The organism is Cryptosporangium arvum DSM 44712 (genome assembly GCF_000585375.1).
Taxonomy (GTDB): Bacteria; Actinomycetota; Actinomycetes; order Mycobacteriales; family Cryptosporangiaceae; genus Cryptosporangium; species Cryptosporangium arvum.
Map to the genome: position 1 here is coordinate 8,886,133 of NZ_KK073874.1, position 101,334 is coordinate 8,987,466.

The 101,334-nt window shown below is 70.8% G+C and carries 135 protein-coding genes, 18 tRNA genes and 4 pseudogenes (2 of these 157 cut by a window edge); 79 read left to right on the plus strand and 78 right to left on the minus strand.

All coding sequences use genetic code 11. The features are described from left to right. The 9 genes in view from CRYAR_RS40625 to CRYAR_RS40665 are tightly spaced (at most 11 nt apart) and all read left to right on the plus strand, a layout consistent with a single transcriptional unit that may run on beyond the window. Positions 1-694, plus strand: partial view of an anti-sigma factor family protein gene (locus CRYAR_RS40625; RefSeq protein WP_035858837.1) — the 3' portion only. 113 nt of this gene lie to the left of the window's left edge; only the last 694 of its 807 coding nucleotides appear in the window; its start codon lies off the left edge, out of view; its stop codon occupies positions 692-694. Next, complete coding sequence (locus CRYAR_RS40630; protein ID WP_035858839.1) at positions 691-1,545, plus strand: ATP-binding cassette domain-containing protein; 855 nt, start codon at positions 691-693, stop codon at positions 1,543-1,545. The genes CRYAR_RS40625 and CRYAR_RS40630 overlap by 4 nt, the downstream gene beginning before the upstream one ends. After that, positions 1,542-3,065 (plus strand): hypothetical protein, encoded by a 1,524-nt coding sequence (locus CRYAR_RS40635; RefSeq protein WP_035858841.1) that lies wholly within the window; start codon positions 1,542-1,544, stop codon positions 3,063-3,065. The genes CRYAR_RS40630 and CRYAR_RS40635 overlap by 4 nt, the downstream gene beginning before the upstream one ends. Further along, positions 3,059-3,682: a hypothetical protein gene (locus CRYAR_RS40640; protein ID WP_035858843.1), complete on the plus strand. Its 624-nt coding sequence runs from the start codon at positions 3,059-3,061 to the stop codon at positions 3,680-3,682. Before CRYAR_RS40635 ends, CRYAR_RS40640 begins: the two co-directional genes overlap by 7 nt. 11 nt (positions 3,683-3,693) lie before the next feature. Then, on the plus strand, positions 3,694-4,320 hold the full coding sequence (locus CRYAR_RS40645; protein WP_035858848.1) for a TMEM175 family protein: 627 nt from the start codon (positions 3,694-3,696) through the stop codon (positions 4,318-4,320). Positions 4,321-4,330: 10 nt separating this feature from the next. Beyond that, positions 4,331-5,170, plus strand: a complete 840-nt coding sequence (locus tag CRYAR_RS40650) for a MerR family transcriptional regulator (RefSeq protein WP_035858851.1) — start codon at positions 4,331-4,333, stop codon at positions 5,168-5,170. Further along, positions 5,167-5,670, plus strand: a complete 504-nt coding sequence (locus CRYAR_RS40655; protein ID WP_035858853.1) for a mycothiol transferase — start codon at positions 5,167-5,169, stop codon at positions 5,668-5,670. Before CRYAR_RS40650 ends, CRYAR_RS40655 begins: the two co-directional genes overlap by 4 nt. Before the next feature lie 10 nt (positions 5,671-5,680). After that, positions 5,681-6,013, plus strand: a complete 333-nt coding sequence (locus CRYAR_RS40660; RefSeq protein WP_035858855.1) for a hypothetical protein — start codon at positions 5,681-5,683, stop codon at positions 6,011-6,013. Further along, positions 5,998-6,690 (plus strand): alpha/beta fold hydrolase, encoded by a 693-nt coding sequence (locus tag CRYAR_RS40665; protein ID WP_035858859.1) that lies wholly within the window; start codon positions 5,998-6,000, stop codon positions 6,688-6,690. The genes CRYAR_RS40660 and CRYAR_RS40665 overlap by 16 nt, the downstream gene beginning before the upstream one ends. Here the strand turns inward: CRYAR_RS40665 and CRYAR_RS40670 are convergent. Both CRYAR_RS40670 and CRYAR_RS40675 read right to left on the minus strand, forming a co-directional pair. Beyond that, the gene (locus CRYAR_RS40670) at positions 6,687-6,983 is read right to left on the minus strand and encodes a hypothetical protein (protein WP_157018481.1); all 297 of its coding nucleotides are present in this window, start codon (positions 6,981-6,983) and stop codon (positions 6,687-6,689) included. The two genes, CRYAR_RS40665 and CRYAR_RS40670, sit on opposite strands and share 4 nt — an antisense overlap. Further along, entirely contained in the window at positions 6,980-7,948 is a 969-nt protein-coding gene (locus tag CRYAR_RS40675; RefSeq protein ID WP_035858862.1) for an EamA family transporter, read from the minus strand. The genes CRYAR_RS40670 and CRYAR_RS40675 overlap by 4 nt, the downstream gene beginning before the upstream one ends. A gap of 38 nt (positions 7,949-7,986) precedes the next feature. On the opposite strand from CRYAR_RS40675, the gene CRYAR_RS40680 reads away from it, so the two are divergent. Further along, a complete protein-coding gene (locus CRYAR_RS40680) occupies positions 7,987-8,556 on the plus strand; it encodes a CGNR zinc finger domain-containing protein (RefSeq protein WP_035858865.1) in 570 nt (189 codons plus the stop codon). Here the strand turns inward: CRYAR_RS40680 and CRYAR_RS40685 are convergent. Genes CRYAR_RS40685 through CRYAR_RS40695 form a run of 3 tightly spaced genes read right to left on the minus strand, consistent with a single transcriptional unit; the run spans position 8,504 to position 11,042 of the window. Further along, complete coding sequence (locus tag CRYAR_RS40685; RefSeq protein WP_157018483.1) at positions 8,504-9,316, minus strand: DUF1932 domain-containing protein; 813 nt, start codon at positions 9,314-9,316, stop codon at positions 8,504-8,506. The two genes, CRYAR_RS40680 and CRYAR_RS40685, sit on opposite strands and share 53 nt — an antisense overlap. Before the next feature lie 18 nt (positions 9,317-9,334). Further along, complete coding sequence (locus CRYAR_RS40690; RefSeq protein WP_035858870.1) at positions 9,335-9,994, minus strand: response regulator; 660 nt, start codon at positions 9,992-9,994, stop codon at positions 9,335-9,337. Then, on the minus strand, positions 9,987-11,042 hold the full coding sequence (locus CRYAR_RS40695) for a sensor histidine kinase (protein ID WP_035858873.1): 1,056 nt from the start codon (positions 11,040-11,042) through the stop codon (positions 9,987-9,989). The genes CRYAR_RS40690 and CRYAR_RS40695 overlap by 8 nt, the downstream gene beginning before the upstream one ends. 138 nt (positions 11,043-11,180) lie before the next feature. Here CRYAR_RS40695 and CRYAR_RS40700 point away from each other — a divergent pair, with 138 nt between their 5' ends. Together CRYAR_RS40700 and CRYAR_RS40705 are read left to right on the plus strand one after the other, a co-directional pair. Further along, complete coding sequence (locus CRYAR_RS40700; RefSeq protein ID WP_035858877.1) at positions 11,181-11,573, plus strand: nuclear transport factor 2 family protein; 393 nt, start codon at positions 11,181-11,183, stop codon at positions 11,571-11,573. A 102-nt stretch (positions 11,574-11,675) separates the two neighbouring features. Further along, a complete protein-coding gene (locus tag CRYAR_RS40705; RefSeq protein WP_035858880.1) occupies positions 11,676-12,215 on the plus strand; it encodes a GNAT family N-acetyltransferase in 540 nt (179 codons plus the stop codon). On the opposite strand, the gene CRYAR_RS40710 is transcribed toward CRYAR_RS40705, so the two are convergent. Beyond that, positions 12,195-12,779 carry a TetR/AcrR family transcriptional regulator gene (locus CRYAR_RS40710; protein WP_035858882.1) on the minus strand — a complete coding sequence of 195 codons (585 nt, stop codon included), beginning with the start codon at positions 12,777-12,779 and terminating at the stop codon, positions 12,195-12,197. The two genes, CRYAR_RS40705 and CRYAR_RS40710, sit on opposite strands and share 21 nt — an antisense overlap. Positions 12,780-12,821: 42 nt before the next feature. Here CRYAR_RS40710 and CRYAR_RS40715 point away from each other — a divergent pair, with 42 nt between their 5' ends. Next, complete coding sequence (locus tag CRYAR_RS40715; RefSeq protein WP_035858885.1) at positions 12,822-13,058, plus strand: hypothetical protein; 237 nt, start codon at positions 12,822-12,824, stop codon at positions 13,056-13,058. Here the strand turns inward: CRYAR_RS40715 and CRYAR_RS40720 are convergent. Further along, a complete protein-coding gene (locus CRYAR_RS40720) occupies positions 13,043-14,647 on the minus strand; it encodes a DUF6194 family protein (protein ID WP_035858888.1) in 1,605 nt (534 codons plus the stop codon). The two genes, CRYAR_RS40715 and CRYAR_RS40720, sit on opposite strands and share 16 nt — an antisense overlap. Before the next feature lie 140 nt (positions 14,648-14,787). Here CRYAR_RS40720 and CRYAR_RS40725 point away from each other — a divergent pair, with 140 nt between their 5' ends. Genes CRYAR_RS40725 through CRYAR_RS40735 form a run of 3 tightly spaced genes read left to right on the plus strand, consistent with a single transcriptional unit; the run spans position 14,788 to position 16,721 of the window. Further along, on the plus strand, positions 14,788-15,438 hold the full coding sequence (locus CRYAR_RS40725; protein ID WP_245620643.1) for a MerR family transcriptional regulator: 651 nt from the start codon (positions 14,788-14,790) through the stop codon (positions 15,436-15,438). Between the two features lie 48 nt (positions 15,439-15,486). Further along, positions 15,487-15,981 carry an RNA polymerase sigma factor gene (locus tag CRYAR_RS40730; RefSeq protein ID WP_035858891.1) on the plus strand — a complete coding sequence of 165 codons (495 nt, stop codon included), beginning with the start codon at positions 15,487-15,489 and terminating at the stop codon, positions 15,979-15,981. Further along, complete coding sequence (locus CRYAR_RS40735; RefSeq protein WP_035858893.1) at positions 15,978-16,721, plus strand: hypothetical protein; 744 nt, start codon at positions 15,978-15,980, stop codon at positions 16,719-16,721. The genes CRYAR_RS40730 and CRYAR_RS40735 overlap by 4 nt, the downstream gene beginning before the upstream one ends. Here CRYAR_RS40735 and CRYAR_RS40740 read toward each other — a convergent pair. Genes CRYAR_RS40740 through CRYAR_RS40750 form a run of 3 tightly spaced genes read right to left on the minus strand, consistent with a single transcriptional unit; the run spans position 16,693 to position 18,689 of the window. Continuing rightward, positions 16,693-17,289 carry a GNAT family N-acetyltransferase gene (locus CRYAR_RS40740; RefSeq protein ID WP_035858897.1) on the minus strand — a complete coding sequence of 199 codons (597 nt, stop codon included), beginning with the start codon at positions 17,287-17,289 and terminating at the stop codon, positions 16,693-16,695. The genes CRYAR_RS40735 and CRYAR_RS40740 overlap by 29 nt on opposite strands. Positions 17,290-17,329: 40 nt before the next feature. Beyond that, entirely contained in the window at positions 17,330-18,151 is an 822-nt protein-coding gene (locus CRYAR_RS40745; RefSeq protein ID WP_035858900.1) for an MOSC domain-containing protein, read from the minus strand. After that, on the minus strand, positions 18,135-18,689 hold the full coding sequence (locus CRYAR_RS40750; RefSeq protein WP_051571698.1) for an alpha/beta fold hydrolase: 555 nt from the start codon (positions 18,687-18,689) through the stop codon (positions 18,135-18,137). Before CRYAR_RS40750 ends, CRYAR_RS40745 begins: the two co-directional genes overlap by 17 nt. A 187-nt stretch (positions 18,690-18,876) precedes the next feature. On the opposite strand from CRYAR_RS40750, the pseudogene CRYAR_RS51420 reads away from it, so the two are divergent. After that, positions 18,877-18,969: pseudogene (locus tag CRYAR_RS51420) on the plus strand (winged helix-turn-helix transcriptional regulator); the annotation flags it as partial. Positions 18,970-18,980: 11 nt separating this feature from the next. Here the strand turns inward: CRYAR_RS51420 and CRYAR_RS40755 are convergent. The 3 genes and pseudogenes from CRYAR_RS40755 to CRYAR_RS40765 all read right to left on the minus strand — a co-directional run. Continuing rightward, positions 18,981-19,244 (minus strand): hypothetical protein, encoded by a 264-nt coding sequence (locus tag CRYAR_RS40755; protein WP_157018485.1) that lies wholly within the window; start codon positions 19,242-19,244, stop codon positions 18,981-18,983. Positions 19,245-19,278: 34 nt separating this feature from the next. Further along, the gene (locus CRYAR_RS40760; RefSeq protein WP_051571701.1) at positions 19,279-19,968 is read right to left on the minus strand and encodes a hypothetical protein; all 690 of its coding nucleotides are present in this window, start codon (positions 19,966-19,968) and stop codon (positions 19,279-19,281) included. 41 nt (positions 19,969-20,009) lie between these two features. Further along, positions 20,010-20,660: pseudogene (locus CRYAR_RS40765) on the minus strand (ABC transporter ATP-binding protein); the annotation flags it as partial. Positions 20,661-20,792: 132 nt separating this feature from the next. Between CRYAR_RS40765 and CRYAR_RS40770 the strand changes: the two are divergent. Then, entirely contained in the window at positions 20,793-21,902 is a 1,110-nt protein-coding gene (locus CRYAR_RS40770; protein ID WP_051571703.1) for a sensor histidine kinase, read from the plus strand. Next, entirely contained in the window at positions 21,899-22,543 is a 645-nt protein-coding gene (locus CRYAR_RS40775; RefSeq protein ID WP_035869910.1) for a response regulator, read from the plus strand. Before CRYAR_RS40770 ends, CRYAR_RS40775 begins: the two co-directional genes overlap by 4 nt. On the opposite strand, the gene CRYAR_RS40780 is transcribed toward CRYAR_RS40775, so the two are convergent. The 3 genes from CRYAR_RS40780 to CRYAR_RS40790 form a co-directional block, all read right to left on the minus strand. Then, positions 22,472-23,449 carry a MerR family transcriptional regulator gene (locus CRYAR_RS40780; protein ID WP_051571705.1) on the minus strand — a complete coding sequence of 326 codons (978 nt, stop codon included), beginning with the start codon at positions 23,447-23,449 and terminating at the stop codon, positions 22,472-22,474. The two genes, CRYAR_RS40775 and CRYAR_RS40780, sit on opposite strands and share 72 nt — an antisense overlap. A 150-nt stretch (positions 23,450-23,599) precedes the next feature. Then, entirely contained in the window at positions 23,600-24,625 is a 1,026-nt protein-coding gene (locus CRYAR_RS40785; RefSeq protein ID WP_051571707.1) for a hypothetical protein, read from the minus strand. 97 nt (positions 24,626-24,722) lie between these two features. After that, positions 24,723-25,232, minus strand: coding sequence for a peroxiredoxin-like family protein (locus CRYAR_RS40790; RefSeq protein WP_035858905.1), 510 nt, complete (start codon positions 25,230-25,232; stop codon positions 24,723-24,725). A 68-nt stretch (positions 25,233-25,300) separates the two neighbouring features. Here CRYAR_RS40790 and CRYAR_RS40795 point away from each other — a divergent pair, with 68 nt between their 5' ends. Continuing rightward, positions 25,301-25,924 carry a TetR/AcrR family transcriptional regulator C-terminal domain-containing protein gene (locus CRYAR_RS40795; protein ID WP_035858908.1) on the plus strand — a complete coding sequence of 208 codons (624 nt, stop codon included), beginning with the start codon at positions 25,301-25,303 and terminating at the stop codon, positions 25,922-25,924. Here the strand turns inward: CRYAR_RS40795 and CRYAR_RS40800 are convergent. Next, positions 25,905-26,135 carry a hypothetical protein gene (locus tag CRYAR_RS40800; protein ID WP_035869917.1) on the minus strand — a complete coding sequence of 77 codons (231 nt, stop codon included), beginning with the start codon at positions 26,133-26,135 and terminating at the stop codon, positions 25,905-25,907. The genes CRYAR_RS40795 and CRYAR_RS40800 overlap by 20 nt on opposite strands. Positions 26,136-26,188: 53 nt before the next feature. Between CRYAR_RS40800 and CRYAR_RS40805 the strand changes: the two genes are divergently transcribed. Then, entirely contained in the window at positions 26,189-26,710 is a 522-nt protein-coding gene (locus CRYAR_RS40805) for a GNAT family N-acetyltransferase (protein WP_035858912.1), read from the plus strand. On the opposite strand, the gene CRYAR_RS40810 is transcribed toward CRYAR_RS40805, so the two are convergent. Next, entirely contained in the window at positions 26,678-27,781 is a 1,104-nt protein-coding gene (locus tag CRYAR_RS40810) for an epoxide hydrolase family protein (protein ID WP_035858914.1), read from the minus strand. The genes CRYAR_RS40805 and CRYAR_RS40810 overlap by 33 nt on opposite strands. A 62-nt stretch (positions 27,782-27,843) precedes the next feature. On the opposite strand from CRYAR_RS40810, the gene CRYAR_RS40815 reads away from it, so the two are divergent. Further along, positions 27,844-28,797 carry a helix-turn-helix transcriptional regulator gene (locus tag CRYAR_RS40815; RefSeq protein ID WP_035858917.1) on the plus strand — a complete coding sequence of 318 codons (954 nt, stop codon included), beginning with the start codon at positions 27,844-27,846 and terminating at the stop codon, positions 28,795-28,797. A 37-nt stretch (positions 28,798-28,834) separates the two neighbouring features. Next, positions 28,835-29,725, plus strand: a complete 891-nt coding sequence (locus CRYAR_RS44385; RefSeq protein ID WP_157018487.1) for a hypothetical protein — start codon at positions 28,835-28,837, stop codon at positions 29,723-29,725. Positions 29,726-29,728: 3 nt separating this feature from the next. On the opposite strand, the gene CRYAR_RS40830 is transcribed toward CRYAR_RS44385, so the two are convergent. Continuing rightward, positions 29,729-30,160, minus strand: coding sequence for a hypothetical protein (locus CRYAR_RS40830; RefSeq protein WP_035858920.1), 432 nt, complete (start codon positions 30,158-30,160; stop codon positions 29,729-29,731). Between the two features lie 59 nt (positions 30,161-30,219). Between CRYAR_RS40830 and CRYAR_RS40835 the strand changes: the two genes are divergently transcribed. Continuing rightward, a complete protein-coding gene (locus CRYAR_RS40835; protein ID WP_157018489.1) occupies positions 30,220-30,948 on the plus strand; it encodes a TIGR03089 family protein in 729 nt (242 codons plus the stop codon). Between the two features lie 120 nt (positions 30,949-31,068). Then, the gene (locus tag CRYAR_RS40840; RefSeq protein ID WP_051571712.1) at positions 31,069-31,719 is read left to right on the plus strand and encodes an alpha/beta hydrolase; all 651 of its coding nucleotides are present in this window, start codon (positions 31,069-31,071) and stop codon (positions 31,717-31,719) included. 23 nt (positions 31,720-31,742) lie between these two features. On the opposite strand, the gene CRYAR_RS40845 is transcribed toward CRYAR_RS40840, so the two are convergent. Further along, the gene (locus tag CRYAR_RS40845; protein WP_035858927.1) at positions 31,743-32,315 is read right to left on the minus strand and encodes a TetR/AcrR family transcriptional regulator; all 573 of its coding nucleotides are present in this window, start codon (positions 32,313-32,315) and stop codon (positions 31,743-31,745) included. A 73-nt stretch (positions 32,316-32,388) separates the two neighbouring features. Between CRYAR_RS40845 and CRYAR_RS40850 the strand changes: the two genes are divergently transcribed. After that, a complete protein-coding gene (locus CRYAR_RS40850) occupies positions 32,389-33,390 on the plus strand; it encodes a glycoside hydrolase family 113 protein (RefSeq protein WP_035858930.1) in 1,002 nt (333 codons plus the stop codon). Here CRYAR_RS40850 and CRYAR_RS40855 read toward each other — a convergent pair. Continuing rightward, positions 33,378-34,400, minus strand: a complete 1,023-nt coding sequence (locus tag CRYAR_RS40855) for a LacI family DNA-binding transcriptional regulator (protein WP_211247886.1) — start codon at positions 34,398-34,400, stop codon at positions 33,378-33,380. The genes CRYAR_RS40850 and CRYAR_RS40855 overlap by 13 nt on opposite strands. A 31-nt stretch (positions 34,401-34,431) precedes the next feature. On the opposite strand from CRYAR_RS40855, the gene CRYAR_RS40860 reads away from it, so the two are divergent. Then, positions 34,432-35,667 carry an MFS transporter gene (locus tag CRYAR_RS40860; protein ID WP_051571714.1) on the plus strand — a complete coding sequence of 412 codons (1,236 nt, stop codon included), beginning with the start codon at positions 34,432-34,434 and terminating at the stop codon, positions 35,665-35,667. Here the strand turns inward: CRYAR_RS40860 and CRYAR_RS40865 are convergent. The 3 genes from CRYAR_RS40865 to CRYAR_RS40875 are packed head-to-tail and all read right to left on the minus strand — an operon-like array spanning position 35,630 to position 38,271. Then, positions 35,630-36,607 carry a hypothetical protein gene (locus CRYAR_RS40865; protein ID WP_035858934.1) on the minus strand — a complete coding sequence of 326 codons (978 nt, stop codon included), beginning with the start codon at positions 36,605-36,607 and terminating at the stop codon, positions 35,630-35,632. The genes CRYAR_RS40860 and CRYAR_RS40865 overlap by 38 nt on opposite strands. A gap of 30 nt (positions 36,608-36,637) precedes the next feature. After that, positions 36,638-37,663, minus strand: coding sequence for a MerR family transcriptional regulator (locus CRYAR_RS40870; RefSeq protein WP_035869927.1), 1,026 nt, complete (start codon positions 37,661-37,663; stop codon positions 36,638-36,640). 41 nt (positions 37,664-37,704) lie between these two features. Beyond that, positions 37,705-38,271 carry an NUDIX hydrolase gene (locus CRYAR_RS40875; RefSeq protein ID WP_035858936.1) on the minus strand — a complete coding sequence of 189 codons (567 nt, stop codon included), beginning with the start codon at positions 38,269-38,271 and terminating at the stop codon, positions 37,705-37,707. A gap of 98 nt (positions 38,272-38,369) precedes the next feature. Here CRYAR_RS40875 and CRYAR_RS40880 point away from each other — a divergent pair, with 98 nt between their 5' ends. Beyond that, the gene (locus CRYAR_RS40880; protein ID WP_342673844.1) at positions 38,370-39,158 is read left to right on the plus strand and encodes a maleylpyruvate isomerase family mycothiol-dependent enzyme; all 789 of its coding nucleotides are present in this window, start codon (positions 38,370-38,372) and stop codon (positions 39,156-39,158) included. Here the strand turns inward: CRYAR_RS40880 and CRYAR_RS40885 are convergent. Next, entirely contained in the window at positions 39,155-39,508 is a 354-nt protein-coding gene (locus tag CRYAR_RS40885; RefSeq protein ID WP_035858943.1) for a VOC family protein, read from the minus strand. The two genes, CRYAR_RS40880 and CRYAR_RS40885, sit on opposite strands and share 4 nt — an antisense overlap. A 60-nt stretch (positions 39,509-39,568) precedes the next feature. Here CRYAR_RS40885 and CRYAR_RS40890 point away from each other — a divergent pair. Continuing rightward, positions 39,569-39,835 (plus strand): annotated as a pseudogene (locus CRYAR_RS40890) (carboxymuconolactone decarboxylase family protein); the annotation flags it as partial. Here the strand turns inward: CRYAR_RS40890 and CRYAR_RS44390 are convergent. Both CRYAR_RS44390 and CRYAR_RS40900 read right to left on the minus strand, forming a co-directional pair. Next, positions 39,777-40,817, minus strand: coding sequence for a hypothetical protein (locus tag CRYAR_RS44390; RefSeq protein ID WP_051571716.1), 1,041 nt, complete (start codon positions 40,815-40,817; stop codon positions 39,777-39,779). The pseudogene CRYAR_RS40890 and the gene CRYAR_RS44390 overlap by 59 nt on opposite strands. Beyond that, a complete protein-coding gene (locus tag CRYAR_RS40900; protein ID WP_035858946.1) occupies positions 40,814-41,158 on the minus strand; it encodes a PadR family transcriptional regulator in 345 nt (114 codons plus the stop codon). The genes CRYAR_RS44390 and CRYAR_RS40900 overlap by 4 nt, the downstream gene beginning before the upstream one ends. 115 nt (positions 41,159-41,273) lie before the next feature. Here CRYAR_RS40900 and CRYAR_RS40905 point away from each other — a divergent pair, with 115 nt between their 5' ends. The 7 genes from CRYAR_RS40905 to CRYAR_RS40925 all read left to right on the plus strand — a co-directional run bounded on the left by CRYAR_RS40905 (position 41,274) and on the right by CRYAR_RS40925 (position 42,917). Further along, positions 41,274-41,564: a hypothetical protein gene (locus tag CRYAR_RS40905; protein WP_157018491.1), complete on the plus strand. Its 291-nt coding sequence runs from the start codon at positions 41,274-41,276 to the stop codon at positions 41,562-41,564. A 94-nt stretch (positions 41,565-41,658) separates the two neighbouring features. Next, a tRNA-Trp gene (locus tag CRYAR_RS40910) sits at positions 41,659-41,732 on the plus strand. Positions 41,733-41,838: 106 nt separating this feature from the next. Next, positions 41,839-41,911, plus strand: a tRNA-Pro gene (locus tag CRYAR_RS47850). 4 nt (positions 41,912-41,915) lie between these two features. Continuing rightward, positions 41,916-41,989 (plus strand) — tRNA-Arg (locus tag CRYAR_RS40915). Positions 41,990-42,006: 17 nt separating this feature from the next. Next, positions 42,007-42,079 (plus strand) — tRNA-Phe (locus CRYAR_RS40920). 10 nt (positions 42,080-42,089) lie between these two features. Continuing rightward, positions 42,090-42,164 (plus strand) — tRNA-Glu (locus tag CRYAR_RS47855). A gap of 676 nt (positions 42,165-42,840) precedes the next feature. After that, positions 42,841-42,917 (plus strand) — tRNA-Leu (locus tag CRYAR_RS40925). 186 nt (positions 42,918-43,103) lie between these two features. Here the strand turns inward: CRYAR_RS40925 and CRYAR_RS40930 are convergent. Next, positions 43,104-43,460, minus strand: coding sequence for a ClpX C4-type zinc finger protein (locus tag CRYAR_RS40930; RefSeq protein WP_035858953.1), 357 nt, complete (start codon positions 43,458-43,460; stop codon positions 43,104-43,106). A 338-nt stretch (positions 43,461-43,798) separates the two neighbouring features. On the opposite strand from CRYAR_RS40930, the gene CRYAR_RS40935 reads away from it, so the two are divergent. Then, a tRNA-Leu gene (locus CRYAR_RS40935) sits at positions 43,799-43,871 on the plus strand. Between the two features lie 5 nt (positions 43,872-43,876). Continuing rightward, positions 43,877-43,952, plus strand: a tRNA-Leu gene (locus CRYAR_RS40940). A gap of 49 nt (positions 43,953-44,001) precedes the next feature. On the opposite strand, the gene CRYAR_RS40945 is transcribed toward CRYAR_RS40940, so the two are convergent. From CRYAR_RS40945 to CRYAR_RS40955, 3 genes are read right to left on the minus strand one after another with little or no spacing between them, the layout of a single operon-like run. Continuing rightward, positions 44,002-45,309, minus strand: a complete 1,308-nt coding sequence (locus tag CRYAR_RS40945; RefSeq protein ID WP_035858955.1) for a radical SAM protein — start codon at positions 45,307-45,309, stop codon at positions 44,002-44,004. Between the two features lie 37 nt (positions 45,310-45,346). Then, positions 45,347-45,745 (minus strand): superoxide dismutase, Ni, encoded by a 399-nt coding sequence (gene sodN, locus CRYAR_RS40950; RefSeq protein ID WP_035858958.1) that lies wholly within the window; start codon positions 45,743-45,745, stop codon positions 45,347-45,349. After that, positions 45,742-46,239, minus strand: a complete 498-nt coding sequence (locus CRYAR_RS40955; RefSeq protein WP_211247890.1) for a flavin reductase — start codon at positions 46,237-46,239, stop codon at positions 45,742-45,744. The genes sodN and CRYAR_RS40955 overlap by 4 nt, the downstream gene beginning before the upstream one ends. Before the next feature lie 71 nt (positions 46,240-46,310). Between CRYAR_RS40955 and CRYAR_RS40960 the strand changes: the two genes are divergently transcribed. From CRYAR_RS40960 to CRYAR_RS41000, 10 genes are all read left to right on the plus strand, one after another. Beyond that, positions 46,311-46,383: transfer RNA gene (locus tag CRYAR_RS40960), tRNA-OTHER, on the plus strand. 13 nt (positions 46,384-46,396) lie between these two features. Beyond that, a tRNA-Asp gene (locus CRYAR_RS40965) sits at positions 46,397-46,473 on the plus strand. A gap of 1 nt (position 46,474) precedes the next feature. Next, positions 46,475-46,548: transfer RNA gene (locus tag CRYAR_RS40970), tRNA-Ile, on the plus strand. Positions 46,549-46,569: 21 nt separating this feature from the next. Next, positions 46,570-46,641 (plus strand) — tRNA-Glu (locus tag CRYAR_RS40975). Positions 46,642-46,646: 5 nt separating this feature from the next. Further along, positions 46,647-46,722, plus strand: a tRNA-Asn gene (locus CRYAR_RS40980). Between the two features lies 1 nt (position 46,723). Further along, positions 46,724-46,796, plus strand: a tRNA-Val gene (locus tag CRYAR_RS40985). 2 nt (positions 46,797-46,798) lie between these two features. Then, a tRNA-His gene (locus CRYAR_RS40990) sits at positions 46,799-46,869 on the plus strand. 2 nt (positions 46,870-46,871) lie between these two features. Continuing rightward, positions 46,872-46,953: transfer RNA gene (locus CRYAR_RS47860), tRNA-Tyr, on the plus strand. Position 46,954: 1 nt separating this feature from the next. Further along, positions 46,955-47,028: transfer RNA gene (locus tag CRYAR_RS40995), tRNA-Arg, on the plus strand. Positions 47,029-47,043: 15 nt separating this feature from the next. Then, positions 47,044-47,117 (plus strand) — tRNA-Cys (locus CRYAR_RS41000). 24 nt (positions 47,118-47,141) lie between these two features. On the opposite strand, the gene CRYAR_RS50480 is transcribed toward CRYAR_RS41000, so the two are convergent. From CRYAR_RS50480 to CRYAR_RS41015, 3 genes are all read right to left on the minus strand, one after another. Then, on the minus strand, positions 47,142-49,040 hold the full coding sequence (locus CRYAR_RS50480; protein ID WP_084701622.1) for an acyltransferase family protein: 1,899 nt from the start codon (positions 49,038-49,040) through the stop codon (positions 47,142-47,144). Between the two features lie 92 nt (positions 49,041-49,132). Next, the gene (locus tag CRYAR_RS41010) at positions 49,133-49,555 is read right to left on the minus strand and encodes an HIT family protein (RefSeq protein ID WP_035858960.1); all 423 of its coding nucleotides are present in this window, start codon (positions 49,553-49,555) and stop codon (positions 49,133-49,135) included. A 24-nt stretch (positions 49,556-49,579) separates the two neighbouring features. Beyond that, positions 49,580-49,954, minus strand: a complete 375-nt coding sequence (locus tag CRYAR_RS41015; RefSeq protein ID WP_035858961.1) for a winged helix-turn-helix transcriptional regulator — start codon at positions 49,952-49,954, stop codon at positions 49,580-49,582. A 94-nt stretch (positions 49,955-50,048) separates the two neighbouring features. Between CRYAR_RS41015 and CRYAR_RS41020 the strand changes: the two genes are divergently transcribed. Continuing rightward, positions 50,049-50,414 (plus strand): DoxX family protein, encoded by a 366-nt coding sequence (locus CRYAR_RS41020; RefSeq protein WP_035858964.1) that lies wholly within the window; start codon positions 50,049-50,051, stop codon positions 50,412-50,414. On the opposite strand, the gene CRYAR_RS41025 is transcribed toward CRYAR_RS41020, so the two are convergent. Beyond that, complete coding sequence (locus CRYAR_RS41025; RefSeq protein ID WP_035858967.1) at positions 50,411-50,806, minus strand: VOC family protein; 396 nt, start codon at positions 50,804-50,806, stop codon at positions 50,411-50,413. The genes CRYAR_RS41020 and CRYAR_RS41025 overlap by 4 nt on opposite strands. Next, the gene (locus CRYAR_RS41030; protein ID WP_035858970.1) at positions 50,803-51,654 is read right to left on the minus strand and encodes a dihydrodipicolinate synthase family protein; all 852 of its coding nucleotides are present in this window, start codon (positions 51,652-51,654) and stop codon (positions 50,803-50,805) included. Before CRYAR_RS41030 ends, CRYAR_RS41025 begins: the two co-directional genes overlap by 4 nt. Before the next feature lie 70 nt (positions 51,655-51,724). Between CRYAR_RS41030 and CRYAR_RS41035 the strand changes: the two genes are divergently transcribed. After that, positions 51,725-52,615, plus strand: a complete 891-nt coding sequence (locus tag CRYAR_RS41035; RefSeq protein WP_035858973.1) for a LysR family transcriptional regulator — start codon at positions 51,725-51,727, stop codon at positions 52,613-52,615. On the opposite strand, the gene CRYAR_RS41040 is transcribed toward CRYAR_RS41035, so the two are convergent. Further along, entirely contained in the window at positions 52,575-53,084 is a 510-nt protein-coding gene (locus CRYAR_RS41040; protein WP_035858976.1) for a GNAT family N-acetyltransferase, read from the minus strand. The genes CRYAR_RS41035 and CRYAR_RS41040 overlap by 41 nt on opposite strands. A 54-nt stretch (positions 53,085-53,138) precedes the next feature. Continuing rightward, the gene (locus CRYAR_RS41045; protein WP_035858977.1) at positions 53,139-54,011 is read right to left on the minus strand and encodes an RNA polymerase sigma-70 factor; all 873 of its coding nucleotides are present in this window, start codon (positions 54,009-54,011) and stop codon (positions 53,139-53,141) included. A 67-nt stretch (positions 54,012-54,078) separates the two neighbouring features. Here CRYAR_RS41045 and CRYAR_RS41050 point away from each other — a divergent pair, with 67 nt between their 5' ends. Genes CRYAR_RS41050 through CRYAR_RS41065 form a run of 4 tightly spaced genes read left to right on the plus strand, consistent with a single transcriptional unit; the run spans position 54,079 to position 55,962 of the window. Continuing rightward, positions 54,079-54,534, plus strand: coding sequence for a GNAT family N-acetyltransferase (locus tag CRYAR_RS41050; RefSeq protein ID WP_051571721.1), 456 nt, complete (start codon positions 54,079-54,081; stop codon positions 54,532-54,534). 29 nt (positions 54,535-54,563) lie between these two features. Beyond that, a complete protein-coding gene (locus CRYAR_RS41055) occupies positions 54,564-55,010 on the plus strand; it encodes an SgcJ/EcaC family oxidoreductase (protein WP_051571722.1) in 447 nt (148 codons plus the stop codon). A 39-nt stretch (positions 55,011-55,049) separates the two neighbouring features. Next, positions 55,050-55,334 (plus strand): hypothetical protein, encoded by a 285-nt coding sequence (locus CRYAR_RS41060; RefSeq protein WP_035858981.1) that lies wholly within the window; start codon positions 55,050-55,052, stop codon positions 55,332-55,334. Positions 55,335-55,371: 37 nt separating this feature from the next. Further along, the gene (locus tag CRYAR_RS41065; protein WP_035858984.1) at positions 55,372-55,962 is read left to right on the plus strand and encodes a hypothetical protein; all 591 of its coding nucleotides are present in this window, start codon (positions 55,372-55,374) and stop codon (positions 55,960-55,962) included. Here CRYAR_RS41065 and CRYAR_RS41070 read toward each other — a convergent pair. Continuing rightward, positions 55,956-56,609: a TetR/AcrR family transcriptional regulator C-terminal domain-containing protein gene (locus CRYAR_RS41070; protein WP_051571723.1), complete on the minus strand. Its 654-nt coding sequence runs from the start codon at positions 56,607-56,609 to the stop codon at positions 55,956-55,958. The genes CRYAR_RS41065 and CRYAR_RS41070 overlap by 7 nt on opposite strands. 35 nt (positions 56,610-56,644) lie before the next feature. On the opposite strand from CRYAR_RS41070, the gene CRYAR_RS41075 reads away from it, so the two are divergent. From CRYAR_RS41075 to CRYAR_RS41090, 4 genes are read left to right on the plus strand one after another with little or no spacing between them, the layout of a single operon-like run. Continuing rightward, positions 56,645-57,079, plus strand: coding sequence for a nuclear transport factor 2 family protein (locus CRYAR_RS41075; RefSeq protein ID WP_051571725.1), 435 nt, complete (start codon positions 56,645-56,647; stop codon positions 57,077-57,079). A 36-nt stretch (positions 57,080-57,115) separates the two neighbouring features. Beyond that, a complete protein-coding gene (locus CRYAR_RS41080; protein ID WP_035858989.1) occupies positions 57,116-57,733 on the plus strand; it encodes a TetR/AcrR family transcriptional regulator in 618 nt (205 codons plus the stop codon). Between the two features lie 31 nt (positions 57,734-57,764). Next, positions 57,765-58,106, plus strand: a complete 342-nt coding sequence (locus CRYAR_RS41085; RefSeq protein ID WP_051571727.1) for a PadR family transcriptional regulator — start codon at positions 57,765-57,767, stop codon at positions 58,104-58,106. Further along, positions 58,103-58,933 (plus strand): HAAS signaling domain-containing protein, encoded by an 831-nt coding sequence (locus CRYAR_RS41090; protein ID WP_035858996.1) that lies wholly within the window; start codon positions 58,103-58,105, stop codon positions 58,931-58,933. Before CRYAR_RS41085 ends, CRYAR_RS41090 begins: the two co-directional genes overlap by 4 nt. Before the next feature lie 9 nt (positions 58,934-58,942). Here CRYAR_RS41090 and CRYAR_RS46615 read toward each other — a convergent pair. From CRYAR_RS46615 to CRYAR_RS41110, 3 genes are all read right to left on the minus strand, one after another. Then, positions 58,943-59,822 (minus strand): IS5 family transposase gene (locus CRYAR_RS46615; protein WP_425389375.1). Its coding sequence is split into 2 segments (ribosomal slippage): positions 58,943-59,479 and positions 59,481-59,822, totalling 879 coding nucleotides; the frame shifts between segments, so codons are not numbered across the junction. 59 nt (positions 59,823-59,881) lie between these two features. Next, positions 59,882-60,634, minus strand: coding sequence for an ABC transporter permease (locus tag CRYAR_RS41105; protein ID WP_035858999.1), 753 nt, complete (start codon positions 60,632-60,634; stop codon positions 59,882-59,884). After that, positions 60,631-61,572, minus strand: a complete 942-nt coding sequence (locus CRYAR_RS41110) for a daunorubicin resistance protein DrrA family ABC transporter ATP-binding protein (RefSeq protein ID WP_035859002.1) — start codon at positions 61,570-61,572, stop codon at positions 60,631-60,633. The genes CRYAR_RS41105 and CRYAR_RS41110 overlap by 4 nt, the downstream gene beginning before the upstream one ends. Before the next feature lie 72 nt (positions 61,573-61,644). On the opposite strand from CRYAR_RS41110, the gene CRYAR_RS41115 reads away from it, so the two are divergent. Beyond that, the gene (locus CRYAR_RS41115) at positions 61,645-62,229 is read left to right on the plus strand and encodes a TetR/AcrR family transcriptional regulator (protein ID WP_035859005.1); all 585 of its coding nucleotides are present in this window, start codon (positions 61,645-61,647) and stop codon (positions 62,227-62,229) included. 7 nt (positions 62,230-62,236) lie between these two features. Here the strand turns inward: CRYAR_RS41115 and trmB are convergent, their stop codons facing one another. Both trmB and CRYAR_RS49335 read right to left on the minus strand, forming a co-directional pair. After that, positions 62,237-62,908 (minus strand): tRNA (guanosine(46)-N7)-methyltransferase TrmB, encoded by a 672-nt coding sequence (trmB, locus tag CRYAR_RS41120; protein WP_035859008.1) that lies wholly within the window; start codon positions 62,906-62,908, stop codon positions 62,237-62,239. Beyond that, the gene (locus CRYAR_RS49335; protein WP_035859011.1) at positions 62,905-63,756 is read right to left on the minus strand and encodes an NAD(P)H-binding protein; all 852 of its coding nucleotides are present in this window, start codon (positions 63,754-63,756) and stop codon (positions 62,905-62,907) included. The genes trmB and CRYAR_RS49335 overlap by 4 nt, the downstream gene beginning before the upstream one ends. Positions 63,757-63,826: 70 nt before the next feature. Here CRYAR_RS49335 and CRYAR_RS41130 point away from each other — a divergent pair, with 70 nt between their 5' ends. Continuing rightward, on the plus strand, positions 63,827-64,726 hold the full coding sequence (locus tag CRYAR_RS41130; protein WP_084701628.1) for a LysR family transcriptional regulator: 900 nt from the start codon (positions 63,827-63,829) through the stop codon (positions 64,724-64,726). 4 nt (positions 64,727-64,730) lie between these two features. Further along, complete coding sequence (locus CRYAR_RS41135) at positions 64,731-65,363, plus strand: DJ-1/PfpI family protein (RefSeq protein ID WP_035859014.1); 633 nt, start codon at positions 64,731-64,733, stop codon at positions 65,361-65,363. Between the two features lie 9 nt (positions 65,364-65,372). Here CRYAR_RS41135 and CRYAR_RS41140 read toward each other — a convergent pair whose 3' ends face one another. Further along, positions 65,373-66,035, minus strand: a complete 663-nt coding sequence (locus CRYAR_RS41140; RefSeq protein WP_035859017.1) for a DUF4097 family beta strand repeat-containing protein — start codon at positions 66,033-66,035, stop codon at positions 65,373-65,375. A 209-nt stretch (positions 66,036-66,244) separates the two neighbouring features. On the opposite strand from CRYAR_RS41140, the gene CRYAR_RS41145 reads away from it, so the two are divergent. Further along, on the plus strand, positions 66,245-66,982 hold the full coding sequence (locus CRYAR_RS41145; RefSeq protein WP_035859019.1) for a helix-turn-helix domain-containing protein: 738 nt from the start codon (positions 66,245-66,247) through the stop codon (positions 66,980-66,982). A 129-nt stretch (positions 66,983-67,111) separates the two neighbouring features. On the opposite strand, the gene CRYAR_RS41150 is transcribed toward CRYAR_RS41145, so the two are convergent. Next, positions 67,112-68,080, minus strand: coding sequence for an NAD-dependent epimerase/dehydratase family protein (locus CRYAR_RS41150; protein WP_035859022.1), 969 nt, complete (start codon positions 68,078-68,080; stop codon positions 67,112-67,114). 98 nt (positions 68,081-68,178) lie between these two features. Beyond that, positions 68,179-68,655 (minus strand): carboxymuconolactone decarboxylase family protein, encoded by a 477-nt coding sequence (locus tag CRYAR_RS41155; RefSeq protein WP_035859025.1) that lies wholly within the window; start codon positions 68,653-68,655, stop codon positions 68,179-68,181. A gap of 45 nt (positions 68,656-68,700) precedes the next feature. Here CRYAR_RS41155 and CRYAR_RS41160 point away from each other — a divergent pair, with 45 nt between their 5' ends. Beyond that, a complete protein-coding gene (locus CRYAR_RS41160) occupies positions 68,701-69,423 on the plus strand; it encodes a class I SAM-dependent methyltransferase (RefSeq protein ID WP_035859028.1) in 723 nt (240 codons plus the stop codon). Here CRYAR_RS41160 and CRYAR_RS41165 read toward each other — a convergent pair. Then, entirely contained in the window at positions 69,420-69,911 is a 492-nt protein-coding gene (locus CRYAR_RS41165) for a sigma-70 family RNA polymerase sigma factor (protein WP_035859031.1), read from the minus strand. The genes CRYAR_RS41160 and CRYAR_RS41165 overlap by 4 nt on opposite strands. A 130-nt stretch (positions 69,912-70,041) precedes the next feature. On the opposite strand from CRYAR_RS41165, the pseudogene CRYAR_RS51425 reads away from it, so the two are divergent. Together CRYAR_RS51425 and CRYAR_RS41170 are read left to right on the plus strand one after the other, a co-directional pair. Next, positions 70,042-70,257 (plus strand): annotated as a pseudogene (locus CRYAR_RS51425) (AfsR/SARP family transcriptional regulator); the annotation flags it as partial. 72 nt (positions 70,258-70,329) lie between these two features. Continuing rightward, complete coding sequence (locus tag CRYAR_RS41170; RefSeq protein ID WP_425389409.1) at positions 70,330-72,105, plus strand: AfsR/SARP family transcriptional regulator; 1,776 nt, start codon at positions 70,330-70,332, stop codon at positions 72,103-72,105. Here the strand turns inward: CRYAR_RS41170 and CRYAR_RS41175 are convergent. Both CRYAR_RS41175 and CRYAR_RS41180 read right to left on the minus strand, forming a co-directional pair. Further along, entirely contained in the window at positions 72,098-73,420 is a 1,323-nt protein-coding gene (locus CRYAR_RS41175; RefSeq protein WP_051571730.1) for an FAD-binding oxidoreductase, read from the minus strand. The genes CRYAR_RS41170 and CRYAR_RS41175 overlap by 8 nt on opposite strands. After that, positions 73,420-74,244 carry an SMP-30/gluconolactonase/LRE family protein gene (locus tag CRYAR_RS41180; protein ID WP_035859036.1) on the minus strand — a complete coding sequence of 275 codons (825 nt, stop codon included), beginning with the start codon at positions 74,242-74,244 and terminating at the stop codon, positions 73,420-73,422. The genes CRYAR_RS41175 and CRYAR_RS41180 overlap by 1 nt, the downstream gene beginning before the upstream one ends. A gap of 218 nt (positions 74,245-74,462) precedes the next feature. Between CRYAR_RS41180 and CRYAR_RS50485 the strand changes: the two genes are divergently transcribed. Next, a complete protein-coding gene (locus CRYAR_RS50485) occupies positions 74,463-74,585 on the plus strand; it encodes a hypothetical protein (protein ID WP_281174667.1) in 123 nt (40 codons plus the stop codon). Positions 74,586-74,637: 52 nt separating this feature from the next. Here CRYAR_RS50485 and CRYAR_RS41185 read toward each other — a convergent pair whose 3' ends face one another. The 4 genes from CRYAR_RS41185 to CRYAR_RS41200 form a co-directional block, all read right to left on the minus strand. Further along, the gene (locus CRYAR_RS41185) at positions 74,638-75,267 is read right to left on the minus strand and encodes a uridine kinase family protein (RefSeq protein WP_051571731.1); all 630 of its coding nucleotides are present in this window, start codon (positions 75,265-75,267) and stop codon (positions 74,638-74,640) included. After that, entirely contained in the window at positions 75,267-75,749 is a 483-nt protein-coding gene (locus tag CRYAR_RS41190; protein WP_035859042.1) for a VOC family protein, read from the minus strand. The genes CRYAR_RS41185 and CRYAR_RS41190 overlap by 1 nt, the downstream gene beginning before the upstream one ends. Positions 75,750-75,871: 122 nt before the next feature. Beyond that, positions 75,872-76,150, minus strand: coding sequence for a GlsB/YeaQ/YmgE family stress response membrane protein (locus CRYAR_RS41195; RefSeq protein WP_035859045.1), 279 nt, complete (start codon positions 76,148-76,150; stop codon positions 75,872-75,874). 129 nt (positions 76,151-76,279) lie between these two features. Next, complete coding sequence (locus CRYAR_RS41200) at positions 76,280-76,741, minus strand: nitroreductase/quinone reductase family protein (RefSeq protein WP_084701630.1); 462 nt, start codon at positions 76,739-76,741, stop codon at positions 76,280-76,282. Between the two features lie 94 nt (positions 76,742-76,835). Here CRYAR_RS41200 and CRYAR_RS41205 point away from each other — a divergent pair, with 94 nt between their 5' ends. Then, positions 76,836-77,291 carry a MarR family winged helix-turn-helix transcriptional regulator gene (locus CRYAR_RS41205; RefSeq protein ID WP_051571732.1) on the plus strand — a complete coding sequence of 152 codons (456 nt, stop codon included), beginning with the start codon at positions 76,836-76,838 and terminating at the stop codon, positions 77,289-77,291. A 7-nt stretch (positions 77,292-77,298) separates the two neighbouring features. Here CRYAR_RS41205 and CRYAR_RS41210 read toward each other — a convergent pair whose 3' ends face one another. Continuing rightward, entirely contained in the window at positions 77,299-77,760 is a 462-nt protein-coding gene (locus tag CRYAR_RS41210; protein ID WP_035859048.1) for a cupin domain-containing protein, read from the minus strand. Between the two features lie 52 nt (positions 77,761-77,812). Beyond that, positions 77,813-78,364, minus strand: coding sequence for a hypothetical protein (locus CRYAR_RS41215; protein WP_157018495.1), 552 nt, complete (start codon positions 78,362-78,364; stop codon positions 77,813-77,815). A gap of 205 nt (positions 78,365-78,569) precedes the next feature. Between CRYAR_RS41215 and CRYAR_RS50490 the strand changes: the two genes are divergently transcribed. Next, a complete protein-coding gene (locus tag CRYAR_RS50490) occupies positions 78,570-78,698 on the plus strand; it encodes a hypothetical protein (RefSeq protein WP_281174598.1) in 129 nt (42 codons plus the stop codon). Positions 78,699-78,758: 60 nt separating this feature from the next. Here CRYAR_RS50490 and CRYAR_RS41220 read toward each other — a convergent pair whose 3' ends face one another. Next, positions 78,759-79,499 carry an SDR family NAD(P)-dependent oxidoreductase gene (locus CRYAR_RS41220; protein ID WP_035859054.1) on the minus strand — a complete coding sequence of 247 codons (741 nt, stop codon included), beginning with the start codon at positions 79,497-79,499 and terminating at the stop codon, positions 78,759-78,761. 501 nt (positions 79,500-80,000) lie between these two features. Between CRYAR_RS41220 and CRYAR_RS41225 the strand changes: the two genes are divergently transcribed. Next, positions 80,001-80,426 carry a VOC family protein gene (locus tag CRYAR_RS41225; RefSeq protein ID WP_035859056.1) on the plus strand — a complete coding sequence of 142 codons (426 nt, stop codon included), beginning with the start codon at positions 80,001-80,003 and terminating at the stop codon, positions 80,424-80,426. 57 nt (positions 80,427-80,483) lie between these two features. On the opposite strand, the gene CRYAR_RS50495 is transcribed toward CRYAR_RS41225, so the two are convergent. From CRYAR_RS50495 to CRYAR_RS41240, 4 genes are all read right to left on the minus strand, one after another. Next, a complete protein-coding gene (locus CRYAR_RS50495; protein WP_281174668.1) occupies positions 80,484-80,612 on the minus strand; it encodes a hypothetical protein in 129 nt (42 codons plus the stop codon). Between the two features lie 119 nt (positions 80,613-80,731). Beyond that, positions 80,732-81,553 carry an ABC transporter permease gene (locus CRYAR_RS41230; RefSeq protein WP_035859057.1) on the minus strand — a complete coding sequence of 274 codons (822 nt, stop codon included), beginning with the start codon at positions 81,551-81,553 and terminating at the stop codon, positions 80,732-80,734. Continuing rightward, on the minus strand, positions 81,550-82,515 hold the full coding sequence (locus tag CRYAR_RS41235; protein WP_035859060.1) for a daunorubicin resistance protein DrrA family ABC transporter ATP-binding protein: 966 nt from the start codon (positions 82,513-82,515) through the stop codon (positions 81,550-81,552). The genes CRYAR_RS41230 and CRYAR_RS41235 overlap by 4 nt, the downstream gene beginning before the upstream one ends. A gap of 76 nt (positions 82,516-82,591) precedes the next feature. Next, complete coding sequence (locus CRYAR_RS41240; RefSeq protein ID WP_035859062.1) at positions 82,592-83,149, minus strand: hypothetical protein; 558 nt, start codon at positions 83,147-83,149, stop codon at positions 82,592-82,594. Between the two features lie 570 nt (positions 83,150-83,719). On the opposite strand from CRYAR_RS41240, the gene CRYAR_RS49340 reads away from it, so the two are divergent. Then, on the plus strand, positions 83,720-83,869 hold the full coding sequence (locus CRYAR_RS49340) for a helix-turn-helix domain-containing protein (protein ID WP_211247891.1): 150 nt from the start codon (positions 83,720-83,722) through the stop codon (positions 83,867-83,869). 219 nt (positions 83,870-84,088) lie between these two features. Here the strand turns inward: CRYAR_RS49340 and CRYAR_RS50500 are convergent, their stop codons facing one another. The 4 genes from CRYAR_RS50500 to CRYAR_RS50515 form a co-directional block, all read right to left on the minus strand. Next, complete coding sequence (locus CRYAR_RS50500; protein ID WP_281174598.1) at positions 84,089-84,217, minus strand: hypothetical protein; 129 nt, start codon at positions 84,215-84,217, stop codon at positions 84,089-84,091. 547 nt (positions 84,218-84,764) lie between these two features. Beyond that, on the minus strand, positions 84,765-84,893 hold the full coding sequence (locus CRYAR_RS50505) for a hypothetical protein (RefSeq protein ID WP_281174598.1): 129 nt from the start codon (positions 84,891-84,893) through the stop codon (positions 84,765-84,767). Between the two features lie 400 nt (positions 84,894-85,293). After that, complete coding sequence (locus CRYAR_RS50510; protein ID WP_281174598.1) at positions 85,294-85,422, minus strand: hypothetical protein; 129 nt, start codon at positions 85,420-85,422, stop codon at positions 85,294-85,296. A 468-nt stretch (positions 85,423-85,890) separates the two neighbouring features. Further along, complete coding sequence (locus CRYAR_RS50515) at positions 85,891-86,019, minus strand: hypothetical protein (protein WP_281174598.1); 129 nt, start codon at positions 86,017-86,019, stop codon at positions 85,891-85,893. Positions 86,020-86,144: 125 nt separating this feature from the next. On the opposite strand from CRYAR_RS50515, the gene CRYAR_RS41260 reads away from it, so the two are divergent. Beyond that, positions 86,145-86,714, plus strand: coding sequence for a GNAT family N-acetyltransferase (locus CRYAR_RS41260; protein ID WP_211247892.1), 570 nt, complete (start codon positions 86,145-86,147; stop codon positions 86,712-86,714). Here CRYAR_RS41260 and CRYAR_RS41265 read toward each other — a convergent pair. The 4 genes from CRYAR_RS41265 to CRYAR_RS41280 are packed head-to-tail and all read right to left on the minus strand — an operon-like array spanning position 86,661 to position 88,507. Further along, positions 86,661-87,338 carry a class I SAM-dependent methyltransferase gene (locus tag CRYAR_RS41265; protein ID WP_035859065.1) on the minus strand — a complete coding sequence of 226 codons (678 nt, stop codon included), beginning with the start codon at positions 87,336-87,338 and terminating at the stop codon, positions 86,661-86,663. The genes CRYAR_RS41260 and CRYAR_RS41265 overlap by 54 nt on opposite strands. Continuing rightward, on the minus strand, positions 87,335-87,562 hold the full coding sequence (locus CRYAR_RS41270; protein WP_157018499.1) for a zinc ribbon domain-containing protein: 228 nt from the start codon (positions 87,560-87,562) through the stop codon (positions 87,335-87,337). The genes CRYAR_RS41265 and CRYAR_RS41270 overlap by 4 nt, the downstream gene beginning before the upstream one ends. After that, entirely contained in the window at positions 87,559-87,981 is a 423-nt protein-coding gene (locus CRYAR_RS44400) for a MarR family winged helix-turn-helix transcriptional regulator (protein ID WP_051571738.1), read from the minus strand. The genes CRYAR_RS41270 and CRYAR_RS44400 overlap by 4 nt, the downstream gene beginning before the upstream one ends. A gap of 46 nt (positions 87,982-88,027) precedes the next feature. Further along, positions 88,028-88,507 carry a GNAT family N-acetyltransferase gene (locus CRYAR_RS41280; protein ID WP_035859075.1) on the minus strand — a complete coding sequence of 160 codons (480 nt, stop codon included), beginning with the start codon at positions 88,505-88,507 and terminating at the stop codon, positions 88,028-88,030. A 97-nt stretch (positions 88,508-88,604) separates the two neighbouring features. Between CRYAR_RS41280 and CRYAR_RS41285 the strand changes: the two genes are divergently transcribed. Then, positions 88,605-89,120, plus strand: a complete 516-nt coding sequence (locus CRYAR_RS41285; RefSeq protein WP_169745160.1) for a PH domain-containing protein — start codon at positions 88,605-88,607, stop codon at positions 89,118-89,120. On the opposite strand, the gene CRYAR_RS41290 is transcribed toward CRYAR_RS41285, so the two are convergent. Further along, positions 89,071-89,940 (minus strand): alpha/beta fold hydrolase, encoded by an 870-nt coding sequence (locus CRYAR_RS41290; protein WP_035859093.1) that lies wholly within the window; start codon positions 89,938-89,940, stop codon positions 89,071-89,073. The genes CRYAR_RS41285 and CRYAR_RS41290 overlap by 50 nt on opposite strands. Positions 89,941-89,971: 31 nt before the next feature. Between CRYAR_RS41290 and CRYAR_RS41295 the strand changes: the two genes are divergently transcribed. Continuing rightward, positions 89,972-90,547, plus strand: a complete 576-nt coding sequence (locus CRYAR_RS41295) for a pyridoxamine 5'-phosphate oxidase family protein (RefSeq protein WP_035859097.1) — start codon at positions 89,972-89,974, stop codon at positions 90,545-90,547. Here the strand turns inward: CRYAR_RS41295 and CRYAR_RS41300 are convergent. Further along, the gene (locus CRYAR_RS41300) at positions 90,538-91,176 is read right to left on the minus strand and encodes an alpha/beta fold hydrolase (RefSeq protein ID WP_035859101.1); all 639 of its coding nucleotides are present in this window, start codon (positions 91,174-91,176) and stop codon (positions 90,538-90,540) included. The genes CRYAR_RS41295 and CRYAR_RS41300 overlap by 10 nt on opposite strands. 120 nt (positions 91,177-91,296) lie before the next feature. Here CRYAR_RS41300 and CRYAR_RS41305 point away from each other — a divergent pair, with 120 nt between their 5' ends. Next, positions 91,297-92,166 carry a CPBP family intramembrane glutamic endopeptidase gene (locus tag CRYAR_RS41305; RefSeq protein WP_051571739.1) on the plus strand — a complete coding sequence of 290 codons (870 nt, stop codon included), beginning with the start codon at positions 91,297-91,299 and terminating at the stop codon, positions 92,164-92,166. 169 nt (positions 92,167-92,335) lie between these two features. After that, positions 92,336-92,464: a hypothetical protein gene (locus CRYAR_RS50520; RefSeq protein ID WP_281174598.1), complete on the plus strand. Its 129-nt coding sequence runs from the start codon at positions 92,336-92,338 to the stop codon at positions 92,462-92,464. A 47-nt stretch (positions 92,465-92,511) separates the two neighbouring features. Here the strand turns inward: CRYAR_RS50520 and CRYAR_RS41310 are convergent, their stop codons facing one another. After that, positions 92,512-92,910: a RidA family protein gene (locus tag CRYAR_RS41310; protein WP_051571741.1), complete on the minus strand. Its 399-nt coding sequence runs from the start codon at positions 92,908-92,910 to the stop codon at positions 92,512-92,514. A 125-nt stretch (positions 92,911-93,035) separates the two neighbouring features. On the opposite strand from CRYAR_RS41310, the gene CRYAR_RS41315 reads away from it, so the two are divergent. Then, the gene (locus CRYAR_RS41315) at positions 93,036-94,496 is read left to right on the plus strand and encodes a hypothetical protein (protein ID WP_157018501.1); all 1,461 of its coding nucleotides are present in this window, start codon (positions 93,036-93,038) and stop codon (positions 94,494-94,496) included. A gap of 9 nt (positions 94,497-94,505) precedes the next feature. Beyond that, entirely contained in the window at positions 94,506-94,904 is a 399-nt protein-coding gene (locus tag CRYAR_RS41320) for a RidA family protein (protein ID WP_035859113.1), read from the plus strand. Here the strand turns inward: CRYAR_RS41320 and CRYAR_RS41325 are convergent. From CRYAR_RS41325 to CRYAR_RS41345, 5 genes are all read right to left on the minus strand, one after another. Continuing rightward, a complete protein-coding gene (locus CRYAR_RS41325) occupies positions 94,882-96,021 on the minus strand; it encodes an RNA polymerase sigma factor (protein WP_035859119.1) in 1,140 nt (379 codons plus the stop codon). The genes CRYAR_RS41320 and CRYAR_RS41325 overlap by 23 nt on opposite strands. Continuing rightward, positions 96,018-96,425: a YciI family protein gene (locus CRYAR_RS41330; RefSeq protein ID WP_035859122.1), complete on the minus strand. Its 408-nt coding sequence runs from the start codon at positions 96,423-96,425 to the stop codon at positions 96,018-96,020. The genes CRYAR_RS41325 and CRYAR_RS41330 overlap by 4 nt, the downstream gene beginning before the upstream one ends. 95 nt (positions 96,426-96,520) lie before the next feature. After that, complete coding sequence (locus CRYAR_RS41335) at positions 96,521-96,799, minus strand: hypothetical protein (protein ID WP_035859125.1); 279 nt, start codon at positions 96,797-96,799, stop codon at positions 96,521-96,523. Positions 96,800-96,898: 99 nt separating this feature from the next. Then, positions 96,899-97,138 carry a hypothetical protein gene (locus CRYAR_RS41340; protein WP_035859127.1) on the minus strand — a complete coding sequence of 80 codons (240 nt, stop codon included), beginning with the start codon at positions 97,136-97,138 and terminating at the stop codon, positions 96,899-96,901. A 39-nt stretch (positions 97,139-97,177) separates the two neighbouring features. After that, entirely contained in the window at positions 97,178-99,268 is a 2,091-nt protein-coding gene (locus tag CRYAR_RS41345) for an MMPL family transporter (protein WP_035859129.1), read from the minus strand. 154 nt (positions 99,269-99,422) lie between these two features. Between CRYAR_RS41345 and CRYAR_RS41350 the strand changes: the two genes are divergently transcribed. Both CRYAR_RS41350 and CRYAR_RS41355 read left to right on the plus strand, forming a co-directional pair. Then, on the plus strand, positions 99,423-100,568 hold the full coding sequence (locus tag CRYAR_RS41350; RefSeq protein WP_035859144.1) for a sensor histidine kinase: 1,146 nt from the start codon (positions 99,423-99,425) through the stop codon (positions 100,566-100,568). Continuing rightward, positions 100,565-101,242, plus strand: coding sequence for a response regulator transcription factor (locus CRYAR_RS41355; RefSeq protein ID WP_035859147.1), 678 nt, complete (start codon positions 100,565-100,567; stop codon positions 101,240-101,242). The genes CRYAR_RS41350 and CRYAR_RS41355 overlap by 4 nt, the downstream gene beginning before the upstream one ends. Before the next feature lie 45 nt (positions 101,243-101,287). On the opposite strand, the gene CRYAR_RS41360 is transcribed toward CRYAR_RS41355, so the two are convergent. After that, a protein-coding gene (locus tag CRYAR_RS41360) for a permease prefix domain 1-containing protein (RefSeq protein ID WP_035859149.1) crosses the window boundary here: on the minus strand, positions 101,288-101,334 show its final stretch. 928 nt of this gene lie beyond the right edge of the window; the window shows 47 of its 975 coding nt (coding positions 929-975); its start codon lies beyond the right edge, outside the window; its stop codon occupies positions 101,288-101,290.

The following is a 101,334-nucleotide window of genomic DNA, read 5'->3' on the forward strand; positions in this document are numbered from 1 at the left end:
ACGGCTGACCTTCGACGCCGTCGACGCCGGCTGGGAACGGCTGGACGCGGAGCTCGACGCACCCCGGCCGGGGCTCGTCGAGCGGGCGCTGAGTTTCGGCGGGGTTCCGGCGCACACCGCGCGCCTGCTCGCGGCCACCCCGGCGCTGCGGGGGTCGTGGCTCGTCTCGGTGACGCTCACGCTGCTGCTCGCCGCCGTCCTCGCCCACTACGCCGAGCCGCTCGTCTTCCTCGCGCTGACGCCGCTGCTGCCGGTGCTCGGCGTCGCCGTCTCGTTCGGGCCCGGCATCGACCCGACCTACGACCTCACGGTGGTGGCCCCGTACTCGACGTTCCGGCTGCTCCTGCTGCGCTGCGCCACCGTGCTCTCGGCCAACACGCTGCTCACCGCGGCGGCGAGCCTGACGCTGGCCGAGTACGGCGTCCGGATCGCCGGTTGGTTCCTGCCCTCGCTGGCCCTCACGATCCTGACGCTGCTGATCACACCCCGGCTGGGCGCGGTTCCGGCCGCGGCCGTGGTGGGCCTCGGCTGGCTCAGCCTGGTGCTCGGCACCTGGCACTCGACGTCCCTGCAGCCTTACACCCCCGCCGGGCAGGTGGCGATGGCTGCGGCCGCCGCGCTGGCCGCGGCGGCCCTCACCTTCCAGATGTCCGCGTTCGATCGCACTCGCCCCCTGACCCGGAGGTCTCGGTGACCCTCTCGACTGACGTCGCCGTCCGCGCGACCGGTCTCTCGCTGCGCTATGGACGCGCGGTCGCGCTCGACGACGTATCGATCACGCTCGGAACCGGAGTGACCGGTCTGCTCGGCCCGAACGGCGCCGGGAAGACGTCGCTGCTGCGGATCCTCGCGACCGCGTTGAGCCCGAACGCGGGCGAGTTGCGGATCTTCGATCACGACCCGCTGACCGGGGCCGGGCGCCTGGCGGCGCGCCGCCGGATCGGCTACCTGCCGCAGGATCCCGGTTTCCACCGCTCGTTCACCGCGTTCGAGTTCGTGGACTACGTCGCGATCCTCAAGGAGATCACCGACCGGCGGGCCCGCCACGCCGAGGTGCGCCGCGTGCTGGACGCGGTGGGCCTGAGCGACCGGCGCGGCGACAAGATCCGGACCCTGTCCGGTGGGTCGAAGCAGCGGGTGGCGCTGGCCGCCGCGCTGGTGGGCGACCCGTCGCTGCTGATACTCGACGAACCGACGGTGGGGCTCGACCCCGAGCAGCGGTTCCGGTTCCGGGAACTCTTCGCCGACCTCGGCGAGGGCCGCGCGGTGCTGCTCTCCACGCACCAGACCGAGGACGTGACGTCGCTGTGCCGTGAGGTGGTCGTGCTCGATCACGGCGGCGCGCGGTTCCGCGGCACGCCGGCCGAGCTGACCGCGCTGGCCAACGGCCGGGTGTGGACGAGCGCCGCACGCGAGCCGGGCGCGGCGGCGTCCTGGCGGACCGGCAACGGATCGTTCCGGCACGTGGGCGCACCGCCCGACGGCGCCGAACTGCTCGCACCGACCCTCGAGGACGGCTACCTCACGCTCGTGGACCTCTCGTGACCGCCACGCTCACCGCGACCCCGGTGGCGTCGACCACCGACCGCCGCCGGGCGATGCTCGCGCTGGCCCGGATCGAGGCCGTCCGGCAACTCCGCTCGCCGGTGACGATCGTCGCCGCGGTGCTGTTCCTGGCCCCGTGGATCTACGGGTGGATCGCCGGGACCATGAACGAGTTCCCGGTGCTGCACGAGGAGTCGGTCGAGGTCCAGTTCCTCGCGATGCTGGTGCTGGGCAACGCCGCGCTGATCACGGTCAACTTCGCGGCGCTGCGACCGCACCGGCACCGCGTCGACGTGCTGTTCGACGTTCTGGTGCTGCCGACCGCCTGGCGGACCGGCGCCCTGCTGCTCGCGGTGCTGGCGCCGACCGCGCTGGCGCTCGTGCTGCTCGTGGTGCGGATCGGCGCGCTGGCTCTGCTGCCGGGCGCGGCCGGGCGGGTGCTGCCGCTGGACGTGCTGATCGTGCCGACCGTCGTGGCGCTGTTCGGGGTGCTGGGGGTGCTGCTGGCGCGGCTGACCCGATCGGCGGTGGTCGCGCCGGTCGTGGCGCTGCTGCTGACCTCGTGCGCGTTCATCGGTCCGGTGGGCGGGTCGTCGGCGACGAAGTGGCGGCTGCTGCTGCCGATCGTCACGCCGGAGTTCCCGATGCCGCTGCCGCTGGACATCTTCGGCCGGCCGGGGGGTCGACACCTGGTGTACGTGGTCGGCCTGGTCGCCGTGCTCGCGGTGCTGGCGCTCCTCCGGTCGGGGGTGCGGTGGCCGGTGTGGGCGGCCGGGGGGGTGGCCACCGCGGTCATGCTGACCGGTGCGGTCACCCAGTTCCGGGTGGACGACTCGCTGGAGGCCGCCCGCCGCACGGCCACCGAATCCCCCGCATCGGTACAGACCTGCCGAACGCTCGACGGCGTCGAGTACTGCGCTTTCGACGGCTTCGAGCCCTGGGTAGAGGACTGGAACGCGGTCCTGCGTGACGTGCGGCGGGCCACGCCGGTGGCGGCCGAGCCGTTCACCGTCCGCCAGCGGGTGTGGGCCACCCCGCACCCGACGAGCGTGATCCCGACCGCGGCCGACATTCCTCCCTCCGACCCGTCCGCGGTCCCGATCGGGACGGAGTGGGGCGACCGCTACGCGGAGGCGATGTTCGCGGCGGCCGTCGCGTACCGGCTGGTCGCCGGTGAACCGTGGCCCGGCGACAAACCGGTGTGCGGTTCACGCGGCGCCCTGGTGGTCTGGCTGGTCGGCCAGGTCGGCGGACGCGTCACCGAAGGGCTCCGGCTGGTGAAGGAGTCGAGCACGAACCGGCTGGAGTTCTTCGACAGCGACGGGTTCGCGCCGCTCGCGGTGCCCAACGCCGACGCCGCCGCCGGGCTGGCCCTGCTCGAGAAGCCGGGCGCAGCGGGCCTGGTCCGGAAGCACTGGACCGAACTGACCGCACCCGGCACCGACGCGGGCCGGTTCGCCGCACTCGTCGGCGTCGAGCCCGCGCCGCAGCCGCCGACCGAGGAGCGTCTCCCGTGCTGATCGCCCTGGTCCCACCGATCGTGCGCGCCGCACGCACCGGGCCGTTCCTGCTCGCCTGCGCCGCGGGGTGGGTGCTGCTGGCGATCCCGGCCGCGCTCACCACCACGATCGACCCGAACTCGCTCACCCTGCAACTGCGGCTGGCGACGGTGTGCGCGGCGGTCGGCGCGGTGTTCCTGCTCGACGACCCGGCCAAACCGACGACGCTCGTGGTGCCGACCCGCGCGTGGGTGACCACCGCACTGCGGATCGGGCTGGGGGTGCTGCTGGCCGCGCTCTGGTGGGGGGTGGCGGTCGCCATCGTGCTCGTGGGCGCCGAGGACGGCGTCGGCGACGACCTGCGGCTGGGCGGGACGGCGGTGGAGGCGGCGACGATCCTCGCCGTGGCGCTGCTGCTGGGGGTGGCCGGTTACCGGCTGGCCGAACGCGGCGTCGGTAGCACCGCGGCGGCGCCCACCCTGCTGGTCGTGGTCGGGTCGCTGGCGCTGCTGCCCCGCGACGCGGCGCTGTTCGTCGCGGTGAGCGATCCGGCCTGGGCCGACGTGCACGCCCGCTGGAGCGTGCTGCTGCTCACCGCGTGCGCGGGCCTGATGGTTGGCGCGGGCACCCAGCGGTAATCTCCGCTGCCGTGCACAAATCCCCGGGGCTCCACCGCTTTCTCACGTTCGTGGACGCGATCATCGCGATCGCCATCACTCTTCTGGTCCTGCCGCTCGTCGAGATGACGAGCGAACTGACCGACGAGACACCGCTGGAGGAGCTCTGGAGACCCGAGACGATCGGCAAGTACGGCAGCTTCGTGCTGAGCTTCGCGGTGATCTTCCGGTTATGGCAGGTGCACCACAAGCTGATGGAGCCGATCGAGTCCTACGACCGGGTCGTCGCGGTCGTGACCGCGGCGTGGGCGCTGACGATCGTCTTCATGCCGTTCCCGACCGCGCTCATCGGTATCTACGGCAACGAGGAAGTTCCGGTGATCGCGCTCTACCTGCTCACGCTGTTCGTGAGCTCGGCGCTGCTCACCGTGCTCGCGCTCTACCTGGCCCGCAAGACCGAACTGCACCAGGCCGACGTGGAGTCGTCGAAGCGGATGGCGGTGCCCTCGGTGGTGACCACGATCCTGACCGGTCTCGCCGCGGTGATCGGCATCCTGGTGCCGCGGGTGAACTACGGCGGGCTGCTGTTGCTTCTGCTCACCGGTGTGGTCACCGTGCTGGTGAACCGGCGCTTGCGCCTCCCCCAGAAGGAGGCGTGACGCTGTCGGGGTGGCGCTCTACCCGATCGGCGAACTCTCCCGACGTACCGGCCTGACCGTCAAGGCGATCCGCTTCTACGCCGACCGGGGCATCGTCCCGGCGACGCGGCGCAACGCCACCGGCCACCGGTTGTACGACGAGGACGCGGCCGCACGGCTCGACCTGGTCCGGAGCCTGCGTGACCTCGGGATCGACCTGCCCACGATCCGGCGCGTGCTGGATCGGGAGGTCACCGTCGCCGACGTGGCCGCGGCTCACGCCGAGGCACTGGACGCCACGATCCGGGCGCTGCGGTTCCGCCGCGCCGCGCTTGCCGTCATCGCGGAGAGGTCCGAACTCGTGCACCAGCTGGCCGGTCACACCGAAGCAGAACGACGTCGACTCGTCGAGGAGTTCCTCCAGGCGACGTTCGACGGGCTCGACGATTTCGCCGGCGTCCGCCGGTCGCTCACGCCGTCGCTGCCCGACGACCCGACACCCGAGCAGATCGACGCCTGGGTCGAGCTGGTGACGCTGGCCCAGGATCCCGACTTCCGGGCGTACCTGCGCTCGCTGGCCGAGCAGCACGCGGCCGATCGGGAGCCGGGCTCCGTTCCGCGCCCGGACGCGGTGGCCGTGGCCCGCTCGATCACCCCGCCGGACGCCGACCGGATCGCCACGGCCTACGCCGACGTGCTCGGCGAGCCGGACACCCCGGAGCTGCGTCACCGTCTGCTGGCCCGGTTGGAGCTGGCCGACGACCCGCGCCGCTACCGGTACGAGCGCCTGCTCGCGGTCGTCAACGGTTGGGCCCGGGAAGAGTCGGACGAGGCGACGATCCGCCGCTGCATCGAGACAATGCGCGGATGACGTTCTTCGAAGCGACCGATCCCGCCGCCGATCGCCGGGAAGTCTTCGTCCGCTACCTCGACTACTTCCGGGAGAGCGCGCTGAGCAAAGCGGGTTCGCTGTCCGAGGACGCGCTCCGCTCCAGCCCGCTGCCCTCCGGCTGGACCCCGATCGAGCTGCTGCAGCACCTGCGCTACGTCGAGCTGCGGTGGATCGAGTGGGGGTTCGAAGGACGCGCGGTGCCCGAGCCGTGGGGTGACCGTCGCGACGACCGCTGGTACGTGGCTCCCGACCGGTCCTTCGACGACGTCGCCGCGGCGCTCCGGCAGCAGGGTGCACACACCCGGGCCTTCGTGGAGGCGCACGACCTCGACGAGATCGGTGCACCCGGGCCGCGCTGGGACGGCGCGGCCCCGGCGTCGCTCGAGCGGGTGCTGTTCCACCTGCTCCAGGAGTACGCCCGGCACGTCGGTCACCTGGACGTGGTCGTCGAGCTGTCCGGCGGCTCGATCGGTGAGTAACTTGTCGGGCATGTCGGATGACGTCGTGGACGCCTTGCAGCAGTTCGTCGCCCGGATCGACGCCTTCGACCCCGGCGCGCCGGTCCGGACCGAGCTGGACCTCGGCGGGCGGCGGCTGACGCTGCGCGAACCGGTCGTGCGGGCCCTCGTCGAGGCGCTGCACGCGTACCGCGATCCCCGCGACAATGGACAGTGCGACCACTGTGGCAGCCACCGGATGGACGCGAACTTCCGGTGCGCGGACTGCGGCCGGCTCTCCGGGCTGTTCGGCGAGCTGATCACGCAGCGGGCCGCGGACCACATCGACCCACCCGAACTGGAGACTTCATGGACGTCATCCTGATTCCCGGACTCTGGCTGGACGGGTCGTCCTGGAACGCCGTGGTCCCGGGCCTGGAAGCGGCCGGGCACCGCGCGCACCCGCTCACGCTGCCGGGCCTGGAGTCCCCCGACGCCGATCGCGCTTCGGTCTCCCTGCGTGACCACGTCGACGCCGTCGTCGCCCGGATCGACGAGCTCGACGGCCCGGTGGTGCTGGTGGCCCACTCGGCCGGCGGTGCGGTCGCGCACGCCGCCGTCGACGCCCGGCCGCACCGCGTCGCGCGGGTCGTCTACACCGCGAGCGAACCGGTCGCCGACGGAGAGTGCGTCAACGACGAGCTGCCGTCCGCGGACGGCGAGATCCCGATGCCGGACTGGTCGTTCTGGGACGCCGATATGCTCGTCGACCTGGACGAGGACCTGCGCCGGACCATCCTCGACCAGGCCGTGCCCTCACCGGCGCGTGCCGCCACCGACCCCCAGACGCTCTCCGACGAACGCCGCTACGACGTGCCGGTCACGATCGTGACCTGCGACTACACGGAGGCGATGATGCGCGGGTGGATAGCGGAGGGCTATCCGAGCGCGGCCGAGGTGGGCCGGATCAGGAGCGTGGAGTTCGTCGCGCTGCCGACCGGCCACTGGCCCCAGTTCTCCCGCCCGACCGACCTGGCCCGAGTGATAAACGAAGCGATCTAGTCGGCGTCCCACAGGGGAAGCTGGTGCGGGCCGGTGCGGCCCACCGTGCTGTGTTGGCCGCTCTGCAGGCAGCGGGCGCAGGTGACCGCGTCGTCCGTCGGTACCAGTGCGTCGAGTTCGAAGCCGGCCATGCCCACCCGGCAGGCCGGGGCGGGCACGCGGATCTCGGCCAGCCAGCGTTCGGGGTGCACGGCGTGCACCACCGACGATCCGCGCACCCGTCCGTTGCGGCCGACGAACTTCTCCACCACCTGCGCGGCGACGCTCGCGAACGCCTCGACCACGCTAGTCATGCTGTCGGTGTACCACCCACCACCGACAATTCACGCCCCGCGGCCGGTTCGGCGTCGCCCTTGTTCTCGGTGGCCTTGACCAGAGCGACGCCGGCGAGGACGACCAGACCGCCGATCAGCTGCATGACGCCCGGGATCTGGCCGACCGACAACGCGGCGAACAGCACGGCGAACAGCACTTCGGTGAGCCCGACGAACGACGCCACGGTGGCGCCGAGCAGCCGGGCCGCGATGACCCCGGTGGAGTAGGCGATCGCGGCAGCCACGACCGACAGGCCGATCACCGGTACCAACCAGCTGACCTGCTGCCCGAACAACTCCACGTCCACGGAGGCGGTGCCCATCGGCAGGACGCCGACCAGAGCGGCCACGCCGAGCACGAGCGCACCGACGACCATGCCGCCCCAGGCGACGACGAGCGGCGGTACCGCGTCGTCCTGCCGGGCGGAGACCACGAAGTACACGGCCAGCCCGGCGCCGGCGAGGAGCCCCCACATCAGGCCGATCGGGTCCAGGCCACCCGACGGGTCGAGCACGAGCACCAGGCCGACCACCGCGGCGACCATGCCGACGACCGTCAGCCGGCCGGGGCGCCGCCGGTGCCGGGCCCACATCCAGAGCACGACGAGGACGATGCCCATGTACTCGAGCAGCAGAGCGACGCCGACGTCCAGGTGTTGCACCGCGTTGAAGAAGAACAGCTGACAACCGGCGACCGCGATCGCGCCGTAGAACGCGATCAGCCCGGCGCTCGACCACAGCGCCCGCCAGCGACCGCGGAGGAGCACGAGTGCCGGGCCGGTGAGGATCAGGGCCGCGAGCGCGATGCGGGTCGTGACCACCGCGCCCGACGTCCAGCCGGTCGACATCAGCGAATCGCCGAAACTGCCGGCGGTGCCGAACGAGAGAGCGGAGACCAGGGCGATGCCCAGGCCCGAGTAAGAGGCAATCCTCGTTACACTCATGACACTGACGGTAGAGCTCACTCGCGTAAGGAGTCAAGGTGCTTTTTGCTCATGACACCGAGGCTTCGTTGATGGCGGCCGCCGAACTGGTCAATACCGCCCACGAAAGCCCCGACGCCCTGGTCGACGTCACCGAGTTCGCCACTCGCTGGGGCTACACCGGCCGGGTCACCGGCGACCAGGAGGAACTCGACGCCGTGCGGGCGATCCGGCCGCGCCTGGAGGGCCTCTGGCACGCCGACCGCGACCGGATCGTCACCGAGACGAACGCGATCCTCCGGGAAACCGCCGCGTTGCCGCAGCTGGTGGCCCACGACGGATGGGACTACCACCTGCACGCGGTGTCACCGGAGGCCGATCTCGCGATCCGCATCCAGGTCGAGACCGCGATGGCGCTCGTCGACGTCGTCCGCATGGACGAGCTCGGCCGCATGCGGGTGTGCGCGGCCGACGACTGCGAGGACGTGCTCGTCGACCTGTCGAAGAACCGGTCGCGGCGGTTCTGCAGCAACACCTGCAGCAACCGGACGAACGTCGCGGCCTACCGGGCTCGGGCTAACGCAACTCGTCGAGAAGACGCTCCAGTGGAACGTCCGGAACGTCCTTGAACGCGTCCCACCGGGCGAACAGCGCGGCGGCCCCCTCGGCGACGCCCGGAGCGAGGCCGACCTCGGTCGCCGCGGCGGCGATCTCGCGCATCTCCGGGGCCCAACGCCAGGCTCGCTCACCGACCCCGCCGAGCGACGCCGGCTCGGCCAGCGGGGTGTCGGGCAGCTTCGCTCCGGCCAACGCTTCCAACTCGTCACGCACGCCGTGGGCGTCCGCCAGCGCGTAGGACTGCGCCGCCAGCGCGAAGGTGATCTTGTTGTAGGCCGAGAACGCGAGCTTGAGCGCGGACGCCGACCCGACGTCGCCGCTCAGCACGCGGGCCTCGACGGCCGTCCGGTCGAACAGCGCGGCGATCGCTGCGGCGTCCGCACCGGACAGGTAGACGACGGTTCGGCCGGGGCCGCCCGGCGGTGGCCCGACGATGCCCCCGTCGACGGTCGGAAGGGCCCGCGCGATCTCGCGGACCCGGGACGGCGCGATCGCGTTGGCGTCGACGTAGCGCCCGTCGAAGCCGGTAGCGGCGACGGCGGACGCGACCGACGACGCGGTCGCGGGCGGGCACACGCTCAGGATCACCGGGCAGATCGACGCCAACTCGTCGAGCGTCGCCACCGGGAGGAGGCCGGCGGCCTCCGCGCGGCGGTGCGTGTTCGCTCCGCGGCCCGCCGTCACCCAGTGCACGGTGTGGCCGGCCGCGACGAGCTCGCGGCCGACGGCCGCGCCCATCGCACCGGGATGAAGAACTCCGATCGGCCCCACGCCGGAGACCCTACGGGGTCAGCCGAGGCCGGCGCGGTGGGCGATGGCCACGAGGTCGGCCCGGCTGCGGGCGTCCAGCTTCGTGAGGATCCGGCTGACGTAGGTCCGCACGGTCTCCGGGCTCAGGTAGAGCGTGCGCGCGATCCGGGGGTTGTCGTCGCCGCGCGCGACCTCGCACAGCACCTCGAGCTCGCGCGCGGTCAGCCGGTCGAGCCGCTGGTCGGGGCGGGGCGCGGAGGTCGCGGCGTGGGCCATGAGCCGCCGGGCGACGTCGGGGGCCAGCACCGGCTCGCCTCGCGCGGCGGCACGCACCGACGCACGCAGCCGCTCCGGGGTGAGGTCCTTGAGCAGATAGCCGTCGGCACCGACGCGGAGCGCCCCGGTGATCTCGGGGTCGCTGTCGAACGTCGTCAGCATCAGGATCGCGATGCCGGCGCAGACCGGGTCGGAACGGATCGCGCGGGTCGCGGCGAGGCCGTCGGTGCCCGGCATACGTAGGTCCATCAGCACGACGTCGGGCCGTTCGGTCCGTACCAGCGCGACCGCGGCGGCGCCATCCCCGGCCTCGCCGACGACCTCGATCGGGTCGCCGGGATCGCCGGTGAGCAGCGCGGCGATCCCGGCCCGGATGAGCGGCTGGTCGTCGGCCAGCACGACGCGGACGGTGTGCTCAGGCACGCACGCCCCCGGCCGGGAACTCCGCGCTGACCTGCCAGCCGGTGGCAGACCGGCCGGCCTCCAACCGTCCGCCGACCGCGGCGACCCGCTCGCGCAGCCCGTTCAACCCCGAGCCGCTCGGAGCGTCGGCACCGTCGCCGTCGTCACGCACCCGGACCGTCAGACCGGTCTCCGGTTGCCGCACGTCGATGCTTATCGTTGCGCCGTTGGAGTGGCGCATCGCGTTGGTGACCGCTTCCTGCACGACCCGGTAGACCACCGACGCGAGCTCGGGTGGTTGGACCGGGGTGGCGTCGAGCCGCACCTCGAACCCGGCCGTCCGGGCCGCCACCACCAGCGGCTCCAGATCGGCGGACGCGTCGGAGCGGAGGTCGCGGACGGTGGAGCGCAGCTCGGCGAGGGCCCGGGTGACCGCGTCGCCGACGTGGCCGAGCGCGGCGTCCGCCGCGGCGGGTTCCCGGCGGAGCTCCTGACGCGCCACGTTCGCGTGCACCGCGGCCACCGTGAGCGTGTGACCGAGCGCGTCGTGCAGGTCGCGCGAGAGCGCCTGCTTGTGCTCGGCCAGGCGCCGACCGGCCTCCAGCTCGATCTGCCGTCCGGTCAGCGCGTCGATCCGGCGACGTGCCCGTACCAACTCGCCGAGCACGATCGCCGCGGCCATCAGCGCCGCGTGGCCGATCGCGTCGTACAGCACGACGAAACGGAAGTCCTGCCCCTCGGCCAGCCGGAAGACGGCCGACACGACCAGCGCGATCGCGGCGGCCGCGACCGCCGACGCCCGGTGTCCGGCCTCGGCCGCCGAGTAGAGCGCCGCCGCCAGCGGCACCGCGACGCCGATCGCGGGGAACCCGGCCGCGTAGTACGCGAACATGCCGAGCACGGTCAGCACGAGCACGGTCCGGGCGTATCGGCGCCGCCAGATCATCAGCGCGCCGAGCCCCGCCGCCCACACGTACGCGACGCCGCTCTCGCTCCCGCCGTGCCCGGCGGAGACCACGATCGCCAGCACCACGGCGACGCCGACGCCGACGGCCAGGTTCAGCCCCATCACCCGATGCTAGAAGCCGCGGCGGCCGCCCGGGTACGCCGAAAAGCGACAGCTCCCACCTGGGGTATCCGCCGACTCCTCGCCGCCCGGCGCGGTGGCTGAGAGATACTCGACCGGTCGATCACCCGAGGAGGCACCGTGGAAGCGTTCCGCAAGGCAGCCGAGGCCGGGGACGCCAAGGCGGTCGAAGCGCTCCTCGCCGACGACGTGGTGTTCCACAGCCCGGTCGCGTTCAAGCCGTACGCCGGCAAGCCGCTCACCGCCGCGATCCTGCGTGCCGTGCTCCGTGTCTTCGAGGACTTCCGCTACGTCCGCGAGATGTCCAGTGCGGACGGTCGCGACCACTCGCTGGTCTTCCGGGCCACCGTGCAGGGCAAAGAGATCGAAGGCTGCGACTTCCTGCACCTCGACGACGAGGGCCTGATCGACGACTTCACGGTCATGGTGCGCCCGCTGTCCGCCGCCCAGGCCCTGGCCGAGGCCATGGCGGACCAGTTCCCGCGCATCCAGCAGGAGGTCACCGGCGGGTGACGCCCCGGGTCGGCGCGATGCACCTGGCCGCCGCGCGCGGCGACGCTGACCTTCACCGACGAGCAGCGGAAACGGCTTGAGCGGCCCTGACAGGATCGGGGGATGTTCGCGACACCCCTCGGCGACGGCGCAGAACTGCGCCCGCTCGAACCCTGGCACTCCGACCAACTCCTGGCGAACGTCGACCGCGGCCGGGAGTCGATCGGCCGCTGGATCCGGCTCGCCGACGCGGTGACCGACCCGGCGTCGGCGAAGGCGTTCCTGCAGGACTACGCCGAGAAGGCCGCGGCGGACACCGGACGCATCTACGGCATCTGGTTGCACGACGAGCTCGTCGGCGGGGTGCTCTTCCGGGTGATGGACGTGCCGCGCGGGTACGCCGAGGCCGGCTGCTGGCTCCAGCCGTCGGCCACCGGCCGGGGGCTCGTCACCCGCGCCGCCCGGACGATCATCGACTGGGCGATCGACGAGCGCGGGATCCACCGGGTGGAGTGGCAGGTGTCGTCGGGCAACGACGCCAGCATCGCGGTCGCGAAGCGACTGGGCATGCAGCGCGACGGCGTTCTGCGTGAGCACTACCTGTTCCACGGCCGGCGCGACGACATCGAGATCTGGTCGGTGCTAGCCCACGAGTGGCGCTAGCCGCCCCACCGCGTGGGCCAGCACCGCGCGGGCCCGCTCGATCGGCAGCCGGTAGAGGGCCACGTCCACCCCCAGGCCCCGGGCGAGCACCCACAGCGCCTGCCCGTCCAACTCCGGATCCACGTCGGCCCCGGCGTCGCGGGCCAGGCCGACGACGCGCACGGCCAGCGCCAGCAGCTCGTCGTCGCCCTCGACGAGCACCGCGGCGAGCCGCTCGTTCTCCTGGGCCCGTGCCGCGAACGCGAGGTGCACCCGGATCGCGTCCCGGGTCTCGGCGTCGCCGCCGAGTAGCTCCTCCAGGACGGCGAGCAGCGCGGTGCGCGGATCGTCGTCCGAGATCCGGGCGTCGATCCGCGCACTCATCCGCACGTGAGCGTCCTCCAGCGCGTACAGCAGCAGGTCGTCCTTGGTCTTGAAGTAGTACTGCACCCGCCCCATGGAGACACCGGCCCGCGCGGCCACCGTCCGCAGCGAGACGGCCTCCATCCCGCCGCCCGCGATCAGGTCCCACGTGGCCCGGCTCAGCGTCCGGCGATTCTGCTCGTGGTCGGCGGTTCTCGGCACCGTCCCATAATATCAATGCGACCGCATTGAAGGGGAGGCCCCATGGCCCGGAACAAGACCCTCGACGCCTGGCAAGGCTTCGCCGGCCTCGTCGGCTTCTCGCTCGGCGTCGTGCCGCTGGTCCGGTACGCGTTCGGTGGCCGCCGCGGTGGGCTGCTGCGCTTTGTCCTCGGCGACGACCCCGGCGCGGCGCTCTGGATCGTCCCGCTGGTGATCCTGGGAGTCGCGGCCGTCGTGATCACGCTGCTGGAGGTCGGGAAGTCTCACTCCGCCCGGTGAGACGACTCCCGTCGATCCCGGCGCGCCACCGCGTTCGCGTGGGCCACGCCGATCAACCGGTCCACCTCGGCGAACGTCCGCTCGGGGTTGAGCACGCACACCCAGCCCTGGGTGGCGTAGACCGGGTGCGGCAGGATCTCGTCGACGGTCGAGTAGTCGAACCCGTCCGCGGCACCGAACAGACGCTCGAACTCCTGGCGTCCGACGTGGAGGTTGAGCCGAACGACGTCGGGCCGGTCCAGCCGTGACTCCTCGTCGAAGCCCGGCATGTTCCGGATGACGACGGTCGCGAACGGCTGGTACTGCTGCTCCTCGCCGACGTAGAAGAAGTAGTTGCCCCAGTTGCTCTCGGGCGCCTCCGAGTCGTACTCGACGTACAGCTGCCGCACGTCGGGCCGGCGGCTGATCAGCCCGGCCCACCCGGCGGCGATGTTGCGGGCCAGCTCCGACACGGTCTCGTTGGGGTCGGGCGCCTCTCCCGGAGCCACGGCCACGTGCAGGAACGCATCCGCGGACGCGATGTCGTCCGCGTCGAGCGGAAAGTACATCTGGTTCGGCGAATCGCCGCGCCGCTCCAGGCCCACGGTCACCTCGCGGGCGGTGGCCCCGCTGATCAACCGCTCGCGCCGGGCGTCCAGAGCGTGTTCGTAGGTGCCGGCGGGAGGAGCCGCCAGGCGGAGCGCCGGGCTCGCGCCGAGGCTCCCGAGCACGACCGCGTAGCGGTCGGCGAGCAACGCGGAGAGGATCGAGCCGGCGCTCGCCCACTCCAGTTCCTCCGCGCCCATCCGCATCCGGCTCGTGTTCCGCTGCACGTGGCGGTTGTGCGCATGCAGGAGCGTCGGGCCGCGGTGCTGCTCGATCACGCGGATGTCGAGCATGTTCTGCGCCATCCAGGCGTCCCGGACAGCCGACATCCGGGTGAGGCGGTCGGGGCCTTCGATCGCGACCTGCGCGTGGTAGCGCAGCAGGTTGACGGCGGCGGTGCCGCAGGTGTGAGCCCGGTGCCAGGCCCGCACCGACGTCGCCGCGATCAGGCGCGGAGCCGACGCGTACAGCGCGCCGATCAGATCGTCGGCCGAGGCTCGCAGGGTCTTGGCGCGGTCCGAGCCGCCCAGCGAGGCCGACGGGTCGAACACCTCGTCCCAGGGCTCGTCGTCGCCGAGGAGTTCGTCGAGGTCGTCCCAGCGTTCCTGCGCCACGTAGGTGCAGAGTTCACGCAGGTAGCGGCGTGGGCTGGGCGCGCTGACCGTCTCGGTGACGGCGTCCATGCCGTAGAAGGTCAGCGGGTCCGGGTGGGACGCGTTGTACGCGCGCATCCACTCGACGAGCTCGCGGTTGCCGTCGAGCCCGCCCCAGCCGTGGCTGAACGCGTCGGGATCGTACGAGTCGGCGCGACCGCTGACGTAGTCGTCGATCGCGATCGCCGCGACCCGGTCGGTCTCCAACGCGATCGAGCGGAAGCCACGCTCGACCAACGCGGCGAAGATCTCGTTGCGCTCCCCCTGGAACGCGGGAACGGCGTGACTCGGTTCCCCGAGCCCCAGAACGGTGGGCTCGTTCGCCAGCAGAGCTTCTAGTGCGGTATCCATACCCTTGAACCGTATCGTTGAACGAGCGGTTGAGGCTTTGCCGCGTATCACCTGGGAGCCGTGCCCTGAAACCTCAACCGGGAGTACAGACCTACCGGCCGGTCGAGCTGGCCCGCGAACACGGTCTGACCGCGCAGGCGGTGCGCAACTACGAGCAGCGCGGTGTGCTCCCGCCCGCTTCACGCACGAAGTCCGGGTACCGGATCTACACCGATCTGCACGCTCACGCGCTGCGCGCGTTCCTCGCGCAGCTCCCCGCCCATGGTTACCCGACCGGCGGCGAAATCCTCCGTTCGGTGAACGCCGACGCGGTCGACGACGCCCTGCGCGCCGTCGACCGCAGCCACGCCCTGCTGCTGCGCGACCGGGAGACGCTCAATGCCGTCTCGGCCGCCATCGGGCTGCTGACGTCGTCCGAGGCGCGGTCGGAGCAGGTGTTGCCGGTGAGCGCGGTCGCCCGGCGGCTGGACGTGAGCCCGGCGACACTGCGGAAATGGGAGCGCGCGGGCATCCTCGTGCCACCGCGTGACCGGGCCGGCTACCGGTTCTACCGGCCGGAGGACGTCCGGGACGCCGAGCTCGCTCACCTCCTGCGCCGCGGCGGCTACCTGCTCGGACACATCGCCACCGTGGTGTCCCGGGTACGGGAGGCGGGAAGCGTCGAGGCGCTGGCGTCCTCCCTGGCCGGCTGGCGCGACCGCCTCACGGATCGAGGTCGCGCGATGCTGTTCGCCGCGGCCACACTGGACGAGTACCTCCGATTCCGGGAGTCGGCTGCAACCGACGAGTAGCTCGGGCGTGTTCCCTGGTAAGAGCCGCTCGACGATCGGGGGTCGCCGGTGGAGACGGAGTTCGCGGACTTCTATGCCGCGCACTTTCCCTCGCTGTGCAAACAGCTCTACGCCTACACGGGCGACCGGGGCGAGGCCCAGGAGCTGGTGCAGGAGGCGTTCTCACGAGGCTGGGCCCACTGGCCGAAGATCCGCGGCTACGACGATCCGGCCGCCTGGGTGCGCACCGTGGCCTGGCGGCTGGCGATCAGCCGGTGGCGTCGCGCCCGGCGAGCGTTGGCGTTCCTGGCCGGGCAACGCGAGGAACCGGTGGTGCCGTCGCCCGACCCGGCCCACGTGGCCCTGGTCGCGGCGCTCGCGACGTTGCCGCCGAACCACCGCCGGGCGATCGTCCTGCACTACCTGGCCGACCTGCCGGTGGCCGAGATCGCGGCGAGCGAGCGGGTCGCCGACGGAACGGTGAAGTCCTGGCTGCACCGCGGGCGAGCGGCGCTGGCGACCCAACTCGGCGACACTCCATTGGAACGGGGGACGACGCGATGAGCGACGACGTTGTCGAGCACCTCCACGACCTGCGGGGAGCGGCGGACGAGCCGTACCGGGGCGCCGGGCCGGTGGCCGCGAGGGCGCGAGCCGCGGCCCACCGGCGGCGTCGGCGCGGCGCGGTGGCCGGAGCGCTGGTGCTGATCGTCGCAGCCGTCGTGGTGGGGTTCTGGCCCGAGCAGCCCGCACGGCTGCAGCCGGCCGGCCCGGCCCGGACCTCCTCGGCCACCCTGCCCCAGCCCTCGTTCCCGGCCACGGGCTCCGCGAGCCCGGCGGATCGGGAGGTCCCGGACGACTGGCGCATCGACTGGGCCAACTCGATCATGAACCTGCCCGCCAACGACGGCTGCCCGCACCGGCGAGTGCAGTTCACCGACGGCACAGCGACGTTCGCGCCCTGGCAGTACTCGATCGGCGAGCCAGCATACGGCGACTTCACCGGCGACGGCCGCGACGACGCGGTGGTGGTCGTCGAATGCCACGGCGACGCGGACGTCGGCGGCCCGGAGAGCCGCTGGGTGGTCGCGGCGTTCACCAGCAACGAGCGGGGCGGTCCCGAGCCGCTCGAGTCCCTCTACGCCGAGCAGGCCTACGTCGTGCCGGTGGTGACGATCGCCGACCAGGTGATCCGGCTGGAGCTGCGGTACGAGGGCGGTGCCTGGCAGATCGAGAGGTACCGCTGGGACGGCGAGAAGATGAACCGGATCAGCGTCACCGAGACGCCGCGCCCGCCGCGTTAGCCGCCCACTCGTCCCTGGTGATCGCGTACTCGACGTCGCCCTTCTCGTCGCCGGGGATCTTGTCGGGCCAGTTGTCGTAGCAGGAGCGGACGAAGCGCAGCCCGGCCTTCTCCATCACCCGCCGCGACGCACCGTGGACGGCGAGCGCCTCGGCGAACACCCGCTCGACACCGAGGTCGGTGAACGCCTTGTCGACGAGCGCCTTCGCGCCCTCGGTGGCGTAGCCCCGGCCCCACGACTCCCGCCGCAGCCGGTACCCCAGCTCGATGCCCTCGCGCGTCGTGCCGTCGGCGCGGACCGGCTTGTCGTTGGGGCGCAGCAGGAACCAGCCGAGGAAGTCACCGGTGGCCTTCTCGATCGCCGGGAAGTAGCCGAATCCGGGGTACTGCTCGTAGAACGAGAACCAGCGCGGCAGCACCTCGTCGCGGAGCACGTGCCGCGGCGTCGGCCGTCCGCCGGTGACGTACCAGGTCACCTTCGGGTCGCTGTTCAGCTCGACGAGAGCGTCGAGGTCTTCGGACGTGGCCCGGCGCAGCACCAGGCGCTCGGTCTCGAGGAAGGTCTGCATTGGACCATTGTGTAACGCTCGGGTCCGTGGAGGCGCCTTCTCAGTCGCGGGCAGCGGTCGGATCGGCCCAAGCGTCCACCTCGAGTGCGTCCCCGACCGAGATCTTGCCCCCGCGCACCACCGAGATCTTGACGCCGAACGCCAGGCCTCCGGGTACGCGGCGGTAGGTCGCGAGCATGCGCAGCGGCTCCGGGCCGCGTTTCCGGCCGGTCTCCTGGTCCACGGTGACCACCGCGCACCGCAGGCAGAGCTTGGCGAACGCCAGCTCCGCGTCGCCCACCCGGAAACGCCGGAGCCGGTCCTCGGCGTGCGGCTCGTCCCACCCGTCGACGACGATGTTCGGCCGGAACCGGGTCATCGGCAGTTCGTGACCCAGCCGGTCCTGGAGGCCCCGGAGGGAAGCGCGGGACAGCAGCATCAGCGGCGAACTGTCGGCGTAGCTCGCGGTGCCGTCGGTCTCCCCTTTGGTGACGCGGTCGTGCTCGGGCGGCACCCGCATCAGCCGGTAGGTGCCCTCGAGCACCGTGCCGAGCCAGCCGGCCACGTCGTCGCCCTGGTCGATACCGGTGTAGGGGTCGCCGAACAGCGACACCGGCGTTCTCGGGCCCGCCAGGTCGATGGGTACCACGCAGGGCTCGACACCGGGCGCGCGCAGCGTCAGCGTCGTGCCGTCCTCGGCGACCGTCGGACGGATCACCGCCAGCCGCGGCACCGCCCGCTGCGTGCGGAAGTCGCCGTCGGCGTCGGTGACCAGGAACGCGCGGTCGTGCGCCGGTCCGGCCGGACCGATAGCGAGCGACCCGGCCGGCGCGGCCGCACACGACTTCACCGGATAGGAGGCCAGCTCAACGATCGTCGCCACGGTCCGACTGTATTGCGGCGGCGAGTTCGGACGGGTAGCTCAGGGCGACCAGGTGCCCGCCGGGCACGATCTCCGGCGTGAGGCCGAGCCGCTCCCGCGCGACGCGCACCTGGAAGTCGACCGGGAACAGCCGGTCGTCGCGACCGGCGATCACGCGGGTGGGCACGTCCGGCCAGGCGCGCCGCGGCCACGGCTTCGCGAACGGCGTGCCCGACTGCTCCAGGTTCTCGTCCGCGCCGGTGGCGACGACGTCCGCCGGCACGTCGTGCAGGAACGTCACGGCCGGGTCGAACTCCGCATCCGGGTCGCGCACGTCGAGCTCACGCCGGGCCGGACCCTGCCCGGTCGCCGTCCACCACTCCCCTCCGCTCTCGCCCGGCGTCGGGATCATCGCGTTGACCAGGATCAACCGAGCGACCGGGACGCGGTCGCAGACGAGCGGCACGGTGAACCCACCCATCGACTGACCCACCAGCACGAGGTCGTCGCGCTCCCCGACCGCCGTGTGCCCCCGCTGTTCGAGGATGGGCGCTCCCACCAGCGCCGGGAACGAGCCCGTACGTCGTCATGCCGATCCCCCGGCCGGCGGGCCCGGGAACCGGGTCTCGAAGTCGAGCACGCCGACCCAGCTCGGACGCAACGCGAGCCGGGCGAGCTCGGTGGAGGTGAGCAGGGTCTCGGCCACGGACGACGACCCATACGGGTTGCCCGGCGCGAGTCAGAGCATGCTGACGCAGCGACTCGGCGAGCTGGAACACGCCGAGGTGCTGCGGCGCCGGCAGCTCGGCCCGCCGACGCGCGCGGCGGTCTACGAGCTCACCGGGAGCGGCTACGCGCTCGGGCCCGCGCTCGTCGAGTTGTCGCGGTGGGGAAGCCGCACCGCACTCACCTCCACCGCGGAGTTGTCCGTCGACGCGCTGGCCCTGGCCCTGCGGACGACGTTCGATCCGACCGCCGCGGGTGACGTGTCCGTGCGGTGCGCGCTCCTGCTCGACGACGATCGGCTGGTCACCACCGTGAACGGCGGCCGGTTCGACGTCATCCGCTCCGACGCACGGGACGTGGACGCCGAGATCGAATGCTCAGTAGCCACGTTCCGCCAGTTGGTCTTCGCCCCACGCCCCGGGTCAGCTGAGGTCGGCCCGGTTCAGGCGGAGGACGCCGACGGCGGCCGGCAGCGCTATCCAGAGCAGCGACGACGTGCCGAGCTGGGCCCACTCGCCGGCCTCGACCCCCGGCCCGGCGAGGGGCGTCCGCGACTGCCCGATGTCGAGCCACGGCGACACCCGCTCCAGGCCGGGCACGATCCGCCCGACGAACGTCCACCCGAACGGCACCACGTAGTACACGACGATCGCCGGGGCCGAGTGCCACAGCAGCAGCCCGAACGACGTGCCGAACATCGTCGTCAACCAGTTCACGAGCGTCAGCTGCAGCACCACCGAACCGGAGAACCGCCACTCGCTGCCGAGCAGCAACACGAACGTGATCGCGAACCCCGCCGCCGTCACCAGCAGCGAGAGCACGCTCGCGGCCAGGAACTTCGCCACGACGACCCGGGAGCGAACCGGCACCAGCACGAACGTCGTCAGTGCCGTGCGCTGGGACCATTCACCGGTCACCAGCAACAACCCCAGCAGCGGCGTCAGCACCGACACGGGCTGCTGCGCGTTCGCGACCACCGACGCCCAGGTGCGGTCGTCGGCGAACGCCAGCTGCGCTCCCGTCACGGCCGCGACGAGCACCCCGATCGTCGCCAGCAGGGCCGCGGCCGCGCGGGTGTCCACGGCCTTGCGCAGCTCGACTCCGAACGTCACGACGTCACTCCGGTCAACCGCAGGAACATCGCTTCCAGGTCGTCGCCACCGAGTTCGTCGCGCGTGCCCTGGGCGACGATCCGCCCCCTGGTGATGACGACCAGCCGGTCGGCGCTCCGGTCGACCTCCGCGAGCAGGTGCGACGACAGCAACACGGTGCCGCCCCGGTCCGCGTACGAACGCACCAGGCCGCGCATCCACCAGATGCCCTCCGGGTCGAGCCCGTTGGCCGGCTCGTCGAGGATCAGCACCTCGGGATCGCCGAGCAACGCGTGCGCGACGCCCAGCCGCTGGCGCATGCCCAGCGAGTAACCGCGGACCCGCCGACGGGCGGCGTCAGCCAGCCCGACCTCGTCGAGCAGCGCGTCCACCCGATCGGCGTCGACCCGGAGGACCGCGGCCGACAGCGCCAGGACTTCGCGCCCGGTCCGGCCGCCGTGCTGGGCGGACGCGTCGAGCAGCACTCCGACGCGGCGCCCCGGATCGGGCAGCTCGCGGTAGGGCACGCCGCCGACAAGCGCCTCGCCGGACGTCGGCCGCCCCAGACCGCAGAGCAGGCGCAGCGTGGTCGATTTGCCGGCGCCGTTGGGACCGAGGAAACCGGTCACGGTGCCGGGTTCGCAGCGGAACGAGACGTTGTCGACGACGAGCCGGTCGCCGTAGCGCTTCGTGAGTTCGTGGACGTCGATCATGGCTCCGAGACTCGACGACCGCCCGGCACCGGCACATCGGCCGCCGTACGCGGTCGGGCCCCTACCGAAGTAGTGGGTCGACAGGTCCTTCCGGCACTGCCCCGGCGCACCCCGCGCACCTACCCTGAACTCGTGACACGGCTCCGGGACGGCACCACGGTCCTGGTGACGCTGTGTGCCACCGCGTTCCTGGCGCGGTTCGGTGACCCGCCGTTCCTGCCCTGGTACCTGGCCGCGGCGACGGCAGGCGCCTGCTGCGTCGCGCTCTGGTGGCGTACGCGGTGGCCGCTCGCGCTGGCGCTGGCGTTCACGCCGATCGGGGTCGTGGTGGGTGCGGCGAGCGCGCCGATCACCGTGGCGGTGTTCAGCGTCGCCGTCGCGCACCGGGCGCGGGTGGCGCTGGCCGTGGCCGCCGCGAACCTCGCGACCGTGCCGCTGTTCTTCGTGCTGCACCGCGACCCGGCGTTCCCGATCTGGGTCGACTTCGCGCTGCGCGGTGCGTGCCTCGCCGCCGCGGTCGGCTGGGGGTCGGCCGTGCGGGCGCAGCGGCAACTGGTCCAGTCGTTGCGTGACCGGGCCACCCAGCTGGAGGCCGAGCAGCACCTGCGCGTCGATCAGGCCAGGCTCACCGAGCGCACCCGCATCGCCCGCGAGATGCACGACATCCTGGCGCACCGGTTGTCGCTGCTCAGCCTGCACGCGGGCGCGCTGGAGATCCGCGTCGACGCGCGTCGGGAGGAGATCGCGGAGGCGGCCGGCGTGATCCGCAGCAACACGCACGAGGCGCTGGAGGACCTCCGCGAGATCATCGGGGTGCTGCGGGCCGAGCCCGCGAACGGCGGCGGTGAACGGCCCCAGCCCGACCTCGGTGACCTGCCGGAGCTGGTCGAGACGGCACGCACCGCGGGCACCGAGGTCTCCTACGACTGCGCGGTCGACGCCCTGGTGCCGGCCACCGCCGGCCGCACCGTGTACCGGCTGGTGCAGGAAGGGCTGACGAACGTCCGCAAGCACGCGCCGCACACGGTCGCGGACGTGCGGGTCTCGGGCGCGCCGGGCGAGGGCCTGCAGGTGCGGATCACGAACCCGCTTCCGCTGACGCCGCACTCCGCGGTGCCCGGCGCCGGGCTGGGTCTCGTCGGGTTACGCGAACGGTTCGCGCTGGCCGGCGGTCGCTTGGAGCACGGCTCCGACGCCGACGGCCGCTTCCGCCTGGAGGGGTGGTTGCCCTGGCCGACGTGATCCGACTGGCCATCGTCGACGACGATCCGCTGGTGCGGGCCGGGTTACGGCTGCTGCTGGCCGCCGCCCCCGACATCACGATCGTCGCCGAGGCCGCGGACGGAGCCGAGGCGGCCCGGGTCGTGGACGCGCACTCACCGGACGTCGTGCTGATGGACATCCGGATGCCGAACGTCGACGGGTTGGTCGCGACCGAGCGGCTGCGGTCACGAACGAGCGGCCCGCACGTGATCGTGCTGACGACTTTCTCCGCCGACGACTACGTGCTGCGTGCCCTGCGGGCCGGCGCCAGCGGGTTCCTGCTCAAGGACACGCCGCCGCGGGAGCTGATCCAGGCCGTGCGGACGGTCGTGGCCGGCGACGCGATGTTGTCGCCATCGGTGACCAAGCAGCTGATCGAGCACCTGGCCGAAACCGCTCCCCGACGTGGCCACGCGCGCGTGCTGCTCGATCGGCTCACGGCTCGGGAGCGGGAGGTCGCCCTCGCGGTGGGGCGTGGTGGCTCGAACGCCGAGATCGCCGCTGAGCTGCGGATGAGCCTGCCGACCGTGAAGGCGCACGTGTCCCGCCTACTCACCAAACTCGACGCGGCGAACCGCGTCCAGATCGCGTTGGTGGTGCACGACGCTCTCCGGAGCTGACGCGCGCAGCGCCGCGGTCAGCCACCGCACGGCCGGTTGCATCGACGGGGGCTCGGGCCAGCCGTTGACGCGCGACAGGAGCTGGAAGTAACGCTCGGCGTAGGGGTCGCCACCGATCTCCAGGCGCGTGATCAGCGCTTCCGGGTGCACGGCGCCGAACTCGGAGGCGTAGGCGGCCAGCACGTCGTCGACCACGGGTTTCGCCGCCGCGGACGCCGGGTCGACGCCGGCCGCGACGGCGTCGCCGACGAGCGCGAGCACGTTCCCGGTCAGCGCACCGTGCAGCCCGGTGCGGTCGCCGGCCGCCCGCTCGGCGGCCTGGTGCTCGGCGGCGCGGCGGGCCGCGGCCCGGAACCGCGGGTCCTGGATGAGCTCACCCAGCGCGACCCAGTCGTCGAGCTGCTGGGCGCTCGGGTCGTCGGGCAGCTCCGGCAGCGCCGCGCGCATCATCTCGACGAACTCCGGGTTGGCGTCCAGGTCGCCGAACGTCTCCTCGACGAACGTCGTCACGAGTCGGTTGCGCTCGGCGGCGGAGAGCCGGGCCAGTCGGTGCATGAGGGGAACCTCCGAGGGATCGGTGCCACGGGCCGCGATCAGCGACAGCACCGTGCGGTGGGCGGTCAGGGTGCGGATCTGGACGTCGAGCGCGTCGCCGTGCGCCGCGGCGACCTCGGCGAGCGACACCCGCCGGTCGACGACCCGCCGGATCGTCGCGAGGTCGAGCCAGAGGTCGCGCAGCGTGCGGACCAGCTCCAGGCGCGCGACGGCGTCGACGTCGTACAGCCGGTAACCGGCGGCGCTGCGTGCGGTCGCCGGCACGACACCGGCGTCGGCGTAGAACCGGATGGTCCGGACCGACAGGCCGGTCCGGTGGGCCAGTTCACCGATCGAGTACAGGTCGTCCACGCGAACAGCGTGCGGTCTCCACCGGCTGGAGACTCAAGCGGTTATCGGCCCCGAAGCCGGTCGATCGGCTGAAACAGCGCAACCAGTCGACCGGCATCGCCCGGAGCACCGACGCCCGCTGACGATAACCACAAGAGCCCGAAATCCTGGTTATTTTGGTACGTACTGGTCGACCTCGGGTCGGCTTTCGCGGCGCAGCCGGAGGAAAGCCGTGGTCAGCAAGGCGACCGTGACCACCGTGATCGTGACGTCGCCGAGGATCGCCTCGGCCGGGGACGCGGGGTCGTAGTTCGGCACGACGTACGCCACGACGGCGGACAGCACCAGCGGGCCGGAGAACGCCGCGAGCACGTGTCGCTGGCTCCAGCCGGGGAGCCGGGACCAGCGGACGATCACGACGACGGCGACCAGGATCGCCCCGGCGTTGATCGCGACGCCGGCCCAACCCGGGACGAGGTCCACGCTGGCCGCCGCCGCCAGGGCGACCACCGCGCTCCACATCGCCCACGGCGCCCGCCGCTCCTCCCCCCGTTCCCAGGCCTTCGGCTGCGGCCAACTCCACGCGAGCCGGCCCGGGACCAACGCCAGCACGACGAGCACGACGACGATCGCCACCGCCGCCCCGAGTTGATGCGGCGCGGCGGTGAAGCCCTTGGCGGCGTCGGAGTGGATCAGCAGGCTCCCGAGCACGAACAGCACACCGACGCCGCCGAGCCCCCACCGACCGAGCCACGGCTCACGACGCCCCTCGGCCCCGACGATCGACTCCACGACCGCGATCGGCAGACCGATGCTCAGGACGATGTGGTTGCCGACGTAGTTGAACGCGTCGCCGACGCTGAGCCCGAGGCCCGGCAGCCGGGTCAGGGCCGGGTCACGGATCAGACCGGCGTACTCGGTGTCGTCGAGGTAGCTCGGGTTGAACAGGGACTGATCGACCAACCCGGCCATGTACACGCCGAACGCGGCTCCGAGCAGCGCGATCGACGGCCAGCCGAGGCCGGCGCGCCGGACCGCTTCGCGGACGAGGATCGCCGCGCCGCCGTAGAGCGGACCGAGGAACACCACCACGAGCGGGTAGTCGCGGAGCGCGAACCCGCCCCACGAGCATTCCGCGGCCCACGGCGCCAGTACCCCCAGCGCGACCACGGCGGCGATTCGCCTTCGACGGGACATCGGTGACTCCTCCCAGGTTCCGCCCGGCTCTCCGCCGGCGCATCCCCAGGTTCAGCCGAGCCCCACCCCGTCCTCAGCGCCCACAGGTAGTCCGCCCCTAGACCAAAGTCGAGGCGTGCTCGAGGATCTCGTCCACCGACCACTGGTCGTAGGCGTGCGTACCGCGCTTCGACGCCACCACCGCCCCGCCGGGAGCGATCAAGAAGTCGGCGGGCAGCCCGAGCCGGCCACCCGGCTGGGACAACGCGGGCATCCGGTCCCGGCGACGGATCCCGGCGACGACCGACCGCGCGATCACCGGCCACACGGCGAGGTTCAGCAGCGCCCGACGCCCCGACTCGACCCCCCACTCGCGGTACAACGTCTTGTCCGGGTCCGCGACCAGGGCGAACGGTAACCCCGTCGCGTGCTTCCGCAGCTCGTCCGCGGGCGAGTGGAACACGACGACTTCGTGCACACCGGCGGCGACGAGCTCGTCGTGGCGCTCGACGATCGTCCGCAGATGCAGGTTGCAGACGGGGCACCCGGCGAACCGCCGGAACTGCAGATGAACGAATCCTTCGGTGGGCCGGAGGCTCACGGGCTCACCGAACACGGTCACGACCATCGCCGCCTCCTCGTTAGCGTACGGCTTACGCTTACAACGGTAAGCGTAAGCCGTACGCTGTCAAGGCCATGCCTCGACCTCGGTCTCTCACCACCGATCAGCTCGCCGTCGCCGCCCTCGCGGTGGCCGACCGGCGGGACCTCTCCATGCGCACGGTCGCCGCCGAACTCGGAATGAGCCCGATGGGCCTCTACCGCTACGTGGCCGACCGGGACGAGCTCGAACGACTGGTGGTCGACCACGTCTTCGGCACCGTCGACACCCGGCCGCCGACCGGAGCCTGGGAAACGCAGGTCGTGGCGCTGGCCGAGCGGGTCCGCGCCGCGTTCGCCGCCCACCCGGCCGCGGTGACGCTGACGCTCACCCACCGGCACCGCTCGCCCGGCGCCCTACGCTGGGCCGAGTCGCTGCTCGCCGTGCTCACCGAGGCCGGGTTCGCCGACCGGGAGCGCGTCGTCGCGGTGCGGGCGGTGTTCAGCTATCTGGTCGGCGCGATGCAGCTTGAGCACCTCGGCCCCCTGTCCGGAGCGGGCACCCGGGCACTGGCCGAACTGCACCCGGACGAGTTCCCCCACACCAGCGCGAACGCGCGCCGCGCGCTGAGCCTGCCCGCCGACGAGGAATTCACCGACGGCCTGAACGCCTTGCTCCGCGGCCTGGCCGCCCCGGGGTCTACGCGTGCGCGTCGCTGACGTCCCGCCAGCTGTCGTGGGGGTCGCGGAGGTGCTTCTCGGCCTCATCGACCGCCTCGTCGAGGCTGTCGAACAGCGCCAGCCACCGCCGGCCCTCCGCGCCGCCCTGGGCCACCTCGACCTCGAACCGGGTGCCGTCACCGCGTACGTAGACGTCACGGCGCCCCAGCCGCCCCCACTGCTGGTTCCACCAGTGCCGGACCACTCGCATGACCACAGCTTACGAACACACGTTCGACGATGTACCCACCCTGAGGAGGGTTGATGGACGACTTACGGTTCCGCCCGGTCGCCGAGAAGGATCTCGTCCTGTTCCAGCGGCTCCGCACCGATCCCGAGTTCTGGGGTCCGGGCTGGCCCGGGTTCGACGATCCGGGCCAGCCCGCCCGCCGGCTCGCTTCGGACGGGTACTTCAGCGAGTCCAACAGCTGGCTCGTGGCCGAGCGCGGCCCCGACGCCGTCGCCCTACTCAACTGGCGCACGTCGTCGATCGGCGCACCTAGGTTGAGCTGGGAGATCGGCATCGTCGTCGTACCGGAGCGGCGCGGGCAGGGCATCGGCTGGCGCGCCCAGGCCATGCTCTGCGACTACCTGTTCGACCACGGACCGGTCCAGCGGATCCAGGCCGGCACCCGGGTGGAGAACATCGCCGAACAGAAGTCGCTGGTGAAGGCCGGCTTCCAGCTGGAGGGCCGCGTCCGGGCCGCGGAGTTCGCCGACGGCGAGTGGCGCGACGGCCTGCTCTACAGCCGCCTACGCACCGATCCGGCTCCCGACCTCTCGTGAGCCGAAGAAGCCGCTGACCTCCTCGACGAAGAGCGACGGCACCTCCAGGGCCGCGAAGTGGCCACCCCGGTCGTACTCGGCCCAGTGCACGATGTTGTTCAGCGGCTCGGCGTACTTCCGGATCGCGACGTCCTCGGCGAAGTTCGCGACGCCGGTCGGCACCGACGACGGCGTCGGCCACCGCCCGGAATGCATCGACTCGTAGTACATCTGCGCCGACGACGCCCCGGTGTTCGTGAGCCAGTAGAGCGTCGCGTGGTCCAGCACGTGCGCCGCGGCGATCGAGCCCGCCGGGTGCGCCCAGTCGTGGAACTTCTCGCCGATCCACGCGAGCTGCCCGGCCGGCGAGTCGGCGAGCCCGAAGCCCAGCGTGTGCGGCCGGCTCGCCTGGATCTGGAAGTAGCCGCTGCCGTCGTCCATGAACTGCTGCCGACGCTCCAGCCGCGCCTTCTCCGTATCGGTGAACTCCCCCTCCGGCTCCTCGAACGGGATGAACCCCACGGTCGCCGCGTTCACGTGCACCGCCGCCACGTGCTCGGCGTCCACCCGGCCGAGATCGGGCGCGACGAACGCGCCGAAGTCCCCACCCTGTGCGAAGTACCGGTCGTAGCCGAGCCGGGCCATCAGCACCGCGTAGGCCGACGCGATCCGGTGGCTGTCCCAGCCCGCTCCGGCCGGACCGGTGAGACCGAAGTTCGGGTGCGACGGGATCACCAGGTGGTAACCGGCTGCGGTGAGCGGCTCGATGACGTCGAGAAACTCCAGAATCGAGCCGGGCCACCCGTGCAGCAGGATCAGCGGCGACGCGTCCGCGTGCGACGACCGCACGTGGAGGAAGTGGATCGACTGCCCGTCGATCTCGGTGACGAACTGCGGGTACGCGTTGAGCCGGGCCTCGGTCGCCCGCCAATCGTGCGTGACCCACTGGGCGAGCAGTTCGTCGAGCCAGGAGACCGGCACCCCACGCGCCCAACCGACGTCGGGCACCTGCGACGGCCGGCGGGTGTTCGTCAGCCGGGTCCGGAGGTCGTCGAGGTCAGCCTGCGGAAATTCGGTGCGGAAAGGTTTCATGCCTCCGACTCTTCTCGCCAATGAGGTCAGCTTCTGTCCTCGTTGCGCGCGAGAATCAACGCATGCTCGAAACGTCCGCGCGCCTCCTCCGGCTGCTCTCGCTCCTGCAGCAGCACCAGGACTGGTCCGGGCCACAGCTGGCCGACCGGCTCGGCGTCACCGTGCGGACGGTCCGCCGTGACGTCGACCGGCTACGCGAGCTCGGTTACCCGGTGCACGGCACGGTCGGCAACATCGGCGGGTACCGCCTGGGCGCGGGGAGCAGCATGCCGCCGCTGCTGCTCGACGACGAGGAGACCGTCGCGGTGGCCGTGGGGCTGCGCACCGCGGCGAACGGCTCGGTCGCCGGCATCGAGGAGACGTCCGTGCGCGCGCTCCTGAAGCTGGAGCAGCTCCTGCCCTCGCACCTGCGCCATCGGGTGTCCGCGTTCAGCGCGTCCACGGTCAGCGCCAACCGTCCCGTCGCCGTGGTCTCCGCCGATCTGCTGACGACGCTCGCCGCGGCCTGCCGCGACCACCAGCGGCTACGGATCGACTACCGGAGCCACGACGACACCGAGTCGCTCCGGCAGGTCGAGCCGCACAAGCTCGTCCACGCCGGGCGCCGCTGGTACCTGGTCGCGTTCGACCTCGATCGCGACGACTGGCGGACGTTCCGCGTCGACCGGCTCCGGCCGTGGACCCCGCCCGGGCCGCGGTTCGTTCCGCGCACGCCCCCCGACCTGGACATCGGCGCCTACGCATCGTGGGCGGTCGGCGTGCAGCAGTACCGCTACCAGGCGCGGTTCACGATGCACGCGCCCGCCGAGCGCGTCGCGGCGAAGGTCTCGGCCGAGGCCGGGCTGATCGAGGCGATCGACGACCACTCGTGCACGCTCCGGTCCGGCTCGAACTCGCTCGACGGCCTGGCGTTCCACGTCACGCTGCTCGGCTTCGAGTTCACCGTGCACGAGCCACCGGAACTGATCGAACGGTTCCGGGTGTTGCGCGATCGCATGAGCGGGGCCCTCGATTGAGGAGTGCGCCGCTTGCGCGCGCCGCGAGGATGGGCGCATGGCCGACGGCTGGGCAGTGGACACCGCGACGCTGAGCGCGCACGCGGCGGCCGTCGCGACGCTGCGTCTCCGGGTCGATCAGGTCGCCGCCGAGTCGGCCGGGCTGCGCTGGGACGACACGTCGTTCGGCTCGCTGGCCGGCTGGATCGCCGAGGCGCTGGAGCGGGTGACGCTCCGGCAGATCGAGCTCATCGAGTACGTCGCGGAGAACTTCGCGCTGATCTCCCAGAGCCTGTGGGAGACCGTCGAGTCGCGGCGGGACACCGAGCCGGTCAGCCGGTGGGCCGTCGGCTTACCCGGGCCGGCCCGCTCCGAGGGCGGCGGCACGATCGTGATCCGCGGCCCGCGTACGCTCCACGAACCCGGCACCCGGTTCGTCGAACTCCTCGACGAGATCCTGGACGGCGCGTGGGTCGATCCGCGCCTCGGCCCGGGCCTGCCTGCGCCCCGGCTCGTCGCCGCCGTCGAACCGGCGGCACCCCGGCCGCTGCGCGGAATTCTCCACGGCCTCACCGGGACGCCGGACGTGGTGGCGTCGCAGGCGGAGACGCTGGAGTCGGGCGCCGCCGAGCTCCACCGCGCCGGAGCCGACCTGTACCGGATCCTCCAGCCGGTGCTGCGCTGGCCGGGCCACGAGGTCGACGAGTACCTCACGCTGATGAACCACAACATCGACGCGCTCGGCCAGCTGGTCGGCACGTCGATGGCGATCGCATCGTGCGCGCGGGCCGCCGATCTGCTCGTCGGGCACGTGCACGACCTGGTGAACGAGCTGGCCGCCGGGGCCGGGCCCGACTTCGCCGCCGTCGAGCTCGGTCACCGGCGCGCGCTGGAACACGTGTCGGCGCTCGTCGCGAGCCTCACCGCGCTGGCGCGGCTGGTGGATTGAGCCTTACCCGGAGGCCGCGCGACGGCGTCCGGGGTCGCTGAAGCGTTCGTGCGCGGACTGTTTGGTGACGCCGAGCGCCGTCCCGATCTCGGCCCACGACGAACCGTTCGCGCGGGCGGCGTCGACGGCCTGCTGCAGCAGTGGGCGGTGCCATCGCTCGATCGCAGCGAGCACTCCGAGCGCCTGCTTCGGGTGCTCCCGCGCCAGGTCAGTGAGGTCCTCGCGCAGACCGTCGGAGCGGTTGAGCAGCCAGTCCGGAGGCATCACCGCAGCGACCGCACCAATGTGGACGCCCCAGTCGGCGGACGCGCTCCAGGTGGCGGCGTCGCCCGGCGGGTACTCGGTGGGCCCCACCCAGCCGCAGGTGCACACCGCACGGACCCCCGACGCGCCGGGCGCCGCCGATCCGGTGTGCCCGAGGAGTGACGCGAACATGGCTCCATCCTATGGCCGTCAGGCTTCCCTGTCGAATGCGGTCAGGATATCCTGACCGCATGTCGTTACCTGAGCTCTTCGGGGCCGCGCTCCCGGCCGAGCCCGACCGGCCCGCGCTGATCTATCACGACGACTCCACCGGGGAGCGCACTGAACTCACCGTGCGTGAGCTCAGCGGATGGGCGGCCCGTACGGCCGGGCTCCTGCACTCCGGGTGCGGTCTGCGGATCGGTGATCGAGCGGCCGTGCTGCTCCCGCCGCACTGGCTCACCGCGGGCATCCTGCTCGGCGCGTGGGCCGCCGGGGTCTCGGTCTCCTACCGGCCGTGGTCGACCGCGGGCCTCGGCCGACCTGACGACGGACCGCTGGGCGCTAGCTTCGTCAGCGCCGCGCGCCTCGGCAGCTGGCTCGACCGACCACCACCGGCCCGGCACCGCTTCGTCCTGGCCGCCCGGGGGGTGCACCCCGGCTATCGCGACTACCTCGTCGAATCGAAACGGTTCAGCGACACGCTGCCGTCCTCCGCGCCGCTGCGCTGGACCGACGCCGCCACCGCCGACGGCACCACCTACCGGCAGTGGGGCGCACTCGCCGTGGAGATCGCCGCCCAGCTGGGCCTCCGGGCCGGCGACCGGCTCCTCGTCGACGCCGCGACCTTCGAACAGCCGGTGCACTGGCTGCTCGCGCCGCTCGCGGCCAGTGCGTCGGTGGTGGTCTGCGCGCACCTCGACCGGACCCGGCTGGACGAGCTGACAACCGCGGAGGGCGTCACGCACACCCTGGTGTAGGGTTCGGCGACCGCGAACGACCCGAGGAGGTGAGACCCATTACCGCTGGAATTGGTTGGGGCTCCCACTTGGTCGATCGCCGATCGGCCTGACGGGAGCTGTTTCCCGAAAGGTACGAACGTGCAGAAATTCGCTTTGAACGACGTCACCGGCACCCTCTGGACGCCCGTTGACGAGCCCAAAGCCTGGGTGCTCGTCGCCCACGGCGGCGGCCAGCACAGCCAGGCTCCGGGCGTCGTCGCCCGCGCCGAGCACTTCGTCAGCACGCTGGGGTGCGGCGTGCTCGCCCTCGACGCTCCCGGCCACGGCGGCCGGCCGACCGACGAGGGCGCGATGGACGAGATCCGGCGGCGGAAGGCGGCCGGCGAGCCGATCGGCCCGCTCATCGCCGCGATGAACGCCGAGCGCGCCGCGCAGGCCGTGCCCGAGTGGCGCGCGGCGCTCGACGAGTTGGCGATCACCACCCCCGTCGGGTTCTGGGGCGTCTCGCTCGGCACCGCGATCGGCGTCCCGCTCGTCGCTTCGGAGCCACGGATCACCTGCGCGGTGCTCGGGCTGCTCGGCCCGGTCGACGGGGCCGCCGACATCCACGTCCCGGTCGAGTTCCTCGTGCAGTGGGACGACGAGCTCGTGCCCCGCGCGAACGCCCTGGCGCTGTTCGAGGCCCTCGGCTCGGCCGAGAAGACGCTGCACGCCAACCCGGGCCGCCACGTCGAGGTGCCCCGCTTCGAGATCGAGTCCGCCGAGCGCTTCTTCCGCCGCCACTTCTGACGACGACCGGGCGCGCCGCCGACTCAACCGGCGGCGCGTCCGGCGACCAGCGGCAGGTACACCTCGTCGACGATCTCGACCAGGACGTCGTCGGGCACGGTGGGTACGCCCCGGGTGACGAACTCGTTGCGCAGCAGCACGATCGCCACCGTCGCCACGCGCGGGTGCAACGCCTCCGGCGCGGCCTCACCGCGTGCAACCGCCCGCCCCAGCATCACCAGCCACATCGCGCCCTGGGTGTCGTCGGGCCGTTCCCCCAGCAGCTCGGTCACACCCCCGGCCGCGGCCAGGAGATCACGCAGGATCACCCCGAGCGGCGAGCTCAGATGCCGGTTCGCCCGGCGGAGCGTCTCCAGCGCGTCCTCCCGGAGGCTGCCGGTGTCCGGCGGCTCGATCGCCCTGGCCATCTGTTTGTAGGCGGCGAGACCGAGCGCGACACGATCGGGCCAGCGTCGATAGATGGCGTTCTTGTTGGTGCCCGCGCGCTGCGCGACCCGGTCCATCGTGAGGCCGGCGAAGCCGGATTCGGTCAGCTCGTCGACGGCGGCCCGCAGGATCGCCGCCTCCAGGGCCGCGCCTCGCCGTCGGGTCTGCATGCCCCACCTTCTCACTTGACGCGTGGCCGCTCGCAAATAAGGTACGAGTAGTACCCAATAGCGGGAGGACACCATGCGCGCCAAAGGCATCACCTACGACACCGGCTTCACCCACGGCACCACACCGCGCACCGACCGCTGGATCTTGGCCGACGTTACCCGTGACCTCATCGCTGTTCGCGACGAGCTGCACTGCAACGCCGTGCGCGTCACGGGTGGCGACCCCGACCGAATCGACGCCGCCGCCCGGATCGCAGCTGAACTCGGCCTCGAAGTCTGGTACTCGCCGTACCCTTTGGAGCTGACCCACGAACAGATCCTGGTGCTCTTCGCCGACTGCGCCGAGCGGGCCGAGAAGCTCCGGTCGGGCGGCGCGGAGGTCGTGTTCGTCACCGGCGCCGAGCTGACCCTGATGAACCCCGGCTTCCTGCCCGGCGAGACGCTCGCGGAGCGGGTCCGGCCGCTGCTCACCGATCCGCGGTCGCTGGCCGGGCACCTCGCCGAGCTGACCCGGCACGTCAACGAATTCCTCGGGCAGGCGCTGGGCGTCGTCCGTGAGCGGTTCGGCGGCCGGGTCACGTACGCGGCCGTTCAGCTCGAACGCGTCAACTGGGACCCGTTCGACATCGTCTCGGTGGATCTCTACCGCACGGCCGAGATCGCGGACCGATTCGTCGACGGTGTTCGCGCCTACGCGGCGTTCGAGAAGCCGTTGGCGATCACCGAGTTCGGAGCCGCGACGTTCCGCGGTGCTGCCGACCGGGGAGCCCGCGGGCTGGAGATCGTGGTGAACGACCCCGAGACCGCCGAGCCACTGCACCTGGACGGCGTCTACGAGCGCGACGAGGCCGGCCAGGCCGAGGCGATCCGCGAACTACTCGAGATCTTCGACGCCGAGGGGGTCGACAGCACGTTCGTGTTCGCGTTCGGCCTCCGCGACTACCCGCACCGCCCGGACGGCGACCCCCGCGACGACCTCGACCGGGCCAGCTACGGCGTCGTCAAACCGTTCGAGGACGGGCACTGGGAGCCGAAGGTCGCGTTCCACACGATCGCCGAGCACTACGGGAGCTGACCGGTCGACGCCCGGCGGACCAAGCGCCACGCGTCGCGGTGGTCGGGCGCGGAGCCGCCCAGGGCGGCGGTGGCACAGGCGGCGCCCTGGTCACGCAGGGACTGGGCCACGGTCGTGAGGTCGTGCCGACGCGCAACGTCCGAATCGTCCCAACCGCTGACGCGCCGCGCCCCCTCGTCCTGGGCCGCCGCCGCCAGCTGGTCGCTCATCGCGGCGACCGCGTCGATCCCGGGGTCGGCCTCGAACAGCCGGCGGGTCATCGAGCGCGCCTCGCCCGCGTCGTTCGTCCGGCACACCCCGACGGGCACCTGCGACCAGTCGATCCCGAGCTCGATCGCCGCGTCCCGGTAACCGGCCAGCCGATCGCGGGTGACCGGATACGCGACCGTGGCCGGATCGAGCCCGGACCGCACGAACGTCTCGCGGTCCCGATCGACCGGGAAACTCAGCACCGCCGGACGCCGGGCCCCCGCGAACACCTCGACGCCCACCGCCCGCGCCGCCGTGCGGTTGTCGATACCGATCATCGTCGCACCCGCGCGCTCCGGCCCACCGTGGACGACGACCGGGCGCCGGGTGCTGAACGCGGCGGCGAGCACCGGGTCGTCGTCGGTGGTCGTCCAGACGACGTACGCGTCCACCGCCGCGGCGATCACCCGATCCGGGTCCCCGTCGCCGGTGCCGGTCGGCACGATCAGGACGCCGTATCCCCGCTCGGCACACACCTCGGCGATTCCGGCCAGGAACCGCACGGCCTGCGGGTCGTCGAACGCGTACGTGAGGTGCTCACCGAGCACCAGGCCGAGCGTGCGCGTTGCGCCGTAACGCAGGGAGCGCGCGCTGGGGTCGGGACCCCCGTACCCCAGTGAGGCCGCCACCTCGAGCACCTTCGCCCTGGTCTCGGCCGAGACGCGCTGGGGCCGGTTGTACGTGTACGACACGGTCATCGGCGACACCCCGGCGGCGCGGGCCACGTCGGTCATCGTCACTCGGGGCCGCGGTGATTGCACCCGGTGATTCTATCTGTGTAGCGTTACACACGTGCGTTACCGCCTCGCCACCGCCGCTTACCTCGCCGCCGCCGCGTTCGGTGCCTTCTGGGGTACCTGGGGCTCGGCCGTGCCCCGCGTCCGCGACCAGGCCGCTCTCGACGACGCCCAGCTGGGCACCGCGCTCCTGTTCGTCAGCGCGGGCGCGTTGCCGGCGATGCTGCTGACCGGCCGGGTGCTGGACCGGTGGGGGCTGCGCTTCACCGCGTACGCCGTGGCCTCGCTCGGCGTCGCCGGGGTGGTCGTTTCGGTGAGCGCCAACGGTCTGATCGCGCTGTGCGTCGGGCTGACGCTCGTCGGCATGACCAGCGGTGCCGCCGACGTGGCCATGAACTCGGTCGGCGGCCGGGCCGAGCAGCGATCGGGTCGGCCGATCATCACCCGCAGCGGCGCGGTGTTCTCCGCCGCGGTCGTGGTGTCCAGCCTCGGTACCGGCGCGGCCTATGCCTTCGACGCGCCGACGTGGGCTCCGTTCGCGGCCGTCCTGACCGCGTCCGCCGTCGCGGCCGCCGCCATCCGCCACGCCTTGGCCACCGACCCCGACGTTCCGGCCGCGGCCCCCGCACCCGGCGGGGTGGGCGGAGCACCGCCATCGATGGCGATCGCGCCGCTGTTGCTCGTCGGTGTGCTCGGCGCCCTCGCCTTCGCCAGTGAGAACGCCCACCAGAGCTGGGGCGCGGTCTTCCTGCAGGACGTCTTCGACACCGGCCCCGGCATCGGCGCGCTCGCTCCGGCGGCGTTCGCGGCGGTGGTCGCGATCACGCGCTTCGGGGCGAGCACGCTGAGCCCGCGGCACGCCCGCAGGGTGCTCGTCCTCGGCGCCGTCGTCGCCGCCGCGGGTGCCGCCGTCGTCGCCCGCGCCCCCTCGGTGCCGGTCGCGCTGGCCGGCCTCGTTCTCGCCGCCGCCGGCACCGCCGCGCTCTTCCCGACGCTCCTGAGCATCGTGTCGCGCAACGTCGTCGAGTCCTCCCGGGGTCGCGCGACGTCGCTCGTCACCGTCGTGTCCTACCTGGGCTTCCTTCTCGGACCGGTCTACGTCGGGCTCTGGGCGTCCGCGACCAGCCTGCGCGGCGCGATGATCTCGGTGGCCGCGCTCGGCGTCGCGCTGGCGGTGTCGACCCTGCCCCTGCTCACGCTGAGCCGGTACACGATCACCAGCCCACCGGTGCCGGCGACGAGCGATCCCGCCGTCAGAGCGGAATCGGATCGGCGAACACCGGGTCGCTGACCGACTCGTGCGCCAACCGCAGGTCGAACTCACGCAGTCGCGGCTCGCGACCACCCGTTCCGGCCGGCCAGGCGTGGTACCGCAGCACTCGGGGGTCACCGCCGGATCCTCGGCGCAACACGTCGAGCACGAACGTGGTCAGGCTCTTCGCGTCGTCGTCGGTCCCGGCCGGAACCGTCATTCCGGGTAGTCCGTTGCGGGCACGGGACTCGGTCAGGCCGGCCTCGCCCACCTCGACATGCGCCTCGTCGGCGGCGAACCATCCCTGGAGCAGCGGCAGGTCGTCGTCGCGGTCCGCGCGCGTGATCCGCCAGACGATCGTCGGCAGGTACGGCACGAGCATCGGCTGATCGACGATCAGCGACCGGAACACCCCGCGGAGCCGACGCGCGAACGTGGTCCAGTTCGGGGTCGGCTCGATCGCGTAGAACCGGACGTCGTCCGTGGCCGCCGTCCGGTCGGGCTCCAACCACCAGTCGTCCGGCGGCTCGAAGTCCTGCCACTCGGATCGCCACTCGAGCTCGGCCTCCGCATGCCGCCGCGGCACGAGTGTCAGCAGGAACTTCCGCCGTCCGGCCGGCTCGAGCTGCACCCGCGTGTCCGGTGAGAACCAGCGGACCATCGCTCCGCTCCCGCCGACGAGCGGTGGCGGACCGAGCACCTCGGCCGCCACCGCGATCGCGCCGCGCACCGCGGCCAGCTGGTTCTCCTCCGGCACGGCGAACACGGCCTGGACGACGCCGAAGTCGACCCCGGCCGACCGGTCGTCGCCAGCCATGAATTCGACTCGCGTCGCCTCGCCGAACGTCAACGAGGACCGTGTCGACATCAGCTCGTCGGAGTCGCGGCCGAGCTGGTCGATCAACGGATCGATCTCAGCGTGCGACCACCGGCCGTAGTCGTGCCGCACCAGGGTCCGGATCACTTCGTCGCTGTGCACGGGCGCATGATGGCAAGTCGCCGCAAACGCTCACTCACGAGCGACGTCGGCGACCGCGAGCGCGATGTTGTCCGGCGCCCCCGCGTCGAGAGCGAGCTGGAGCAGCCGTCCCACCACCCGTTCCGGAGTGGCGTCCGCGCGCAGTGCGGCGTGCAGACGCACCCGGTCGACGACCGCGGACAGTCCGTCCGTGCACAGCAGGTACCGGTCCCCGGGGAGTGCGGTGCGCACCGCGAGGTCGGCTCCGGGTTCACCGGCGCCGAGCGCCCGGGTCAGCAGCGCCCGATCCGGGTGGGCGGCGGCACCGGCCAGGTCGAGTTTGCCCTGGTCGATCTGGGACTGCACCCAGGTGTGGTCGGCCGTGAGCTGGAACAGTTCGCCGCCCCGCACCAGGTACGCGCGGCTGTCGCCGACGTGCACCAGCGCCAGCTGCGAGCCGGCCCGCAGCAGAGCGGTGAGCGTCGTCGCGGCTCCCGGCTCCAGCACCCGTTCGACGTCGGCCACGGCCCCGGCGAGCCGGGTGAGCAGCTCGACCGCCGACCCGGGGCTCGGTGACAGGGCCGTCAGCGCACCGATGGCGGCGGCGCTGGCCGCGGCACCACCCTCGCCCCGGACCCCGTCGGCCACCGCGAGCAGCCGCTCGTCCGCGTGAACGGCGTCCTCGTTCGTGGTTCGAACCTTTCCGGCCTCGCACGCGGAGGCGGAACGAAAAGCGGTCATGGCGGTCCTCCCGGACATCTTCTCGACGAGGAGGGCGGCCGTACGCGCCCGATCGGCGGTCTCGGCCGTCACCCGGTCCCAGTACGCACCAACGGCCTCGGCCGCCGCCGGAGCGTCGAGCGCGCACACCGCGCGGACCTCGGCCAGCGGCATCCCGATCCGCCGCAGCTCGACGATGAGCTCAGCGGCGGGCAGCTGCGCGGGGTCGTAGAACCGGTACCCCGTCTCGGGGTCGACGGCCGCGGGCGGCAACAACCCCGACTCGTCGTAGAGCCGCAGGGCTTTCGGCGTCAGGCCGGCCGCTCGAGCGAATTCTCCGATCGTGTAGAGCCGCACGTCACCGTCCTCCTCGCGCCGGCCGTGGTGACCGGCCCGGGTCACGCTGGTGCTTCCCCTTCGGTCAAGGTCAAGAGGGTTCCGACCCGAGTGATGAACTCACGCAGGTTGGGCTCGGTGGTCCGGGCGATCGCCTCGGGAACGCTCAGCCACTCCAGCTCGGCGCCGGGCTTCTCCGGACGGACGTCCTCCGGGGTGGCCGTCGCGAGGACGAAGCGCACGTCGACGTGCTCGTGCGCCGGTTCGCCCTTCCCGGCCGCCACCGGCACGACGACGACGTGGCGCAACCCGGCATCGGGCCAGGGCACCAGGTCGGTGAGGCCGGTCTCCTCGAGCCCTTCGCGCAGGGCGATCGACAGCGGGTCGGCCTCGCCCGGGTCGGCGTGACCACCGATCTGCAGCCAGGCCTGCTGGCGGGCGTGCCACCGCAGGAGCACGCGCCGGGTCGCGGGATCCACCACCAGCGCCGACGCGGTGACGTGCACGGGTGTGCCACGGGACCAGGGGTCGGTGCTGTTCGCCAAGGTCAGCGCACGTTCGTGGTCGGCCTTCTCGACGTCGTCCCTCGGCTGGTAGTCGGCGAGCACGGTGACCAGTTCGGCGTCCATGCCCGGCACGGTAACCGGTCGGATTTTCGCGTGCCCACGTCGAATCGGACATGGTGTACTGCCCCATGGATTTCGGCCGGCCGATCGATGTGCGCCCGATGTTTCCCGTGGAACGGGCAGAGTTGCTGGCGCTGCTCGGCACGCTCGACGAGGACGCGTGGCACACCCCGACGCCGTGCCCCGGGTGGAACGTCCACGATCTCGCGGCACACGTCGTCCACGACTACCTGCGGCGACTGTCGGGGGGCCGGGACGGGTGGTCGGGCGGCTGGATCCCGGTGCCCGACGCCGATCTCGCCCCGGTCCTCAACCAGGCGAACGAGGATTTTGTCGCGGCGGCGCGTGGGCTCAGCCCTCGGGTGCTGCTCGGGTTGCTGGCCGGATTCGGACCCCAGTTGGACGCGTACTGGGCGTCCTCCGACCTGGACGCTCCCGGTTTACCGGTGTCCTGGGTGGCGCCGGACGTGCCCGCCCCGACCTGGCTCGACGTCGCTCGCGAATACACCGAGTTCTGGGTGCATCAACAGCAGATCCGGGCCGCGGTCGGCCGTCCGGGGGCCGACTCGCGTCAGCTGGTGCACCCGGTCGTCGACGCGTTCCTGCGTGCCCTTCCCCGAGCGCTCGACGGGGCCGCGCGCTCGTCGGTGACCGTATGGGTGACGTCGCCGATCGACGAGGCCTGGACCGCCCGCCGGAACGCCGAGGGCTGGTCCGTGCGGCCGGGCTCGGACCCGTCGCCCGACGCGCGCCTGGAGCTCGCTCCGGAGACGCTGTGGCAGGTCGCGACCCGCGGTATCGAGCCGTCCGAAGCTCGGGAACGCACGAAGGTCGACGGCGACCCGTCCCTGGCCGTCGCCGCACTCAGCCTGGTGTCGATCGTGCGCTAGGACTCGCTCCAAACGCCGAGCTCGTTGCCGCTCGGGTCGGCGAAGTGGAAGCGTCGTCCGCCGGGGAACGCGTACGGCTCGACGGCGACGGTGCCGCCGGCCGCCCGGACCGCCTCGACGGACGCGTCCAGGTCCGTGGAGAAGAGCAGGACGAGCGGGCCGCCGCCGCTCGGGGCCTTGTCGTCGAGGCGCAGCCCGCCGACCTCGGTCCCGTTCGACCCGCGGATGCCCGAGTACTGCGGCCCGTAGTCGTTGAACTCCCACCCGAACGCCTCGGCGTAGAAGCGCTTCGCTCGCTCGAGGTCGGTGACTCCCAGTTCGACGTAGTCGATGGCGTGATGCTCAGACATGCGCGTTACCTTTTCGTCGGTTCACCCGTCAGGGGGCGTAACGATCAAATCCTGACGGAACTCGTCGCGGCCTGGCGGGAGGCCACGGTCTTCACCGACGCCGAACGCGCTGCGCTGGAGTTGACCGAGGAGGGCACCCGCATCGCCGACAGCGCCGACGGGGTCAGCGACGAGGTGTGGGCGAACGCCGCGAAGAACTACGACGAGGACCAGCTCGGCGCGCTCGTGTCGCTGATCGCCGCGATCACCGCGTTCAGCCGGCTGAACGTCATCGTTCGCCAGCCGGCCGGGAGCTACCAGCCGGGCCAGTTCGCCGGGGCTTACTGACCGCGAACGCCAGCCCCAGGATCCCGAGCGTGACGACGGTCAGCAGCGCGCTGACCGTCGACCGCTCCAACCAGAACGGAAGTTCCGTCGGCATCGACATCCAGTAGGACCGGGTCGCGAGGTGGATGAGCGGTTCGGCCGCGAGCAGCGCCACCGCGGGCAGCGTCACCACGCCGACCCACAGCCCGCGCCGATCCCGGCGGAGCAGCAGCCACCCGGCCACCGCGTTCGCGATGAACAGGAACGACGGCGCCACCACCGCGAAGGCGGTCGGCGCCACCCAGTTGTACGACCAGTAGTGCGCGAGGTCGAGGCGCATCACCGGCACGATCGGCACGGCGGCGACCAACACCGGCACCCATCGCGTCACCCGGCCCGGGCGGGACGGCAGCGCCAACGCGAGGACGCCGAGCGCCGCGTGCGGAAGGAGCGCCACGAACGACGGTGGCGATTGGCTGAACCAGCCACCGCCCGGCCCCACGACTGCCGTAGCCACCAGCCACACCGGTTTGGCCACGACCATCAGCACGAGCGACACCGCGATCAACCGCCGGCACCACCGGCCGGGGGCGACGGCGAACACGACCGCGGCAGCCAACCAGGCGATCCAGGCGAACGCCGCCACCGACTGGAACACACGGGACGGGCCGACCGGGGGGTAGTCGTCGAGCGTGGGCGTGAACTCGATCGCGAGCAGCCAGATCGTCGCCAGCATCGATCCGGTCGCCAGCGCCAGCACCGCGGCGACCGGCAGCGCACCGGTGAACCCGGACGCCTGGCGGACCCGTAAGTGCTGCCGCGCCCCGCCGACGAGCAGGTCAGCGGTGTCCCGGGGGCCGGGCCGGCTGCGGCCGGGCTCAACCGTGTCCAGGTAGGTGTCGACGAGTTCGTCGCCCCGTTCGGCGCGGTAGTCCGCCGGGTAGGCGAGCAGCAGCCGACGGTACCGCTGTTCCAGGCGGGTTCGCTGTTCCGGCTCGTTCATGCGAGGCCTCCCGCCGGAGCCCAACCCGACGCCTTCAGCCGGGACGTCGCGGCAGCCAGGTTGCGACGCATGCGCTCGGTCTCGGCGCCGAGCACGTTCAAGCCCTCGTCGGTGAGCCGGTAGTAGCGACGGAGGCGCCCGTCCACCACCTCTTCGTGGTCGGGCGCCACCAGCCCGTCGTCGGAGAGTCGGTCGAGCGCGCCGTAGAGGGTGCCCGGCCGCAAGGTGATCCGCCCTTCGGAGAGCTCGCTCACCTCGGTGATCAGCCCGTATCCGTGCAACGGCTCTCTGGCTAGCGCGGTGAGGATCAGGAACGTCGGCTCCCGCAGCGGCGTCGTCATGGCCGCCAATATATCGGCTGCGAAGATATACCGCTAGCGATGACACCGGGCGGACGGGGCGCTCCGCCGTTCGCCTGCCGGCCGGCCTTCAGGCGGGACGCTTGGGCAGCTCGAAGTGGCGCGGGCATCGAGCGGACCCGACCGCGGTGAGTGGAAATCGAATTCGTCGATCGTATTGATTTCTTTCCGGGTCGGTGGCAATAATCAGTTGGCGGTCGATCCGAAAGGCTCTATCGTCTTCATCGACACCGAGAACGACGAACACTTCAGGGAGCACACCATGTGGGGCGACGCCAACATCGCGCAGCAGCGAATTCCGCTGCTCGGCGAGGGTTGCCCGAGCATGGAGCGACCCTCCTACCGTCTGTACGTCGAACACCGGAAACGGTGGCGAAGCCAGCGCTGACGCGCTCCGCTCACGCCGCCCTTCCCGCCGGGAACGGGCGGTTTCTTTTTGCCCGGCAATTGTTTCTCAGCGCTGCCCGAAATCATTTCTCGCTATGGGTGTAGCTCAATTCGGTAGAGCGCCGGTCTCCAAAACCGGAGGTCGCGGGTTCGATTCCTGCCGCCCATGCACCGACCCCGGCCAGCCGGCGGTCACGACGCTTGAAAACTGCACAGCGGATGGCACAGATTGACGCCGGGACCTCGTCGCGCACACCGCGGCGAGCCCGGCGGAGCTGGAGCGAGGGAGACGGCTAACCCGTCCGCCTTGGAAGCGGAAGACACCTGGTTCGACTCCAGGGCTCCAGACTCGATCCCCGTAGCTCAGCGGATCAGAGCACCAGACTACGAATCTGGGGGTCGGCGGTTCGAATCCGTCCGGGGATACGCCTCTCTAGCGGTACGCCTCTCTAGCTCAGCGAGAAGAGCACGCGGTTGAAGCCCGCGGGGTCGCAGGTTCGAGTCCTGCGGGAGGCACGCGAACGAACGCCCGTGAGGTTGCGGCAGGTCAGACCACTGGACTCTCACTCCAGAGGACCGGGTTCGACCCCCGGACGGGCGACGCAACCCGGCCTCGCACCCCGAGGCCGCAGCCTGGGTCCACAGCCTGGGTCACAGCCCGAGGCCGCAGCCCGAGGCCATAGCCCGGACCCTAGTCCGGACGGACCCGATCAGTAGGGCGGGCCCGTTAGCCCGAACGGACCCAAGCAGCAGGGCCGGTCCGTTAGCCCGAACGGACCCAAGCAGCAGGGCCGGTCCATTGGCCCGAACGGACCCAAGCAGCAGGGCCGGTCCATTGGCCCGAACGGACCCAAGCAGCAGGGCCGGTCCGTTAGCCCGAACGGACCCGAGCAGCAGGGCCGGTCCATTGGCCAGAACGGGCCCGAGCAGCAGGGCGGGCCTTGATAGCCCGAGGCTGCGGCATGGGCCCCGTCAGCCGAGTCCCGCAGCGGGTCCGAGCGGCAGAACTGGGCCTCTCGGCCCTGGCCCCATCACGGACCTCTTGGTCCGAGGCGGCAGCGCAGGCCCTGGTAGCTCAAGGTCCGTAGCACGGGCCGGTCAGCCCAAGACCCCGTGCACGGGTCGGTCAGCCCAAGACCCCGTGCACAGACCCGTCAGCCCAAGACCCCGTGCACAGACCCGTCAGCCCCAAGGCCCTTTGCGCGGACCCGAGCAGCAGGGCGGGCTCTTTAGCCGAACGCCGCGGCACGAGCCCATCGGCCCGAGCGACGGAACCCGCCCCGGTAGCCCAAACGGCAGAGGCGGCCCGCTCAAACCGGGTCCAGTGTGGGTTCGAATCCCACCCGGGGCTCCAACACGCGGCGATAGCTCAGCACTTCAGAGCATCGCGTAGCCAAACACCGAGGGGCCGCACCGAAGTACATACGCGCTGAACTAGCGCCGGGGCGAACTTTGGAACCCCTCCGGCGCGCAGCCCAGCGCCTCTGTTCCGGGCGACGGTGAAGCCGGCCACCCCGGACAAGTCCCGGCGGTACGACGATCACTCCTCGCTAGAGAAACGCTCCCAGGCCGACTGGCGAGCGATGCCGAGAGACTCGCCGATCCTGATCCAGGTGACACCGCGACGGCGCAGTTCCTGGACCCAGGAGCGCAGCTCGGTCTCGGAACGATCGATGTGCGCGCTGACCCGAGGAATGTGGCTGAGCATCACGTCGTCAGTCAGCGACTCCCAGATCGGCACTCGCGGCACCGACGGCGTATCGGTGCTGCTCTCGATCACCATGGTGGCCAGCGCAACGCACTCGTTGCAGATGTAGACGCCGGGGCCGGCGACGATCTTCTCGACGTCGGTGCTGGGCTTGCTGCAGAAAGAACACGCGAGTTCGAGCGTTGTCATCTGACTCCTCCTCGACTGTCAGGGCGACCCTGACGACGGTAGAGGTGTCAGGAAAAGCCTGACAACCATTTCGTCAGGATGATCCTGACGAATCATGGTCCGACGCCTCCTCGCAACTCAAGGTGGCGTTCGAGCCGGAGGCGTGCACGACCGCATCGAAAAGCTCCACTCCCGAGCGGCTGGCCGAGCGCCGAGATCAGGACACGCGTCGGCTCGGACCGTGCTGTCAGCCCAGCACGCGCTCGAGCCAGAGCCAAGCCGGCCAACGTGTCGCCAGCGCTTCGACGTCCTCGGCAGCGGGCGGTTCACACCCCGTGATCCTCGAAGCATCCATCTTCGCCCTCGTAGCCCAACGGCAGAGGCACGACGTTGAGGACGTCGCCAGTGCGCGTTCGAATCGCGCCGAGGGCACGCAAGCCCGGATAGCCCAACGGGAGAGGCACGCGGCTCAGACCCGCGCCAGTGCGCGTTCGAATCGCGCTCCGGGTACCACGACCAGCCGCGGCGGCCACCCGGCTTGCGGGTGGCCGCGCGGACCGACTCAGTCCTGGGCCGGGAGGCTGTCCATGAACGAACTGACCGAGAACACGGCTCGGCCGGGCCCGGGAGGGCCGTATCCGGGCGGGCTGCTCAGGCCGTTGGCCTCCATGACCGCGCGGTAGGTCTGCAACAGGCGTACGTGGTACTCCAGCGGCGCACCCTGCGGATTGGTCTTACCGAGCGGGGTCGTCGGCTCGGGGCACCACGTGGTGAACCGCGGTGTGATGCCGCGGGACATGAAGTACTGCAGGCCCTCGGCCGTGGAATCGATCGCCTCGTCGACGCTCGTGAAGCCGTGCGGCGCCGCCATCTCCACACCGGCGACGAAGTTCGGGATCACGTTGCGCGGCCCGAACACGTCGGCCGAGTCGAGGATGCGGCGGTGCCACTCCTCGCGTCCGACGTAGCGCTCCTTGCCGGGGCAGTAGAGCTCGAAGAGCTTCTTGTCCCAGACCTCGTAGTTCGGGTGGTAGATCTGGATGCCGTAGTCCTTGAAGCGCTGGACGTCGGCCTTGGGTAGCGCCTGCGCGACGACCTTGCCGATCCACCGCCCGGGGAACCGCTCCTCGATCGCCTGGGCGTAGCGCCCATAGAAGTCGGCTTCGGCCAGCCCGTCGACCTTCCGGGTGACGCTGCCGCCGGTCAGCGTGTAGGCCTTCGACGTGCGCGCGGTGTCGTACTTGTCGATGATCGCGAGCGCTTCGAGGATCTCGTCGGTCGGCTTCACCGCCGTGTACGGGCGGCCCGCCGCCTTGTGCTGCCGGTAGTTGTGGTTGATGTCGCAGTACTGGCACTCCTCGGTGGCACCGAAGTACTGGCAGAGGCGATATGCGGTGAGATAGATCAGATAGCCCCACTGGATCGTGGGGGCGACCTCCATCACCGACTTCCCGTTCGGAAGCGTGTGCCGGTAGTAGTCCGGCATCGGCGGCAGCCCCACGTCGGCGATCGGCCGGTCGTCCAGGTACAGGCGCATGCGCCCGTCGTCGTCGGTCTTGACGCGGTACGGCGAGGTGGGGTTGACCCGGACCGACACGACCGTGCGGCGCAGCTCGTACGGCCCGCCGGTGAGCACGATCTCCTCCGGCGGGCGACGGAGCGCGGCCGTGCCCAGCTCGGGCAGCGTGCGGTGGTCGAACGAGAAGATGAAGTACGACTTCGGCTTGACGTCGCCGTTCTCGTTGTCGGTCAGAGCGGAGTCGTCGAAGGACAACCCGCCCCGCAGCAGATCCTCCTTGATGACCGCTTCTTTCGGAACGGTTGAGAAGCGACCCATCAGGTCTTCGACGAGGTCAGTGCGGGTAGGCATGCGCCCTCCGGGGCGGGTTGAACGAGAAACCTCCGGGTCAGGCCTGCTTGGTCTCCCAGAAGATCTTCGAGATCTCTTCGATTTTAACGAGCAACTGCTCGGCTACGGCGGTATCCACAGCCCCCTTTGCGCCGCCGGCTCCGGCGAGCTTCGTGGCCTCGTTGAAGAGCCCGTGCAGGTGCGGGTACTTCTCGAAGTGTGGGGCCTTGAAGTAGTCGGTCCACAGCACCCAGAGATGGTGTTTTACCAGCTCAGCGCGCTGCTCCTTGATGATGAGCGCGCGGGTGCGGAACGCCGGGTCGTCGCTGTCGTGGTACTTCTTGGCGATCGCCAGCACCGACTCGGCTTCAATGCGTGCCTGCGCGGGGTCGTAGACACCGCAAGGAAGATCACAGTGAGCGTTAGCGACAGCGCGGGGACGAAATAGACGAATCATAGGATTCCTTCCGTGACGAACTTCCTACGGTGATAGATCAGCGAGCCGTCGTCCGGGCCGTGGAACACCTCGAGCACCGACGCGACGACGACCGTCGAATCGCCGACCGGCAGGAGATGCAGCGGCGCGGCCCGGAGCGCGGCCGCGGCATCGGGGAGGACCGGCTCTCCGCTCGGGAGCGTCTCCCACCCCTGTTCCGGCGTGAAGCGGCTCCCCGCCGGGTGCGAGAACTCGTGCGCCAGCCCGACGTGCTTGGCGCCGAGCAGATGCACGACGACGCTCGACGCGGCGAGGATCGCGTTCGCCGTCGGCGTGCTCATCACCGAGAACGACAGCGCCGGCGGCGCCACCGACACCGAGGCGACGCTCGACGCGGTGAGCCCGACCGGCCCGTCCGGACCGGCCGCGCTGATGACCGCGACGCCGGTCGGATACCGGCGGAAAGCCGACTTCATCTCGTCGGTGAGCAGTTCTTTCACTCCTGCGCGCTCCACGCGGAGCACGCTAAAACCTGAAGTCGAGTTGAGGTCAAGCCAGGCCTTGGAAGGTGGCTCAGGCGCACTCGGGGCTCGTAGCTCACCCGGTAGAGCACCCTCCTTGCAAACGGGAGGTGGTCGGTTCGAGTCCGACCGGGTCCACAGCAGTACCGATGCTCGGTTAGCTCAGCAGGTCAGAGCACCCGCCTGTCACGCGGGAGGTCGCCGGTTCGATCCCGGTACCGGGCGCCAGGTCGTCGTAGCTCACCCGGTGAGAGCGCCGCGCTGATACCGCGGAGGTAGGAGGTTCAAGTCCTCCCGACGACACGTACGACACCCACCACGCACGGCGCGTTCGGCTACCGGTAGGCCACCGGACTTTCAATCCGGGAGGAACGGGTTCGAATCCCGTACGCGCTACTCGATCCCTCGTCGCCCAATTGGCAGGGCAGGCGGCTGTTAACCGCCACGGTGCAGGTTCGAGTCCTGCCGGGGGAGCCAGGTCCGTGTAGCTCAATCGGGAGAGCGCCCCGTTCACACCGGGGAGGTCGGCGGTTCGAACCCGTCCATGGACACTGTGGCCGTAGCTCAATGGCAGAGCACCAGGTCGTGGCCCTGGAGGCGCCGGTTCGACTCCGGCCGGTCACCCCGCGGGCGCGCCGACGATCGGAGAGTCGGGGCCGGCTGTAAACCGGTTGCATCGCTGAGAAGGTTCGAATCCTTTCGCCCGCACGCCCCCGTAGCTCAGCGGACCAGAGCACCAGGTTCCGAACCTGGGGGTCGGCGGTTCGATCCCGCCCGGGGGTACGCAGCACCACCCACGCCGGAATGCCCGAGTGGCCCAAGGGCTCCGCCTGCAAAGCGGCTGTGCGCCGGTTCGAATCCGGCTTCCGGTTCCGGTGCCATCCGCTGTGCGGGACTCAACCCGATCGATGGCGGCCACGCTCCGCGTCGGGGTCTTCGCCGGGGTAGGGCTCGCCGGGCGGTGGTGCGTACCCGCCGAAGTGGGGCGTGACCGCGTCCGGCGGAGGACCGTACTGACCCGGACGTTGCCCGCCCGGCCCGCGCCGCACTTCCGGCCCGGGGCCAGGGCCCGGCCCGCGCCCTGGGCCAGACCCAGGCCCCGGCCCCGGGCCGCGCTGCGCGCCTCTCGGCGCCCCTGACCCGTGACCGGCCGGCACCCGCGAAACCGGCGGGTACGGCCCACGTGGACCCCCGCCGCGAGGCCCGTCGCCACGCACGTTCCCACCCCACGGCCCCGCCCCCGGCGCAGGCCCCCCGTACGTCTCGGCCCCACGCGGCCCAGCACCAGGAAAACCAGCACCGGCATCCCGAGGACCCGCACCCGGAAATCCTTCACCCCGGAAGCCGGCATCCGGATGACCCGGGCCCCGAGAGCCCGCGCCCTGGAGAGGCGGGGAAGCGCCATAGGGCGGCGGCGAAACGTACCGACTCGCTCCGGTGTCGTGCCCACCCGATCGCTGTGCCGCATACACCGGCGCGTACCGCGGATCCGGCCCAGCCGCCCCCGGCCCCGGCCCCGGTCCAGCCGCTCCCGGTCCAGCCGCTCCCGGGCCAGCCGCTCCCGGCGCCACCCCCGGCATCGGGTCGTTGAACGTCGGAACGTACGGCTCGGACCCGGCCGACGTCCCATCGCCCGGCGTGTCGGCCGCCGCCTCCCGGGCGAGGTCCTTCTCACGCACCTCCGACGCCGACGGCCCCACCGGCCACAGTCGCGGCTTGCGGCGAGCGGCCAGATCCTCCGCCCACCCGAACAACATCACCGCGACGGCGATCAGCACCCATACCACCGCGTACGCGAAGACCGGGTTCGTCGACACCCCCGACTCCCAGAAACCCCCGACGCCCTCCAGCCGCTCGCCGCTGAAGAACGCCAGGTCGATCAGGATGTTGTGCCAGAGGTAGATCGTCACGGCCCGGTTGTTGACGAGCGCCACGAACCGTCCGAGCACCGGCGTCCGGCCGATCCAGGACGCGTCCGGCGCGAACCGCAGCAGCGGCAGGATCACCGCGATCGACCACAGCGACTGCGCGATCGGAATCCCGTTGAGGTCGTACGAATCAGACGGGTGCGTCAGTACCCAGCCGACGGCCCCACCCGCGGCCACCAGCACGAACGCCACGAGACCGAAGTTCGGCAGCCGCTTGAGCGCGCCCGTGCGGTGAGCGAAACCGAGCATCCAGCACGGAGCGAAGATCCCCAGGTCGGAGACCAGCGCCCAGATCGGCCCGTCGTCACCGTTCGGGATGTACCCCCACGCCTGCGCCACGAGAAGACCCAGCGGCGCGATGATCGTCGGAATCGGCGCGCGGCGGAAGGCCGTGAGCAGCACCGGGCTGAGCAGTACCAGCCACAGGTACGTCCGCAGGTACCAGAGCACCACGGTGACGTTCTCGCCCCACTCGTTGCCGGGCGGGTCGAGGAGCGGCACGAACCAGAACACCAGGTGCCAGAGCGGGATCGGCTCGCCGGTGTCGACGTTCGTCCAGCTGCTCATCCGGCCGCCGGCCCACACCATCAGCGGCACCGTGATCGCGCCGAACAGCCACAGGGCCGGGAGCAGACGCCGGATCCGGTTGCGGATCACGGTGGTGGGGTCCTGCCGGTCCAGCGAGTTCACCATGAGCCCGCCGGCGAGCGCGAACATCACGCCCATCGCCGGGAAAGCCCAGCTCAGCCAGGCTCCGCCGAACGTGTGGTAGGTGACGACACGCACGATGGCGGCGGTCCGTAAAGCGTCCAAGTACAGTTCGCGTCGTCGCGCACCGGGCACAGTTGTTCCGACGGCAGGCGTCATCGGAAGTCTCCAAGTGATCGGGGTGACGCCTGCTATCTGAGCAAACGCTGGGGATCCTGAGAAGACTCACAGGCTAACCCGTCCCACAAGTTTCAGCCGGGAAACGACTCCCGCACCGCGGCCGCGTCCGAATCGAGCAAGTCGCGGTCACGGACGCGCCAGTCCGCCGACAGCCGGAACGTGTCGCCGGTGAAGCGCGGCACCACGTGCAGGTGCACGTGGAAGACCTCCTGGAACGCCGCTTCGCCGTCGGCGAGGAACAGGTTGATCCCCTCACAGCGGAGGCCGGACCGGCGCACGGCCCCGGCCAGGCGATGTGCGGTACTCCACACCGCCGAGCCGAGGTCCTCGGGCAGATCAGCCAGCCCGACGACGTGGCGCCGAGGGATGACGAGCAGGTGGCCCGGGTTGACGGGCTGGATGTCCATGATCGCCAGCACGTCCTCGTCGGCGTGCACGACGCTGGCCGGGCTCGTCCCGGCCACGATTTCGCAGAAGACGCAACTGTCGGCCATCACCCCGTACTACCAGTTGCTGACTCACTCGCGGGCGCGGTAAGCGGCTCGGCTGGCTTCGATCTGCGGCACGTGCTCGATGGCCCAGCCGGCCAGCGCGAGGGCGGGCGCGATCAGGCTCTTGCCCACCGCGGTCAGCGCGTACTCGACCCGCGGCGGCACCTCGGCGTAGACGGTGCGCGCCACCAGCCCGTCGCGCTCGAGGTTGCGCAAGGTCAGCGTCAGCATGCGCTGGGAGATGCCCGGTATCTGCTGGTGCAGGTCGGTGAAGCGCACGGTGCCCTGATCGAGGGTCGCGACGACCAGCAGCGTCCATTTGTTGCAGATCTGGTCGAGGATCGCACGGAGGGTCTTGCCGCCGTCGCCGCGGATCATGCACGTGTGTTCGTACTCGGACACTGGTCCTCCTTGGGCACACGGCTGTGCCTTTTGTAAGCCCTTCAATAGTGACGCATGATGTGGCTACTTACCGGTCGTAACCATCGAGGTCACTATGGAAATCGCGTACTGGATCGTCGCTGGCTTGCTCGCGCTGTTCTACTTCTACGGCGGGGGCATCAAGATCGTGCGGAGCAAGGAGGCGCTCCAGCCGATGATGGGCTGGGTCGACACGATTCCGATGCCGCTGGTCCGCACGATCGGCGTCCTCGAAGTGCTCGGGGCGATCGGCCTGATCCTTCCGCCGCTCACCGGCATCGCGCCCGCGTTGGCCGTCGCCGCGGCGATCGGGTTGGTGCTCGTGCAGATCGGCGCGATCGTCGTGCATTCTTCGCGCGGCGAGTACAAAGACCTCGGGCTTAACGGCGTCCTGCTGGTGCTCGCCGCCGTCGCCGCCTGGCTCGGCACGACCTGGCTCTAAGCCGGACCGAGAAGATCCCAGCGGTTGCCGGCGATGTCGACGAAGACCACCACCCGGCCGTACGGCTCGGCGCGCGGTTCCCCCACGAACTGCACACCCGCGTCACGCATCCGCTGGTACTGCGCGTCGAAATCGTCCACCCGCAGGAAGAAGCCGACGCGGCCGGCCATCTGGTCCCCCACCGCGGCGGCCTGGCGGTCCCCGTCGGCGCGCGCCAGCAGGATCCCGGTCCGCGCGCCGGGCGGCCGCACCACGACCCACCGCTTCGGCGTGCCGTGGTGCGTCGACACCGCCGGCGAGTCCTCGGCCAGCTCGAACCCCAGCACCTCGGTGAAGAACTCGATCGCCGGGTCGTACTCGTCGACGATGATCGTGACCAGTTCCAGATTCACGCCGTGAAAGTTAGCCGGGCCCGCGCCGCCGCCACCAGCGCGGGCTCCGCGGCCAGCAGCGGCAGCCGCACGTCGGGCGTCGGGATCCGCCCCTCCGCGTGCAGCACCCCCTTGATCACGGTCGGGTTCGGCGCCGCGAACAGCGCCGCCGACAGCCGGCTCAACCGGCGCCCCAGCGCCCGCGCCTCGTCCACCCGGCCGTGCCGCCACGCGTCCACGAGCCGTACGTAGTCCCCGGTCGCGCAGTGCGCCGACGCGGTGATCGCACCGGCCGCCCCCATCGCGAGCAGCGGCCCCAGGAAGGCGTCGTCGCCGCCGAGCACCGCGAAGTCGCGCGGCGGATCCGCCAGCAGGTCGACGGTGTCGGCGGTGATGCCGCCGGGCGCGTGCTTCACGCCCACCACGCCGGGGATCGCCGCGAGCTCACGCAGCGTCGCCGACGAGAGCGGCTGGCCGGTGCGGGCCGGCACGTCGTAGACCACGAGCGGTACCGGGCTCGCCGACGCGAGCGCCCGGAAGTGCGCGATCACGCCCGCCTCGCCCGGCCGGACGAAGGGCGGCACGACGGTCAACGCCGCGAGAACGTCCCGCCCGCCGAGCGCGGCCAACGACGCCACCGAGTCAGCACCTACCAGCAACGGGCACCCCACCCCGGCGACCACCTCCACCACGAACCGACGCTCGGCCTCGGTCAATGCCGACACCTCGGACGTCGTTCCCAGTGCCACCAGGCCGCTCGCTCCGGCGTCGACGACGGACCCGGCGAGCTTCTCGAGCGCGGCACCGTCCACCGCGCCCGAGCCGTCGAACGGCGTGATCATCGGAACGAAGAGACCGGCGAGCGTCATGGGTCCAGCCTGGATCCCGGGAACCCTTAGCACCAGTTCCGATTCCTTCGGTGACACCTAAGCTGAGCTGATGCTTGACGTTCGCCGACTGCGCCTGCTGCGCGACCTCGCGCACCTCGGCACGATCTCGGCCGTCGCCGAGGCGCACACCTACACCGCGTCGGCGGTGTCCCAGCAGCTCGCGGCCCTGCAGCGCGAGGCCGGGGTGCCGCTGCTCGAACGCTCCGGGCGACGTGTGCGGCTGACCGCCGCCGGCACCGCGCTCGTGGAGCACACCGAGGTGCTGCTCGCCGCGCTCGAAGCCGCCGACGCCACGCTCGCGGCCGCACGCGGTGGCCTCACCGGGCCGCTGCGCATCGGCGCGTTCCCCAGCGCCGTCCGCACGCTGCTGCCGGGCGCGCTCATCGCTCTCGGCCGCGACCATCCGCACCTGGACCTCCGGGTGTCCGAACTCGACCCGGTCGACGTGCCCGCGGCCCTGCGTGAGCGGCGCCTGGACGTCGCGCTCGTGCACGACTACGACCTCGTGCCCGCCGACCCCGACCCCACGGCCGAATCACTGCGGCTGCTCGACGAACCGGTGTTCCTGGCGGTCGCCGACGAGCACCCCGAGACCCTCGCGGCCGCCGCCGGCTCCCCGTGGGTCGTCGGCAGCCCGGGGACGCTCTGCCACACGCTGGCGCTCCGCCTGTGTCACGACGCCGGGTTCAGCCCTCGGATACGCCACCACGCCGACGACTTCACGGCCGTGCTCGCGCTCGTCGCCGCCGGTCAGGGCGTCGCGATCGTGCCGGAGCTCGGTGTCGAGCACCTTCCGCCGTCGGTGCGCCTGCGTACGTTGCCGATCCGTCGCCGCACGAGCATCGCGTTCCGTCGGGGCTCCGGCGCGCACCCGGCGGTCGCCGCCTGCGTGGCCGCGCTCAGTTCAGCTGCGTCTGATACCGCACCTCGGCCAGGCTGAAGTTCTCGCGTTCGACCCGCCGGCCACCGTCGGCCTTCCAGCCGTAGCGCTCGTAGAACAGCCGGGCCCGGACGTTCGCCTCGAACACCCATAACACCGCACTCCGACGACCGGCCCGCGCCAGCTCCGCGCTCGCCTCGCCCAGCAACCGGCCGCCGGTGCCACGCCCCCACATTCTCGGATCGACGTACAGGGCGTAGATCTCACCGGTGAGGCCCGGCAGCCCGCGATCGTTCGCCGGGCCGAACGCGATGAACCCCTGCGCGCAGGGCCCCTCTTCGGCCAGCAGCACCCGACCGGCCCCACCGGCGAGGATCCGCCGCCAGACCTCGTAGCGCGCGTCGACCGACAACGCGTTGAGATACGCGTTGTCGATCAGATCCCGGTAGCCCGCCTGCCAGCCAGCGACGTGAATCTCCGCGATGGAACGAGCGTCGCTGTCAGCGGCGGGGCGTAGTGCAAGACTCACCTTCCCGGTTCTACCCCGTGGAAGCGGCTCAACACAGTGCTTTCGTGAAGTCGCTCAGGGTAGTCCCCGGGTGAGAGCGGTCTCCGTGTCCACGTGGGAGAGTTTCTCCGGGTTGCGGACGTAATAGATCCCGGCGATCCGCCCGGCCTCGAGCCGGATCGCGAGGATGCCGTCGAACTCTCCGTGCGTGTGCAGCGCGAGCGCCGGAGACCCGTTGACCGAGGCGTGGTCGACGGAGACCGGAACCCGCGAGGCTCCGGCGAGCAGCAGGCGGGCCACCTTGCTCGCGCCGACGATCGGCCGCTGCACCGCCTGCTTGACTCCGCCCCCGTCGGCCAGCAGCACGACGTCGGGGGCCAGCGTTCGCAGCAGGCCGTTCAGGTCGCCGGTCTCGAGCGCACGCCGGAAGGAGTCCAGGGCGGCGCGGGTCTCGTCCGGTGTCACCGCCACCCGCGGCCGCCGGGCGTCGACGTGCTTGCGCGCGCGGTGGGCGATCTGCCGGACGGCCGAGGGCGTCTTGTCCACCGCGGCCGCGATCTCCTCGTAGCTGACGTCGAACGCCTCGCGGAGCACGAAGACCGCGCGCTCGGTCGGCGAGAGCGTCTCGAGCACCAGCATCAGCGCGATCGACACGCTCTCGGCCAGTTCGACGTCCTCGGCGACGTCGGGCGCGGTGAGCAGCGGCTCGGGCAGCCAGGGCCCGACGTAGGTCTCGCGGCGCCGGCGCACGGTACGCAGCCGGTTGAGCGCCTGCCTGGTCGTGATGCGGACGAGGTACGCGCGCTCGTCGCGCACCGACCCGGTGTCGACCTCGGACCAGCGCAGCCACGTTTCCTGCAGGACGTCCTCCGCGTCGGCCGCCGACCCGAGCATCTCGTAGGCCACGGTGAACAGCAGGTTCCGATGCGTGACGAACGCGTCAGTCATGGCGTCACCTCCTCACCGCACCAGACACCGCCCCCTGGCCGGGCGTGACACGTGCCAGAGTCGAAGCATGCCGTCTCTCACCGTGCGTGCTGCCACGTCCGCCGATCTGCCCCAGGTGTTCGTCCTGGTTCGGCGGATGTTCGACGACCTCGGCGCCACTGAGGCCTCCACCCAGTGGGAAACGGACGCCCGCGAGCGGCTCGCGTCGGACCACGACGTCGCGACGTTCGTGGCCACGGACGCCGACGACCGGCCCGTCGCGGCCGCGGTCGGGGTCATCGACCAGCGGTTGCCCAGCCCTCGACGCCCGAACGGCCGGATCGGCTACGTCGAGTGGCTCGCCACCGATCCGGGCCACCGCCGTCAGGGTGCGGCCCGCCTGGCCCTGTCGGCGCTGCTGGGCTGGTTCGACGACCGCGACGTCCCCACCGTCGACGTCCACTCGTCGGAGGCCGCGCTCCCCCTCTACGAACAACTGGGCTTCGGCACCCCACCCGCCGTGCCGATGCGCCGCTTGACCTGAAGTCGGGTTCAGTTCCTACGGTCGGTTGCATGAACGCCGACATCGAAGCAATCAAGCAGGTCATCGCAGCCGTCGAACGATCCCAGAACAACGAGGATCCCGACGAGTTCCTCGCCCTCTTCCGCGACGACGCGATCTGGACGACCGGGGGCGGCAAGCGTCTGTTCGGCCTCGAAGAGATCGCCGCGTTCACCCGGCAAGTGCTGCCGGGCGGGATGAAGGACGCGTCGGTGACGTTCGAGCTCGAACACGTCCTGTTCATCCGGCCCGACGTCGCCGCGGTGAAAGTGCGGCAGATCTACCGGACGGCCGAAGGTCCCGACGTCGGCACCCCGTTGTGGGTGCTGGCCGAGGAGAACGGGCGTTGGTTACTGACGGCCTGCCAGAACACGGGCGCTCCCAGCGACGATCCGGCCCGCCCGATCTTCGCGCCTCGTACAACCACTGGCCACTCGGACCTCACACGGGAGGCTTAGCGTCTGGCGCGCTGGATACGCCCGGGGAAGGACCACCGCATGCGCACGGCCGCTCTGCTCACGTCGGTACTGACCGCCGCCGCGCTGGTCACGGCGGCCCCGGCGGCCCAGGCCACCGAGCACGTCGCGCTCGACTTCCTCGGCAGTGAGGGCGAGCGCGCGCTGCCGAGCACGATCGGCAACCCGTGGATCCGCATCGCGTCCCGGGAGGGTGCGTACCGCGGTGAGGTGAGACTGCCGACGCACTTCACGATGAGCTCCGAGCCGACAGGCCCGCGGTCTCGCGTCACCGAATTCGCGGCGTTTGCGATCTCCGGTGTCTGACCTCCCGCTGCCGATCCGCTCCCGGGGGACGGTGCCCATGCCCGTCGCGGCGTGCCTCGTCAGCGCGACCGCGCCGCTGCTCCTGTTCGCCTGGTCCGAGACCGACGCGATCGTCGCCGCGGTGGTGGTGTTCGGGTTGTTACTGCTCGGCCCGGACGTGATCGACCGGCGTCTGGCCGACTTCGACCGCGCCGACCGGCTCGCCGACGCCTGGGTGCGCGGCGAACCGGGCGCCGACGAGGTCGAGCTGCTGGTCCACGGCCCGGACCGGGTGGCTGACCCGGACCGCGCGTGGCGGTCGCTGGTCCGCGCCGGACTACTGCGCCGCCGCTCCACCCACTCGGAACTGCCCGCGGTCTACGCCGGTGCGCTCCTGGGCGGCGGCTTCGGGCTCGTCAGCGTCGTGGCGGTCGTGGTGATCGACGCGATCCGCGTGCAGTCACCGTCGCTTGCGGCGTTATCGGTCGCCGGCGTCATGCTGGTGTTCGCCGGGGTCCAGTTCGTCGCACGGTGGGCCGCCGCCCGGGCCGGCGAGCGACTGGCCTGGTTGGACGTCGACGATCCCCGGACGCTCGCCGGCCGCCGGGCGCTGCACCTGCTCGCGGCGAGGAGGCACCGTCCTCACTGACCGGCGATCCCGTTCAGGACGCAGGTGAGCCCGCGCTCGAACCGGTCGTCCGGCCCGAAGTCCTCGGCCTCGCGCATCATCCGGCGCAGACGCGGATAGCCGTCGATGACCTGCTCGAGGTACGGCGCCACCTCGGCGCGCCACTCGGGCTCGCTGAGCCCGGCCCGCTGGGATTCGGCCGTCTCCCGGGCCACCGCCCCGAGCACGTAGGCCAGCAGCGTCTCGACCGCGCTGCTCGCCGACGTCGGGTCCTCGGTGAGCCCGGCGACGGCGGCGAGCGCGTGCTCGTGGTGGCTGAGCGCGTTCGGGCCGATCGCGGGACGCCCGGCGAGTTCGATCCCCAGCCAGGGATGGCGGCGGAGCAACGCACGGCGGTTGCGGGCGAGCGCGGCCAGGTCCGCCCGCCAGTCGCCGGTGGCCGGCGCCGGGATCGCTTCGCCGAGAACGGCGTCGACCATGCGCTCGACGATCTCTTCCCGGCTCTCGACGATCCGGTAGAGCGACGCCGTTCCGGAGCGCAGCGCGGTGGCGACCCGGCGCATCGAGACCGCCGGGAGCCCTTCGGCGTCGGCGATCACGATCGCGGCGTCGACGACCTCGGGCAGGCCGGGCGCACGAGCCGGGGTCGGTTTGGACCAGGTGAGCATGGCTACAGTGTAGCCAATATGGTTACAGTGTATCCATGGAGACACTCATCGACCGTTACTTCGCCGCGGTGGACGACAAACGCCTGGACGCCGAGACCGTGGCCGCGACCTTCGCCCCCGATGGCCTGATCCGCCGTCCGGACGGCTTCGAACTGGTCGGCCACGACGTGATCCTCGCCGAGCAGAACCAGAGCTTCGCCCGGTTCCGGGCGACCCATCACATGTTCACGAACTGCCTGGTGGATCAGGACGACGACACCGCCCGGCTACGCACGAACATGCAGGCCGTGCACATCTGGGACCCCGAGCGGAACGATCCGCTCGAGCTCGACACGCACTTCGTCGGCGGTGGGGTGCTGACCGCGGTCGCCGTCCGCACGCCCGACGGCTGGCGTCTGCGCGAGATGGGCATGCGCCTGGTCTGGCGCACCGGCTCGGTCCTGCCGATGCTCAAGGGCCTACGTCACTAACCGGACGCACCTGTCCACTTGTCTAGAATCGGGGAGGTGACCGACCCGCTTCCGCCCTCGTTGCGGTCCGACGCCCGCGACAACCGCGAGCGAATCCTCGACGTGGCCCGCGCCGTGTTCGCCACCGAGGGCCTCGACGTCCCGATGCGCGAGATCGCCCGGCGGGCCGGCGTGGGGCCGGCCACGCTCTACCGCCGCTTCCCCACCAAGGAGTCGCTGGTCACTGAAGCGTTCGACCAGCAGATGCGCGCCTGCGCGACGATCGTCGACGAGGGCGCCGCCGACCCGGATCCCTGGCGCGGCTTCTGCACGGTGATCGAGCGCGTCTGCGATCTGCACGCCCGGGACCGGGGTTTCACCGCAGCCTTCATGTCGGCTTACCCCCGCGCGATCGACTTCGGCCGGAACCGCGCCTCCGTGCTGACCACGATGGCTGGGCTGGCTCGGAGGGCCAAGGACACCGGCCACCTGCGCCGGGACTTCGTGATCGACGACCTGGTGCTCGTGCTGATGGCCAACGGCGGCATCCAGGCGAAATCCGCAGCCGCTCGGATCGCGGCGTCCCGACGCTTCGCCGCCCTGGCGATCCAGGCCTTCCGGGCCTCCCCCGGCGCCGCACCACTCCCGCCGGTAGCGCAGCTTCCGATCGGCTAGAAGCTGTGCGCCACATGGTACTGTGCGCCACATGGTAAGCGACGTCTTCGACAAGCTCGAACAGGAGCTTCGCCGGGGCGTCGTCGTGCTGGCGGTGCTTTCCCAGCTGCGCGAACTGCGCTACGGCTACGAGCTGCGCCAGTCACTGGCCGGCCGGGGCCTGACGATCGAGGAGGGCACGCTCTACCCGCTCCTGCGCCGGCTCGAGTCGCAGGGCGTGCTGAGCAGCGAGTGGCGTACGGCCGACGGCAAGCCGCGCCGGTACTACGTGCTCAACCCCGAGGGCCAGGCGCTGTTCGAGCGCCTCACGAGTTCGTGGCACGGCCTCAACACGGCAATGGGGCATCTCTTGGAGAGCGAGACGACGCCATGACCGGAACCGAGCTGATCGACAGGTACGTCGCCGACGTGGTCCGGCTCCTGCCGCGGCGGCAGCGGCGCGACGTCGCGATCGAGTTGCGCGAGCTGCTGTCCGAGGAGGTCGGGGAGGGCGACGCGCGCGAGCTGCTCCGGCGCTTCGGGCACCCCACCGAGGTCGCGGCGCGCTACGGGCAACCGGTCGCGCTCATCGACCCGGTGGACACCCGCCGTTTCCTGACGCTCGCGATCGGCGGGACGGTGGTCCTCCACGCCGCCGCTTACCTGAACGACCTGATCACGCCGTCCGGCAACGCCGCGGAGACGGCCTGGCCGCTGGTGTTCGGCTGGCTGGGGCTGCTGTTCGTCGGGTTCGCGCTGCTGGCCTGGCGGCGTCGGCGGCGCGCGTCGGCACCGGAGTGGAAGCCGGCGCCGGCACCGAGCGACCGGGTCAACCGGGTCGGGCGCAGTGCGGGCATCGTGTTCTTCGTCGCCGGAACGGCCACGCTGGTGACGCTGGACAGCGGCCCGTTCGCCCGCGACGCGGAGTTCCTGCGCGTGCGCGGCCCGATCGTGCTGGCCCTGCTGATCAGCGGCATCGTGCTGCAGATACTGGTGGTGGCGGCCGGGCGATGGCGCCAGGGGCTACGCACCGCCGACGCCGTGCACAGCGTCGTGACCTGTGGGGTGTTGACCTGGGTGATCGGAAGCGGACCGGTCTTCACCGCGGTGCCGACCGACCAGACCGCGAAGGCCGCGTGCGCGATCGTCGTTCTCGTCAGCCTGATCGACCTCGTGGTCCGGTCGCACCGTCTGAGCGTGGCGTCCGCGCTCCGGCCCTAGGGCCTGTCCTCAAAGCCAGAGGGTGAGGGTCGCGAGGTCGATCATGCCTTGGTAGGACAGGGCGGTCTTGTCGTAGCGGGTGGCGATCGCGCGGAACTGTTTGAGCTGGTTGAAGCAGCGTTCGACGATGTTGCGGCGGCGGTAGGTGGCCTTGTCGAAGGCGGGTGGTCTGCCGCCGGTTCGGCCGCGGCGCTGCCGGTTGGCTTGCTGGTCACGGCGTTCGGGAATCGTGGCCGGGATGCGGCGGCGCCGCAGGTATTCGCGGATCGCGCGGCTGGAGTAGCCCTTGTCGGCCAGCACCCGGGCCGGTCTGGTGGTGGTCCGGCCCGGACCTGGCCGGGGGAACGACACGCCGGTCATGACGTGCTCGAAGACGGTGCAGTCGTTGACGTTCCCGCCGGTCAAGACCACCGACAGCGGCCGGCCGTGTCCGTCGCAGGCCAGATGCAGCTTCGTCGAGGGGCCGCCGCGGGACCGGCCGATGGCATGATCACCTGGCTCGGTCTGCCCGCCGTCCGGCCGGCAGGCCCCCCGCGCCCGGCCGGGGCCGGCGCGCTCCGGCTGCGTGCTGATGAGCTCGCACGATGCTGGAATCGATCGACACCTCACGGTCGAGTTCGTCGATCGCCTCGGCGATCACCCGCACCTGCTGCACCAGCAGCGTCAGGGTGCCGTTACGCGACCACCGCCAGAAGCGGTTATAGACGGTCTTCCACGGCCCATAACGCTCCGGCAGATCCCGCCACGCCACCCCGGTCTTGGCTTTGAACAACATCCCGTTGATCACCCGCCGGTCGTCCACCCGCGGCCGACCAGCCGCACCCGAAACCGGTAGCAACGCAGCAATCGCCTGCCACTGCTCATCAGTCAGCTCATGCCTACGCACCACAAACCGACATCCAACCAGCCAGCACCACTACTCAGCAGCACCCACTTTGAGGACAGGCCCTAGGGCGCGACGCGGCGGTAACAGCGGGTGGCCCAGGTCAGCGTCACCACCGTCAGCGCGCCGACCACCAGCACACCGACCCCCACCCGGGAGAAGTCCACCACCCCGTCCGACAGCGCCCGCGACGCCTGCACGGCGTAGTACAGCGGATCGGCGTAGGCGAGGCCACGCAGCCAGCCGGGCGCCAGGGAGAGCGGCAACAGCACGCCGGAGAGCAGCGTCAACGGCAACTGCAAACCGGTGACGACGGCCGCGAGCCCGCCGATGTCGCGGAAGATCAGCCCGAGCGCGCTCGACCACGCCGACGTCGTCGCGGTCACCAGGCACAGCAGCGCCAGCAGCCCGATCACGCCCGGGACCGAGGGGTCGTAGCCGAACGGCACCGCGATCAGCACGACGATCGTCGCCGGCAGCAGGAACGCGACGACGTCACGCAGCACCCCGCCGATCAGCAGCGCGAACCGGCTCGCCGGCGTCACGCGGAGCCTCTCCACCACGCCGGTCTGCAGTTCGGCGATCACACCCCAGCCGGCGCCCATCCCGGAGCTGAACGCCAGCAGCGCCAGCAACCCCGGCAGGAACACGTCGAGCACCTCGCCACGCGGGAACGCCGGGCCGCCGGCCAGCCGGGTCAGCAGCGGAGCGAACAGAAGGAGGTACAGCAGCGGCGTGGTCAGTCCGCTGATCACCCACACCGGCTGCCGGATCGTCTCGAGCATCTTGCGCCACCAGAGCAGTCCGACGGCGCTCATGCGGCGTCCCGCAGCGCGCGCCCGGTGACCCGCAGGAACACCTCGTCCAACGACGGCTCCACGAGCGCCAGCGCCGCCAGTTCGACCCCGGCGCCGCCCAGCACGTCGAGCAGCTTCGGCACCGCGGCGGGCCCGTCCGGCACCGACAGCCGCAGCGCGTCGCCGTCGAGGACGACGTCACGCACGAACGGCTGCGCGTCCAGCAGCGTTCGGACGGCGGGGACGTCACCGCGCGGCCGCAGCGTGACCGTGTCACCGGCCAGCTGCGACTTCAACGCCCGTGGTGAGCCCTCGGTGACCACCCGCCCGGCGTCGACGATCGCCAGCCGGTCGGCGAGCGCGTCCGCCTCCTCCAGGTAGTGCGTGGTCAGCACGATCGTCGTGCCGTCGGCACGCAGAGCACGCAACTGGTCCCACAGGTTGGCCCGGTTCTGCGGGTCCAGGCCGGTGGTCGGCTCGTCCAGGAACAGCACCTGCGGACGATGGGCGAGCCCCAACGCGATCTCGAGGCGCCGACGCTGGCCGCCCGAGTAGGTGCTGACCCGGCGATCGACGAACGAGCCGAGCGCCAGCGCCTCGATCAGCTCGTCGCCGCGGCGCCGCGCGTCGGTTTTCGACGCCCCGTACAGCCGGCCCTGCAGCAGCAGGTTCTCCCGGCCGGTCGCCGGGAGGTCGGCCCCGCCGATCTGCCCGACGTAGCCGATCCGGCGGCGTACGGCACGCGGGTCGCGAGCGACGTCGGCACCGGCGACGACGGCGGTACCGGCGTCGATCGGCAGCAGCGTGGTGAGCAGACGCAGCGTCGTGGTCTTGCCGGCGCCGTTCGGGCCGAGCAACCCGAACAGCTCTCCGGCGGCGACGCGGAGATCGAGACCACGAACGGCCTCCACTCCGGGGAACGACTTGCGTAAGTCCTGAACTTCGATGACGTCAGCCATGCGAGCAACTATCAATCGACTATGGAACTTTGTCAATCAACTAGTTGATTAGACGCCGCTTAGGATGGCACCGTGCCTCGCCGTTCCCCCGATCCCGAAGAGCGTCAGCGCGACGCCGACCGGTCGCGTGAACGCCTGCTCGCCGCTGCGGCCGACGAGTTCGCCGCCGCCGGGTACGCCGGTGCGCGGGTGAGTTCGATCGCTTCGCGCGCCGGGCTGAACCCGCAGCTGATCAGCTACTACTTCGGCGGCAAGGCCGGGCTCTACCGAGCGCTCGGCGAGCGCTGGCTGGCGTTCGAGCAGGAGCTCGAGCCCGATTCGAAGGACCTGCCGGAACTCATCTCCGCCTACACCCGTACGGCGCTGGAGGATCCGCGCGGCGCGCGGCTACTGCTCTGGAACGGCCTCACCGACACCGACGAGGACACGTCCCCCCAGCCCGACGACGCCGAGGCGATGACGAAGCGGCAGCAAGCCGGCGAGATCGCCGACGACCTGGACCCCCGTCTCGTCCAGCTGGCGTTGATGGGCGCGAGCCTGGCCCCGGTCGCGCTCCCCCAGGTACTCCGCCGCCTGACCGGCGAGAACGCGGACGACCCGGAGTTCATCGAGCGCTATCTGGAGGTGGTCCGCCGCCTGACCGAGCGCCTGGGGTGAACCCGGCTCACGGTCGGACGGCGAAGATGTCGGCGACGGCGTGACCCCGGGCCATGCCGCGGGCCTCGTACTTCGTCACCGGACGCCACTCGGGGCGCTCGACCGGGCCGCCGTGCTCCAGTTCTAGGCCGGGCTCGGCGGTCAGCACCGCCACCATCTGCTGGGCGTAGTGCTCCCAGTCGGTGGCACAGTGCAGCCGACCGCCCGGCGCGAGCCGATCCGCTACCAGGGCCGCGAACTCGGCGTCGACCAGGCGCCGTTTGTGGTGGCGCGCCTTGGGCCACGGGTCGGGGAAGTACACCCGGATCCCGGCCAGGCTCCCCGACGGGATGCGCTGGGCCAGCAACTCGGCTCCGTCGCCGTTGAGCACCCGCACGTTGTCGAGCCCGCGTTCGTGCAGCCCACGCAGCAACGCGCCGACGCCGGGCGTGTGCACGTCGGCGGCGATCAGATCGGTACCCGGGTCGGCCTCGGCCATCGCCAGCGTGGTGATCCCCATACCGAACCCGATCTCCAGCACCACCGGCGCGTCCCGCCCGAACAGCGTGCTCAGATCGAGGGGGCCGTCACCGTCCCCCACCGCGAACCGGTCGGCAAGCGTGCCGAGCGCGAGCCGCTGACCAGGCGTGATCCGCCCCCGGCGAAGCTTGTAGGTCGCGGGAGCGTGGTTGAGGGTCACGCCCCATTGTGCGTCACGGCGTCGAGGAGGAAGTCGCGGAAGGTGGTGGGGGTGCTGTTCTCCGGGGTCCGGACGACGCCGTGGTCCAGGCCGTCGTTCTTGGCCAGCGCCATGTCGATCCGGGCCTGCCCCATGGCCGTGTCGGCCGCACCGGGCACCTGCTGCTGGTAGCGCACCGGCCGGCCGAGCACCTCGGTGAGGATCGTGGCCATCCGGTCGTAGGTGAGGTCCTCCGGGCCGAGCACCGGCACCTCGGCGTAGCCGGTCCAGTCGTCGTCGCGCAGGAGGCGTGCGGCGACCGCGGCGATGTCCCTGGTCGCGACCGAGGGAGCCGGGTTGTCGGGGAGGTACGGACCGGAGAACACGCCGTTCTCCCGGATCGCGTCGATCTGGCGCAACGTGTTCTCCATGAACGACGGCGCGGTCAGCGCCCGGTACGGAACCCCGGTGGCGGCGATCAGGTCGTCCATGGCCAGGGCCGCGGTGACAAAACCGGCTCGCCCGGCCACGGGCGTGCCGCGGCCCAACGCCGACACCGCGACCACGCGGCCGGCCGTCCGCAACGCCCCGAGGACCGGTCGTACGAAGCCCGAGTACGCCTCGTCCGCGCTCGGCGCGGACGGGTTCGGGGGAACGAGCCAGAACACGGCGTCAGCTCCGCCGAAGGCTTTCGCCGCGACGTCGGGATCGCCGTGCGAACCCGGCACGACCTCGACGCGCTCGGCCACGCCCGGCGCGAGCCGGGCCGGATCCCTGACCACGACACGCACCGGCGCACCGTCCGCGAGCAGGTCCTCAACCACCTGGCGACCGATCTGGCCGGTCGGTGCGGTAACCACGATTGTCATGGGTCCGAGTCAAGGCCGGTGCGCACCGAACGAGAAGGACCGATGCCGTCTCGATTGATACCCTGACGATATGAGTGACCTCGAGACCAGGCAGCTGCGTTACTTCGTGGCGGTGGCCGAGGAGTGTCATTTCGGCCGGGCGGCCGCGCGCCTGGGGATGGCCCAGCCGCCCCTGTCACGCGCGATCCGCGACCTGGAACGCCAGCTCGGCGTGCAGTTGCTGGTGCGCACCACCCGGCAGGTCTCGCTCACCCCCGCCGGCGAGACACTGCTGGCGGACGCCCGGACCGCTCTCGACGCGGTGGGCGCCGCGGAGCACCGCGCCCGGAGCGCCGGCCGGCCCCGGCCCACGCTCCGCCTGGCCCTCAAGGCCGATTACGACGGCGGGCTGCTGCCCAAGATCCTCGACGCCTACGACGCCCGGCCGGTCGAGTTGCTGCTCGGTGGCCGCGGCGAGCAGGTGCCGGCGCTGCGCGAGGGGCGGGCCGACGTCGCGATCCTGCCCGAGCCGCACGACGACCGCGGGCTGGACCTCGAACCGCTGCTGAGCGGGCCGCGGCTGGTGGCGCTGTCGGCGACCGATCCGCTGGCGGCGCGGACGTCGTTGCGGCGGTCGGACCTGGCCGGGCGTCGGCTGCCGGACGGCCGGCCCGCCGAGAACGGCGGAGCGGACCCGGCGCCGCCCGGCGCCCAGCGACGGGACCTGTCGCAGATCTTCAACCTGGTCGAGGTCGGCGGCAGCGTCTGGTTCCTGCCGGAGTGGGTGGCCCGCCGCTTCCCCCGTCCCCACCTGGCTTTCCTCCCGGTGGAAGACCTCGACCCGGTGACGCTCGTCGTGGCGTGGCCGGCCGAGTCCCGCTCCCCCGCGGTGGCCGAGTTCGTCCGCGTGGCCAAAGACGTCGCCGGCGAGAATCCGGCGGAGCGTGGCGTTCTTGCCACTGGGGCTCGGGCGGTCGACCGGCCAGCCTGAACCCATGGACATCCAGATCGTTCTCTACGACGCTTTCGACCCGCTCGACGTCGTCGCCCCGTTCGAGGTGCTCGCGGCCGGTGCGGAGGTCGTCGGCGGGGAGTTCGGCGTCGAACTCGTCGCGGCCGACGGGCCCGGGCCGGTCGTCAGCGGCACCCGTGGCCTCACGCTGACCGCGACCGCTCCGCTCGACCCGACCCGGCCCGGGTACGTCGTCGTCCCCGGCGTCAGCGGTTCACTCGAAGCCATTCCGACGCTCCTCGCGCGATTCGCCGAGACGAAAGCCGCCCCTCTGCTGCGCGAAGCGTTGGACAACTCCGCGGTGACGGTGGCCACGCAGTGCGGCGGCTCGCTCGCGCTGGCGATGGCCGGTCTGATCCCGGGCCGCCACGCGGTCACGCACGCGCTCGGCCTCGACGTGCTCGGGGCCACCGGCGTGCACGCCGTTCCCGCCCGGGTCGTCGACGACGGCGACCTGATCAGCGCGGGTGGCGTCAGCTCCGGGCTGGACCTGGGGCTGTACGTGCTCGAGCGGGAGTTCGGTCCCCGGGTCGCGCACGCCGTCGAGAAGCTCTTCGAGTACGAGCGGCGCGGCACGGTCTGGCGTGCCACCGGCCGCGAGCCGCTCGCGGTCTGAGCCCCCGGATCAGAGGCTGTGCGCCTCGATGTCGCCGTAGGCGGTCGTCGCGCGGATCGCGAGGCCCACCGCGCCGTCGTTCTTGAGCGAGTTGACGATCCGGCCGGACGACGTGCCGGCGTCCAGGGAGGCCGAAACCCCACCGGCCGCGCCGACCGTGATCCCGCCCGCCTCGGTACGCAGCCCGACCTGGCCACTCACCGCCTCGACGACCCGGATCTCGCCCTTCGAGGTCCGGATCTCGCCGGAGCCGTTCAGGCGGCCGACCTCGACGTCACCGGCCATCGTGGTGAGGCGCACGCTCGCGGCCTCGTCGATCGAGATCGAGCCGTGCGAGCCCTCGAAGGCCACGTCGCCGGCCCGGCCGACGACCCGGAAGTCCGCGCTGGCCGCCGTCGCCTCGACCCGGGAGTCGGCGGGCAGCTGGACGGTCACCTCGATCGACCCGGACGAGCCGAACCGCTGGTTCTTGGCCGAGGTCTTGATCCGCAGCACCCCGTCGGCGAAGTCGACCGACGTCTGCTCGACGACCTGCACGTCGCGCTCCTTGGCCGCGTTCGCGGGCCGGACCTCCACCGTGGTGTCGGTGCGGTCGGTCGCGATGAACTGGACCCGACCGGCGGGGATCGCGAGAACGGCGGTGATCGGGGCGGGGGTGTCGAAGGTCTGCATTGCTCTCTCCCGTGGTTGCTTGCTCCGTTGTTTCCAACACCGCAAACGCTACGTTGCGTTCCAGAATTAGACAACACATTCGTTGCAAAAGAAAAGCATCTTGCCTGTTCAGAGCGCCGAAATCGTTGCACCAGCCCTAATTTCAATGCAACGGTCGTTGCAATAGATTCGAATAAACGCTATCCTCGGTCGACGCGGAGGAGGTCGTCGTGCCGGGTGGCAGGCTCAGTCAGCAGGAACGTCAGCAGATCGCTTCGGGTCTGGCCGACGGTCTGGCGTACGCGGAGATCGCGCGTGGCCTCGATCGTCCGACTTCGACGATCACCCGCGAAGTGAGCCGGAACGGCGGCCCCACCGGCTACCGCGCCGATCTGGCCCATCTCGCCACCGAGCGCCGGACGCACCAGCGCCGCCAGGCCAAACCACGCGCTGCCTCGGCGCCCACCCAGTCCGACGGGCGAGACGCCGACGCCGTGCGCGAGTACGAGGAGATGTGGACGACCGTCCTCGTGCAGCAAGGCCTGCCCAAGATGATGTCCAGGGTGCTGGCCTGCCTCTACACCACCGACGCCGGGAGTCTCACCGCGGCCGAGCTCGTCCGGCGGCTCGAGGTCAGCCCGGCGTCGATCTCCAAGGCGATCACGTTCCTGGAGAGCCAGAAACTCGTGCGCCGGGAACGCGACGACCGACGTCGGGAGCGTTACGTGGTCGACCCGGAGCTCTGGCACCAATCGACGGTCGCCAGCGCACGCGCCAACGACCAGTTGATCGAGGTCGCGCGGCAGGGCGCCGCCGTGCTCGGCCCGGGCACCCCGGCTGCCGTGCGGCTCGAGAACACCGCCCGCTACCTCCGCTTCGTCAGCGAAGGCCTGCTCCGCGCGGCCGAGCAGGCCCGGGAGGTGCTCCACATGACGTCGGGCCCGTCGGTCACCGAAGAACGAGCGTGAGCGGGGCGGCGTGCAGCCGCAGGAACCTGTCGGGACGAACCTCGAACAGGAACGTCACGTGGTCGGCTCCGAGCACCCGGAGCAGGGTCTGCGTCACCGACGCCTGGCCCGACGGACACGGGATGCCGGTCAGTCGAGTGACGCCATCGACAGCTCGAGCAGGCTCTCCGCCGTCTCCACGATCGTGGTCTCGAGCGGACGCGGGCGCCAGCCGAGCTCGTCGCGGGCCCGGTCGTTGTGGATGATCGGTCGTGGCAGGTCGTCGCCCGGCGCTTCTTCGGTCGGCGCCTTCTCCGCCCCCAGCCGCGCCCGCAGCACAGCGGCCACCTCGAGGAAGCTCGTCGTGGGCCCGTCGGCGACGGCCAGGAACCGCCTGCCCGCGGCACCGGGCGCCGCCGCCGCGCGAAGGTGCAGTTCAGCGACGTCACGCACGTCGACGACGCCCATCCGTGCCCGCGGCGCTACCGGGATCGTCCCCTCCAGGAACGCCTTGATCAGGTACGACGAGGAACCCAGCCGGGTCGTCAGCGTCGGTCCCAGGACGAACGTCGGGTTGACGACGACCAGCTCGGTGTCGCCGCCTTCCTTCTCGACGAAGTCCCAGGCCGCCCGCTCGGCGACCACCTTGGAGCGGGGGTAAGGGGCGAGGCCGGGCTGGTCGGGGTCGGTCCAGTCCGCCTCGCTGAACTCGGCGGTCGATTTGGGGGTGTAGCCGATCGCGGCGAACGACGACGTCAGCACCACGCGCCGAGCGCCCGCGTCACGAGCGGCCCGGAGAACCCGGAGCGTGCCCTCCCGGGCGGGAACGATCAGATCGTCGGGGTCATCGGGCTGCGCCACCGGGATCGGCGAGGCCACGTGGTGGATCTCGTCGCAACCGGCCACCGCGGCGCTCCACCCGTCGTCGGCCTCCAGCGAAGCCGGAACGACCTGCAGACGCGCGCCGTCGGCGCCACCACGACGCACGGCGGCGCGCAGTTCCGCCTCGCCGGCCGCCGAACGCACGGTCGCCCGCACGTCCCGACCGGAGCGCAACAAAGCGGCGACCAGCTGCGTACCGACGTACCCGGATCCACCAGTGACCAGAACTGTGCTCATGGGCGAATGCTGCGCCGCCGCCCACCACCCGGCGAGAGGCCCGGTTTTCCTAGGACTGCCGGGCCACCCGGTGTCGACCTCGGCGTTCAGGCGTGAGATCAGGGTGCGGTCATGCCCGGCTGGTAGGCGCCGGCCGGCATCCGGACCATGACGTTCATCCGGTTGAACGTGTTGATGAGCGCGATCCCGGTCACCAGCGCGAGCAGTTCCTCCTCGTCGTAGTGCTTCGCGGCGTTGTCCCACACGTGGTCGGGCACACCGCCGGCCGCGTCGGCGATGCGGGTGCCTTCCTCGGTGAGTTCGAGCGCCGCCCGCTCGGCCTCGGTGAACACGGTGGCTTCGCGCCACGCCGCCACCAGGTTGAGCCGCTGCTGCGTCTCGCCGGCCGCCAGCGCGTCCTTGATGTGCATGTCGGTGCAGAACCCGCAGCCGTTGATCTGGCTGGCCCTGAGCTTGACCAACTCCAATGTGGTCCCCGGAACGGTCGAATCCGCGAGCACCTGGCCCGCGGCCACCAGGTGCTTGACGAGCTTCCCCGCGAGCGGGCTTCCGAAAAGGTTCAGTCGAGCGTCCATGCTCACCCGACACCGGCCCGGCCGTCGCTGTGACACCGTTGAACCATGCCGGATCCGATCTTCGACCACCCTCGGCTGGTCGGCGTCTACGACGCCCTGGAAGGCGAACGGCATGATCTGGACGCCTACGAGCGGCTCGTCGCGGAGTTGGGCGCGACGCGGATCATCGACGTGGGCTGCGGCACCGGCGTCTTCGCGACCCGGCTCGCGGCGGCCGGCAAGAGCGTGACCGGGCTCGATCCGGCGCCCGGCTCGATCCGCTACGCGCGGGACCGGCCGGTCGGAGAGCTCGTCACCTGGATCCGCGGCGACATCCAGGACGTCCACGACAGCGGCTTCGACCTCGCGACGATGACCGGCAACGTCGCCCAGGCCATCGTCGATCCGAACAAGTGGAACCGGACGCTCACCGGCGTGCGTCGCGTCCTCCGGCCGGGTGGACACCTGGTGTTCGAGACCCGGGACCCGGCGCACCGGGCGTGGGAGCTCTGGACCGCCGAGCTGACCGACCGCACCGTCGACGTCGAGGGCGTCGGCCCGGTGCGGACGTGGACCGAGGTGGTCGACCGGGCCGGGCCACTGCTCACGTTCCGGGTGAGCTGGGTGTTCCCCGACCGAGCCGTCCTGACCTCCCATTCGACGCTGCGCTTCCGCACCCGCCGCGAGATCGAGTCGTCGCTGCAGACCCACGGCTACGAGCTACGCGAGGTCCGCGACGCCCCGGACCGGCCCGGCCTCGAATGGGTCTTCCTGGCCCGGAAGCGCTAGTCCGCAGCGGCCATGCCGTTACGGAGTGCGCGCAGCGCGTAGTGCGCCCGGGATTTCACGGTGCCGACGGGCACGTCCAACCGCTGTGCGACCTCTTCGGCCGGGATCCCCCGCATGTGCAGATCCACGAGCACGTTGCGGTGGGCGTCGCTCAACCGCCCGAAGGCGTCACGCATCGCGTCGTTGACCAACGCCGCCTCGGTCGTGTCCTCGACCCGGGCAATGTGTTCAAAATCGACGATCGCCGTCTCCACCGGCCGGATCTGCTTGGCCCGGACCGTGTCGATGAACAACCGGCGGGCCACCGCGAACAGCCACCGCCGCTGGTTGCTCTCCTGCTCCGGCAAGCTGTCGGCGTGCTGCCACGCACGCAGCATCGTCTCCTGCAGCATGTCCTCCGCGGTCTGCCGATCGCCCCGGTTGAGCTTGAGCAGATAGCGCATCAGGCTGCTCGCATGTACGGAGTGTAATGAATCGATCTGGGGCATGTGCCCGACGCTAGAAAGGCTTACTGCGTTCTAACTGACACAGAACTGACACAGCGATCTGAGCATCCGGTCGGTCGACGCACGCGAAATCGTTACGCTGAGCAACGTGCCGGCCGAGACGAAACCAACGGTGTACTTCACCGTTCTCGGTCCCGTCCGTGTCTTCCGCAACGGCGAGGAGCTCATCGTCGGTCCGGGCCAGGAGCAGGCGGTGCTCGCCTTGTTGCTCGCCCGCGCCGGACACCCCATCTCGGTAGGCACTTTGATCGATGCATTGTGGGGGGACGCCCCGCCGGCGAGCGCGCTGAACGTCATCCAGCGATCGGTCGGACGGATCCGGCGCCTGCTGGAACCGGAGCTTCCGCACCGCGCGAGCGGACAGTGGCTGCTGCGTACCGGCAACGCGTACCGGCTCGTCCTGAACGAGAACGAGTGCGATCTCCTGCACTTTCGGGCACTCGTTCGGCGCGCGAGGGAAACCACGCATCCCTTACGGGCCACCGTGCTGCGCACCGAAGCGCTCGCGCTGTGGGACGGCCGGGCGGCCGCGGACATCGAGACGTCGGTGGAGGCCGCGACGGTGTTCCGGGCGATCGACGCCGAGCGCTCGCAGGTGGCGATCCAGGCCGCCGAGGTGGCCGCCGCGTACACCGGCGCCGAGCCCTCGTACGAGCTGCTCCGGGTGCTGCGGGCCACGGTCGCCGCCGACCCGCTGAACGAACTGCTGCACGCCGCGCTCACCCGCTGCCTCACCGCGGCCGGTCACCGCGCCGAGGCGCTCGGCACGATCCAGGCACTTCGTCAGCGTCTGGCCGACGAGCTCGGTATCGGCCCCGGCCCCGCCCTGCGCCAGGCGCACCTGGAAATACTCCGGTCCGACGACCAGGCGATGCAGGTGGCCCCGGCGGTCCGCCCCGCGATGGTGCCCGCCGAGCTGACCACGTTCTCCGGTCGCGCCGCCGAAGTCGAGCACATCGACACGTTCGCCACCGATCGGCCGGACGCGGCGATCGTCGTCGTCCACGGCATGGGTGGGGTGGGCAAGACGACGCTCGCGGTGCGCTGGGCGCGCGCCAACGCCTACCGGTTCCCCGACGGGGAACTCTTCGTGGACCTGCGCGGTTTCGGCCCGGAGGGCCGGCCGATCCCGCCCGGGGAGGCGCTGCTGCCGCTGCTGACCGCGCTCGGTGTCCCCGCCGACGAGATGCCGGCGAGCGCGGACGAACGGGTGGCGCTCTACCGGTCGCTGCTCGATCGCCGACGGGTGCTGCTGATCGTCGACAACGCCCGCGACGAGGAGCACGTCCGCCCGCTGCTGCCGCCCGGCCCCGGTTCGCTGACCCTGGTCACCAGCCGAAGCCGGCTGACCGGGCTGGTCGTGGCGCAGGGCGCGATGCCGGTCGCGTTGAACGTCATGTCCGACGCCGAGGCGCGCGCCATGCTGCTGCGCCGGATCCGTCCGCCCGTCGACAAGACCGCGGTCGACGAGATCCTGCGGTACTGCGGTGGGTTGCCGCTGGCGCTCAGCATCGTTGCTGCGCGCCTGCTGACCGACCCGTCGCTCACTCCGCGCGTGGTGGCCGACGAGATGCGCGCGAGCGCGTCCCGCCTGGCCGCTCTCGAAGGCGGTGACGTGGGGGTGCGCGCGACGTTGCGCTGGTCGTACGAGACCTTGTCGCAACCGGCCCGGCGGGCGGTGCGGCTCGCGGGTGTGCACCGTGGTTACGAGGGCTCGATGCAGCTGACCGCGAGCGTGTGCGGCGTGCCGATGAGCGAGGCCCAGCACGTGACCGACGAGCTGATCGACGTCCGGCTGCTGGACCAGCCGAGTCCCGGGCGGTACCGGGCCCACGACCTCATCTGTCTGTTCTCCTACGAGGTGTGCATGGAGGGCGAGACCGAGGCTTCGAGGCGGGAAGCACGCGGGCGCCTTCTCGGGTGCTACCGGGCGAGCCTGGCCGCCGCGGCGGCGGTGATCAGCGGCGACACCCGCTCGATCGAGCCGCTCGAAGCGGGGGTCACCCCGATGACGTTCGACGACGCGGTGCAGGCGCGGAACTGGCTCGCCGTCGAGCGTCCACAACTGCTGCTGACCTTGGACGACCTGGGCAAGCACCCGCCGGGCGCCTGGGAGGCGGACCAGTACGACGCGTTGGCGGCTTCGCTGTCGGATGTGGAGTCCCTCGTCAAATGACCGGTATTTCGTGGTTGGCACGGAACACCGCGAACGGGTCGTTCTTCCGGCGGATGCGCCGCAGCGACTGCCAGGCGCCGGGGTCGAATCCGGTGGCGGGGTCGACCGCCTGCTGGGTGAAGTTGAGGTAGTTGCGGTCGCTGGACCACGGCTTCATCGCCTCGATCGTGCGCTTCGCCCGGCCGCCGACGCTCACGCCGCCGGCCAGCAGCAGGAACTGCTCGTCGATCCGGTTGAGTACACCGCCGCCCGGCGCGGGACGCCGCAGCGCACCGCCGAGCTGACGTAGTTCGGTGGTCAGGATCAGCGAGTCGTCGACCGAGACGTCGAGCAGCCGTTCGACGCCCTCGGGCGGCAGGTCCCACAGCAGCGCGGAGCGCACACCCCCGAATGACGGTTCGTCCGGTTCGAGGTGCAGCCGGGCGAGCGACCGGGCGGGTACCCGGGCGAACGTGTCCCACTTCGGCTTGAGCGCGCGCAGCAGCATGAGCATGCGGGTGGCTTCCTCGTCGCTGCCCAGCACCGCGCCGTCGATGATCACCAGCCGACGTCCGCGCAGCTGCTCCGGCAGCTGGGGCACCAGCGGGTACTGCACCTGCCGGTACGCGGTGGTGACGAGGTCGGGGGCGTCCTCGGCCCAGTCGGCCCAGACCGGGAGGACCCGCTCGGCGTCGCGGAGATCCCACACCAGCATTCCGGCGTAGGCGCTGCGGATCGGCTGCAGCTGCATCTCGATGGCGGTGACCAGGCCGAAGTTGCCCGCACCGCCGCCGCGCAGAGCCCAGAAGAGCTCACCTTCGTGGTCCTCGTCGGCGCGGACCAGACTCCCGTCCGGGGTGATCAACTCGACCGCGGTGACCGTGTTCGCGGCCAGGCCGAGCGCCCGGCTGTACCAGCCGATCCCACCGCCGAGCGTGTGACCGATGATCCCCGTGCCGGGCGCCGACCCGTGCAGCGCGGCCAGCCCGTGCTCGCCGACCATGTCGACGAGCGGTCCCCAGACCGCTCCGGCGCCGACCCGCGTGATGCCGGCCTCGGGGTCGAGTTGGTAGGAGTTGAGGTGGTCGGTGCGGACGATGACCGTGTCGCTGAGGTCCTGGCCGTCGAACGGGTACGCGTTGTGACCGGTGCCGATCGGGGCGATGCGCAGCCCTTCGCTCGTGGCCAGCCGCACCACGACGGCAGCCTCGGCGGCCGAACGGGGGAACGCCACGGCGGCGGGCTTGAGGTCGGCGGCCAGCGCCCAGGTCTTGCAGGCGACCTCGTACTCGATGTCGACGGGTCGGTAGATGTATCGCTCGAGCACGTCCCTCATCAGCCGTTCACCTGCAATCGGACGAGTCTGGCCGGGGTGGTTTCGTCGCCGGCGGCCGTCACCAGGACGAAGTCGGAGTTCGCCGGGTCGATCGCCACCGCGGTGGTGCTCGGCAGGTCACGCACGACATCGCGCCGGCTGCCGTCACCACGGATCTGGACGACGCTGTCGTAGACGAGCGTGGCGACGTAGAAGCTGCCGTCGGGGTGCCGGTCGAAGTCGTCCCCGACGATGTCCTCGGCGACGACCGAGAGGTTCGGGAAGACGAGCGGCGTGTGCAGGATCAGCGAACGCGCGGTGTTCGTGAGGTAGACGTCGTCCTGCTCGACGACGATGCCGTTGACGCCGGGCAGCGTGTCGTACGGGCTCTTGAGCAGTTCGTCCTCGATCCAGACCGCGTGCGCGCCGTTCTCGGGGTTGATCCGCGTGATCGTGCCCTCGTACGAGTCGACGACCAGGAGGTGGCGGCCGCTCGCGGCCAGCCCGTTGCCCAGCCGTAGATCCGGCAGCTTGCAGACGAGCTCGGCGCCGGTGTGGGCCAGCGAAATGCGATAGAGCCGCCAGTTGTCCTGGCCGATGCTGCCGGCGACGACGTAGGCGTCGTCCTGGATCACCGCGATCCCCAGCGGCATCGCCGGCAGGGTCGCGAAGACCGTGATCGTTCCGTCCGGGTGGACGCGATCGATGCGGTTGTGGCTGAGGAAGGTGACCAGCCAACTGCCGTCCGGAGCGGCGGCGAGGTTCTCCGGAAAAGTGCCTGGCGGCCACTCGGCGATCGTCGTCACCGGTACCGGGTCGTAGAGGACGTCCTGATGTGCCAGCAAGGCGCGTTGTTGTTGCTTGTTCAACCATGTCACACCAGCGACGACGGGTGGTGGAGGGCGGAGTTCATTCGGTTCGTGACGCGAACATTGATCGCATAAGTCACTGTCCACAGTGTTAGGAGTGAAACGTTCCAACCGTTGGGCCACTGATCAAGCGGAACGTTGATCCAGGCGACTCTTGTGGTGCACACAGCCACACCAACAACAGGAGGAACACCATGAGCCACCACCGCGACGACCACGGCCACTGGGACCACCACGACGACCACGGCAAGCACCGTCGGCGTCGGCGCCATCACCGCAAGCACCGCGACGAGAACTGGGGCTGGGGCCACAGCTGAGCGGTTAGCCGGACCGGCCCGGGGCGCGATCGCGCTCCGGGCCGGAGTCGTTTCAGCCGGTCGGCGGCGCGACCAGGAGGTCGGGGCCCGGCGGCCCGGCGACGACGAGCGTCGCTCGCGCCCAGGGCTGTTCGCGCCGCAGGAACGGCAGCTCCTCGTCGAGCCAGCGCGCGACCTGCTCGCGGTGCTCCGGGGAGTCGCCGTCGCGGGCGACCAGCAGCCGCTCCTGCTCATCGAGGTCACCCTGGACGTAGATCGAGGCGTCGAGCCACGGTGCGAGCTCGGCCCGCACGATGCCGGTGCCTTCGATCCAGACGAAGTCGCACCCGGCCGGAACCATGATTTCTCCGGGCCGGCCGTGAGCGGCCCAGGCCTCGGGGCGGAAACGCACCGCCTCGCCGCGGTGCAGAGGTTTCACGACGTGCTCGAGCAGCAGGCCGCCCCAGTCGAAGCAAGCGTGGTTCCAGGCGACGTCGTCGGTGTGCACGACCGCAGAGTGGCCGGCCGCGTCGCCCAACCGCTCGGCGAGGGTCGTCTTGCCCGCGCCACCCCGCCCGTCGACCCCGATCACCCGCGGCCGGCCCACGACACCGGGCGAGGCGGCACGCAGCCGCTCCACGACCTCGGGCGCGGTGGTCGCCCGCCAGCCGCCGGCCTCGATCTCTCCCGGGTGCAGTCGCATCAGGTGAAGAATGCCGTCTCGGGGCGACGCATGTACTCCATCGCGGCGATGAATTGCGGGTCACCGAACCGGCGCCCGATCTCCTCCGGCGTGACGTCCTCGATATGGGTCTGGAGCCACCACACGTTGCCGAACGGATCACGCACCCGCCCGACCAGGTCGCCGAACGCCAGGTGGGTCACGTCCGAGATCGCGACGCCTCCCGCCGCGACCGCCCGACGCTGCACCGCATGGGCGTCCTCGACGTAGAGCCGGAGGAACGCGGGCGTCGCCGGCCAACTCGGCTCACCGTCGAACAGCATCACGATGGCGTCGCCGATGCGAACCTCGGCGTGCCCGATCCTCCCGCTCGGATCGACCACCCGCCCGAGCTCGACGGCGTCGAACGCCGCGCTCAGATAGTCGATGACCGCCGCGGTGTCGCGGGAGATGATCCACGGCGTCACGCTGGTGTACCCGTCGGGAATCGCTTTGGTGGCCATGGAGACGACGCTAAGGACTCTTCAGGACAGAAACTGGCCGCAATACATGGCGAAGGGCCGACCGCAGCGATGCGGCCGGCCCTTCTGCCAACCCACCCAGGGGTGGTTCGCGACGCGTTCGATCAGTGAACGCGGTGCCCGCGACGGCCGTAGAAGCCAGCGGTCAGGGCGACGCCCACCGCGGCCAGCACGATCTGGAAGACCAGTTCGATCCAGTCGAAGCCGCGGGTGTCGGCGACACCGGCCCCACGGGCGAGCGCCGTTCCGAGCAGCGCGGCCACGATGCCGATGACGATCGTGAGCCAGATCGGAATGTTCTGCTTACCCGGGACGACCAGACGCCCGAGCGCTCCGATGATCAGACCCACGAGCAGCGCAGAAATGATGCCGGCGATGGTCACGGCGCACTACCTTCCTTGTCTCCCGCCGCAGTGGTTCGCGGCGACCCAGACACGGAGTCCCCCCGAAGACAAAGAAGCCAAACGAGTTGTGACGTAACAGAAGGTGCGTTTAACGGCACCCCTCCGCGGTCATTCCGCTCGGCTCGTCAGCCGGATGATCGGCAGCTCCCGGTCCGTTTTCGCCTGGTAGTCGACGAACCCGGGTGCGCTCGCGGTGATGCTCTGCCACGCCGCCTCCCGCTCGGCCCCGTGCAACTGCTCGGCCGTCACCGGCACCCTCCGCCCGTCGACGTCGATGCTCACCCGATCCGGGTGCGCCGCCAGGTTGTAGTACCAGGCCGGGTTCTTCGGCGCCCCCGCCGCGGACGCGCAGACCAGCCAGCTGTCGCCCTCCCCCGGGAACCAGGCGAGCGGCGACTCGCGCTCCTCCCCGCTCTTGGCGCCGACCGTCCTCAGCACGAGCGCCTGACCCCCACGCATCCCACCCTTTCCCCGGCGGATCCGCCGCATCATCAGCCGGTTCGCCCAGATCAACAGGCGCCCCCGGGGTTGCCGGGCACCACGGGTGCCGTTCCGGGTGTCAAAGGCCACGGGGTCCTCCAGTGCTCGCTACTTCGGATCGCGATACTTCGCGTCGCGAACAAACTATTTCGCGGCGCGAAGTTTCGCAAGCTAAAGTCCAGGAATGCACGAGCACGGAGCCGGAGCCGCACTGGTGGGCCTCGCGGCGTTGATCCACCGTCGCTACAGCGAGATCTGCGCCGTCCACGACCTCACCCCGGCGCAGGCCCAACTGCTGTGCATGCTCAAAGACCGGCCGCGTGGCCTGACCGAACTCTCGCGTCTGCTCGGGCTGGCCCGGCCCGGCCTCAGCGGCCTGGTCGACCGCATCGAGCGGCGCGGCCTGGTCCAGCGTGACAACCCGGCACACGACCGCCGGGCCGTCACGCTCAGCACCACACCGCTGGGCCAGCAGATCGTCGACGCCCTCTACGTCGACATCACGTCACAGCTCCCCGACCTGCTCGACGACGTCGCACCCGATGACCGGCGCATCTTCGAACGCGTCGCCTCCGACATCGCCGCCGGAGGCGGTTTTCCCGGCACGTGCGGCGGTTCGTGTCCCACCGCCGCCGGCTGAGGCCGAATCAGCGAGGCGGCCCGACGATCACGCTGCCGTACCGCTCCGCCGCCGCCGGATCCGGCTTGATCGAGAACCCCTCCGGCCGCGGCGTCGACCGGTCACGTCCGGCCTCCCGGAACATCCCCTCGATGCCGGCCGGCGTGTTGATCATCAGCAGATCCGCCTTCTTCGACGTGATCCGGTACGAGTGCGCGACGTTCTTCGGAAGAAAGACGATCCCGCCCTCGGCGAGCTCGTACTCCTGGTCGTCGTACCAGACCAGGGCCGTGCCTTTGAGCAGCAGGAAGACCTCGTCCTCCCGGGTGTGCAGGTGATAGGGCGGCGCTTCGCCCTCGGAGACGTCGAAGCGCCCGATCATCAGTTGGCCGTCGCTGGCCTTGCCATCGAGCAGCATGCCGAGCGTGCCGCCGTTGAGCCATTCGAGTTGCTGCTGTTGTTCGGGCTGCGCGAGATAGAGCTGACTCATGCCCCGATCATCGACACCCGGGCAGTTCCGTACCTGGGCCAATCCGGCCCACTCAGACCCGCCGGCAGCCGGGCAACGTCGGGCCGTACCCGGGCGCCGCAGCAGCGCTCCGCTCGGCGGCACCGAGCGTGAACGACTCGCCGTTCCAGGTAGCCGTCTGCTTGACCACGAAGCTGGGCCGATCGGCGGGGTCGCCGTCCGCGAGCACCCGACCGATCAGGGTCACCGCCCGACCGTCCGGGTGAACGCAGCCACCGCGCTGCAGATGCACCGGCAGCGTCCCGGTCACCGTGCCGAGATACTCGGCGCTACCCGGATCCCAGTAGTCGACGACGAGCACGTTGTCGGTACCGCCCCCCGAGCCGCCGCAGTGCAGCGTCACGAAGTACTCGAACGCCCCGTCACCCGTCACGTCGCCGGCGAGCGGCTCCCCCGCTACCCGGGCGTCGGCGCACCCCGGCACCAACTCGGCCCCGCGCTTGGCCCAGAGCACCTCGACCGACTCCGGGGCGCTGCCGGCAAGGTCCTTGGCCGAACCGACCAGCCAGAACCCTCCAATGACGAGAAGCACGAGAAGAAACACCCCGGCTGGGTTGTTTTGCACCGGACGTCCATCTTTGATCAACGCTCGGTCCCCTTTCGACCACACAGTGCGAACAACCTAGTACTGACCGGGGAGCGGTCGTACACGGCCCTCTGTGTTCGCAACCGAACGTTTCGGGGGTTGCCCGGCCGATCGAGCGGGGTGGCTGTTCGCGCGAAGCTAGTGGCACAGCAGGAACACACAAACTTCTTGGAGGCTGGACGACATGAGCGGCTGCTACGACTACGACTACAACCAGTGCAACGACTGGGACTACAACGAGTGCAAGCCGCGTCGTCGTCGCCACCACAAGAAGCGGTACAACGACTGCTGGGACTACAACCCCTGCAGCTGAACCACCGAACAGGGAGGCCCGGAGCGCACACCCCGCGCTCCGGGCCTCCCTGCGTCCACATCACACGGTGAAGCCGCCATCAACAGAGATCGACGCTCCGGTCACGTAACGCGCGTCGTCGCTGGCGAGGAACGACACCACGCTCGCGATCTCGTCGGCTTTCGCGTACCGGTCGAGTGCGGTGAACGATCGGATGCCCTCCGCGTTCGGTCCGTCCGCCGGGTTGGCGTCCGTGTCCGTGGGACCCGGGTTCACCAGGTTCACCGTGATCTCTCGCGGACCGAGTTCCCGCGCGAGCCCTTTGGTCATCCCGATCAGTGCCGTCTTACTCATCGCGTAGAGCGTGAACCCGGAAAAGGTCGTCCGCTCGGCCACGTTGCTGCCGATCGTGACGATCCGGCCGCCCGGTTTCAGATGGCGCAGCGCCGCTCGCGAGGCCGCGTACGGGGCCTGCACGTTCACCGCCATCGTGTGTGCGAACTCCTCGTCCCCGAGATCGTCGACCGGGCCCACAGTGAAGACACCCGCGTTGTTGACCACGATGTCCAACCGGCCGAACATCTCGGCGGTCCGATCCACCGCGCCCGTCACCTCGTCCACGTTCCGGCCGTCGGCTTTGATGGCGATCGCCCGTCGCCCGGTGTCCTTGATCTCGCAGGCCACCGCGTGGGCCTGGTCGTAGCCCTGTACGTAGGTCAGTGCCACGTCGGCACCGCACTCCGAGAGCCGGCGGGCGATCGCGGCACCGATGCCACGGGACCCGCCGGTCACCAACGCGACCTTGTTCGTCAACTCGTTCATGCGAACAGCCTGGCGAGCGACGTCGAAGGATGCTGGCGTCAAACGGACGTCGAGTTTCAGTCCGGGTGCCGACGCCGGCGCCGCGCCGACGCGGTACGCCGCCGATGCCGTGGGAGGGGCACACGACGGCGCTCCGTCCGAGCCCGGCTGGGCCGCCGGCTGGGCGCGGGGGGCGCCCATACGGCCAGCTCGCGGGAACGTTGCGCGGTGAGCACGGCCGTTTGTCGACGCCACCGCGGCTCGAAGATCTGAAGCGACAGACCGACGCCACGGGCGCCGGGGACGAGCGAGAGCACAGTGAAGGAACCCTTCGTCAGCGGATGGCACGGCGCATCGCCGTCCCACGTCGCCGGCCGCGGGCGTTGCCTCGGATCAGCCGACGGTTGCTAGAAACGCCAGGGGTTCGTGCTCGTCATGTCATCCACAGTAGGCGCACGGGCGCGGTGCGTCTCGTCGTTATTGCGGCCACTCGGTGTCCGCTTCGGGCGTCAGGGTGGGCCGGTGACCACACCGAAGAGCAGAGCCGGTTCCCGGATCGACCACCTCAACCTCGCCGTGCCGGACCTGGCCACCGCAGAGGCTTTCTACGAGCCGGTGCTGGCCAGCATCGGCATCAGCAAGATGCTGGAGATTCCGCCGAACGCCACGCCGAACCAGCCGACGGCCATGACCGGTTTCGGCTTGGCCGACGTCAAGCCGTACTTCTGGCTCATCGACGGTGGGACGGTCGGCACGAACATGCACGTCGCTTTCACCGTCGACACCCGCGACGACGTCGTGACCTTCCACGAGGCGGCGCTGGCCGCGGGAGCCTCGGAGCTCCTCCCGCCCGCCGTGCACGAGGAGTACCACTCCGACTATTACGGCGCGTTCGTGCTCGATCCGCACGGCATCAACCTCGAGGCGGTCTGTCACGAGCGGCCGTAGCCCGCAGAGACGAGGCCCGGAGCGCGATGAACGCTCCGGGCCTCGGCGGACGAATGATCAGCTGCAGGGGTTGTAGTCCCAGCAGTCGTTGTACCGCTTCTTGTGGTGGCGACGGCGACGCGGCTCGCACTCGTTGTAGTCCCAGTCGTTGCCCTGGTTGTAGTCCCAGCCGTAGCAGTCGCTCATGTCGCCGTTCCTCCAAGAAATCGGGTTGTTCCTGCGGTGCCAATAGACTCCCGCGGATCAACGCCGGGCTCGATCGCCGTCCTGACGCCGCCACCGTTCGCGTGCGAACACTCCGCCGCTCACACTTTCTTGCGGTAGGCGCGCAGGGCCAGCGGCATGAAGACCGCGACCAGGCCGACGCACCAGACCAGCGTCCACCAGACGTGGTTGCCGACCGGAGTGCCGTTGAACAGGGCACGCATCGATTCGACCAGGTGCGTGATCGGGTTGACTTTCACGAAGGCCTGCAGCCAGCCGGGCAGCGCGGAGACACCCACGAACATGCTGGAGGCGAAGCTCAGCGGCAGGACGGCGAGGAACATGATTCCCTGCACCGCTCCGCTGGTCCGGACCACCATCCCGACGAACACCGACGCCCAGCTGAGCGACAGCGCGAAGAGCACAGCGAGCAGGCAGGCCGCCACGGCGGCGAGCGGGTTCGACTCGATCCGGAATCCCATGATGTAGCCGACGGTCAGCGTCGAAATAGCGACGATCACGTACCGCACGACGTCACCGACGACCGCACCGATCAGGGGCGCCGACCGCGGGATAGGCAACGAGCGGAACCGGTCGAACAGGCCCTTCTCCAGGTCGGTGTTGAGGTTGACGCCGATCGCGATCGCGCCGGTGGCGATGCTCTGAGCGAGGATGCCGGGCAGCAGGAACTGCAGGTACTGCTCGGTGGAACCGGAGACCGACTTGCCGAAGATGTAGACGAAGATGACGAGGAAGATCGCCGGCTGGATCGTCACGTCGATCAATGCTTCCGGCGTGTGCCAGGTTTTGATCAGGCTGCGTTTTGTGAGGGCCAGCGAGTGTCGTACCAGGCGGAACGGTCGGCGCACGCGGGGCGCGGGAGCGGAGCGGTCGACGTCGGGGCTGGTGAGGGTCGCAGTCATGCCGCGGCCTCCTGGGTGTTGGCGGCCGGGCGGCCGGTGAGGGTGAAGAAGACCTCGTCGAGGCTGGGCAGGTGGAGCGACAGCTCGGTCACGGGGATGCGTGCGGCGGCGAGGCGGGCCACGGCGACGGTCATCGCCTCGTCGGACGCGACCGGCACGGCGAGCACGCCCTTGCGGATCTGATCGGCGGGGGTGCCGGCGGAGATCTCGTTGAGGATGTCGGCAGCGGCCGGCAGATCGGCGGCGTTCGACGGGCGGACCTCGAGCGTCGAGCCGCCGACGACACGCTTCAACGCCTCGGGGGTGTCGTGCGCGATGACGAGTCCGTGGTCGATCACCGTGATCTGGTCGGCGAGCGCCTCGGCCTCCTCGAGGTACTGGGTGGTCAGGAGGACGGTGGAGCCGTCGCGGACAAGCGTGCGCACCACGTTCCACATGTCTTCGCGCTTGCTCGGGTCGAGGCCGGTGGTGGGCTCGTCGAGGAAGATCACGTCGGGGCGGCCGACGAGGCTCGCGGCCAGGTCGAGGCGGCGGCGCATACCACCGGAGTAGGTCTTGGCGGCCCGGTTGGCGGCGTCGGTGAGGTCGAACCACTCGAGCAGCTCGGTGGCGCGTCGGCGTGCTCCGGTCTTGCCCAGGTCGAGCAGAACGCCGAAAAGCTCCAGGTTCTGACGTCCGGTCAAGTCCTCGTCGACCGAGGCGTACTGGCCGGTGAGACCGATCGCTTCCCGGACGCGCTCGGCGTCGCGGACGACGTCGAAACCGGCGATGCGGGCGTGGCCGCCGTCGGGGCGCAGGAGCGTGGACAGGATGCGGACCGCAGTGGTCTTGCCGGCTCCGTTGGGACCCAGAACGCCGAGAATGGTGCCGCGTTCAACGGCGATGTCGACGCCTTGGAGGGCCTTGGTGGAGCCGAAGTGTTTGACGAGGCCCTCGGCCTCGATCACCAGGTCGGTTGTCATGCTCAACACGTTGGTGGTCGGCGCTGAGACGACGCTGTCCTGACGCTGTCAGCCCTGAGCGGCTGCTGTCAGCCGGCTAGCCGATCGGCGCGCGACCAGCGGCGAGCTCTTCCAGCCGTTCCAGCATTTCGTCCGGTCTGACTCCGAACTCGTAGGAGGCCGCGACCGATACGCCGGTCCGGAACAGTAGCCGGGACGCTTCGGACCCGAGCCAATTCACCTGCTCGGGACGAGCTTTCACCGTGATGGCCCGCCGACCGGGCGCGATACGGGCCACCGACTCCCACGGCACGAACAGCGGCGGGGCGATAGTGGCCCGTCTGCGAAGGCGAACCATTGGCCCGATCCACACACCGGTGGTGTCGGCCGCAAAGGTCGGCCCGGCCCGGACAGCCCGAACCGTGGCCTCCACCGTGGCAACCACCGCAGCGGCCAGCGGCGCGACCGCGAGTACCCAGAACCCGGGGGACGGGTCGTGCGCGAAGAGGAGCAAGGCGGTGAAGGGCACGGAAAAGGACCCTGGGAGCACCAGCGCAGTGGCACCGGCCACCGCCGCGTACCGCCACCGATGAGCCCGGATGACGACCGGTGCGGACTCGGGTACGCGGGCTACCGCGGCCAAGGTCTCGGGCATTCGGGCACCTCAGCGATTGTCGGCCAGGACGTCGAAGCCACCGCACGCGACCGCCAGGTCCCAACCGTGCACGGCCAGCTCGCCGACGATCATGTCGCCCATGACGGGCGCGGGCAGCATTAGGGGTGTACCCGCCCTCCCAGGCGCTCGGCGGCGCCCACGACGACGTGATGCCGTCCAGCGGGGCGAGCAGGCGACCACGCTAGGCGCCGGTCGTCAGGTCTACGCGGACTCCGCTGGTGCCGGCTGCGGAACGGCTCCTCGCGGCCGGCGCCCGGCGCCCCAGAGCAGGAAATGGTTGACCAGCGCCCGAACGTCGTACTCCGTGCTCGGAGTCTTGTTGGCGAGTTGGTCGTCGGCATTGGTGGGGGCGACTGCGGCCATGGCGTCGGCTGGGTGCCGTACCGAACGTGCACCTGTCGTCAGCCGCGGCCGCGCGGACGTCAACGGTGTGTGCAGCGAGTACCGCCTCCCGGTCCTCGATGCCCGCGACCACGTTTTCGGCGTCGCGTTCCGGCCGGGCGCCCAAGTGGGTCATCCGCCGCTACCGCCTGCACGAGGTGACTGCGCATGGTCGCTGGCGGGGCGATCGAGTGGGCCGCGCTGGCGGCGGACCTCGGCTACGCCGATCATGGCCACTTCATCCGCGACTTCAAGAGCATGTTCGGCGAGCCACCGACCTGGTACGCGCAGCGGTATCAGCGCTGGTTCGGGCGGTAGCCGGTTCAAGAGTGGCTCGGCGTTGCTGTCGTCGACGAAGGCACTTGGAACAGGGATCGGTGAGCTAGCCGATCGGCGCGCGCCCCGGAGGCGTTCGAGCACGGGCGGGTAGTGGCGGAGTCCCCAAGCACCCCCGACAGCATGTTGGGCTCAGCGATCGGCCCGCTGGCACGACAAAGCCCGGAGCGCGATGTGCGCTCCGGGCCTTGGTGAAAAGCGTCAGCTGCAGGGGTTGTAGTCCCAGCAGTCGTTGTACCGCTTCTTGTGGTGGCGACGACGGCGCGGCTTGCACTCGTTGTAGTCCCAGTCGTTGCACTGGTTGTAGTCGTAGTCGTAGCAGCCGCTCATGTCGTCCATCCTCCTGAAAGTTTGTGTGTTCCTGCTGTGCCACTAGCTTCGCGTGGATCGGTGGCTGGTTCGATCGGCCGCGTAACGGCTGGAACGTTCGGCTCCCAACACTGTGGTCACCTGACGAAGGTGGCCCGCTAGTGCACCCACGAGCTGATCAGTCCGTCGGGCCTCGCGGCGTCTGGCCGTTTGGCGGGGGTGACGGTGCTCGGGTATGACGACCGACTCGTCGAGGTAGAGGCGTTGGCGCGGGCATGAGGGCGTCTGCTTCGGCCCATGCCGCCGGGTCTGGTCGGCTTCGTTGGTTGCATGCCTTTCCGTCGGTAGGGAATCCGGCGTCGAACGCGGTGTGTCGGCGAGTCGGGTTCGAGTTGGTCGGTGAATGCGACTTCGAGTTCCCGCCGGGCCGGTTCATGCGCAGCAACGACTGGCGGCTGGATCTGCCGGCGGTCGACCAGTCGATTGGTTGAGGTACCAGGAAGAACTGCGCACGACACGAAAAGGCCCGGAGCGCGATGTGCGCTCCGGGCCTCGACGGCGAAAGACGTCAGCTGCAGGGGTTGTAGTCCCAGCAGTCGTTGTAGCGCTTCTTGTGGTGGCGACGACGACGCGGCTTGCACTCGTTGTAGTCCCAGTCGTTGCACTGGTTGTAGTCGTAGTCGTAGCAGCCGCTCATGTCGTCCAGCCTCCTGTGTAAGTGTGTGTTCCCCCTGCTGTGCCACTAGCTTCGCGCGAACACCCACTCCGCTCGATCGGCCGCGCAACCCCCGAAACGTTCGGTTCCGAACACTGTGGTCAGACGACGAAGATCCAGCCCCGGCCCGCGGCTTCGGCTCCGCCCGTGTGGCGTAGCGGATGGCCGGTCACGGAACTGCTTGAAACGGTTGCAACAGCGTCCGACGACCTCGCGCTGCTGGTAGGCCCGTTGGCCGCAACGCCGGGCGACTTGATCGCAGCGTTGCCGGCAAGTGCACGGGATCCGCCGTTCCCGCAGCGCAGCCCGAGTCAGGTCATGCGCACAGGCATACAACAAAGGCCCGGAGCGCAATACGCGCTCCGGGCCTCCGCGAAAGACGTCAGCTGCAGGGGTTGTAGTCCCAGCAGTCGTTGTACCGCTTCTTGTGGTGGCGACGACGACGCGGCTTGCACTCGTTGTAGTCCCAGTCGTTGCACTGGTTGTAGTCGTAGTCGTAGCAGCCGCTCATGTCGTCCAGCCTCCTGTGTAAGTGTGTGTTCCCCCTGCTGTGCCAATAGCTTCGCGCGGAACTGGAGTCGGCTCGATCGGCTGCGCTACGGCTGGAACGTTCGCTTCGCAACAGTGGTGCTGCGCCTTTGGCGGAACGCTCGGAGCGGCTCGCCGCTAGCTTCTGCAGGTATTCGAGAACCTCGTTGGGCCGAGCTTGGAAGCGGGAGACAGCTACCGTCGCACCCGTCTGGAACAGCACTTGAGAGGTCTTGCGCTGGGTCGACTCGGCTGCCCGGATAGTCGGCACGGGGAACGCTCCGGCAGAACTAGTGCGGCCGGATACCGCGGCGTGCCACCAAGTCGGATCCATCACTCGGGCGTCGGCTCGTCGGATCCGCTAGGCCCGTTCCGGGCCGCCCGGCACCGAGCCGCTGCACGACGAAGCCCGGGGCGCGGTGTGCGCTCCGGGCTTCGGTGGTGAAAAGCGTCAGCTGCAGGGGTTGTAGTCCCAGCAGTCGTTGTAGCGCTTCTTGTGGTGGCGGCGACGGCGCGGCTTGCACTCGTTGTAGTCCCAGTCGTTGCACTGGTTGTAGTCGTAGTCGTAGCAGCCGCTCATGTCGTCCAGCCTCCTGTGTAAGTGTGTGTGTTCCCCCTGCTGTGCCACTAGCTTCGCGCGAACACCCACGCCGCTCGATCGGCCGCGCAACCCCCGAAACGTTCGGTTCGCGACACTGTGGTCGAGTGACGAAGGGGGAGCTGATGGAAAGCGCCGGCGTGCGGGTGCGCGCTTTCACGGCGGGCGATGTCGCGTTGATTCGGGAGGTGTCGGCCGACCCGGCCATCACCTCGCTCACGGCGGTGCCGCCGGACGCTGACGTACCGGGCGCGCTGGGCTACCTCCAGCAACAGCGCGCTCGGGCCGACGACGGGCTCGGCTACTCGTTCGCGATCGCCTCGTGCGACACCGATCAAGCCTGCGGCCAGATCGGCGTCTGGTTCGAGCGATACGAGCGGGCCAGCATCGGGTACTGGGTGGCCGCTCGGCAGCGCAAACGCGGTATCGCCTCGGTCGCGCTCGATCTGGTGTCGCGATGGTGCCTCGCGCGGCCGGGGATTCACCGGCTCGAGCTGCACATCCAGCCGTGGAACGAAAGGTCCTGCCGGACCGCCGAGAGGGTCGGCTACCGGCGGGAAGGGCTGCTTCGGGGGTGGCAGGAAGTCGGTGGGACCCGCCGGGACATGGTCATGTACTCGTTGCTAGCCACCGACCTGGAACGGGACGAAGTCTTCGAAGCGGGGTTCGAACGGTGAGTCGGGTAGGCGCAGCGCTCGGCAGCGGGGCACCGACTCGGCCGCGGGATCGTCGTCGAGGTGGCGGAGGGTGCCGCCGACGAACGCGTCGGGAAGGGCCGTCCAGCCGAGGTTGCGCTCGTAGTAACGCACTGCGGTGCGGACGCTGGGCGCCCAATCGTCGTCCACGATCACCAGGCCACCGGGGCGGACGATCTTGCGGAGGTAGTAGAAGTCGACGAACACCTCGTGGAAGCGGTGGCTGCCGTCGACGAATGTCGCGTCCACACTGGTTCCGAGCAGCTGCGGAAGCGCCACCGAGGACGGCGACTCGACCAGATCGAACGCGGCACCCGCCTCCAGGAGCAGGTCCCGGCCGATGTTGTCGAAAGCCGGCTGTTGAAACGGGTCGATGATCACGTGCCGGGAACCAGACCCGCCGGCCAGAGCCTCAGCCACGGCCAGAGCCGAACTGCCGAAAGCCAAGCCGATCTCGACGACGGAGCGAGCGCCCTCGGCGACCAGAAGGTCTCGCACCAGGTCGCAGTCGCGGGCCGGGAGAGTCACTGTCTCGAAATCGTGTCCGATGGTTCGAGGTGGGCCCTCGGTGGCCAACCGGTGACGAATCGCCGCTATGCGGTTCACCGCGCCAGGACCCGGGGGTGGTCCCGCCAGGCGGGCATCGTGGCCAGGTAGGCCAGGGTTTCGGCTTCGATCTGTTCGCGCGGGGCGTTCGGGTTGCGGCGGGCCTGCCAGGCGGTCATGCGCTCGAAGCGCTCGTCGAACGGTTGGAGCGCACCGCCGGCGTCGGTGCAGTGCTCGCAGTAGGGACCGCTCTCGATCGGCATCCCGCAGCTTTCGCAGTTCACGATTTCTCCTTGGTGGTGAGTAGGGCCCGCATCCCGGCCAGCAGGGCTTCGCGGGTGTCGGCAGGCACGGCGTCGAGGGCCTCGGCCAGGCGGGTGGTATCGAGCACCGCCCGGTCGCGGGCCAAGCGTTCCTGGCCCTCCGACGTCAGCCAGACGAGCGTTCGGCGCCGGTCGGCGGGGTCGCGTTCGCGCTCCAGCAGCCCGTTCCGCTCCAGTTGGCTGACGATTTCGCTGACCACCGACTGGGCTCGGTCGAGGTGGAGCGCGGCCTCACCCACGGTGAGCGGGCCGGTGCGGGCCAGGTGGTTCAGCACCGCGCGCGAGGCCCCCGAGAGCTCGGATCGTTTCTCGTCGCGGCGGTGAAAGGTGAGGTAGACGGCCTGGAACAGCTCCTCGAACCGGGTTGCGGTTTCGTGCACGCGCTTACGATCGATCAGCGTCGATACATCGTCAATCCCGATGGATCTAGGTCAGCTCGTCGGCCAGCAGGTCCATGAGAAGGCCGTCGTGCCACGTGCCGTCGGGCCCCCGCTCGTAGCGGCGCATGATGCCGACCGGGCGGAAGCCGACCTTGGCGTAACAGCGGATCGCGGCTTCGTTGTCGGCGGCCGGGTCGATGACCAGACGGTGGTGCCCGCGCTCGATCAGGTGAGTGGCGAGCGTACGGACCGCGTCGGTGCCCAGGCCTCGCCCGTGCACCGCGGGGTCGAGGTAGATGTCGATGCCGGCGTGGCGGTAGTCCGGGTCTTCTTCTTCCGACCACTGGATGGCGCCGACGACCTGGTCCTCGTACTCGATGACGTAGATGTGCACGTCCTCGTCGGTGAGGTCGTCGGGCTCGCCGCCCCACCGCGCGAAGACCTCCGGTTCGGCGCGGATCTCGCCCAATCGCGGAAGGTCGGCTTCGGTCGCCTCGCGCAGGCGAACGTGGTTGCCCCGCATCATCCGAAGCTACCGAAAGTTTCCCGTGAAACGGTGAACGGGTACCGCCGACGGCATGGCGGACCAGATACGCGGGCGTCGGCTCCTTCGATGGTGGATGGTGGCGATCGGCATCAGCCTCGCCTCGGTGTACATCGCCGCGGTCGTGTACCGGCAGGACTGGCCCAAGCTGGTCTACGCGTGCGCGTGGGCTATCGCGTTACCTCTCGCGTGGACCTGGGGAAACGTCGTCGTGGACGCCGTCGGCATCCGCCTGTCGTGGTTCGAACGGCGTCGGCTCAATTTTCCGACGCGCTGGATCGCCTGGGACCAGGTCGAGAGCGTCGAGAAGTTCGACCACTCACGGACCTACGTGCACATCCGCCTCACCGACGGACGGACCGTGCCACTGATCGGCATCCAGGGTGAGCGATCGGAGGCCGTGGCCGCGCTCGGCACCAAACCGCTGATGGCTCGCCGCTTGGCGTCGATCACGATGGACCGACCGCGAACGGCGGAGCAGGTTGACGCTGAGCTGCGGCAGCGGGAAGCGGCCTTGGCCGCGGAGCGGGAAGAGTTGAAGCGGATCAGCGAAGGTATGCCGCGAGTTCCTCGACAATTGCGTCGAAGCGAGTGAGCACGATCGAGAGGTGACCTTCGGCCGGCTCGAGGTGCGCGGTCGCGCCCGGGACGTGCTCGGCCAGCCACTGGCCGTGCGCGAAGGGAACCATGCGGTCGTGGCCGCCCTGCCAGACGGCAACCGGGACCTTGACGGTGGCCAGGTCGAAACCCCAGTCGTTGACGAACGCGAGGTCGTCGTCGCGCCAACCGCTGATGCCGGTGGAAACGGATGCCCGGAACGACGCGGCGTTGTAGGTGGCGAAGTCGTCGGTGAGCGCGTTCCGGTCGACGGCGTCGACCAGGTCGCCGAGAGCGGTCGCGACCTCGTCGGCGGTGACCGTGGCCAGTTCAGCGGCCGCGGCCTCGAGGTAGGGGGTCAGCTTCGCCTCGCCCTCCGCGGCGGCGCCGAACTCCTCGATGTTCTCCGCGCCCATGCCGGCGAGCCAGTCGATGCCGTCGGCGCCGAACGGCGTGGGGCCGGCGATGACGGCGGCGGCCGCGCACCAGTTCGGGAGCAGGGTCGCGCAGGCCAGCGCGTGAGGACCGCCACCGGACCAGCCGGCGGTGACGAAACGGTTGGCCCCCAGATGGTCGAGGAGCGCGACGATCTCGGGGACGACGTCGGCGACCGTCCGGCCGGGCTGAGGCGTGGAATTCGCGTACCCCGGGCGGCTGTAGAGCACCAGGCGCAGGCCGTGACGCGCGGCGGCGTCGGCCATCGGCTGGTAGAGCAACGCCGCCGACGGTGTGCCGGTGTGCATGACCAGTGGGACGCCATCGTCAGGACCGGCTACGAGGTACTCGAGTTTCCGCCCGTCGGGCCGTTCGATCTCCACATCCGCGAGGCTACGCGGGCATGATCGAGGTATGGGGAAGCAGTACGAACGTCTTACCGACCGTCTCCGCGCGTTCATCGCCGCCCAGCCGGTGTTCTTCGTGGCCACCGCGCCGCTGAGCGCCGACGGGCACGTCAACCTCTCACCCAAGGGCCGGTCCGGCTCCCTGGCCGTGCTCGACGAGCACCGGCTGGCGTATCTGGACTTCGGCGGCAGCCACGCCGAGACCATCGCCCACCTGCGCGAGAACAGCCGCATCACGCTCATGTGGTGCGCGTTCGACGGTCCGCCGACGGTGGTGCGCGTGCACGGGCGCGGCGAGCCGGTGTTCCGCGACGACCCCCGGTTCCCCGAGCTCGTCGCGGCGATGGCGGACGCGGACGACGTCGGGGTGCGCGCGGTGATCCTGGTGACGGCCGAGCGGATCAGCGACAGCTGCGGCTTCGCGGTGCCGTACATGGACTACCGGGAAGAGCGCACGCTGCACGCCGAGTACTTCGGTCGCAAAGGCGAGGACGGGTTCGCGGAGTACTGCGAGGGCAAGGAGACGAACGTCGAGAGCATCGACGGTCTCCCGGCGTTGCCGGTGCCGCTGCCTCAGCGGTAGCTCTCCAGGAGGTCCGCCAGTTCGATCGGCCGGCTCAGCGCCGGGGTGTGACCGCTGTCGATCACGTCCGGCGTGATGCCGAGCCGTTCCTGCGCCACGCGGCTGATGAAGCCCACCGGCAGCAGCCGGTCGTGCCGGCCGATCAGGACCCGGGTGGGGACGTCGGGCCAGGCCTGAAGGGGGGACGGCTCGCTCAGCCGCGCCTCCGACTGCGAGCGTCCCCGCTTCTGCGCCTCGGCGGCGAGCTCCGGCGGAACGTCCTGGTAGAACAGGTCGTCGTAGCTCTCCCGCTCCTCGTCGCCGTAGCGCGTGTTCACCCAGAAGTCGGCGGGTGCCTCGTGGGGCGCGGGAATCATCGGCGCCACCAGGACCAGCGTTCTCACTACAACTTCTCGGGCGACGAGCGGCGCGACGAAGCCTCCGAGCGATTGTCCGACGACGATCAGGTCGGTTCGCTGCCCGATCGCTGCCACCACGGCGTTCGTGTATTCGGGTAGACCGGCGGAATCGTCGTCGCAGGGGAGATCGGGCGCGACGGTGTCGTGCCCGCGCGACCGCAACTCGGCCTCCACGAGGTGCCAGTACCAGCCGACGTCACCAGCGCCGTGGATCAAGACGAACGTAGCCATGGTCTGTTGGTCCCCCGTGCGAGCTACTCGCAACTGTCCAGCTCGGAGGGATTTGGCGACGGTTCGGAGTTCCTAATCTCGGTCGTGTCGAAAACACGCAGCTGAGAGAGGGACGGACCGATGACGACAAGCCGGATCCAGCGTTTCCGGGTGCCGATTCTGATCGCCGGGCTCGCGGTGGTGCTCGTCGGAGCCCGCGGTCTCAACATCGTCGCGTCGCACCATCCGGTTCTCGCCCTCGCGATGGGGTTCGCCACCGCGGCCGGCGCGGTGTTCGGCTACCGCTGGCTGACCCGCACGGTCGAAGGCCGGACCACGGTCGACGAACTGCCGAGCGCCGGAACCTGGACCGGCCTGCGTCGCGGGGTTCTGATCGGGTCGGCCGCGTTCACCACGACGATGCTCCTGATCGGCATGTTCGGCGGCTGGGACCACGTCGGCGGCGGCTCGTTCGGCGGCATGCTGATCAGCTTCGGCGCGATGACGAGCGTCGCGGTGAACGAGGAACTGCTGTTCCGTGGCGTCATCTTCCGCATCCTCGAGGAGCGGGTGGGAAGCGTGGTCGCGATCGCGGCGTCGTCCCTGCTGTTCGGGTTGGTTCACCTGGTGAACCCGGGGGCGACTCTGTGGGGCACGCTGGCGATCGGCATCGAAGGCGGCACGATGCTCGCCGCCGCCTATGTTCTGACGCGGTCGCTGTGGCTGGGGATCGGGCTGCATTTCGCGTGGAACTTCGTGGGTGGGGGGTTGTTCGGGGTCACGGTGTCGGGGGCGGCGGAAGAGGACACCAGCCTGCTGCACACGACGCTGGGTGGACCCGAGGCGCTGACCGGCGGTGGGTTCGGGCCGGAGGCGAGCGTGTTCGCGCTGGTGGTGGGGCTGGCGATCACGGTCGTGATGCTGCGCCGAGCGGTTCGTGCCGGGCAGCTCCGGCCGAGGGCTCAGGTGCGCGAGTCGTCGAGGTCTCTGGTGGGGGCGCGGAGCGAGTAGGGGTTCGGGGCTTGGAGCCGGTCTGGTTGCGGTTTATGGACCGGTGGGTGGGGCGCCAGTGTTGCGAACCGAACGTTTCGGGGGTTGCGCGGCCGATCGAGCCGACTCCATTTCCGCGCGAAGCTATTGGCACATCAGGAACACACAAACTTTCAGGAGGCTGGACGACATGAGCGGCTGCTACGACTACGACTACAACCAGTGCAACGACTGGGACTACAACGAGTGCAAGCCGCGTCGTCGTCGCCACCACAAGAAGCGGTACAACGACTGCTGGGACTACAACCCCTGCAGCTGAACCACCCGAATGAACGAAGCCCGGAGCGCTCGTCGCTCCGGGCTTCCTCATGTCGGCGCCACCACCGCAACCGCCTCCACCTCGACGAGTTGGTCGGGGTACCCGAGCACGGTCACCCCCACCAACGTGCTCGGCGGCTGGGGCGTGAAATACGCGGTGATCGTCGCCCAGGCGGCGCTCAAGTCTTCCCGCCGGTCAGACGCCACGTAAATGGTGGTCTTGACGACGTCGGCGAGGTCGGCACCGGCCGCCTCCAGCGCGGTCTGCAAATTCGCGACCGCCTGATGGCACTGGCCGACCAGATCACCGACGGGCGTAGTACTGCCGGTCGAGTCCAGCGGGCAGGCACCAGCGGTGAAGACCAACTGCCCCGCGGCGACGAGTGCGGCATAGGCGTACGGCGCGGTGGTGGCGAGGCCCGGCGGACTGATCAGCTGGTGGGTCATGGATCCACGGTCGCGTATCGAGCGCCCACCCACCAACCCACACGCGCAATGTGCGTGAATGGTCACGCAGAGTCCGCCCTAACCCGATCCGCGCCCGTTTGAACCGTTGCGGCAGGATGGCGCCCGTGCCGACAGCTGTCCTCGAAGGACTTGCCCTCAATCCCGCGGCGCCGGCTGACGTGCTCATCCGGCTGATCGACCGGCACGGCCAGAGTCTGGGCAGCGAACTTACCTGCCGCCCGCTACCGGCCCCGGTGATCGACGTGATGCTGCGTCACCCCGAGCGCGAGGTGCGCGGCGGGCTGGCCGGCAACCTCGACGTCGACCTGCGCATTCGCGTCCGGATGGTCGACGACCCGGATCCGCTCGTGGTCGCGCGCGTGCGCCACGACCGGCGGAAGCCGTTACCGGCCGATGCGGTGGGCCGTTACCTCGAAGGCTTCGATCGGGTCGCGGCCAGCGGTCTGCTCAACACCCGGGAGGCGCGCCAGGAGCTGTGCCTCGCGATGGCCGACGATCGGCGGCTGGTGACGCCGGCCGCGCGCCACGCCAACCCGAACGTCCGCGCCGCCGCGGTCTTCTTCGAGCACCAGCTGTCCCCCACCGATCGGGCCGCGCTGCAGAAGGACCCCGCGCAGTCCGTCCGGCAAGCCTTCGAGGACCGCGTCGAACGCGCCACCGAACTCGACGAGCTCACCCCTGAACCCGGCTTCGGGCGCTGGATGCAGCTGGGTCGCCCGCTCACCCGCGAGGTCGTCGACCACGTGCTGGCCCGGAGCGACCCGAACGACCTCACGGTGCTGGCCACCAACCCGCACGTGCCCGCGGATGCGGTCTCCGCGCTGATCGGTCATCCCGCGCCGGAGGTCCGCAGCGCGATCGCTCATCGCGACGACCTCACCGCCGGCCAGGTCGCGCAGCTGCTCATCGATCCGCACCCCGTCGTCCGGAACGCGGTTTCGGTGCACCCGGCGCTCACCGAGGAGCAGCGCGCCGCGATCGGCGTCGATCTGCGCTACGTGCCCGGCGAGGGCGACTTCGGCCCCGACTGCGAGCACTCCGGTTCGTGGCGGGTCGATCCGGCCTGGACGCCCGACGAGGTGGCGCGGTGGGCGCGCTCGTCGAACGTGCTGCTGCGTCGTCGCGCTGCGCGCTCGCCGGAACTGCCGCCGACCCTCGTGCCGGTGCTGGCCGCCGATGGCGACCCCGGCGTCCGAATTCTGCTCGCGTTGCACTCGGCCGACGCTCCGCCGCGACTGTTGCTGGGCAGCTATCTGGAGTACACGGGCTGTGGACGGGCGACCCTGCCCCGCAAGCCGGGCTTCCCCGGCGCCGGTCTGGCCCGGTACTGGCGCGACCCCGACCCGGCGCTGCGTCTGCTCGTCGCGTTCGATCCGGACGCCGAGCCCAGCATCGTCGACACGCTGCGGTACGACCCCGACCACGACGTACGGCAGGCCGTCGCCGCCTCGCCGCAGCTCCCGCCGAAGCAGATCGTGGCCTTGCTCGACGACCCCGAGCTGGCCCGCGCCGCTGCCTCGAACCCGGCCCTGCCCGTGGACGTGATGCGGCAGCTGGTGAATTAGAGTCGCCCCATGCCGGAGCGCACTGCTTACACGTTCGATCCGTCCACCGGTGTGCCGCCGGGTGTCGGGCCGTTCTCGCACGCCGTGCGATGGGGCGACACGCTCTACGTCACCGGTCAGATGCCCACCGACCCGGCGACCGGCCAACTCGTGCCCGGTGACGTCGTCGTGCAGACCGGGCAGGTGTTCCGGAACCTCGCCGCGGTGCTCGCGCAGTTCGGCGCGGTGCTCGACGACGCGCTGATGGTGCGCGTGTACCTCACCGACTTCTCCGACTACGACCGCTTCAACGCCGAGTACGTCAGCTGGTTCAGCGGCCCGCTGCCGGCCCGCACCTGCGTCGGCTCCACCGGTCTCGCCGTCGGCGCCACGGTCGAGATCGACCTCATCGTCGGGATTCCGTCCTGATCCGGGCGGCCTGGCGAGTCAAGTAGTCGCGTTCGGCCAGGTCAACGGCTTTCCGAGCGGCTTCGACGTAGAGCTCGGCCGCCCTCGCCGGGTCGCCGTCGCGTTCGTGGAGGTACGCCGACACCGCGGAGTAGCGAGGCAACGAGTCGTCGAGCGCGGCGAGCGCCGCCAACCCGGCCCGCGCCCCGTCGGCCTCCCCCACCGCGACCGCGCGGTTGAGCCGCACGACCGGGCTGTCGGTGAATCGGAGCAGCTCGTCGTACCACTCGACGATCTGCACCCAGTCGGTCTCCTCGGCGGTCCGCGCGTCCGCGTGGAGCGCGGCGATCGCCGCCTGGGCCTGGAATTCGCCGAGTCGGTCGCGGGCCAGCGCGGCCTGCAGGATCCCGACGCCCTCGGCGATCGCCGTGGTGTCCCACCGCGTTCGGTCCTGGGCCGCGAGCGCCACCAGGCTGCCGTCGGGCGCGGTCCGCGACGGCCGGCGCGCGTTGTGGAGCAGCATCAACGCGAGCAGACCGGCCACCTCGGGGTGGTCGATCGCGGCCGCGAGCTGCCGGGTGAGCCGGATCGCCTCGGCGGCCAGGTCCACGTCACCCGAGTACCCCTCGTTGAAGACCAGGTACAGAACGCGGAGCACGGTGGCGACGTCGCCGGGCTGATCGAACCGTACGTCGGACACCGTGCGCTTGGCCCGGCTGATGCGTTGGGCCATCGTCGCCTCGGGCACCAGGTAGGCCTGGGCGATCTGGCGGGTCGTCAGGCCGCCGACCGCGCGCAGCGTGAGGGCCACGGCCGACGACGGGGTCAGCGACGGGTGCGCGCACAAGAAGTAGAGCTGGAGCGTGTCGTCGGTCTGCGGGGTCGGGCCCGGGGTCGGCTCTTCGGCCACTTCCCGGCGCCGGCGCGCGGTCTCCGAGCGGGCGGCGTCGAGGAATTTGCGCCACGCGACCGTGACCAGCCAGCTCTTGGGGTCCTGCGGCATCTCCGCCGGCCAGACCCGGACCGCTTCGACGAGCGCCTCCTGCACGGCGTCCTCGGCCGCCGCGAAGTCAGCTCCGCGGCGGACGAGGATTCCGAGCACCCCCGGGGTCAGCCCCCGGATCAGCGCTTCGTTCATTCGGACGTGTTCGACGGCGCCGACAGCAGCGGACGCAGCTCGAGCCACTCGTGGATCGGCTTGCCGTCCTTGCCGGGCGCGGCCGACAGCTCCCCGGCCAGTTCCACGGCGCGTTCGTAGCTGTCGACGTCGATGATGTACCAGCCGGCGATGAGGTCCTTCGTCTCCGCGAACGGACCGTCGGTCACCGGCGGGCGACCCTCGCCGTCGTAGCGGACGAACGTCCCCTCGGGCGCGAGCGCCTGCCCGTCGACGAACTCGCCCGACTTCTCGAGCCGGCCCGCGAAGTCACCCATGAACTGCATGTGGGCCGAGATCTCGTCCGGCGTCCACTGGTCCATCGGAACGTCGTTCACGGCCGACGGCGCGCCGCGGTAGTGCTTGAGCAGCAGGTACTTGGCCATCTCGGTTCTCCTTGGTGCGGGTGTGACCCATCGTGGTCACGATCGCCCCAGAGACGGAGCCGGAAACCGGTTCTCGACATCGTCGGCCGAGGTTTTCAAGAAAGTTCGCGGCGACGCCGGCTCACGACCTTCGCGCCGATCGCTATCGCCGCGCCGACGCACACCAGCGCGACCTTGAAGCCGACCTTGCCGAACGCCAGGAGGCCAACCGCCTTGACGGCCTCGCTCGCCCACCACGAGCCGTCCGCGAAGCGTCCCCAGTCGCCCTGGTACTCGAATCCGACGAACCACCAGCCGAGAACGATGAGCGCCAACCCGCCGGCCACGGTGAGGACGGCGGCGACGACGTGGCGCTTCGAGGTCGATGTGGTCATGCCTACGACGCTACGGCCGTGGCAGGTCGTTCTCGTCCTCCATGAGCGCGAACCGGGCCTCTAACCAGAGGTAGAGGCCCGGCACCAGGATCTACGTACTCAGGGACGGAGCATCGGGCCGGATCCCGGCTCGGGCTCCTCGTCCGCGCGGCGGACCTCGGTGTAGCCGTTCGCGCGCAGGGCGCGGGACACCTGACCGGAGGGCCGCAACGGGAGATGAGGACCGAGAATCTCGTCCCTGTCGTGCTCCGGAAGGACGTTCTGCCGACGGGCGGTGATCAGCCAGCGCACCGCCAACGCGGCCAGGATCACCAGCGCGAGGCCGAGCAGGATCTTCATGTACGAGGGCTACCCACCACGAACGCAGCCATACACCCGTCATGACAGGTTGTGACCAGAGACGAACACAACGTCAGCGTCAACGCCGGCCTTCCGACGCCGATGCGGGAACCACCAGTTCGCCTTGCCCAGCAGCGTCATCGCCGCCGGCACGAAGACCAGCCGCACCAGGGTGGCGTCGAGCAGGACGGCGGTGGCCAACCCGAGCCCGATCATGCGTGACAGCGGCGACGGGCTGAACACGAACGCCATGAACACCGCGGCCATGATCAACGCCGCGGACGTGATCACGCGCCCGGTCGACGCGATTCCCCGCGCCACCGAGCCGACCGGGTCGCCGTCGGCCAGGTACGCCTCGCGGATCCGCGACAGCAGGAACACCTCGTAGTCCATCGAGAGGCCGAACAGCACCGCGAAGAAGATCGTCGGCAGCGGCGACGCGATCACGATCGTGCTCTCCAGCCCGAACAGCTCCTTCAGCCACCCCCACTGGAACACCGCCACGACCACGCCGTACGCGGCGCCGATCGAGAGCAGGTTCATCAGCACGGCCTTGAGCGGCACCACGATCGAGCGGAAGACCAGCAACAACAGCACGAACGACGAGACGAGGATGCCGAGGACGAAGATCGGCAGCGTCCGGTCGAGCTGGCGCGTCAGGTCGTCGGTCACCGCGGTCAGGCCGGCGATCGCCACGTTGTCGGGCACCAGGTCACGCAGGCGCTCGAGGGTGTCGGACGTCGACGCGTCGGAGGGCGGGGTGGACGTGAGTACCCGCAGCACGGCGGTGTCCCCGGCCGGTGACGTCATCGGGTCGCCGACCGACGCGACGCCCGGGTCCGCGGCGATGCGCTGCGCGAGCGCGGGGACGTCGGTGTCGGCGCCGCGTAGATCGGCCACCACCAGCAGCGGCCCGTTGATGCCCGGACCGAAGCCCTCGGCCAGCAGGTCGTAGGCCCGGCGGTGGCTGATGCTCGTCGCGTCGTCGCCGGCGTCGGGGAACCCGGTGCGCATGCTCAGCGCCGGCGCGGCCAGCGTCAGCAGCACGGCCGTGGAGGCCAGCAGGTACGCGACCGGCCGCCGGGACACGTGGCGCGCGACCCGGCCCCAGCGGGAGTCGGTGCTCCGTCGCAACGGCAGGCGGCCCTTGTCGATGCGGTCACCGAGGAGGGACAGGATCGCCGGTAGCAGCGTCAGCGCGGCCAGCACCGCGGCGAAGACCACGATCGCCGTCGCGAGACCGATCGACACCAGGAACCCCAGGCCGGTCAGCACCAGCGCCACCATGGCGACCACCACGGTGCCGCCGGCGAACAGCACCGACGTCCCGGCGGTGCCCATCGCGTCGCCGAGCGCGGTGGGGCTGCCCGCGGCCCGCGCCTCCCGGTACCGCGCGACGATGAACAGCGCGTAGTCGATCCCGACGCCCAGCCCGATCATCGCGGCGATCGTCGGGGCCGCCGTCGACACGTCCATCGTGTGCGCCAGCAGCGCGATGCCCCCGAACCCGGCCCCCACCACGGTCAGCGCGAGCACGATCGGGATCAGCGCGGCCACCACGGTGCCGAACGCGACGAGCAGCACGACCAGGGCGGCCAGGATGCCGACCACCTCCGCGCCCGACGTGGCCTCCTCGGCGTTGATGAAAGCCGCGTCGCCACCGAGTTCGGTGGTCAGCCCGTCCCCGGCCGCCGGGCGGAGCACCTCGGTGATGTCGGCGAACGGTTCGGGTCCGATCTCGGTCGCCGGCACGTCGAACGTGATCTCGGTGTAGCCGATCCGCCCGTCGGACGAGACCGTGCCCGCGGCGAACGGGTCGGTCACGGCGGTCACGTGCTCGACCGACGCGATCCGCGCCACCGCGGCGGCGATCGCCGTCCGGTGATCGGCGAGGTCGTCGGCCGCGAACACGGCGACGGCGACCCCGTCACCCGCCGCCGGGAACCGCTCCTCGAGCAGCTCCATCGCGCGCTCGCTCCGGCTTCCCGGTGCGACGAAGTCGTCGGCGAACGAACCGCCGGCCACGCCGGCCAGCCCGAGCAGGGCGGCGGCGGCGAGCGCCCAGGTCAGAAGTGTGGTCCAGGGCCTGCGGGCGCTGGCGGTACCCAGTCGCCGAGTGAAGGTGTTCATGGCCGTCAGGGTGGGTCCGGGCCGGGTATCGGGTCGCCCGGCGGAAGACGGACGGTGTTCTCCGTCCCGCGGCGGAGAACGCGCCCGCCGCCAGGCGGATGACGGCGCGCCCGTCCGCCCCCTACCGTGCGGATGAGCCTGCGAGGAGGCGGCGATGCAGCTTTCGTTCCGCGGCCCGTTCGCGCGGTGGCCGCGGGCTTCCGACGCGGTGCTGGCCGCCGTGTTGTTCGCCGGTGCGCTGTTCCTGGAGGACGGCCCGAACGACTCCTGGGTGGTCCGCGACCTCACCGCGGTGCCGTTCGCGGTGACGCTGGCGCTGGCCATCGCCGGGAGCGCGCTGTACCTCCGGCGCCAGGCGCCGCTGCTGACCCTCGCGATCGTGCTGATCTGCTGGCTGTCGCTGCTGCTGAGCGACGGTTACGACGTCGGTTTCATCATGGTCGCCGCGCTCTACAGCGTCGGCCGGTACGTGGTCGACGTGCGCCTGGCGCTGGCCGGCCTGACCGCCTCGATGGGCGCGCTCGCGATCGACGGGCTCACCACGAGGACGAGCTGGGGCGAGACCGCGATCGGCGTCGTGTTCATGTTCGTCATCTGGTACGTCGGGCGTCGTCTGCGGCTGCGCAGCGAACACGCCGCTCAGCGGCGCCGCCAGCGTGACGACGAGCTGCGTCGCATCGTCGCCGAGGAACGCACGCACATCGCGCGTGAGCTGCACGACGTCGTCGCCCACCAGGTGAGCATGATGACCGTGCAGGCCGGGGCCGCGCAGGCCGTGGTGGCGGTCGACCCCGACTCCGCTCGCGAGGCGATGGCCGCGGTCGAGCAGGCCGGACGTCAGACGCTCGAGGAGCTGCGCCACCTGCTCGGTGTGCTCCGTCCCGAGCCCGCGGCGAACGGCGTCGGGCCGCAGCCGGGGCTCGCCGACGTGCCTCGGCTGATCGAGCAGGTCGCCAACGCCGGTCTGGACGTCACGATCGTCGACGAGCTCTCCGGTCCGCTGCCCACCCGGATCCAGCTGTCGGCCTACCGCATCGTCCAGGAGGCGTTGACGAACGTGCTCAAACACAGCGGTCCCGGCACCCGGGCCGACGTGCACCTGCGTGAGGACGGAGCCGAGGTGGTCGTCGAGGTGACCGACTCCGGGGCCGCCGGGACACCGCCACGCGCTCCGGGCCACGGCCTGATCGGCATGCGCGAACGCGCTGTGCTCCTGGGCGGCACGCTCGAGGCCGGCCCGCGCGCCGAAGGCGGGTTCCGCGTCGTGGCCCGCCTGCCGCGCGACGGGACGACCGCGTGAACCTCCGCGTCGTCGTGGCCGACGACCAGGCGCTGGTGCGCGGCGGCTTCAGCATGATCCTCCGAGCCCAACCCGACATCGACGTCGTGGCCGAGGCCGGCACCGGTCTGCAGGCCATCGAGGCCGCGCACGAACACCGTCCCGACGTCATCCTGATGGACATCCGGATGCCGGAGCTGGACGGGCTGGAAGCCACCGCGCGGATCCTCACCGACGCGGACTGGCCGGTGCGCGTGCTGATCCTCACCACCTTCGACCCGGACGAGTACGTCTACCAGGCGCTGCGTTCGGGGGCGAGCGGCTTCGTGCTCAAGGACATCCCACCGGCGGAGCTGGCGGTCGCGGTGCGCACGGTGGCCGCGGGCGGCGCGCTGATCGCGCCCTCGATCACCCGTCGTCTGATCAGCCGCTTCGCCGCGCGGCCGGGCGTCAACACGGCGGTGGCGGGACGGCTCGAGCGGTTGACCGACCGCGAACGGGACATCGTGATCGCAGTCGCCCGGGGCGCGACGAACACCGAGATCGCGCAGGAGCTCTACGTCGGGCCGGCGACCGTGAAGTCGCACGTGTCGAGCATCCTCACCAAGCTCGGCCTGCGCGACCGGGCGCAGATCGTGGTGTTCGCGTACGAGAGCGCGCTGGTCGAGCCGGGGAACTTCGACATCGGGCACTGAGAAAGCCCCGCCCGGGAAAACCCGGGCGGGGCTCGGCCACGCGTCTCAGTACGGCTGCTGGGTGCCGGGAATCGCGGTGGCGAGGCCCCGGC

Excerpts from the sequence above, each read along its gene's own strand:
- CRYAR_RS40655 (WP_035858853.1), top strand. The coding sequence starts at position 5,167 with ATGACGTTCTTCGAAGCGACCGATCCCGCCGCCGATCGCCGGGAAGTC.
- CRYAR_RS40660 (WP_035858855.1), top strand. The coding sequence starts at position 5,681 with ATGTCGGATGACGTCGTGGACGCCTTGCAGCAGTTCGTCGCCCGGATC.
- CRYAR_RS40665 (WP_035858859.1), top strand. The coding sequence starts at position 5,998 with ATGGACGTCATCCTGATTCCCGGACTCTGGCTGGACGGGTCGTCCTGG.
- CRYAR_RS40670 (WP_157018481.1), bottom strand. The coding sequence starts at position 6,983 with ATGACTAGCGTGGTCGAGGCGTTCGCGAGCGTCGCCGCGCAGGTGGTG.
- CRYAR_RS40675 (WP_035858862.1), bottom strand. The coding sequence starts at position 7,948 with ATGAGTGTAACGAGGATTGCCTCTTACTCGGGCCTGGGCATCGCCCTG.
- CRYAR_RS40695 (WP_035858873.1), bottom strand. The coding sequence starts at position 11,042 with ATGGGGCTGAACCTGGCCGTCGGCGTCGGCGTCGCCGTGGTGCTGGCG.
- CRYAR_RS40705 (WP_035858880.1), top strand. The coding sequence starts at position 11,676 with ATGTTCGCGACACCCCTCGGCGACGGCGCAGAACTGCGCCCGCTCGAA.
- CRYAR_RS40715 (WP_035858885.1), top strand. The coding sequence starts at position 12,822 with ATGGCCCGGAACAAGACCCTCGACGCCTGGCAAGGCTTCGCCGGCCTC.
- CRYAR_RS40720 (WP_035858888.1), bottom strand. The coding sequence starts at position 14,647 with ATGGATACCGCACTAGAAGCTCTGCTGGCGAACGAGCCCACCGTTCTG.
- CRYAR_RS40735 (WP_035858893.1), top strand. The coding sequence starts at position 15,978 with ATGAGCGACGACGTTGTCGAGCACCTCCACGACCTGCGGGGAGCGGCG.
- CRYAR_RS40740 (WP_035858897.1), bottom strand. The coding sequence starts at position 17,289 with ATGCAGACCTTCCTCGAGACCGAGCGCCTGGTGCTGCGCCGGGCCACG.
- CRYAR_RS40785 (WP_051571707.1), bottom strand. The coding sequence starts at position 24,625 with ATGTCCCGTCGAAGGCGAATCGCCGCCGTGGTCGCGCTGGGGGTACTG.
- CRYAR_RS40790 (WP_035858905.1), bottom strand. The coding sequence starts at position 25,232 with ATGGTCGTGACCGTGTTCGGTGAGCCCGTGAGCCTCCGGCCCACCGAA.
- CRYAR_RS40795 (WP_035858908.1), top strand. The coding sequence starts at position 25,301 with ATGCCTCGACCTCGGTCTCTCACCACCGATCAGCTCGCCGTCGCCGCC.
- CRYAR_RS40800 (WP_035869917.1), bottom strand. The coding sequence starts at position 26,135 with ATGCGAGTGGTCCGGCACTGGTGGAACCAGCAGTGGGGGCGGCTGGGG.
- CRYAR_RS40805 (WP_035858912.1), top strand. The coding sequence starts at position 26,189 with ATGGACGACTTACGGTTCCGCCCGGTCGCCGAGAAGGATCTCGTCCTG.
- CRYAR_RS40810 (WP_035858914.1), bottom strand. The coding sequence starts at position 27,781 with ATGAAACCTTTCCGCACCGAATTTCCGCAGGCTGACCTCGACGACCTC.
- CRYAR_RS40815 (WP_035858917.1), top strand. The coding sequence starts at position 27,844 with ATGCTCGAAACGTCCGCGCGCCTCCTCCGGCTGCTCTCGCTCCTGCAG.
- CRYAR_RS44385 (WP_157018487.1), top strand. The coding sequence starts at position 28,835 with ATGGCCGACGGCTGGGCAGTGGACACCGCGACGCTGAGCGCGCACGCG.
- CRYAR_RS40830 (WP_035858920.1), bottom strand. The coding sequence starts at position 30,160 with ATGTTCGCGTCACTCCTCGGGCACACCGGATCGGCGGCGCCCGGCGCG.
- CRYAR_RS40835 (WP_157018489.1), top strand. The coding sequence starts at position 30,220 with ATGTCGTTACCTGAGCTCTTCGGGGCCGCGCTCCCGGCCGAGCCCGAC.
- CRYAR_RS40845 (WP_035858927.1), bottom strand. The coding sequence starts at position 32,315 with ATGCAGACCCGACGGCGAGGCGCGGCCCTGGAGGCGGCGATCCTGCGG.
- CRYAR_RS40850 (WP_035858930.1), top strand. The coding sequence starts at position 32,389 with ATGCGCGCCAAAGGCATCACCTACGACACCGGCTTCACCCACGGCACC.
- CRYAR_RS40875 (WP_035858936.1), bottom strand. The coding sequence starts at position 38,271 with ATGGACGCCGAACTGGTCACCGTGCTCGCCGACTACCAGCCGAGGGAC.
- CRYAR_RS40880 (WP_342673844.1), top strand. The coding sequence starts at position 38,370 with ATGTTTCCCGTGGAACGGGCAGAGTTGCTGGCGCTGCTCGGCACGCTC.
- CRYAR_RS40885 (WP_035858943.1), bottom strand. The coding sequence starts at position 39,508 with ATGTCTGAGCATCACGCCATCGACTACGTCGAACTGGGAGTCACCGAC.
- CRYAR_RS44390 (WP_051571716.1), bottom strand. The coding sequence starts at position 40,817 with ATGAACGAGCCGGAACAGCGAACCCGCCTGGAACAGCGGTACCGTCGG.
- CRYAR_RS40900 (WP_035858946.1), bottom strand. The coding sequence starts at position 41,158 with ATGACGACGCCGCTGCGGGAGCCGACGTTCCTGATCCTCACCGCGCTA.
- CRYAR_RS40930 (WP_035858953.1), bottom strand. The coding sequence starts at position 43,460 with ATGACAACGCTCGAACTCGCGTGTTCTTTCTGCAGCAAGCCCAGCACC.
- CRYAR_RS40945 (WP_035858955.1), bottom strand. The coding sequence starts at position 45,309 with ATGCCTACCCGCACTGACCTCGTCGAAGACCTGATGGGTCGCTTCTCA.
- sodN (WP_035858958.1), bottom strand. The coding sequence starts at position 45,745 with ATGATTCGTCTATTTCGTCCCCGCGCTGTCGCTAACGCTCACTGTGAT.
- CRYAR_RS50480 (WP_084701622.1), bottom strand. The coding sequence starts at position 49,040 with ATGACGCCTGCCGTCGGAACAACTGTGCCCGGTGCGCGACGACGCGAA.
- CRYAR_RS41010 (WP_035858960.1), bottom strand. The coding sequence starts at position 49,555 with ATGGCCGACAGTTGCGTCTTCTGCGAAATCGTGGCCGGGACGAGCCCG.
- CRYAR_RS41020 (WP_035858964.1), top strand. The coding sequence starts at position 50,049 with ATGGAAATCGCGTACTGGATCGTCGCTGGCTTGCTCGCGCTGTTCTAC.
- CRYAR_RS41030 (WP_035858970.1), bottom strand. The coding sequence starts at position 51,654 with ATGACGCTCGCCGGTCTCTTCGTTCCGATGATCACGCCGTTCGACGGC.
- CRYAR_RS41035 (WP_035858973.1), top strand. The coding sequence starts at position 51,725 with ATGCTTGACGTTCGCCGACTGCGCCTGCTGCGCGACCTCGCGCACCTC.
- CRYAR_RS41045 (WP_035858977.1), bottom strand. The coding sequence starts at position 54,011 with ATGACTGACGCGTTCGTCACGCATCGGAACCTGCTGTTCACCGTGGCC.
- CRYAR_RS41050 (WP_051571721.1), top strand. The coding sequence starts at position 54,079 with ATGCCGTCTCTCACCGTGCGTGCTGCCACGTCCGCCGATCTGCCCCAG.
- CRYAR_RS41055 (WP_051571722.1), top strand. The coding sequence starts at position 54,564 with ATGAACGCCGACATCGAAGCAATCAAGCAGGTCATCGCAGCCGTCGAA.
- CRYAR_RS41060 (WP_035858981.1), top strand. The coding sequence starts at position 55,050 with ATGCGCACGGCCGCTCTGCTCACGTCGGTACTGACCGCCGCCGCGCTG.
- CRYAR_RS41065 (WP_035858984.1), top strand. The coding sequence starts at position 55,372 with ATGCCCGTCGCGGCGTGCCTCGTCAGCGCGACCGCGCCGCTGCTCCTG.
- CRYAR_RS41070 (WP_051571723.1), bottom strand. The coding sequence starts at position 56,609 with ATGCTCACCTGGTCCAAACCGACCCCGGCTCGTGCGCCCGGCCTGCCC.
- CRYAR_RS41075 (WP_051571725.1), top strand. The coding sequence starts at position 56,645 with ATGGAGACACTCATCGACCGTTACTTCGCCGCGGTGGACGACAAACGC.
- CRYAR_RS41085 (WP_051571727.1), top strand. The coding sequence starts at position 57,765 with ATGGTAAGCGACGTCTTCGACAAGCTCGAACAGGAGCTTCGCCGGGGC.
- CRYAR_RS41090 (WP_035858996.1), top strand. The coding sequence starts at position 58,103 with ATGACCGGAACCGAGCTGATCGACAGGTACGTCGCCGACGTGGTCCGG.
- CRYAR_RS41105 (WP_035858999.1), bottom strand. The coding sequence starts at position 60,634 with ATGAGCGCCGTCGGACTGCTCTGGTGGCGCAAGATGCTCGAGACGATC.
- CRYAR_RS41110 (WP_035859002.1), bottom strand. The coding sequence starts at position 61,572 with ATGGCTGACGTCATCGAAGTTCAGGACTTACGCAAGTCGTTCCCCGGA.
- CRYAR_RS49335 (WP_035859011.1), bottom strand. The coding sequence starts at position 63,756 with ATGACAATCGTGGTTACCGCACCGACCGGCCAGATCGGTCGCCAGGTG.
- CRYAR_RS41130 (WP_084701628.1), top strand. The coding sequence starts at position 63,827 with ATGAGTGACCTCGAGACCAGGCAGCTGCGTTACTTCGTGGCGGTGGCC.
- CRYAR_RS41135 (WP_035859014.1), top strand. The coding sequence starts at position 64,731 with ATGGACATCCAGATCGTTCTCTACGACGCTTTCGACCCGCTCGACGTC.
- CRYAR_RS41140 (WP_035859017.1), bottom strand. The coding sequence starts at position 66,035 with ATGCAGACCTTCGACACCCCCGCCCCGATCACCGCCGTTCTCGCGATC.
- CRYAR_RS41150 (WP_035859022.1), bottom strand. The coding sequence starts at position 68,080 with ATGAGCACAGTTCTGGTCACTGGTGGATCCGGGTACGTCGGTACGCAG.
- CRYAR_RS41155 (WP_035859025.1), bottom strand. The coding sequence starts at position 68,655 with ATGGACGCTCGACTGAACCTTTTCGGAAGCCCGCTCGCGGGGAAGCTC.
- CRYAR_RS41160 (WP_035859028.1), top strand. The coding sequence starts at position 68,701 with ATGCCGGATCCGATCTTCGACCACCCTCGGCTGGTCGGCGTCTACGAC.
- CRYAR_RS41165 (WP_035859031.1), bottom strand. The coding sequence starts at position 69,911 with ATGCCCCAGATCGATTCATTACACTCCGTACATGCGAGCAGCCTGATG.
- CRYAR_RS41175 (WP_051571730.1), bottom strand. The coding sequence starts at position 73,420 with ATGAGGGACGTGCTCGAGCGATACATCTACCGACCCGTCGACATCGAG.
- CRYAR_RS50485 (WP_281174667.1), top strand. The coding sequence starts at position 74,463 with ATGAGCCACCACCGCGACGACCACGGCCACTGGGACCACCACGACGAC.
- CRYAR_RS41185 (WP_051571731.1), bottom strand. The coding sequence starts at position 75,267 with ATGCGACTGCACCCGGGAGAGATCGAGGCCGGCGGCTGGCGGGCGACC.
- CRYAR_RS41190 (WP_035859042.1), bottom strand. The coding sequence starts at position 75,749 with ATGGCCACCAAAGCGATTCCCGACGGGTACACCAGCGTGACGCCGTGG.
- CRYAR_RS41205 (WP_051571732.1), top strand. The coding sequence starts at position 76,836 with ATGCACGAGCACGGAGCCGGAGCCGCACTGGTGGGCCTCGCGGCGTTG.
- CRYAR_RS41210 (WP_035859048.1), bottom strand. The coding sequence starts at position 77,760 with ATGAGTCAGCTCTATCTCGCGCAGCCCGAACAACAGCAGCAACTCGAA.
- CRYAR_RS50490 (WP_281174598.1), top strand. The coding sequence starts at position 78,570 with ATGAGCGGCTGCTACGACTACGACTACAACCAGTGCAACGACTGGGAC.
- CRYAR_RS41220 (WP_035859054.1), bottom strand. The coding sequence starts at position 79,499 with ATGAACGAGTTGACGAACAAGGTCGCGTTGGTGACCGGCGGGTCCCGT.
- CRYAR_RS50495 (WP_281174668.1), bottom strand. The coding sequence starts at position 80,612 with ATGAGCGACTGCTACGGCTGGGACTACAACCAGGGCAACGACTGGGAC.
- CRYAR_RS41230 (WP_035859057.1), bottom strand. The coding sequence starts at position 81,553 with ATGACTGCGACCCTCACCAGCCCCGACGTCGACCGCTCCGCTCCCGCG.
- CRYAR_RS41235 (WP_035859060.1), bottom strand. The coding sequence starts at position 82,515 with ATGACAACCGACCTGGTGATCGAGGCCGAGGGCCTCGTCAAACACTTC.
- CRYAR_RS41240 (WP_035859062.1), bottom strand. The coding sequence starts at position 83,149 with ATGCCCGAGACCTTGGCCGCGGTAGCCCGCGTACCCGAGTCCGCACCG.
- CRYAR_RS49340 (WP_211247891.1), top strand. The coding sequence starts at position 83,720 with ATGGTCGCTGGCGGGGCGATCGAGTGGGCCGCGCTGGCGGCGGACCTC.
- CRYAR_RS50500 (WP_281174598.1), bottom strand. The coding sequence starts at position 84,217 with ATGAGCGGCTGCTACGACTACGACTACAACCAGTGCAACGACTGGGAC.
- CRYAR_RS50505 (WP_281174598.1), bottom strand. The coding sequence starts at position 84,893 with ATGAGCGGCTGCTACGACTACGACTACAACCAGTGCAACGACTGGGAC.
- CRYAR_RS50510 (WP_281174598.1), bottom strand. The coding sequence starts at position 85,422 with ATGAGCGGCTGCTACGACTACGACTACAACCAGTGCAACGACTGGGAC.
- CRYAR_RS50515 (WP_281174598.1), bottom strand. The coding sequence starts at position 86,019 with ATGAGCGGCTGCTACGACTACGACTACAACCAGTGCAACGACTGGGAC.
- CRYAR_RS41280 (WP_035859075.1), bottom strand. The coding sequence starts at position 88,507 with ATGATGCGGGGCAACCACGTTCGCCTGCGCGAGGCGACCGAAGCCGAC.
- CRYAR_RS41295 (WP_035859097.1), top strand. The coding sequence starts at position 89,972 with ATGGGGAAGCAGTACGAACGTCTTACCGACCGTCTCCGCGCGTTCATC.
- CRYAR_RS41300 (WP_035859101.1), bottom strand. The coding sequence starts at position 91,176 with ATGGCTACGTTCGTCTTGATCCACGGCGCTGGTGACGTCGGCTGGTAC.
- CRYAR_RS41305 (WP_051571739.1), top strand. The coding sequence starts at position 91,297 with ATGACGACAAGCCGGATCCAGCGTTTCCGGGTGCCGATTCTGATCGCC.
- CRYAR_RS50520 (WP_281174598.1), top strand. The coding sequence starts at position 92,336 with ATGAGCGGCTGCTACGACTACGACTACAACCAGTGCAACGACTGGGAC.
- CRYAR_RS41310 (WP_051571741.1), bottom strand. The coding sequence starts at position 92,910 with ATGACCCACCAGCTGATCAGTCCGCCGGGCCTCGCCACCACCGCGCCG.
- CRYAR_RS41320 (WP_035859113.1), top strand. The coding sequence starts at position 94,506 with ATGCCGGAGCGCACTGCTTACACGTTCGATCCGTCCACCGGTGTGCCG.
- CRYAR_RS41325 (WP_035859119.1), bottom strand. The coding sequence starts at position 96,021 with ATGAACGAAGCGCTGATCCGGGGGCTGACCCCGGGGGTGCTCGGAATC.
- CRYAR_RS41330 (WP_035859122.1), bottom strand. The coding sequence starts at position 96,425 with ATGGCCAAGTACCTGCTGCTCAAGCACTACCGCGGCGCGCCGTCGGCC.
- CRYAR_RS41335 (WP_035859125.1), bottom strand. The coding sequence starts at position 96,799 with ATGACCACATCGACCTCGAAGCGCCACGTCGTCGCCGCCGTCCTCACC.
- CRYAR_RS41340 (WP_035859127.1), bottom strand. The coding sequence starts at position 97,138 with ATGAAGATCCTGCTCGGCCTCGCGCTGGTGATCCTGGCCGCGTTGGCG.
- CRYAR_RS41345 (WP_035859129.1), bottom strand. The coding sequence starts at position 99,268 with ATGAACACCTTCACTCGGCGACTGGGTACCGCCAGCGCCCGCAGGCCC.
- CRYAR_RS41350 (WP_035859144.1), top strand. The coding sequence starts at position 99,423 with ATGCAGCTTTCGTTCCGCGGCCCGTTCGCGCGGTGGCCGCGGGCTTCC.